The sequence below is a fragment of the Streptomyces sp. NPDC040622 genome (assembly GCF_055593965.1).
The window spans coordinates 527,638-641,415 of record NZ_JBVIXD010000004.1; the positions used below are offsets into that span (position 1 = coordinate 527,638).

Here is a 113,778-nt window from a genome sequence, read left to right on the forward strand (position 1 = left end):
TTGGGGAGGAAAACAACCCCCCCCCCCCCTCCCCCCCCCCCCCCCCCCCCCCCCCCCCTTTTCCCCCCCCCCCCCCCGGGCCCCCCCCGGGACGGGCACACAACGCAAAAGGACCCCAGATCACTGGGGTCCCTGCTGGTGTCCGAGGGGGGACTTGAACCCCCACGCCCGATAAAGGGCACTAGCACCTCAAGCTAGCGCGTCTGCCATTCCGCCACCCGGACTAGGTGTCTGCCGTCGCGGGTGTTCCCCGCGGCGACATGGACAACAATACCAAGGTTTCGGAGTGTCTTTCACCTGCGTATCCGCTCGCCGACCGTGGGATGCGCGACCGCCCGCCCCACCCCGCCTAGAGTCTCACCATGAGTGACGGGTTGATGACCGGAGCCACTGGCGCGCTCGGCGACATGAAGGCGCGCCGGGGTCCCAGGTTGCTGTCTCCCCTGCGGGAGCACCTGCGGGACACCATGTGGTTCGCGCCGACCGTGGGGCTCCTGGGGTCCCTGCTCCTGTGGTGGGTCGCCGCGGAGCTGGACACGCAGATCGTCTCGGCCCTGCGGGACGCGGGCGAGTACGACCAGATCAAGGATCTGATGGGGATCGCCGACGATGCCAAGGCGGTGATCAGCACCATCGGCAGCGCCATGATGACCTTCATCGGTGTCGTCTTCAGCATCTCGCTGGTCGCGGTGCAGATGGCCAGCGGGCAGTTCAGTCCCCGGGTGGTGCGGCTGTACGTGCGGTCCCGCATCACCAAGATCACGCTCACCGGGTTCATGGCGACGTTCCTCTTCTCCCTGATGACGCTCACGTCGTTCGACAGCGAGCGGGATCCCCGCCTCCTGACGAGCGTGCCGTTGGTCGAGTCGGTACTCGCGATGATCATGGTGCTGCTGAGCCTGCTCCTCTTCGTGGCCTACGTGAACGGGACGGTCCGGATGATGCGGATCGGCTTCGTGATCGACCGGATCGCCCGCGAGTCGTTCCGGGTCGCCGTGAAGCAGCCCGTGGAACTCCCGGTCGACACGGAACGGCTCGGTCCGGAGACCGCCCGGGTCACTCATCAGGGCCGCGCGGGCGTGCTGCGGGACGTGCACATCGCGCGCGCCGTGCGGGCGGCCCGGCGGCAGGGGGTCGTGCTGCGGCTGATCCCGCGGATCGGGGACTTCGTGGTGCCGGGGACCCCCGTCTTCACGGTGCACGGCGGGGCGGCACCCTCCCGGCGCGCACTCGGCTGCACCGTCTTCGTGGGGGTCGAGCGGACCTTCCACCAAGACCTCGGCTTCGGGTTGCGGCAGCTGTCCGACATCGCGCTGCGGGCCCTGTCCCCCGCGGTGAACGATCCGACGACCGCGGTGCAGGCCCTCGACCGCATCGTGCAGTTCCTGGCGTCGATCGCCCCCTACCCGCTGGGCGCGCTCGGGCACCGCGACCGGCGCGGGCAGATGCGGCTGGTCCAGTCCGTGCCGGACTGGACCGCCCTCGTCGATCTCGGGTTCGCCGAGATCAGAGGGTGCGCGGTCGGGAACCCTCAGGTGTCCCGGCGCATGCTGGCCGGGCTCGACGATCTTCTGCTGCTCGTGCCGGAAGAGCGGCGCGAACCGCTGCTCCGGCACCGGGAGCTCCTCGCCCAGGCCGTGGAGCGCTCGGTGCCGGAGGCGGCAGACCGCGCGTTCGCGCTGCTGCCGGACCGGCAGGGCATCGGGTGAGTCACGCGTGCGAGCCGGCGGGACACGGAGACCGATGGGCACGGGCCCCCGGTGCATGGGCCCACGGTGCACGGGCCCCCGGTGCATGGGCCCCGGTGCGCGGGTCTGCGGAGCAGAGGACTGCGGGACCGTCACACCCTGTGGTGCGGGTTCGGGAAGTTGCCCGGCGGCAGTTCACCCGTGGGTCCCCGCGTGACTGCGCGCACCAGCAGCTCGCCACCCACGAACGCGCCGCGCCAGGACGCGCCGAGGCCGCCGAAGAGCTCGTCGCGGTCACCGCGTGAGCGTGGCGTGCCCCGCCCGGTCTTGAAGGCACGGATCTGCGGCGCGAGGCGTGCGTACGTGGCCGGGTCGTCGGTGGAGAGCGTGGCGACGAGCGCGCCGTTGGACGCGTTCATGGCCGCGAGCAGTTCGGCCTCGGTGTCGACCAGGACGATCGTGTCGACGGGGCCGAACGGCTCCGCGTGGTGCAGCGGCGAGGACGGTGGCGGGTTGAGGAGCGTGACCGGGTGGACGTACGCGTCCGTGTCCTGTCCCGGCAGGAAGCGGGACGCGTCCTGGGCACCGCGGTACAGCGGGACGGCGCCCCGGTCGACGGCCTCGGCGACCTGGTCGGTGAGCTCCTTGGCCTTGGCCGCGTTGATCAGCGGACCGAAGTCGAGGTCGGGGAACGGGTCTTCGGGGTGAGCGACCGCGAGCGGGTGCCCGACGCGCACGGTACGGACCGCCGGCAGGTAGGCGGCGAGGAACTCGTCGAAGAGGGTGCGCTGGACGACGAAGCGCGGGTACGCGGTGCAGCGCTGCTTGCCGTAGTCGAAGAGCTTGGGGACGAGCGCGGCGAGCGCGTCCCAGTCGCTGTAGTTCCAGATGCCCCAGGTGTTCAGTCCTTCCTGTTCGAGGATGTGCCGCTTGCCGAGGTCGGCGACGGCCGTGGCCACTGCGGCGCCCGTGTCGCGGCCGCCGACGAAGGAGACGCAGCCGATCTCGGGCGCGCGCACGAGCGCTTCGGACAGCTCGCCGCCACTGCCGGTGACGAGGGTGACGGGAAGTCCTTCGCGAGCGGCGAGGGCACAGGCCAGGGTGCGGCAGGCGACGCCGCCGTCGGTCGGGGTCTTGGCGATGACCGCGTTCCCTGCCAGTGCCTGGACCAGCATGGTGTGAACGAGCACGCTCATCGGGTAGTTCCAGCTCGCGATGTTGGATATCGGACCGTCCAGCGGGGCCCTGCCCTCGACCATCGGCTCGATGCCGTCGACGTACCAGCGCACGCCGTCGGTGGCCCGGTCGACGTCGGCCTGCGCGAGGCGCCAGGGCTTGCCGATCTCGTGGACGGGGAGGAGGGCGAGCAACTCCCGGTGCCGAGCAAGGGAGTCCAGGGCCGCGGCGACGCGGACTCGGCGTTCGGGCAGCGGGACGTGCCGCCAGGCGCGGTGCTGGTCGAGCGCGGCGCGCACGGCCTGCCGGGCGGTGGTGGCGTCGAGTCGGGGCGGGCCCGCGAGGGGAGTGCCGTCGACGGGGCTGGTGGCGGGCAGGGGCCGGCCGTCGGCGTGCCAGGTGCCGTTCCACACGTTCAGGGTGCGGTCGTCGCGGAAGGCTTCGGGTGCGAGGGTGAGGCAGCGCTGCCAGGCATCGGCCCAGGCGGTGCCGGCTTTGCGGACGCGGGCGTCCCGGTGGGCGTTTCGAGAGGTGCCTCGGGGGTCGCTTCAGGACGTGCTTCGAGGTGTCATCTGGTTGTCTCCGCTCACGGTGCACGGTCGGGGCGGGAGGGACATCACAGGGGAACAGCGCGTACGGCGCGTACAGCAGGTACGGCGGAAGATGCGTCGCAGCAGATGAGGCGTCAGCGCGAGTGGGGCGAGTGGGGCGTCACAGCAGGTCGAGCACCAACCGAGCCGTTTCGGTCGGGGTGTCGCCCACGCGTACGCCGTCGGCTTCCAGCGCCGTCTTCTTCCCCTGGGCGGTGCCCGACGAGCCGGAGACGATCGCACCGGCGTGACCCATCGTCTTGCCTTCGGGAGCGGTGAATCCGGCGATGTAGGCCACGACGGGCTTGGTGACGGATGCCTTGATGTATGCGGCGGCGCGTTCTTCGGCGTCGCCGCCGATCTCTCCGACGAGGACGACGAGTTCGGTGTCGGGGTCGTCCTCGAAGGCCCCGAGGCAGTCGATGCGTGTCGTGCCGACGACGGGGTCACCCTGATTCCCACGTAGGTGGAGAAGCCGATGTCACGCAGCTCGTACATGAGCTGGTAGGTGAGCGTGCCGGACTTCGAGACCAGGCCGATACGGCCCGGCTTGGTGATGTCTGCGGGGATGATGCCCGCGTTGGACTGTCCGAGGGTGATCAGGCCGGGGCAGTTGGGGCCGATGACACGGGTATCGCGCTCTTTCGCGTACGAGAGGAAGGCGACGGTGTCGTGGACGGGGACGCCTTCGGTGATGACGACGGCGAGGCCGATGCCGGCGTCGGCTGCGTCGATGACGGCGGCCTTGGTGAAGGCGGGCGGCACGAAGACGACGGTGGTGTCGGCGCCCGTGGCGGCCATGCCGTCGTGGACCGAGCCGAGGACGGGGACGGCGCGGTCGTCGAAGCCGACGGTGCGGCCCGCCTTGCGGGGGTTGACGCCGCCGACGATGTCGGTGCCCGCGGCGAGCATGCGGCGGGTGTGCAGCATCCCGACGGCCCCGGTCATGCCTTGGACGAGGACCTAGCTCTCCTTGGTGAGTTGGATCGCCATGTCCTGGCTCCTTAACGCGCGTCGGCGAGGTCGGCGGCGCGGCGGGCGGCGCCGTCCATGGTGGCCTCCTGCCGTAGGAGGGGGTGAGCGCGGCCGTCGAGGATGGCACGGCCGCGGTCGGCGTTGTCGCCGTCGAGGATGGCACGGCCGCGGTCGGCGTTGTCGCCGTCGAGGATGGCACGGCCGCGGTCGGCGTTGTTGCCGTCGAGGCGGACCACCATCGGCTTGGTCAACCGCACGGAGTCCAGGGCCCGGACGAAGCCGTCGGCCACCGCGTCGCAGGCGGTGATGCCGACGAAGACGTTCGCGAAGACGGACCTCACCTCGGGATCGGCGAGGACGACGGTGAGGGCGTCCGCCATGACCTGCGCGGAGGCGCCGCCTCCGATGTCGAGGAAGTTGGCGGGGCGGGCACCGCAGCCGGCGACCACGTCGAGCGTCGACATGACGAGTCCGGAGCCGTTGCCGATGACACCGACCTCGCCTTCGAGCTTCACGTAGTTGAGGCCCTTGGCCGCGGCCGCCGCTTCCAGTCCCTGGTCGTGCGTCTCCTGACCGACGCCCCGGCGCTCCTGGCGGAAGCGGGCGCTGTCGTCCAGGGTGACCTTTCCGTCCAGAGCGAGGATCTCGCCCCGGACGGTGCGGACGAGCGGATCGACCTCCACGAGGAGGGCGTCCTCATGGATCAGAACGCGCCAGAGTTTGACCAGTGTGTCGGCTGTCTCGGGTGGGAGACCGGCGGCGGCCGCGATCTCGGCGGCCTTCTTCTGTGTCACCCCTTCCGCCGGAACGATCGGCAGGCGCGCCACCGCCTCCGGGCGGCTCACCACCACTTCCTCTATCTCCGTGCCGCCCTCGGCGGAGGCGATCGCGAGGAAGCGTCCGGCTGGCTCCTGACCGCTGCGTCTGTCCGAGGTCGGCCCCCGGATCACGAAAAGTGCCGCACGCCCCCTGGACACCACTCACCGGATGCGGGATAACAAGCTTCATACAGTATTCGTCGACTGTATGCAATCTGCTGCGAGGGCGCCCCGCGAACCGTGCGAGCGCGCTCCGACTCCCCTACGAAGGGACAGGACTTCATGCCCGACGACACCAGCCAGAACGACATCTCCGGTGGACACCTGGTCGCCAAGGCACTCAAAGCGGAAGGTGTGGAGATCATCTACACCCTCTGCGGCGGCCACATCATCGACATCTACGACGGCTGCGTCGACGAGGGCATCGACGTCGTCGACGTACGCCACGAACAGGTCGCCGCCCACGCGGCCGACGGCTACGCGCGCATCACGGGCAAGCCGGGCTGCGCGGTGGTGACGGCCGGCCCCGGCACGACGGACGCCGTCACCGGCGTCGCGAACGCCTTCCGCGCGGAGTCACCCATGCTGCTCATCGGCGGCCAAGGGGCCCACACACAGCACAAGATGGGGTCGCTCCAGGACCTGCCGCACGTCGACATGATGACGCCGATCACCAAGTTCGCCGCGACGGTGCCGGACACCGCGCGCGCCGCCGACATGGTGTCCATGGCGTTCCGCGAGTGCTACCACGGCGCCCCGGGACCGTCCTTCCTCGAGATACCCCGTGACGTGCTCGACGCCAAGGTACCGGCCGACAAGGCGCGCGTCCCCAAGGCGGGCCGGTACCGCGCCTCGACCCGCTCGGCCGGCGACCCGGAGGCCGTCGAGAAACTCGCCGACCTCCTCGTGCACGCCGAGCGGCCCGCGATCCTGCTCGGCAGCCAGGTGTGGACGACGCGGGGCACCGAGGCGGCGGTGGAACTCGTCCGCACCCTCAACGTGCCCGCCTACATGAACGGCGCGGGCCGCGGCACGCTGGCGCCCGGGGATCCGCACCACTTCCAGCTCTCGCGCCGCTACGCCTTCTCCAACGCCGACCTCATCGTCATCGTGGGGACGCCCTTCGACTTCCGCATGGGGTACGGGAAGCGCCTGTCGCCGGACGCCACCGTCGTCCAGATCGACCTCGACTACCGCACCGTCGGCAAGAACCGGGATGTCGACCTCGGCATCGTCGGCGACGCCGGACTCATCCTCAAGTCGGTCACCGAGGCCGCCTCCGGACGGATCAACGGCGGCGCCTCCCGGCGCAAGGAGTGGATCGACGAGCTGCGCGCCGCCGAGCAGTCCGCCGTCGAGAAGCGTCTGCCGCACCTGAAGTCCGACGCCTCGCCCATCCACCCCTACCGACTGGTGAGCGAGATCAACGACTTCCTTACCGAAGACTCCGTCTACATCGGCGACGGGGGCGACATCGTCACCTTCTCCGGCCAGGTCGTCCAGCCCAAGTCCCCCGGCCACTGGATGGACCCCGGACCGCTCGGCACGCTCGGCGTCGGCATCCCCTTCGTGCTCGCCGCCAAGCAGGCCAGGCCCGACAAGGAAGTAGTGGCCCTCTTCGGAGACGGCGCGTTCAGCCTCACCGGCTGGGACTTCGAGACGCTCGTGCGCTACGACCTCCCCTTCGTCGGGATCGTCGGCAACAACTCCTCCATGAACCAGATCCGATACGGCCAGCGGGCCAAGTACGGCCAGGAGCGCGAGCGCATCGGCAACACCCTGGGGGACGTCCCCTACGACAAGTTCGCCCAGCTGCTCGGCGGCCACGGCGAAGAAGTCCGCGACCCCTCCGACATCGGCCCCGCGCTGCGCCGCGCCCGCGAGTCCGGCAAGCCCTCGCTGATCAACGTCTGGGTCGACCCGGACGCGTACGCCCCCGGAACCATGAACCAGACCATGTACAAGTGAGGAGCCGTGACGGCCATGACCAAGGCTCTTGAAGGCATTCGCGTCCTCGACATGACGCACGTCCAGTCCGGCCCCTCGGCCACCCAGCTGCTCGCCTGGCTCGGCGCGGACGTCGTGAAGCTGGAGGCGCCCTCGGGGGACATCACGCGCAAGCAGCTGCGCGATCTCCCCGACGTCGACTCGCTGTACTTCACCATGCTCAACTGCAACAAGCGGAGCATCACTCTCAACACCAAGTCCGAGCGCGGCAAGGAGCTCCTGACGGAGCTGATCCGGCGATCCGACGTCATGGTGGAGAACTTCGGCCCGGGCGCCGTGGACCGCATGGGCTTCACCTGGGACCGCATCCAGGAGATCAACCCACGCATCGTCTACGCCTCGATCAAGGGCTTCGGAGAGGGCCCCTACACCAACTTCAAGGCCTACGAAGTCGTCGCCCAGGCGATGGGCGGCTCCATGTCGACCACCGGGTTCGAGGACGGACCACCGCTGGCCACCGGCGCCCAGATCGGTGACTCCGGAACCGGCATCCACGCCGTCGCGGGGATCCTCGCCGCCCTCTTCCAGCGGGAGACCACAGGGCGCGGGCAACGGGTGAACGTGGCAATGCAGCACGCCGTGCTGAACCTGTGCCGGGTGAAACTGCGCGACCAGCAGCGCCTCGCACACGGCCCGCTCGCGGAGTACCCCAACGAGGACTTCGGGGACGAGGTCCCGCGCTCCGGGAACGCGTCCGGCGGCGGACAGCCCGGGTGGGCCGTCAAATGCGCCCCCGGCGGCCCGAACGACTACGTGTACGTCATCGTGCAGCCCGTCGGCTGGCAGCCGATCACCGACCTCATCGGCCGTCCGGAGCTGGCGCAGGACCCCGACTGGGCCACTCCACAGGCGCGCCTGCCCAAGCTCGGCAAGATGTTCCAGCTGATCGAGGAGTGGTCCTCGACCCTGCCCAAGTGGGAGGTCCTGGAGCGGCTCAACGCCCACAACATCCCCTGCGGCCCGATCCTCTCCACCAGGGAGATCATCGAGGACGCGTCCCTGGCGGCCAACGACATAGTCGTGCGGGTCCCGCACCCCGAGCGCGGCACCTTCACGACGGTCGGCTCCCCGCTGAAGCTCTCCGACTCCCCCGTGGACGTGGTCAGTTCACCACTGCTGGGCGAGCACAACGAAGAGGTGTTCATCGGCGAGCTCGGCCTCGGTGACGAGGAGCTGCGCCTGCTCAAGTCGAACGGGGTGATCTGAGTGATGGCCGAGGACCGACAGCTGAGGGTGCGTGCGCTCCTCGACGCCGTGCGTGCCGAAGGGCGTACCGCGCTGACCGCCCCCGAGGGCAAGGTGATCGCGGACGCCTACGGCATAGCAGTGCCGGGCGAGGAGCTGGCCACCGACGTCGACGGAGCCGTGGCGCATGCCGCCCGCTTCGACGGGCCCGTCGTCATGAAGATCGTCTCCCCGGACATCCTGCACAAGACCGACGCGGGCGGCGTGGTCGTCGGCGTGGAGGGCTCTGCCGAGGTGCGGGCGGCCTTCCACCGGATCGTCGAGAACGCCCGCGCGTACGCACCAGGGGCTCGCATCGAGGGCGTCCAGGTGCAGGAGCTGCTGCCGAGCGGTCCGTCGTCCCAGGAGGTCATCGTGGGGGCGGTGACCGATCCGACGTTCGGGAAGGTCGTCGCCTTCGGGCTCGGCGGCGTACTCGTGGAGGTCCTCAAGGACGTCACGTTCCGCCTGGCACCCGTCGACGCCGACGAGGCCCTCTCGATGCTCGACTCGATCAGGGCGGCGGAGATCCTGCGCGGGGTGCGCGGTGCGGAACCGGTGGACCGGTGGGCCCTCGCGGAACAGCTCCGCCGGGTGTCCCACCTGGTGACCGACTTCCCGGAGATCGCCGAGGTCGACCTCAATCCGGTCATCGCCACACCGCACGGCGCCGTCGCGGCGGACATCCGGATCATCCTCTCCGAAGGAGCGCCCACAACCCGGCGCACCTACACGCGCGCGCAGATGCTCGCATCGATGCGCCGGCTGATGCAGCCCCGCTCCGTCGCCGTCATCGGCGCCTCCAACGAGCGGGGCAAGATAGGCAATTCGGTGATGCGTAACCTCATCGACGGCGGCTTCTCCGGAGAGATCCATCCGGTGAATCCCAAGGCCGATGACGTCGTGGGCCGCAAGGCGTACAAGAGTGTCACGGACGTTCCCGGCGAGGTGGATGTGGCGGTCTTCGCGATCCCCGCCAAGTTCGTCGCGTCCGCCTTGGAGGACGTGGGCCGCAAGGGCATCCCCAACGCGGTCCTCATTCCCTCCGGGTTCGCGGAGACCGGCGAACACGCCCTCCAGGAAGAGCTCGTCGAGATCGGCGAACGTCTCGGAGTGCGGCTCCTCGGACCCAACATCTACGGCTACTACTCGACGTGGCAGGACCTGTGCGCCACGTTCTGCACCCCCTACGACGTCAAGGGCGGGGTCGCCCTGACGAGCCAGTCCGGCGGCATCGGCATGGCGATCCTCGGCTTCGCGCGCACTACGAAGACAGGTGTTTCGGCGATCGTCGGGCTCGGCAACAAGGCGGACCTGGACGAGGACGACCTCCTGACGTGGTTCGGCGAGGACCCCAACACCCAGTGCATCGCCATGCACCTGGAGGACCTCAAGGACGGCCGCGCCTTCGTGGAAGCGGCGCGCGCGACCGTTCCGAAGAAGCCGGTCGTGGTCCTGAAGGCCGGACGCACCGCGGCCGGCGCGAAGGCCGCCGGATCCCACACGGGCGCGCTCGCGGGCGACGACGCCGTGTACGACGACATCCTCCGGCAGGCTGGGGTGATCCGGGCACCCGGACTCAACGAAATGCTCGAGTACGCACGCGCGTTGCCGGTCCTGCCGACTCCGCGGGGCGACAACATCGTCATCATCACGGGCGCCGGCGGCTCGGGCGTACTGCTCTCCGACGCCGTGACCGACAACGGTCTGCGGCTGATGGACATTCCCGAGGACCTGGACGCGGCCTTCCAGGCGTTCATCCCGCCCTTCGGCGCCGCGGGCAACCCCGTGGACATCACGGGCGGCGAGCCGCCCTCGACGTACGAGGCGACGATCAGGCTCGCTCTGGAGGACCCGCGCGTCCATGCCCTCGTGCTCGGCTACTGGCACACCATCGTCACCCCTCCCATGGTCTTCGCCGAGCTGACGGCCCGCGTGGTCGCGGAGTTCCGCGAGCGCGGCGTCGAGAAGCCCGTGGTGGCGTCCCTGGCGGGCGACGTCGAGGTGGAGGAGGCCTGCCAGTACCTCTTTGAGCGGGGCGTCGTGGCGTACCCCTACACGACGGAGAAGCCGGTCGCCGCGCTCGGCGCGAAGTACCGCTGGGCACGGGCCGCCGGGCTGTTGGGGGGCGGTCGATGAGGTGACAGGTTCGGGGCCGGCCGGCGGTGCGCGCCCGTCGGCCCCCGGACCCGTGCGCACGCGGAAGGGACGAGACAGGGGGCGCTGACCAGGATCTTTCCGACGCAAGGGGTGCCGAGCGACATGACGACGACCGACATACCGAGGACCGTCCCGTTCCGGGAGGTGAGGGACGTCAACGGCCGGGTGTACCGGGTCGGCGAGAGCGACATCGACATCATGGGCCGCAAGCGCAGGTGGATGGTCATCCTGCCGTGGGTGGGCATGATGGGCATCAGTTCGGCCGAGTACGCGTTCGCCTCCGCCGAGGACACCCTGCACACCGCGCACCACTGGAGCAGCCTGCACATCTTCTGGATGCTGGGTGTCTGGGTCTTCTTCCAGGCCGCGGTGGCCTTCCCCGCGGGCAAGCTCCGGGAAAGCGGAAAACTCCCGGCACGCTGGGCGATGATGATCAGTGCCGTCGGCACCCTCTTGGGCTATCTGTCACTGGCTTTCGCGCCGCATGTGGTCGTCGCCTATCTCGGCTTCAGCATGTTCAGCGGTATGGGCGCCGGCATGGTCTACGCGACCTGCGTGAACATGGTCGGCAAGTGGTATCCGGAACGGAAGGGCGGCAAGACCGGGTTCGTCAACGGCGGATTCGCCTACGGTTCTGTGCCGTTCGTCTTCCTCTTCACCGGATACATGGACCTCGCGAATTTCCGCTGGGTCCTGGTGTCCGCCGGAATCCTGCTCGCGACCATGGTCGCCGTGGCGGGGCACTTCTTCCAGGACCCGCCCAAGAACTGGTGGCCCGCGGACGTGGATCCGCTGCGGCCACCGGACGACCCGCGGGCCCGGCGCGCCCTGCGGATGAACCCGCCCGCCGTGCGGCAGTACACCCCCAAGGAAGCGTGGCGGACCGGCCGCGTGGCGCTGATGTGGTTCTGCCTGCTGTGCACCCCGGGCGTGAACATCTTCGGCATCGCCTTTCAGGTGGACATCGTCGTCCTCGGCCTTTCGCAGTACGGGATCCTCTGGTCCGCCGGGATCGAGAACCTTCCGCTCTTCCTGATCTTCTCCAGCATCTCCGGGTTCGGTGGCGGCGCCATCTTCCCGATGTTCGCGGCCATGACCGCGGACTACTTCGGAGAGAACAACAACGCCTCCAATTACGGCCTGGTCTACAGCTCCAAGCTGGTGTCCGGGCTCCTCGGTTCCGGCGTGGGCGCCGTGGTGGTCGGCAACTGGGGCCACACGGACGCATTCACCCTGGCCGGTTCGATTTCCCTGTTCGCCGGATTCACCGCGCTGTTCCTGTCGCAACCCGGCAGACCGAACGCCAAGAGCATCAATCCCAATCCGCAACCCCTCGGTGAGGAGATGGCCTGACATGACGGCGGAACCCATCGCCGGACAGCACGCGTCGACCGACCGCGACGCGCCGTACAGAGAACTCACGGACGCGCGCGGTCGCGTCTACCGCATCGGCGAGAGCGACCGGGAGATCCTCGGCCGGCCTCGCTGGACGATGGTGGCGCTGCCCTGGGCGGCCATGCTCGCCATCAGCGTCTTCGAGTACGCGTTCGGAGCGGCCGAGGACACCTTGTCCGCGGCGCACCACTGGACGTCGTCGAACACCTTCTGGGTGCTCAGTGTCTGGATCTTCTTCCAGGCAGGGGTCTCCTTCCCCGCGGGCAAGCTGCGCGAGAAAGGCATCCTGACCAGCAGGGCGGCCATGTTGACGGGCTCGGTCCTCTCCCTGTTCGGCTTCGTCAGCCTCAGCCACGCGCCGAACGTGGCGGTGGCGATGCTCGGCTTCGGCCTGCTCGGCGGTGTCGGCTCGGGACTGATCTACTCGACGTGCGTGAACATGGTCGGCAAGTGGTACCCGGAGCGGCGCGGCGGCAAGACAGGCTTCGTCAACGGGGCGTTCGCCTACGGAGCCGTGCCGTTCATCTTCCTGTTCTCGTACGGCTTCGACACGTCCAACTACCGGACCGTCCTGGACCTCGTGGGCTTCTACGTCCTGGCCGTGACCCTGGTGGCGGGCCTGTTCTTCAAGGACCCGCCGAAGAACTGGTGGCCGGCCGAGGTCGATCCGATGCGGCTCGACGGGGACCCCCGCACCGCACGGGCATTGGCCAAGAATCCGCCCGCGACGGGCCAGTTCACTCCTGGCGAGGCGCTCCGCACCGGGGTGATCCCCCTGATGTGGGTCGGCATGCTGTGCTGCGCCGGCGTGTCGATCTTCGGGATCTCCTTCCAGGTGCCGTTCGCGAAGGACATGGGCTTCGGCCCGCTCATCGCGGCATCGTCGATGGGCGTGATGTCGGTGATCAACGGCACGGGGCGCGGTGTGGTCGGCTGGCTCTCCGACCGGCTGGGCAGGCAGCGCACCCTGACGTACGTCTGTCTGGTGCTCTCGGTGGCACAGTTCGGGGTGCTGTGGGCGGGCGAGATCCGCAACCAGCCGCTGTTCCTCGTCTTCGCCTTCCTGTCCGGCTTCGCGGGCGGCGCGTTCTACCCGCTGTTCGCGGCGCTGGTGCCGGACTACTTCGGTGAGAACAACAACGCCTCCAACTACGGCATGGTCTACAGCGCGAAGCTGGTGTCCGGCCTGTTCGGCGGTGGCATGGGTGCGGTCGTCGTGGACTCCTGGGGGTACATCGGCGCCTACGTGACGGCCGGTGTGGTGTCGCTGATCGCGGCGGGCCTCTCCTTGCTGCTGCGGCAGCCGGAAGCGCCACGCGCGCGTGGCGCCCTGGTGTAGCGACCACTCCGGTCGACGACGGAGGGGCCCTCCCGCCACAGCCGCGGGAGAGCCCCTCCCTGCCGTTCTCCTTGAGATCAGTCGCCGCAGCGGCCGCTGCGCAGCGAGTGGAGGTGCTCGCTGGACTTGCGGGCGAAGGCGAGGGACTCGACCGGGTTGTCGTGCTCGGTCTGCCAGTGGTGGTAGCGCTTGCCCTGGTGGGTGCGCGCGGTCACCTTCGACAGGAACTTCTTGTAGTCGATGTCGCCGTCGCCGACGTCCGTCATGCGGTACCCGTCGTGGGCGGTCTCGTCACGGATGCCGTCCTTGACGTGGAACAGCGGGTATCGGTGCGGATGCCTGAGGACGTAGTCGAGCGGTTCGAAGGGCGCAGGCTTGCCGTCGGGCCGCTTGCTGAATCGGAATTGGGCGCTGAACGCCCAGTAGATGTCCATCTCCAGGAACACGAAGTCGGGATCGGTCTCGGCGAGCAGCACGTCGTAGAGCCGCACCTTCGGCTTGTCGGTGGCGAAGGAGAACTCTTCGGCGTGGTTGTGCTGGTAGAACTTCATGCCGCGCTTGCGGGCCGCTTCGCCATAGGTGTTGAAGTCCTCCGCGGCGCGCTTCCACGCGTCGACGGTGGTGCCGTAGCGGAAGGGGCCCGAGGCGGTGCCGATGTGCTTCAGGCCGAGCGCCTCGGCGTCGTCGAGGACCTTGGTGAGGTTCTGCGCGAACGTGTACGCGTTGGGATTGTTGTCGTCGTAGTAGCCGACGTGGGAGCCGATGGGGTGGAGGCCGTGGTCGTGGGCCAGCGCCTTCAGCTGGGCGAGGGTGATGGCGCCCGCCGAGCCCTGGGTGTATCCGGCGAATTCGATCTCGTCGTATCCGTACTTCTCCAACTCGGCGAAGACGGGGGCGAATCCGAGGCTGGAGACCTTGTCGCGGAGGCTGTAGAGCTGGATGCCGAGCCGCCCGGGCGGCAGGACGGGTCGCCCCCGGCCCTTGCCGGAGGCTGCGGGGGCCGAGCCCGAGGCGGCGGCGGTCGGGGCGGCGGCGCCCACGAGGGCTGCCGCGGTGGCCCCGGCGGCCACGCCGAGCATGCCGCGTCGGCTGAGTCTGCCGGCGAGTTCGGGGTCGGTGGCGGATGACTTGCGGCTCATGCGGTTCTCCTCGGCTGCATCAGGGGCGCGTCAGGGTTGAGTTCGAAAAACGGATCAGGGATCGCTGGGGGCCGGGCCCTGATGGCAGGGCCCGAGCCTTCTGGTTCAGTGGAGATCAAGCAGATTCAGCGACGCGGGCAGGCCGGCATCAGCGCAGGCCCGCGAGATCTAGCAGGAGCGACTTCACATCGGTGGCCGCGACACGGCCGCTGACGGCGCGGGGGGTGGAGCACAGAATGAGCGGACTTTCGTCCTCGCTCGTGGGAAGGCGGCCATGGCTGCCGCGAATAGGTGACGGGTCAAGGGGCACGACCGCCATGCGATACCGCATACCGAGCTTTTTGCGGGCCAGCGCGCCCGCGGCTTTCACGCGGACGTAGGGGTCCTGGGGGTCCATGAAGAGCTCTACGGGGTCGTAGCCGGGTTTGCGGTGGATCTCGACGAGCTGTGCGAAGTCGGGTGCGCGGGCGTCATCGAGCCAGTAGTAGTACGTGAACCAGGCGTCGGGTTCCGCGACGGCGACGAGTTCGCCGGAGCGCGGGTGGTCCAAGTGGTGTGCCTTCTTGCCTTCGTCGTCCAGGAGTTGCTCGATGCCGGGGACGTCCTCGAGCGCGGCGCGGGTGGCGTCGAGGTCCTCCGGGCGGCGGACGTAGATGTGGGCGATCTGGTGGTCCGCGACGGCGAAGGCGCGGGAGGCCATCGGGTCGAGGTACTCCATGCCGTCCTGGGTGTGCACCTCCAGCAGACCCGCGCGGCGCAGCACTCGGTTGATGTCGACGGACCGGTTCACGCGGGTGATGCCGTATTCGGAGAGCGCAACGACGGTCCGGCCCTCTGCCTTCGCGTCGTCGAGGAGCGGGGCGAGGGTCGCGTCCAGGTCCGCTGCGGCCCGGAAGGAGCGCGGGTCGTCGGGGCCGAAGCGCTGCAGGTCGTAGTCGAGATGAGGGAGGTAGCACAGGGCAAGGTCGGGGTGGCGGGTGTCGATGATGTGCCGGGTGGCGTCCACGATCCAGCGGCTGGACACGATGTCGGCGCCGGGGCCCCAGAAGTGGAAGAGGGGGAAGGTGCCGAGTTTGTCGGTGAGTTCGTCGTGGAGGGCCGGGGGACGGGTGTAGCAGTCGGGTTCTTTGCGGCCGTCGGCGTAGTAGACGGGGCGGGGGGTGACGGTGAAGTCGGTGTCGGCGCCCATGGCGTACCACCAGCAGATGTTGGCGACGGTGTAGCCGGGGTGCGCGCGGCGGGCGGCGTCCCACAGCTTGTCGCCGGAGACGAGCCCGTTGTGCTGGCGCCACAGCAGGACGTCGCCGAGCTCGCGGAAGTACCAGCCGTTGCCGACGATGCCGTGCTCGGCGGGGGTGCTGCCGGTGAGGAAGGTGGACTGGGCGGCGCAGGTGACGGCGGGCAGGACCGTGCCGAGCGGCGCACGGGACCCGGATTGGCCGAGGGCCTTGAGGTGCGGCATGTGATCGAGGAGGCGCGGGGTGAGACCGACGACGTCCAGGACCAGCAAGGGGGTGGGAGTCATGGGAGTTCCTTGAGGCCGAGGTCGGTCAGGAGGTCGCGCGCGAGGGCGAGTTCGGCGGCGATGCCCTCGGCGAGCTGGAGGCGCCCTCGCGGGCGCAGCGCGGGCGGCAGGGCCTGCCAGGTGTAGGTCTCGACCTCGAGGTGGCGGGTGAGAGGGACGGGGCCGCCCACGAGGCGGGTCAGGACGTCCTGGAGCACGGGGAGCGTGGAGGTGAGCGGCGCGGCGGGAGCCGCGTGCAGGGGGACGTGGAAGTGGGCGCGCCAGGGCGCCGTGTCGGGGAGGGCCTTGGCGGTGAGTGCTTCGCCGAGGTCGTCGGTGCCGCGCAGGCCGGCGCCGGTCAGCGTGCGGGTCTGGTGGAGGAAGCGGGGTTCGTCGAAGGCGGCGAGTGCCTCGCGTACATCGGGGAGGTGGGGGTTTTCGGCATGGAGCGCGGCGGAGAGCTGCGACTTGACGACGGGGATGCCCGCGGCGTGCAGGGCGTCGAGGGCGGTGCCCGGATCTTCGAAGGAGGTGGCGAGGTGACAGGTGTCGACACAGACACCGATGCGGTCGTGGCCGACCGCCGTGAGGGGAGCGATGGCGTCGGCGGTCGTCTCGACGGTGCAGCCCGGTTCCGGTTCGAGGCCGATGCGGATCGAGCGGCCGGTCAGCTCGGCGAGGGCGTCCAGACGTTGGGCGAGCGCGGTGAGGGCGGTGCGGGCGGTCTCGGCGCGGAGACTGTCGAAGGGGTCCCGCCAGGCGAGCGGGAGGGTGGAGATGGTGCCTTCGGTGACGTCGTCGGGGAGCAGGGTGGCGAGCAGCCGGGCGAGTTCGGTGGTGTGGGTCAGCCGCTCCGGGTCGGTCCAGTCCGGCTTGTACACGCGGTACTTGACCTCTTCGGCGCCGAAGCCCTCATAGGGGAAGCCGTTGAGGGTGACGACCTCGAGTCCTCGCCGGTCGAGTTCGGTGCGCAGGCCGCGCAGCGCCGCCGGGTCGGTGACCAGGGCGTGGGCGGCGTCCTTGGCGAGCCACAGGCCGATGCCGAGGCGGTCCCTGCCGAGCCGTTTGCGGACGGGTTCACAGTGGTCGCGGAGCTGGGCGAGCACACCGTCGAGGGTCTCGGCCGGGTGGACGTTGGTGCAGTAGGCGAGGTGGACGGTGGAGCCGTCGGGGTGCCGGAAGCGCATGGGTCACGCCCCGCCGCGCAGGATGGAGTTGCCCTCGTGGGTGGCGACGTCCGATGGCGGCAGGTCGAGCTGGAGACGACCGCTGAGCCCGTAGAAGGCGACGGGGTTGCGCCACAGCACGAGGTCGACGTCGTCCTCGTCGTACCCGGCGGCCAGCATGGCGTCGGCGACCTTGCGGGTCTTGAGGGGGTCGCTCTTCCCCCAGTCGGCGGCCGAGTTGACCAGCACCTTCTCCGGCCCGACGGCGCGCAGGATCGCGACCATCCGGTCCTCGTCCATCTTGGTCTCGGGATAGACGGAGAACCCGAGCCAGCAGCCGCTGTCCTTGGCTTCCTTGACGGTGGTCTCGTTGAGGTGGTCGATCAGGACCCGCTCCAGGGGCAGTGCGGACTCGCGGACGACGTCGATCGTGCGGCGCAGGCCGGCGAGCTTGTCGCGGTGCGGGGTGTGCACCAGGGCGGGCAGCTCGTGGTCGGCGGCGAGCTGCAGCTGGGTGGTGAGCGCGAAGTCCTCGGCCGGCGTCATGGAGTCGTAGCCGATCTCCCCGACGGCGACGACGTTGTCCTTGACGAGGTAGCGGGGCAGTTCGTCGAGGACGGGCGTGCAGCGGGGGTCGTTCGCCTCTTTGGGGTTGAGGGCGATCGTGCAGTGGTGGGAGATGCCGTACTGGGCGGCGCGGAAGGGCTCCCATCCGAGGAGGGAGTCGAAGTAGTCGAAGAAGGAGGCGGGCGAGGTGCGGGGCTGGCCGAGCCAGAAGGCGGGCTCCACGACCGCGCGAACCCCTGCGGTGTACATCGCCTGGTAGTCGTCGGTGGTGCGGGAGGTCATGTGGATGTGGGGATCGAAGATGCGCATCGGAACTCCTACTCCTCGCCGGTCGGAGGGCCCGTGGGGACCTGGGGAGCCGCCGGGCCCGAGGGGGACGTGGGGTCGGTGAGAGACAGGACGCGATGCAGGTCGCCGGGGACGGCACGGCCCGCCGCGGTCCGCTCGTCGGCGTAGTCGTCAAGCATCCGGGCGAGTTCCGCGTCTCCGCCGGCGCGCCTGGGCAGGTCGGCGACCGCGTCCACGGGGACACCGGTGAACAGGCACTTGAGGACGGCGTGCCGCCAGTCGTGCGGGGCCAGGTGCGCGGCTGCGTAGGGGCCGACCGCCGCGGCGACGAGGCGGGTGTCGTTGGTGCGCAGGGCATCCTCGACCAGCGGCAGGGCTTCGGGACCGGGCACCAGGTGGGACAGGGCGTGCAGGACGGCGCGGCGCTCGATGGCGGTGCCCTGGGCGTAGACGCGGGCGAGGGTGGCCGGGGTCGCGTTGGCCGCGTGGAGGAGCAGCACGCGGGCGGCGTCGGCGTGGTCGGGGCCGCAGCGGCGACCGGCCTCGGCGAACCTCAGCTCCCAGGTGGGGGTGGGGCCCTTGCCCGGCCCTTCGGAGTGTCCTCCGTGGGCCGTGGCCTCGGCGGTGGCCTGGTCGAGCCAGGCGCGGGCGGCCCCGCCGAGGTCGGCTTCGAGGCGGGTGCGGAGGGCGGCGATCCCGGGAGTGTCCGTCACGGGTTGCCTCCTTCGGCGGCGAGAGCGGGGGCGGCGGAGGCAGGAGCCGGCGCGGTGGCCGCTGTGGCCGCACGGCGCAGGAAATCGATGGAGTGGGCGGCGAGTTCAGGTCCCGCGTGGGAGTGGCGGGGCAGTTCGACGACGGTCAGGCCCCGGTAGCCGGAGGCGGCCAGGGCTTCGAGGACGGGCGGAAAGTCGATCTCCCCGTCTCCGAAGGGCAGGTGCTCGTGGACTCCGCGGCGCATGTCCTCGATCTGGACGTGGTGCAGCCAGGGTGCGGCGGCCCGCACGCAGTCCGCGGGAGGGAGGGGTTCGAGGCACTGGCAGTGGCCGATGTCGAGGGTGAGGCCGAGAAGCTCGGGGGCGGGGTCGTCGAGCTCGTGACGCAGCCGGTGGAAGTCGGCGAGCGAAGAGAGGAGGTGCCCGGGTTCGGGCTCGACCGCGAGCGGGATGCCCGCGCCCGACGCCGCGTCGAGAACGGGGCCGAGGGCGTCAGCGAGACGCTGCCACGCGATGGCGTCCGAGGTACCCGCGGGGGTGATGCCACTGAAGCAGTGCACGGCGTGGGCGCCCAGGTCGGCGGCGACCTGGACGGCGCGGATCAGCAGGCGGACGCGGTCGGCCCGTCGTTCCGGATCGGGGTCGAGGAGGGAGGGGCCGTGCTTGCGGCGCGGGTCGAGGACATAGCGGGCGCCCGTTTCGACGGTGGCGGTCAGACCGAGGCGGTCGAGGCGGCGGGCGACCTGCCGGGTGCGGGCGGCGAGATCGGGAGCGAGGGGGTCGAGGTGCATGTGGTCGAGCGTCAGTCCGACGCCCGCGTAGCCGAGGTCGGCGAGGAGGGCGAGGGCCTCGTCGAGACGCAGATCGGTCAGGCCGTTGGTCCCGTACCCGAAGCGGACCCCCTCCGCCCCCTCTGCCCCCTCTGCCCCCTCCGCCCCGTCCGCCCCGTCCGGGAAGTGCGAGCGCGGAGGCAGTGGCGGCTGCGGGGACTGGGGATCGGTGCCGCTCATGTGACGCTCACCTTCCGTGCGAACTTGCGGGCGGCGGGGGCGAGGGCGGCGGTCAGCAGAGCGGTGCCGGCCGCGCCGGCGCGGGCGGCGAGCGCGGCCTGCAGCGGGATCATGGCGCGGATGCCACCGCCGACGGCGCGTTGGGTGAGCGGGGGTGACGGATTGAGGGCGGCGTGGAAGAGCGGCTTCGCCGCGGTTCCGATGTAGGCGAGGGCGAGCGCGCCGCGGAGGGCCTGTCGGGCGGTCCCGACCGCGGTGCCGAGCTCCCGGCCCCCTGCGGTGGCAACGTCCCGACCGCCGCCCGGGGCACCGAGGTCATGCCTGCCCGGGGTACCAAGGCTCCGACCCTGGGGGGTACCGAGGCTCCGCCCCTGCAAGGTTTCGACGTCTTGGCCCTCGCGTGGACTCCCCCGGCCGGTCGGGCCGTTCGAGCCACGTCCTCCGGCACGGTCCCCGCGGCTGACCGGGGTGGAACCGCGTCCACTGAGGCCCCGGCCGCCGTGACCGTCCGCCCTGGCGCGGCGTCCGCCGCCCACCAGTCGTGCCAGCGTGGCCGCGGCAGCCAGTGCGGCCAAGGGGGCGGCGGAGGAACCGCCCTGGGCCTCGCGGCGGGAGACCACGGTGACCGCAAGGGTGTGGGCGGCGAGGGCTCCGGCGGAAGGCACGGCGGCTCTGGCACGCGGGCCGTGGCCCGGCCCCGCGGTGGCGGCCGCGCCGAGGAGCAGGTCGAAGCCTCGCGCGGCGGCCATGGCGACGGGACCCGCGGGCGTGTGCTTCAGGCCGAGGTCGTAGGCCCACACCGTCCCGGCGAGGGCACCCGCCGTCGCCAGGGCCGGGCGGCCCGCGCGGGAGGCGAGGGCCAGGCCCGTGACCGTGAGGGCGGTTGCCGCGGCGAGGGCAGCGGGTGGGCTGATGCGGCCGGACGGCAGCGGGCGTTCGGGGCGTTCGACGGCGTCCTCGGTGCGGTCCGCCCAGTCGTTGAGGGCCATGCCGGCCTCGTACAGACAGAGGGAGGAACCGATGGCGAGGAGAGTGCGGTGGTTGGGGCGCGTACTGGTCGTCGCCGCTCCGGCGAGGGCGTCGCCAGGGACGGTGAACAGGGCGGGGAGCCTGAGGAGTTCGACCCAGGCACGTGCGGCGCTCATGACGCCTCACCCGCCGGTACGCCACTCGCCGGTACGACGTCGGCACCCCCAAGGGCCCCACGGGGGTTCCCGGGCTCCGGGCACCGGCTCCGGCCGACCGCCGCGCGGCGTCCCCCGCGAGCCACGAGCCACCCGCCGCTCATCGCCCGCCCTCCGGCTGCCCGGACTGCTCCGGCTGCCCCGAGACCTCGGGCCGCGCCACCTGTCCCGCCTGCCCTGTCTGCCCTGCTTGCCCCACGTGCCCTGCTGGGCCCGGCGCTCCCAACCGATCCGCCAACCCCACCAACTCCGCGAACTGCTCGCCCAGCGCCGCTGGTGCGTCCGCGTCCGGGTCCTTGAAGTAGAAGGCGAGGGCGGGCAGGGGGCCGGAGAGGCCGCGTTCGTGGGCGCGGGACATCAGGCGGGCGAGGTCCAGGATCAAGGGGGCCGCGAGCGCCGAGTCGCAGCCCTGCCAGGTGGTCTGCAGGACCATGCGGGTGCCGAGGAAGCCGTCGAAGGCGATGTGGTCCCAGGCGGTCTTCCAGTCGCCGAGGGAGGGCACGTCGTCGATGTGGACCTCGCCCTCGGGGGCGCCGCCCAGGGTCTCGGCCAGGACGCGTTCCTTGCCGGCGTTCTTGGCGGCCGCAGCGCCGGGGTCGGCCAGGGCCGCGCCGTCCCCGCCGCCCAGGAGGTTGGTGCCGGACCAGGCCCGTACGGCGAGGGCCCGCTGCGCGAACATCGGGCCGAGCACAGAGCGCAGCAGGGTCTGGCCGGTCTTGCCGTCCCGGCCCGCGTACGGGAGTCCCGAGGAGCGTGCCGCCTCGGTCAGGCGGGGGTGGTGCAGGCCCGTGGAGGGGGTGAAGTTCACGTAGGGGCAGCCGGCGCGCAGGGCGGCCGCCGCGTAGAGGGAGCTGGCGGGCAGCCGTGTGTCGTCGTCCGAGGGGCGTGGTTCGGTCGAGGCGACGTTGACCACCACCGCGCGGGCGAGCCCGCGGCGGCGTACGAAGTCGCGCAGGTCGGCGGCGAAGGCCTCGATGAGCTCTTCGTCGGTGCGGGAGTCCCCAGGCTGGGGTCCTCCCGGGCGTATCTCGGCGTCCGCCGCCGCGAGTTCGGCGCGGACCGCCGAGGGGAGGCCGTGCGGGAGGACGCCGCCCGCGGCGAGTTCCTCGGCCCGTTTGGGCAGCGGGCAGCTCGTGGTGTCGTGGCCGCCGAAGACCAGCGACGACAGCGTGGGCAGGCCGCGATCCATGAAGGGCTGCGTCTCGGTGACCATGCCGGTGGGCGCGTGCAGTCCGGCGGCCACCGCCGCGCAGCCCGCGACGGCCGTGGTCGCGACAGAGCCGCGCGCCCCGATCAGCCAGACGCCGACGGGCGACGTCCCGAGGGGGGAAGTAGAGGGCGCAGATGTAGAGGTCGCGGATGTGGACACGGCTGCCTCCTGCCATGGCTGACGAGCTCGGGACTCGACTCGGGAGCTCGGGGAACGTGAGTGCGGTGCAAGACGGCGGGCGGAGGTCCGGCGTCCTCCGCCCGCCGTCGTCTAGCGACCCGCGCCCGAGCCGGTCGGTGCGGGTGACCCGGTGTGGCGGGCCGGGAGGTCCTTCAGCCGGATGTTCCTGAAGGAGACCTCGTCGGCGTCGCCGTGGTTCTGGATGCCGATGTGCCCTTGGCGCAGGCTCCGTGCCGGGTCGGTGTTGGTGAAGTCGTTGATCTGGACTCCGTTGAGGTAGACGCGAAGGCGTTCGCCCTCGACGCGGATCTCGTAGGTGTTCCACTCCCCCGGCGGGTTGAGTGCCTTGTCGCGCTTGGCCAGATCGGCGGACCGGAAGCCGTAGACGGAGCCCGTGGTCTTCTCGGGGACGTCCGTGGCGTCGATCTGGATCTCGTAGCCGTTGTTCACGGCCGACCAGGGGTCGTCGGAGGGCGGGAAGCCCACGAAGATCCCGGAGTTGTCGTCGCCCCGCATCCGCCAGTCGAGCTTGAGCGAGTACGAGCCGAGTTCACGCCGGTCGTACCAGAGCATCCCCATGCCACCGACGGTCGTGAGCGTCCCGTCGTCCTCGTTGACCTCGAGGGAGCCGGGGCCCGCCTGCTTCCAGTCCTCCAGGGAGGCCGCCGTCCCGTCGAAGATCGGCGTGTAGCCCTTCTCGGGACGGCAGTCGGCCTGCGCCGCGCCGACCGCCCAGCGGATTCCTCCCAGCAGGTGCTGCCGGAAGCCGGGGTCCGCGAAGGACTCCTTGGTGTGGCCGCTGCCGGTGTAGAAGGAGCGGCCGCCCTGGTACTCCTGGCACCAGGCGATGGGATGGTCGCCCGACATCGACCCGCCCGTGTAGGACGACTCGTCGAGCGAGGCCAGGACGCGTGCGCGGTCGCGGGGGTTGGAGCGGTAGTTGTACCACTCGTCGGTCCGGTCCCAGACGCCCGGCAGATGGGCGGTGGACGGGTGGGCGTGGTCCTCGACCTTGACCTTCGCGGGCTGGATCGCGGGGTGCGACTGGAAGTAGGCACCCGCGAGCCCGCCGTAGAAGGGCCAGTCGTACTCGGTGTCGGCGGCGGCGTGCACGCCCACGTACCCGCCGCCCTTCTTGATGTAGCCCTCGAACGCCGCCTGCTGTTTGGCGTCGAGGACGTCGCCGGTGGTGGAGAGCCAGATGACGGCGCGGTACTTCGCGAGGTTCTTGGCGGTGAAGGACGTGGCGTCCTCGGTGGCGTCGACGGTGAAGCCGTTCGCCGCGCCGAGTTCCTTGACGGCCGCGATGCCGTCGGGGATCGAGTCGTGGCGGAAGCCGGCGGTCTTGGAGAAGACCAGCACCTTCTCGCCCGCCGCCCGCCCCGAGGTCTCGGGCCTGGAGGCCGCGGGGCCCGATACGCAGCCGATGAGCAGAGCCGCGGCGGCGGTCGCGGCGGCGATCCGTGCGGATGCGCGCATGGTGCCCCTTCCTCAGCTCGTGGTGAAGGTGAAGTCGTCGACGTCGTACAGGGCTCCGGTGCCCTTGCCCTTGAAGACCAGGTAGAGCGTGGTCGTCGCCTTGGGTGCCTTGCTGATGGCGGTGCTCACGTCGGTGTAGGTCTCCCAGCCGCCGGTCGGCGCGACCGTCGCCTTGCCCAGGAGCTTGCCGCCGGCCGATCCGCTGCGCACCTCCAGCGTGCCGCCGGATCCGGCGGACGCGACCCTCGCCGTCAGCTTGGTGGCGTTGCCGAGGATGTACGGCTTGAAGGCGATCCAGTCGCCGTTGTGGATGTCACCGACCGTCTTGCCGCCGTGGGCGGGCGTGTGGTTGGTGATGGAGACGCCCTTGGATTCGTTGTAGTGCTCGCCCTGGCGGTGCTTGGGCTGCACGACGTTCTGGTCGTGCGTGGTCAGCGCGGGCTGGCCGTTGGCGCCCTTGTCGGTGTACTCGGCGTCGAAGACCCCGAAGATGTTGGCGTTCGGGTCGTGTTCCCCGTCGGCCGAGGTCTGGATGGTGCCTTCGCAGCCGTTGGCCGAGGTGACCGGGTGGCCGTGGCTGTCGTGGCCGAGGATGTGGGTGACCTTGACCTTGGCGCAGTCGATCGTGCCGTCCTCCGGGTCGGTCACCTTCACCTTGAAGGGCACCTTGTCGCCGAAGGTGAACAGCTGGCCGTCACCGGGCAGTTCCAGGGTGACCTTGGGCGCGGTGTTGCCGACGGTGAGGTGTGCGCTGGCCGATCCGGTGCGTCCGGTGGAGTCCTTGACGGTCACGGTCGCGGTGTAGACGCCGTTCTTCTTGTACGTGTACGTGGGGTTCTGCTGCGTCGACTTGCCGCCGTCGCCGAAGTCCCACGCGTAGGTCAGCGTTCCGCCGTCGGCGTCGGTGGCCTTCGCCGTGAACTTCGTCTTCAGGGGTGCCTGGCCACTGGTCTTGGACGCGGTGGCCTCGGCGACCGGCGAGTGGCCCGACGTGGCGTTCTCGATGCGGAACAGGCCCGAGTTCTCGTCGCCGCCGAACCAGGCGGTGCCGTAGTCGAGGACGTAGAGGGCGCCGTCGGGGCCGAACTCCATGTCCATCACCTGGGTGCCGGTCCACGGGAACGGGTTGATCTTCGAGACCGTGCCGTCCTCGCCCTGCTCGATGCGCTTGATCCAGCGCCGGCCGAACTCGCCGGCGAAGAAGTCGCCGTCGTAGGCCTCGGGGAACTTCACCGGGGAGGTGCTGGCCGCGTCGTAGCGGTAGACGGGGCCGCCCATCGGGGACTCGGAACCGCTGCCGAAGTCGGGGACGGAACCCCCGTCGTAGGGGATCCAGGCCTCCTGCGCGGGCGGCAGGTCGGTCAGTCCGGTGTTGTGCGGCGATTCGTTCTTGGGGGCCGCGCAGTCGAAGGTGGCGCCGGAGGTGCCGGTCGCGAAGTCGTAGTCGACATAGGGGTCGTTCTTGCCGGTGCAGAACGGCCAGCCGAAGTTGCCCGCCTTGGTCACACGGGCGAACTCGACCTGCCCGGCGGGGCCGCGCTTGGGGTCGGCCGCACCCGCGTCGGGCCCGTAGTCACCGACGTAGACGACGCCCGTCGGCTTGTCGACGCTCATCCGGAAGGGGTTGCGGAAGCCCATCGCGTAGATCTCGGGCCGGGTCTTCTCGGTGCCCTTGGCGAAGAGGTTGCCGTCGGGGACCGTGTAACTCCCGTCGTCGGCGACCTTGACGCGCAGGATCTTGCCGCGCAGGTCGTTGGTGTTGCCCGCGCTGCGCCGCGCGTCGAAGGCGGGGTTGCGGTCGGCGCGCTCGTCGATGGGCGTGAAGCCGTCCGAGGCGAAGGGGTTGGAGTCGTCGCCCGTCGACAGGTAGAGGTTGCCGTCCTTGTCGAAGTCGATGTCGCCGCCGACGTGGCAGCAGGTGCCGCGACTCGCGGGGACGTCGAAGACCTTCTTCTCGCTGGCGGCGTCCAGGGTTCCGTCGGCCTTCAGGACGAAGCGGGAGAGGCGGTTCACGCCGTCGAACTTCTTGAAGTCCTCGGCGGTCCCGTTCTCCGGGGCGTCACCGGCCGGGGTGTCCAGCGGAGGTGCGTAATAGAGGAAGATCGCGCGGTTCTCGCTGAACTTGGGGTCGATGCCGACGCCCTGGAGACCTTCCTCGTCGTGCGAGTAGACGGGTATCTTCCCGGCGACCTTGGTGTTGCCCGCCGCGTCCGTGAGGCGGAGCGTGCCGTCGCGTGAGGTGTGCAGGACAGAGCGGTCGGGGAGCACGGCGAGCGTCATCGGCTCACCGGTCTCCGCCTCGCCCTTGGCGAGAGTGACCTGCTGGAAGTCCTCGGCGGCGGCTGCCGAGGGCGGGTCGGCGGGGACGGCACCCGCCTGCGGACCCGCGAGGGTCAGGGTGGCGCCGGTGAGCACGGTGCCGGTGAGCAGGGCGAGTGTGGTGCGGAGTCTCGGGCGTTTCCTGTGCACGGGGGTTCCTCCGGAGGGGGGACGGTCGTACGCGGGTGTGTGCGCCGTGCGCCGGGGTGCGCCGTCACCCCGGGAACTTCATGTCCTGTACACCTCAAGGACGGTAGCCACGTTTGTCCCGGGCGGAAAGCCCTTACGCAGAGTGGAAGTTGAACTTTTTCCTGTCAATGGACAAACGTGGCGCGCGACCGGATTAGTCGGATCCGCCGAAGGCCGCGTCGAAGGACGCGGTCGGCGCCTCGAAGTCGAACGCCTTCAAGCGCGTCAGCGCCTCGGGAGCACCCTGGAGGCGGTCCATGCCCGCGTCCTCCCACTCCACGGAGATCGGTCCCTCGTACGCGATGGACCGCAGCATCCGGAAGACGTCCTCCCAGGGCACGTCCCCGTGGCCCGCCGACACGAAGTCCCAGCCGCGGCGCGGGTCGCCCCACGGCAGGTGCGAGCCGAGGCGGCCGTTGCGGCCGTCCAGGCGCCGCCGGGCCTCCTTGCAGTCGACGTGGTAGATGCGGTCGCGGAAGTCGTAGAGGAATCCGACCGGGTCGAGGTCCTGCCACACGAAGTGGGAAGGGTCGAAGTTGAGCCCGAACGCGGGCCGGTGGCCGACGGCTTCCAGCGCCTTGTGCGTGGTCCAGTAGTCGTACGCGATCTCGGAGGGGTGCACCTCGTGGGCGAAGCGCACGCCTTCCGCGTCGAAGACGTCCAGGATCGGGTTCCAGCGCTCGGCGAAGTCCTCGTAGCCGCGCTCGATCATCGATTCGGGGGCCGGCGGGAACATCGCGACCAGGTGCCAGATCGACGAGCCCGTGAAGCCGACGACCGTGTCGACTCCGAAGGCCGCGGCCGCCCGCGCGGTGTCCTTGATCTCTGCGGCGGCCCGCTGCCGCACGCCTTCCGCATCTCCGTCGCCCCAGATACGGGCGGGCAGGATCGCCTGGTGCCGCTCGTCGATGATCGCGTCGCAGACGGCCTGGCCGACGAGGTGGTTGGAGATCGCCCAGCACTTGAGCCCGTACTTCTCGAGCAGCGCGTGCCGCCCCTGGAGGTAGCCCGGGTCGGCGAGGGCCTTGTCGACCTCGAAGTGGTCGCCCCAGCAGGCGAGTTCGAGGCCGTCGTAGCCGAAGTCGGCGGCGAGGGAGCAGACCTCTTCGAGCGGCAGGTCGGCCCACTGGCCGGTGAAGAGCGTGAACGTGCGGGGCATGACGGGCCTCCTCAGGCGGGGATCGACGTGTAGACGGAGTTCTTGGCCGCGCTCTCCTCCACGGCGGCGAGCACCCGCTGCACGGAGAGCCCGTCGGCGAAGGACGGCTCGGGCCGCGCCCCGGTGGCGATGGCGTCCAGCAGGTCACGGGCCTGGTGCACGAAGCTGTGCTCGTAGCCGAGGCCGTGCCCCGGCGGCCACCAGGCCTCCAGGTAGGGATGGTCGGGCTCGGTCACGAGGATGCGGCGGAAGCCGGACGACGCGGCGGGCTCGGTGTGGTCGTGGAAGGAGAGCTCGTTGAGCCGCTCCAGGTCGAAGGCCAACGAGCCCTCGGATCCGTTGAGTTCGACGCGCAGCGCGTTCTTGCGCCCGGCGGCGAACCGCGTCGCCTCGAAGGAGGCGAGGGCCCCGCACGGGAACCGTCCCGTGAACACGGCCGCGTCGTCGACGGTGACCGTGCCGAGCCGGCTGCCGCCGGCCGCGGTGAGCCCGCTGGACGCGCCTTCGAGCAGCGGCCGTTCGCGTACGAAGGTCTCGGTGAGCGCCGACACCCCGGCCACCGGCTCCCCCACCAGGTACTGCGCGAGGTCCACGATGTGCGCGCCCAGGTCGCCGAGTGCCCCGGAGCCCGCGCGCTCCTTGAGGAGCCGCCAGGTCAGCGGGAACTCCGCGTCCACCAGCCAGTCCTGAAGGTACGTCAGACGCACGTGCCGCAGGATCCCGAGCCGCCCTTCGGCGACCATCCGCCGGGCGAGGGCGAGGGCGGGCACCCTGCGGTAGTTGAAGCCGACCATGGCCACCTGGCCCCGTGCGCGGGCCCGTTCGGCGGCCTCGGCCATCGCCTCGGCCTCCTCGACGGTGTTCGCGAGCGGCTTCTCGCACAGTACGTGCTTGCCCGCCTCCAGGGCGGCGACGGCGATCTCCGCGTGGCTGTCGCCGGGGGTGCAGATGTCGACGATGTCGACGTCGTCCCGGGCGATCAGGGCGCGCCAGTCGGTCTCGGCGGCGGCCCAGCCCAGCCGGTCGGCGGCGGCGCGCACCGCGCCGCCGTCGCGGCCGCAGACGGCCGAGAGGACCGGCACTACCGGCAGGTCGAAGACGCGCCCCACGGTGCGCCAGCCCTGGGAGTGGGCGGCGCCCATGAAGGCGTAGCCCACCATGCCCACTCCCAGGGACCGCTTCCCTGCCGCCTCGGTATCGGCCCGTGCCTCGGTTTCCGTCTCACGCATGCGGTACTCCTCCTCGTCGACGCTCGGTGGGGGGTGCTGATGCGCGCATCACTTGAAGCCGGTGGACATGTACTGGCCGACGTTCTCCTTGTCGACCACCGCCGAGTAGCAGGTGATGAAGGACGGGATCTCGAACTCCGCCATGCCGCTGACGCCCTTGCCCTGCCCGAGGGCGCGCGCGAGGTCGATCGCGGAGGCGGCCATGGTGGGCGGGTAGAGCACGGTGGCCTTCAGGACGCTGTTGTCGGCCTCGATGGCCTGGAAGGCGGCGAGCGCGCCCGCGCCGCCGACCATCAGGAAGTCGTCGCGGCCCGCCTGCTTGATGGCGCGCAGGGCGCCCACGCCCTGGTCGTCGTCGTGGTTCCACAGGGCGTCGAAGTTCTTCTGGGCCTGCAGGAGCGAGGACATCTTCGACTGTCCGGACTCGACGGTGAAGTCGGCGGCCTGGCGGGCGACCTTCTTGATGTTGGAGTAGTTCTTGAGGGCGTCGTCGAAGCCCTTCGTGCGCTGCTTGGTGAGCTCCAGGTTGTCGAGCCCGGCGAGCTCCACGACGCGCGCGTTCTTCTTGTCCTTGAGCTTCTCGCCGATGTAGTGACCGGCGCTCAGGCCCATGCCGTAGTTGTCGCCACCCACCCAGCAGCGATAGGCCTGCGGGGTCGCGAAGACGCGGTCGAGGTTGACGACGGGGATGCCCGCCCGCATGGCCTTCAGGCCGACCTGGGTGAGCGCCTTGCCGTCGGCCGGCAGCACGACCAGGACGTCGACCTTCTTGTTGATGAGCGTCTCGACCTGGCCGATCTGGGCGGCGGTGTCGTTGGAGCCCTCGGTGGCCTCCAGGGTGACGTCCGCGTACTTCTCCGCCCGCTTCTTGGCGTTGTCGTTGATCGCGTTGAGCCAGCCGTGGTCGGCCTGCGGCCCGGCGAAGCCGATGGTGACCTTCTTGCCCGGCTTGTCGTCGGCGACCTGCTGCGACTTGTCGTCGGAGTCCTCGTCCTTGGACTCGTTGCTGGTGCAGCCCGTGATGAGGGCGCCGGTGGACAGGGCGGCCGCTCCGAAGAGGAGTCCTCTGCGGCTCGTGTTGGTTGGCATGCGTGAACCCCTCAGCTCAGGATGTGTGGGCCGTACGACGTTGGACGAGGACCGCGGCGACGATGATCGCTCCCTTGGCGATCTGCTGGGTCGCGGTCTCCAGGTTGTTGAGCGCGAAGATGTTGGTGATCGTGGTGAAGATCAGTACGCCGAGCACGGAGCCCGTGATGGTGCCGCGGCCGCCGCTGAGCAGGGTGCCGCCGATGATGACGGCGGCGATGGCGTCGAGTTCGTAGAGGTTGCCGTTGGTGTTCTGTCCCGAACCGGCCAGGATGATCAGCAGGAAGGCCGCGATGCCGCAGCACAGGCCGGAGAGCAGGTAGAGGTAGAGCCGCTGCCTGCGGACGTCGATGCCGGCGAGCCTGGCCGCCTCCGCGTTGCCGCCGACGGCGAGCGAGCGCCGCCCGAAGGTGGTGCGGTTCAGGAGCAGCCAGCCGGCGACGGTGACGGCGGCGAAGACCAGGACCAGCGGCGGGATGCCGAGGATGTACGCGTCGCGCTCGCCGAGCTTCAGTACGCCGTCCACGGTGACCATCTGGGTCTTGCCGTCGGTGATCTGCAGGGCGAGGCCGCGGCCGGACGCCAGCAGGGCGAGGGTGGCGATGAACGGCACCACCCCGCCGTAAGCGATGAGCAGGCCGTTCACCAGTCCGCACGCCGTGCCGACGAGTACGGCCGTGAAGAGGATGCCCGCGAAGCCGTACTCCTGGGTGGCGACCGTCGTCGCCCACACCGAGGCGAGGGCGACGATCGCGCCGACCGACAGGTCGATGCCGCCGGAGATGATCACGAAGGTCATGCCGACCGTGACCACGCCGATGACGGAGGCCTGGGTCAGGACCAGCTGGATGTTGTCGGTGTCGAGGAACGAGTCGGGCTGGGTGATGCCGCCGATCAGGATCAGTACGGCGAGCACGCCGAGCAGCGACAGCGTGCGGACGTCGGCGCGGGCCACGGCGGTGCGCCAGGGGCGGCCGCCGTCGGCGGGGGTGCTCTTGCGGGGGGCGGCCTCGGCCGCCGGGGCTGGCTGGGTCATGCCGCCGGGCTCCCTTCTAGGACGAGGTCGAGTACGCGGTGTTCATCGAGGTCACGGGCGGGTGCGGTGTGTACGACGCGGCCCTCGCGGAGCACCAGGACGCGGTCGGCGAGGCCGAGCACCTCGGGTACTTCGCTGGAGACGAGGAGGACGGCAAGGCCCTCGTCGGCGAGGCGTCGGATCACCGCGTACAGCTCCGCGCGGGCGCCGACGTCGACGCCCCGGGTCGGTTCGTCGAGGAGCAGGACGCGGCAGCCGCGCAACAGCCAGCGGGCCAGGACGGCCTTTTGCTGGTTGCCGCCGGACAGGGTGCGGACGGGTACGGACGGGGCGTCGGGCCGCAGCGACAGCTCACGCGTCGCATCGCGGGCCGCCTCGCGTTCCGCGGACCGGTCGAGCCAACCGCCGTACGAGAAGCGGGACATGGAGGAGATCGACACGTTGTTGGTGACGGACTCCAGCATCAGCAGGGCCTGCGCCTTGCGCTCCTCGGGGGCGAGGCCGAGTCCCGCGCGGACGGCGGCCCGCACGCTCCCCGGCCGCAACACCCGTCCCTCGACGCTCACTTGTCCGGAGCTGGGCTTGCGGGCACCGTAGATCGTCTCCAGGATCTCGGAGCGTCCCGAGCCGACGAGCCCGGCGAGGCCGACGATCTCGCCGGGGCGCAGATCGAGGTCGAGCGGTGCGAACTCGCCGCGCCGGGAGAGGCCCCGCACGGTCAACACCGGTTCCCTCCGGGCGCCTTCGACGCCCCCCGCTTCTGCGGGCGAGAGTGGTGCGGGCCGTTCGGGGAAGACGTATTCGACGTTGCGGCCCGTCATCATCGCCACGACGTCCTTGGTCGGGGTGGACTCCGCGGGGAGCCCGCCGGCGACGGCGCGCCCGTCCTTGAGGACGGTGACCCGGTCGCCGATGCGGCGGATCTCCTCGAGGCGGTGCGAGATGTAGACGACGGCGACGCCGTCCGCGGTGAGGTCGCCGACGATACGGAAGAGGTTGTCCACCTCGTCGGGGTCCAGGGCGGCCGACGGCTCGTCCATGACGATGAGGCGGACCTCGTGGGAGAGCGCGCGGGCCATGGAGACGATCTGCTGGTGTGCGGCGGAGAGATCCCCGACGAGTCGCCCCGGATCGATCTCGCCGTGCCCAAGTCGCTTTAGGAGAGCGGCTGTTGAGGCCCTCGCCGTCCGGCCGCGCACGACGAAGCCCGCGGCGGTCGGCTCGTGCCCGAGGTAGACGTTCTCGGCCACGGACAGACCCTCCACCAGGTCGAGCTCCTGGTAGATGGTGGCGATCCCGAGGCGCATGGCCGCGATGGGCGAGCGGAGCGTGGTGCGTTCGCCGCGCCAGGTGATCTCGCCGTCGTCGGGCTGGTGGACGCCCGCGAGGACCTTGATGAGGGTGGACTTCCCGGCGCCGTTCTGGCCGAGGAGACAGTGCACTTCCCCGGCCTGGACCTGGAGGTCGACGCCGTCGAGGGCCCGGACGCCGGGGAACGACTTGGTGATGCCGGACATGGTGAGCAGGGGTGGTTCGGGTGCCATGACGGTTCCCCTCGGCGGCGGCCGCAGCAGGGCAGGACGGATGCGGGGCGGGAAGGTTTCGGGGCAGGACGGAGCTCGGCTCGGCGGAGCGAGACGGAGCAAGACTGAGCGAAACGGTGCGGAGTCGTACGGGGCGGTGCGGAGCGGTACGGGCGGTGCGGAGCAGGACAGGGCGGAGCCGGGCAGGGCGCTGTGCTGGACGGGGTGGCGCTGCGTTCCGTACACGCCGGCCGGGCCGGTGGACGGCCGGCGGGAGGCCGGCCGGGCCGGTCAGGCCGGTGAGAAGAGGTGGTCGCTGATGAGCCGGGCGCCGCCGATGACTCCGGCGGTGGGACCGAGCTCACCCAGGACGATCGGGAGGTTGCCGGTCGCCAGGGGCAGCGACTGGCGGTAGACCTGGGTGCGGATCGCGGCGAGCAGCGTGTGGCCGAGGCCGGTCACGCCGCCGCCGATCACCACGAGGCCGGGGTTGAAGAAACTGACGAGGCCCGCGATGACCTGGCCGGTGCGATTGCCGCCCTCACGGATGAGGTCGAGGGCGGTGGCATCACCCGCGGCCGCGGCCGCCGCGACGTCGACGGCGCTGAGCCGCCCCGCCTCGTCGAGCCGCATGGCGAGCTCCGCCGAACGCCCTTCCCCGGCCGCCTCCTCGGCGTCGCGGGCGAGCGCCGCGCCGCTGAAGTAGGCCTCCAGGCAGCCCTTGTTGCCGCAGGCGCAGGGGCGTCCGTCCGGTTCGGACTGGATGTGGCCGATGTCGCCGGCGCTGCCCGTCGTACCGCGGTAGACCTCACCGCCGACGACGATGCCGCAGCCGATGCCCGTGCCGATCTTGACGCAGAGGAAGTCGCCCACGGAACGGGCGACGCCCGCGTGCTGCTCCCCCATCGCCATGAGGTTCACGTCGTTGTCGACCATGACGGGGCAGCCCAGGTCCTGACTGAGGGCCTCCCGCACGGGGAAGCCGTCCCAGCCCGGCATGATCGGCGGGGCGACCGGCACGCCCTCGGGGAAGCGGACGGGTCCCGGGACGCCGATGCCGGCGCCGTCGAACCCTTCCGCGAGCCCGGAGGCCTTCAACTTGGCCGCCATGGCGAGGACTTGCTCGAAGACCGCGACCGGGCCCTCGCGCACGTCCATGGGCTGGTTGATGTGGCCGAGTACCTCCAGCTCGGCGTTGGTTACCGCGACGTCGACCGAGGTCGCGCCGATGTCCACGCCGAGGAAGCGGAGGGCCGGGGCCAGGCGGATGTTGTGGGAGCGGCGCCCGCCGCGCGAGGCGGCGAGCCCGTCCGCGACCACGAGCCCGGTCTCCAGGAGCCGGTCGACCTCCACGGCCAGTTTGGACCGCGAGAGATCGACCTGATCGCCCAGCTGGGCGCGGGAGTTGGGTCCTCCGTCACGCAACAGCCGCAGCAGCCGGGCCTGGTGCGCATTGGCGGGTCGAGCCGTCATACGTCTCACGCGCCCCTCCCCGCCTCATCGGGCTTCCCGTTCCGTTGCCGTCGGGCCGACTCGTCGTCACTGCCGACGCCGTCGCCTTCGGGCTTCCTTCAAGCTTTCGAGGGGAACGTAGCAGTGCCTGTCGGGACTGGGAAGAAGTTGAGCGCGAATTACCCATGACTTTCTCCAGTCACAGGACAAAGGGGCGCCGGGTCAGCGTTTCCAGGCCGGTTCCCGAAGCATGCACCAGGTGCGCGGGCCGTGGTCCGGGAGCGGGATGTCCGCCGTGACGGTGAAGCCGAGCCGTTCATAGAAGGAGACGTTCCGCTTGGTCGACGTCTCCAGGAAGCACGGGTGTCCGGCGCGGTCCGCTGCCGCGAGTCCGGGCGCGATGACGGCGGCGCCGAGCCCCTGGCCCTGCTCGTCGGGGTCCACCCCGACCGTGGCGAGGAACCACGCCGGACGCCGGGGACGGTACGGCCGCAACGCGCGGTCCGCCGATTCGAACCAGGGCGCGCGGTCCCCCGCGAGCTCTCTGACCAGCGGTCCGATGGCGGCGAAGCCGGGCTCGGGATCCCGGTCCGGCGTGGTCCACACGGCGACGGCGCGCCCAGCTCCCGCCACCCAGACCCGTCCGTACACCATCCCGATGCGGGTCAGGAAGAGCTCCTGGAAGCGGCGGACCCGCTCCGCGTGGCCGTCGGCCGCGACGACGTGGCGCGTGAAGGCGTAGTCCGCGAAGGCCCGGGCGAGGGTGTTCACCGCCACCGGCACGTCTTCCCTGATCACGGGGCGTATGCGGTGCTGTGTCGTCATGTCTGGCCTTCCGGTCCCGACGGCATGACCCTGCCTCCGAAGTGATCGACGGCTTTCGCGCCGCACCGCACGACCGCCTGCTCGCGGCGGCCCCCTTCGCCGCCGTGCAGCGGCAGCTCTACGGCGACCGGGGGCGCCCGGCGGGACAGGCGACACGGACGGAGGCCGTGCTCACGGCCGCCGCACAGAGCCGGCAAGGCCTGCGCGCGGACCCGGGCGAGGCGGCGCGCCCGGCCGCGCTCAGTCCCGCTCGCGCTCGTGGTACGTCTGCCGGGTGTGCTCCGTGTGGGCCCGCATGATGTCCGTGGCGCGCGCCTCGTCGCGCTCGGTGATGGCCTCGATCAGTTCGCGGTGCTCCAGCCAGGACTGCCTGCCGCGCTGCCGTGCCACCGGCGTGTAGTACCAGCGGACCCGGCGGTCCACCTGCGCGGCGAGCTCGGCGAGGACGACATTGCCGGCGAGCTCCATCACCTTGGCGTGGAAAGCCGCGTTGAGGGTGACCACCTGGTCCACGTCGCCGTCGGCCACGGCCTGTTCGCCGCGCGTGCAGAGCTCGTCCAGGGCGGTGATGCCCGCGACGCCGGTGCTGGCCGCGGCGAGCCGGGCGGCCTCGGCCTCCAGCAGGGTGCGGACGGTGAGGAGTTGGTCGGCCTCCTCCTCGGTCGGCTCGTGCACGAACGCACCCTGGGCGGGCCGCAGGTCCACCCAGCCCTCGGTGTTGAGCCGCTGCAGCGCCTCGCGCACCGGCTGCCGCGAGACGCCCAGGTGACCGGCCAGCTCGCTCTCGACGAGGTGCTGGCCGGGCTGCAGCGAGCGCGTGGTGATCAGTTCGAGCAACGCCTCGTAGACCCGCTCCCTGAGCGGCCCGGGGCGTTCGAGCCTGGGCACGGCCCCCTGCGGCAGTCCGGTGGACAACATCGCGGCCCCCTCGTCGAAGATTGCCTTTTGTCTACAGTCTACGAGCTACAGGGGCCAGTGCCAGGGAGAGTTGAGCCGATCACACCCCGACCCGTCCGGGCACCCCGCCACTTCGTGAGCGGATCACGGGCAGCGCACGACCTGTCCCGCGTACGACAGGTTCCCGCCGAAGCCGAACAGCAGGACCGGGTCGCCCGAGCGGAGCTCGCCGCGCTCGACCAGCTTGGACAGCGCCATCGGGATGCTGCCCGCCGAGGTGTTCCCGGAGTCGACGACATCGCGCGCGACGACCGCGTTCACCGCGCCGATGCGCTCGGCGAGCGGCTCGATGATCCGCAGGTTGGCCTGGTGCAGGACGACACCGGCGAGGTCGGCCGGGGTGAGCCCGGCGCGCTCGCAGGCCGTGCGGGCGAGCGGCGGCAGCTGCGTCGTCGCCCAGCGGTAGACGCTCTGGCCCTCCTGGGCGAAGCGCGGCGGCGTGCCCTCGATGCGTACGGCGTTGCCCATCTCGGGCACCGAGCCCCACAGCACGGGCCCGATGCCGGGCTCCTCGCCGGGCCCGCACGCCTCGACGACGACCGCGCCCGCGCCGTCGCCGGTCAGCACGCAGGTGGTGCGGTCCGTCCAGTCGGTGACCTCGGACATCTTGTCCGCGCCGATGACCAGGGCGCGGGTCGCGGCACCGGCCCGCACGGTGTGGTCGGCGGTGGCGAGGGCGTGCGTGAAGCCCGCGCACACGACGTTGATGTCGAGGACGGCGGGGCCGGGGATGGCCAGGCGGGCGGCGACGCGGGCGGCCATGTTCGGCGAGCGGTCGATGGCCGTGGAGGTGGCGACCAGGACCAGGTCGATCGCGTCGGGGGTCAGCCCTGCGGCGGCCAGGGCCTTGCCGCCGGCGTGTGCGGCCAGCTCGTCGACCGGCTCCTCGGGCCCCGCGATGTGGCGAGTCCGGATGCCGACCCGCGAACAGATCCACTCGTCGCTGGTGTCGACCCTGCCCGCCAGCTCCTCGTTGGTGAGGATCTTGGCGGGCTGGTAGTGGCCGACGGCGGCGATGCGCGAGCCGTGCATGAACGGGTCCCCCTTGTTGCCGAAGATGCGGGACCGTCCAGTCTGGTCAGCGACTCACCAGTAACGGTGCACGTAATGCGACAGGAAAGGAGCGCGGTGTTTGGATGCTTCTCATGATCCGGTCACCCTCTGAAGAGTTGCGTGACCTTGTGTACGAGTTCGTACAGCCCGTAACCGAGCGGCAGCCCCACCCAGAGCCAGGCGAACACGATCAGCGCGCGACGGTCACGGGGCGGTGTGCTCGGCGGGGTGGTCATCGGCGGCCTCCTTCGGGGAGGGGACGTGGTGGCGGGGGTGCACGGGCCGGACGAGCTCGTTCGCGACGAAGCCGACGGCAAGGAGACCGATCATGATCGCGAAGGAGAGGCCGTAGAGGCCGGAGCCCGTCCTGCCCGCCTCCTCCTGGTGGTCGGCGACGCGGTTCACGATGAGCGGCCCGAGGACTCCCGCCGTGGACCAGGCGGTGAGCAGCCTGCCGTGGATGGCGCCGACCTGGTACGCCCCGAAGAGGTCCTTCAGATACGCGGGGATCGTCGCGAAGCCCCCTCCGTAGAAGGAGAGGATCACCAGCGCGCAGCAGATGAACAGTGGCTTCGAGGTGTCTCCGAAGCGGGCGATCAGGAGGTACATGAGCGCGCCCGCGCCGAGGTAGACGCGGTAGACGTTCTTGCGGCCGATCAGGTCGGAGGCCGAGGACCAGCCGATGCGGCCCGCCATGTTGGCGGCCGAGAGCAGCGCGACGAAGCCCGCCGCGGCCGAGACCGACACGGGGGTGGAGGTGTCCGCGAAGAAGTCCGTGATCATCGGGGCGGCCTTCTCCAGAATGCCGATCCCGGCGGTCACGTTCATGCACAGGACGACCCACAGGCACCAGAACTGCGGGGTGCGGACGGCCTGCCGCGCGGAGACCTGCGGTCCCTCCAGCGCACCGGGCAGGCCGGGACCGGGGGCGCCCTCGGTGCGCGGCACGCGGATCAGGAGCACGCCGAGCGCCATGAAGACGGCGTACGTGAGGCCGTGCACGAGGAACGCGAGCGCGATGCCGTCGGAGTCCGCGCCGAAGGAGTCCAGCATCTGCGCGCTCCACGGGGAGGCGATGAGCGCGCCGCCGCCGAAGCCCATGATCGCGATGCCGGTGGCCATGCCGGGGCGGTCGGGGAACCACTTGATGAGCGTGGAGACGGGTGAGATGTAGCCGATGCCGAGGCCGATCCCGCCGACGAAGCCGTAGCCGAACACGATGAGCCAGTACTGGCGCGTCGCGGCGCCGAGGGCGGCGATCAGGAAGCCGGAGGAGAAGCAGGTGAGGGCGACGGCCATCGCCCAGCGCGGGCCGTTGCGTTCGACGAGCGTGCCGCCGAACGCGGCGGACAGGCCGAGCATGACGATGCCGAGCTGGAAGGGCAGCGCGCTCTGGGTGCCGCTGAGGTGCAGCGAGGATTCGAGGGGCGGTTTGAAGACGCTCCAGGCGTAGGCCTGGCCGATGGAGAGGTGGACCGACAGGGCGGCGGGCGGTACGAGCCAGCGGCTCCAGCCGAGGGGTGCGACGGGGGGCCTCATGATCCCGAACGGTAGGAACCGTGCGAGGCGTTGTGAAGGGGGCGGACGGTGAAGGGGGCGGACGGAATACGTCGACGGTATGCGATGTACCGCGCTGAGCCATGTACCGCGCGAACCCTTGCCGCCCCAAGTTCCATACTGTAGACAATATTCTGTCGACGTCTTCGTCCCACGTTCCTCGGATCCCTCGACCGAACGGAGCGCGCCACCGTGAAAGTCGCAGTCCTCGGTGCCGGTGCGATCGGCGCCTACGTCGGAGCCGCGCTGCACCGCGCCGGTGCCGACGTCCATCTCGTCGCCCGCGGCCCGCACTTGGCGGCCATGCCGCGGCACGAAGTCAGGGTGCTGAGTCCGCGCGGCGACTTCACCGCCCGGGCCCGCGCCACCGACGACCCGGCCGGGATCGGTCCGGTCGACTACGTCTTCCTGGGCCTGAAGGCCAACGCGTACGCGGCGTGCGGGCCGCTGATCGAGCCGCTCCGGCACGACACGACCTCGGTCGTCGCCGCGCAGAACGGCATCCCCTGGTGGTACTTCCACCGGCACGGCGGCCCGCACGACGGCCACCGCGTCGAGAGCGTGGACCCGGGCGGCGCCGTGAGCGCGGTGCTCGCCCCCGAACGTGCCGTCGGATGCGGTCGTCTACGCCGCCGCCGAGCTCGAAGAGCCGGGTGCCGTAAGGCACTTGGAAGGGACCGGGTTCTCCATCGGTAAGCCCGACCGGTCCCGTTCGGCGCGCTGTGCCGCCTTCAGCGAGGCCATGGTGGCGGGCGGTCTGAAGTGTCCGGTCGAGGCGGAGCTGCGCGGCGACATCTGGATCAAGCTGCTCGGCAGCATCTCCTTCAACCCGATCAGCGCGCTGGCCCGCGCCACCATGGGCGAGATGTGCCGGCACGGCGGCACCCGGCGCGTCATCGAGATCATGATGCACGAGACGCTCGCCGTCGCCACCGCCCTCGGCTGCCGGCCGGACATCTCCGTGGAGCGGCGGCTCGCCGGGGCCGAACGGGTCGGCGACCACCGCACCTCCACCCTCCAGGACCTGGAGCGCGGCAAGCCGCTGGGGCTCGACGTGCTGCTCGCGGCCGTCGTCGAACTCGCGGACATCACCGGGGTCGCGGTGCCGACGCTGCGCACCGTCCACGCCATCTCCGACCTGCTCGCGCTGAGGACCGCCGCATGGGCGCGCCCATGAGCAAGCGCAAGAGCGCCACGGGAAAGAGCACGGGAGGGACCACCGCATGAGCAAGCGCGACCGCACCCCCAAGACGTACACCCGTCTCACGCATCCCCTCGTCCGCGACTCCCGCGACGCGCCGTTCCGCCGGGCCACCTGGGACGAGGCGCTCTCCCGCGCGGCGGCCGGGTTCGAGCGGGCCCGCGGCGCCTTCGGGATGTTGCGTGCCGTGCCGGGTCGGCACCGTCCGCCAGGAGGAGGCCCTGCACCGCATCGCCGGGCGGACGGGCGCCGACGCCGCCGACGACGTCGCCCTGCTGCGCGAGGTGGGGCGGACCCTGCGGGATGCCTCGATCTGCGGGCTCGGCCAGACCGCGTGGAACGCCGTGGAGTCCGCCATCGACCGTCTGGGGGCGTACAAGTGACCGCCGTACCGCTGGGCATTCCGCGCCGACTCGTCGCGTTCACCCTCGACGGGCAGGACGCCAGGGTCCCGGAGGGGGCGACGCTCCTCGACGCGTGCCGCGCCGCGGGCAAGGACATCCCGACCCTGTGCGAGGGCGACACCCTCGCCCCCAAGAACGCCTGCCGCGTCTGCGTCGTGGAGGTGGCGGGCGCCCGGACCCTCGCGCCTGCCTGCTCGCGCAGGGCCGAACCCGGCATGTGCGTCCCCACCGACACCGAATGCACCCGGCACAGCCGCAAGGTCGTCCTCGAACTCCTCGCCTCGTCCGTCGACCTGTCGACGACACCGAAGGTCGCGGGCTGGCTCAAGGAGTACAAGGCCGAGCCCGGCCGCTTCGGCCCCGAAGCCGCCCGCCTGAATGAGGAGCCCAAGGTCGACAACGACCTCTACGTGCGGGACTACGACAAGTGCATCCTCTGCTACAAGTGCGTCGACGCCTGCGGGGAGCAGTGGCAGAACACCTTCGCGATCTCGGTGGCGGGCCGAGGCTTCGACGCCCGCATCGCCGTCGAGCACGACGCGCCGCTGACCGACTCGGCGTGCGTGTACTGCGGAAACTGCATCGAGGTCTGCCCCACGGGGGCGCTGGGCTTCACGTCGGAGTTCGACATGCGGGCCGCCGGCACCTGGGACGAGTCCGCGCAGAGCGAGACGACCACCGTGTGCGCGTACTGCGGAGTCGGCTGCAATCTGACCCTGCGCGTGCAGGACAATGACATCGTCAAGGTCACCTCGCCGCACGACAACCCGGTGACCCACGGCAACCTCTGCATCAAGGGCCGCTTCGGCTACCAGCACGTACAGAACCGGGACTGATCAAGACATGGGACGAGTCACTGAGCGACGCAAGGTGATCCGGGTCCGGGACGGGCACGTCTCGGAGCGGCCCGACACCCTGGTCGCCGAGGAACCCCTGGAGATCCGCCTCAACGGCAAGCCGCTGGCCATCACCATGCGCACGCCGGGTGACGACTTCGCGCTCGCGGCGGGGTTCCTGGTGAGCGAGGGGGTGCTCGGCGCCGCGGACGACCTCCGGTCGATCGTCTACTGCGCGGGGGCGACCGCCGACGGGGTGAACACGTACAACGTGGTCGACGTGCGGACCGCCCCGGACGTCGTCCTCCCCGACATCACGCTCGAACGCAACGTCTACACCACCTCGTCGTGCGGGCTGTGCGGCAAGGCGAGCCTGGACGCGGTCCGCACCACGGCCCGCTGGCCGGTCGACGACACGGCGGGCGGCGCCGCTCCCCCGGTCCGCCTCGGGACCGACCTGCTCGCGAGCCTCCCCGACCGGCTCCGCGCGGCGCAGCGCGTCTTCGACAGGACCGGGGGCCTGCACGGGGCCGCCCTCTTCACCGAAGAGGGCGAACTGCTCGACATAAGGGAGGACGTGGGGCGGCACAACGCCGTCGACAAGCTGGTCGGCCGCGCCCTGCGGAACGGCGACCTGCCGCTCTCCCGCACGGTCCTGCTCGTCTCGGGCCGCGCCTCCTTCGAGCTGGCGCAGAAGGCCGTGATGGCGGGCATTCCGGTCCTTGCGGCGGTCTCCGCGCCGTCCTCGCTCGCGGTCGACCTGGCCACCGAGACGGGGCTCACGCTGGTCGGTTTCCTGCGCGGCTCCTCCATGAACGTGTACGCGGGCGAGCACCGCGTCGCCCTGCCGGCCGCGGCCTCCCAGGGCTGATCCGGGCCACCCGCCGCACGGCGGCGGCGCCCCGGCCGGCGGGGAGCGCCCCCTGCGCCGGCCGGGCCCACTACCCGGCTTCCCCGGTGCGGGCAGCAGCTCCTAGCTCTCCGGCGCCTCGGCTTCCGAGTCGACCGGGTCGCCCGAGACGCCCGAGACGCCCGAGACACGGCCCAGCATCTCCAGGAACCGCTCGCGCTCGGTGGCCGTGAGGGGCGCGAGGAGTTCGGCGTTGGCACGGGCGGCCGCCTCCGCGCACCGCTTGACGGTGCGTCGGCCGCGCGCCGTGATCGTGATCGCATTCTTGCGGCGGTCCGCGGGGTCCGGTGCGCGCTCGACCAGGCCGTCGGCCTGGAGGTCGTTGAGGACGCCGACCATGTCCTTCGGGTCGAGCGAGACGCTGCGGCCGAGCTCCGCCTGCGCCACGGGGCCGAGGTCGGCGACGGCGGACAGCACCACGTGGTGCCACATCTTGAGCCCCTCGCGGGCCAGCGCGGCGGCGACGAGGCCCCGGCCACGGGCGGCGGCACGGCCGAGCAGCCAGCTGGGCAGGGTGCGGATGGTGCTGGGGGCGGGGGGTGTGGTGGCCATGGGGGAAGTCTAGCCAAGAATCGTTGGACTTCCCCACGACTATGAGTCTATCGTTGGTGCTCCCAATGATCATTCCAGCGATTTCTCACCCCTGGAGGTGGTGCGGATGCGTCGCGTCCGGTACGCGCACGGCGGCGGCCCCGAGGTCCTGTTCCTGGAGGACGCACCCCTCCCCGAGCCCGGCCCCGGCGAGCTCCTCGTGCGCGTCGCCGCGGTCGGCGTGACCCTGCCCGTCGTCCGCAAGGTCCGCGAGAGCCACACCCCGATCCCCCTCGGCGGCGAGATCGCCGGAGAGGTCGTGGCGCTCGGCGAAGGCGTCACCGCGTACGCGCCCGGCGACCGCGTCACCGGCCTGGCCTTCGGGCACGGGTACGCCGACCACGCACTGCTCGGTGCCGCGATGGCCTCTCCCGTCCCCGACGGGGCGAGCGCCGTCGACGCGGTCGCCCTGGTCCGCTCCGGCCTCGTCGCGTGCGGGGCGCTCGCCGCGGCCCGCCCCGCACCCGGCGAGTCCGCGCTCGTCACGGCGGCCGCGAGCGGGGTCGGCCACCTCGCCGTGCAACTGGCCCGGCACCAGGGCGCCTCGCGCGTCGTGGCCGCCGTGTCCGACCCCGGCAAGGCGGACTTCCTGCGCGGGCTCGGCGCCGACGAGGTCGTCACGTACGACCGCGCGGACTGGGGCGAGCCCGTGGACTACGCCCTGGACGCGGTCGGCGGCGACCTGCTGGCGCCCGCCGTCAGGTCCCTCGCCCCGCACGGCAGGCTGGTGGCCTACAGCTCGGGCGGCGGCAGCGTGGCGGCGTACGACCTGCTCGTCGGCGCCAAGTCCGTCATCGGGTTCCAGATGGGCCTGATCGCGCGCGGGCAGCCCGAGTTGTACGAGACGTGGCGGCGCGAGCTGTGGCGGCTGCACGCGACGGGCGTGCTGCGACCCGCCGTGCACGCGGAGTTCGCGCTGGAGGACGCGGCGAGGGCACACGAGGTGATCGAGGCGCGGAGCAATCGGGGCAAGGTCGTCCTGATCCCCTGACGCGCGCTCCTTGTGGGGTGCCGGAGCCCCCACGTAGCGTCTGTGGCACGCACGTTGGACGTGGGATGTCAGGATGTCCGGTCGCCGGGATGTCTGTCGCCGCACGCCGGCATCGCCATGAGTCGCCGTCGCCACGAAAGGCGGACCGCACCATGCCATCGAGTCTCCGTGCACGTCTCAGATCCCTCCGCACCACCACCGCCGCCCTGACCGCCGTCGCCGTCGGCGCCCTGCTGCCCGCGCCCGCGGCGCAGGCGGTCCGGGCGGCGCCCGCGCCGACACCGCCGTTCGAGCAACAGGTGCTGTTCAAGGCCGCGCAGGACCCCGGCTACGCGTGTTTCCGCATCCCGGCCGTGGTGCGGACGACACAGGGCACACTGCTGGCCTTCGCGGAGGGCCGGGTCGACGACTGCAGCGACGCGGGCGACATCGACCTGGTGCTCAAGCGGTCGCACGACGGCGGCCGGACCTGGGGTCCGCTCCAGGTGATCAACGAGGGCGGGGGCGACACCCACGGCAATCCGGCGCCGGTCGTCGACCGCGAGAGCGGTCGCGTCCTGCTCGCGGAGACCTACAACACCGGCCGCACGGACGGCAGGAACTGCGAGGTGCCGTGCGACCGCACCCCGCACCTGCAGTACAGCGACGACGACGGCCGCAGCTGGTCCGAGCCGCGCGACCTGAGCGAGGAGATCCTGCCGAAGGAGTGGAACTCCTGGTACGCGACCGGTCCCGTGCACGGCATCCAGCTGACCCGCGGCCGGCACGCGGGACGGCTCGCCTTCGCCGTCAACGCCGAGACGTGGAACGGCAGTCGGGTCACCGCCAACCATGCGGCACTGATCGTCAGCGACGACGGCGGCGACCGCTGGAAGGTCGGCGCGACGGACTCGTACCCGATCGCCGACGACGGCACGTTCCGCCAGAAACCGTCCGAGATGACGCTCACGGAGCGGCCCGACGGCGCGGTCTACGTGAGCGGCCGCGAGCAGGACGGCACGGATCTCGGCCACCGCACGCACACCGTCAGCCGTGACGGCGGCGACTCCTTCGCCGCCCCCTTCCGCGCGATCCCCGACCTCTACACGCCCCAAGTGCAGGGATCCACACTCCAGTTCGGCGGCCGGATGCTGCTCGCCTGCCCCGGCGACCCCGACCGCCGCCGCACGATGCAGATCCGCTCCTCCTACGACGGCGGCCGCACCTGGGACAGCGTCGACCGCGGCACGACGGTCACCGCGGACTGGTCCGGCTACTCCGACCTGGTGCGGGCCGACCGCGCGCACGTGGGCCTCCTGTACGAGGGCGGCGCGGTCGACGCGCGCGACGAGATCCGCTTCGCCCGCTTCACCGAGGAGTGGCTCGCGCCGCGCAGGGGACCGGACCCGACGACCCGCGACCACGCGCCCGGCGCCCGGCCCGCCGCGGTGCTCGGCGGGGCGCGCGGGACGGCGGGCCGCTTCGGCGGGGCCCTCGCCTTCGACGGCGCCGACGACGCCGTACGTTTGCCCTACCGTCCCCGGTTGCCGCTCGGCGCCGGTGACTTCACGGCCTCGCTGTGGTTCCGCTACTCGGCGACGGCCGGCGAGCAGCCCCTGCTGTGGATGGGCGGCATCGGCACCAACCAGCCGCAGGTGTGGCTGCGCGGCGAACCCGCGAGCAACCGCGTCACCGGCCTGATCACGACGCGGGAGGGCGCGGCGCCCCCGAAGTCCGCGTCCGTGCGCACGACCAGCGCCCACAACGACGGCGAGTGGCACCACATCGCCCTGCGCCGCGGCGCGGGCACCCTGACGCTCTTCCTCGACGGCGTCCGGACCGACGCCGCCGACGTGCCGGGCTCGGTCAGCCGCACCTCCCCGTTCGGCGTCCACATCGGGCAACGGCTGGACAGTCGCGCTCACTTCACCGGCGCCATCGACGAAGTACGCGTGTACAAGCGGGCGTTGAGCGACCCCGAGATGGGAGACCTGAGCACCGCCGATGCTCCTGTGACACGGGACACCGTCCTGCGCCTGCCCATGGACCACGTGCGCGGCAGCAACTAACGTCCCGGGCGTGTACGCCCGCGAACGTCCCGCCGCGGGGCGGCGCAGGATCCCGCTGGTCCTGCTGCTCGCCCTGGCCTGTGCGGCCGTGCTGCTCATCGCCCTCCCGGACGACGACCGGGAGGGCGATGCGGCCTGCCGGCCCCGCACCGTCGCGTCCTGGGCGGCCGACGACAGGACCACCGGGGAGTTCGCGCGCTACGGCGACGACACGGCGCGCACCGACGACTGGACCGGCGGGGACGGCACCCACTCGGTGCGCCTGCCGGACGGGCGGCTGCTCTGGCTGTTCTCCGACACCTTCCTCGGCCAGGTCCACGCGGCACCGAACCCCGCGGGCCAGCCCCACACCTGGCGCGACACGAACACGCCGATGGTCCGCAACTCGGCGGTGGTGATGTCCCGTTCGGGCGCCCTGGAGCGCACCCTCGCCGCGCCCCTCTTCCCCGACCCGGCGCCCCAGCAGTGGCGCTGGCCGGTGGCGGCCCGGGTGGAGCCCCGCTCCCCCGGCGCGGACGAGAAGGTCGTCCGCGTACTGCTGTGGACCCGCATGGCGAGCCAGGGCCCCTGGATCTACGGCGTCCCCGTCGCCACCGAGGTCGCCACGCTCTCGCTGCCGGACCTGCGTGTCGAGGGCATCGTGAAGACCTCCGACCAGCAGTCGGTGGGCGATCCCGAAAAGCGGGTCCTGTACGGGACGACGACGGTCCAGGACGACGACTGGACGTACGCGTTCGGCGGCACGGACGCCCAGGCGGCCTCGCGTCCCTCCTCGGACGCCTATGTCGCCCGCGTCCCGCACGGCAGGCTCGCCGATGCCGGGGCGTGGGAGTACTGGGACGGCGAGGAGTGGGGGCCGGACGTCACGCCCCGGCCGGTGCTCGGGGACGGCGGGCGCAAGGGGGTGGGCAGCGCGTTCACGGTGGTCCGGGACGAGGGGACGTACGTGCTGTTCACGATGGCCGCGGGCGCCGAGGGCCTGACCACCGTCAACTCGTACTGGGCCTGCTCCCCCACCGGGCCCTGGCACGGCCCCGCCAAGGCGTTCGACGCACCCCTGCCCAAGGACGGCGCGCCGCGCCAGGACACCGCCGCCTACAACCCGCAGGCCCATCCGGCGCTCGGCGACGACGGCCGCCTGGTGCTCAGCTACGACGTCAACTGGCTGGACGCGACGCCCGCGAACGCGCAGGCGAACGTCAGCCGGAACGTGTCGCTGTACCGGCCGCGATTCGTGTCCCTGCGCCTGGCGGCGGCTCGCTGACGGACTCCCCCGGGGCCAGCGATTCCGGGTCTTGCGATTCCGCGTGCAGCGATTCCGGGTCTTGCGGTTCCGGGTCCCGCGAGCGGCGCTTGGCGATGACCGCGCAGACCATCAGCTGCATCTGGTGGAAGAGCATCAGCGGCAGCACGGCCAGCGAGGCGTCCGCCCCGAACAGGACGCTCGCCATGGGCAGTCCGGCGGCCAGCGACTTCTTCGACCCGGCGAACTGGATCGCGACACGGTCGGCCCGGCCGAAGCCGAGCCGCTTCGCGCCGTACCAGGTCGCCGCCAGCATGGCCGCGAGCAGCACCGCCTCGACGCCGAGCAGCGCGAGCAGCCGCACCGGGTGCACCTGGCCCCAGATGCCCTGCACCATGCCCTCGCTGAACACGGTGTAGACGACGAGCAGGATCGACCCTCGGTCGACGTATCCGAGGATCTTCTTGTGGCGGGTGATGAAGCCGCCCACCCAGCGGCGCAGGAACTGTCCGGCCAGGAACGGCACCAGCAGCTGGAGCACGATCTTGAGGAGCGAGTCCGCCGAGAAGCCGCCCCCGCTGTCGCCGAGCAGCGCCGCCGCGAGCAGCGGCGTGAGCACGATCCCGGCCAACGAGGAGAAGGAGCCCGCGCAGATCGCCGCCGGGACGTTGCCGCGGGCCATCGACGTGAAGGCGATGGACGACTGGATCGTCGAGGGCACCAGGGTGAGGAAGAGGAAGCCGCTGTAGAGCGCGGGCGTCAGGACGTACGGCACGAGGCCCTTGGCCGCGAGCCCGAGCAGCGGGAAGACGACGAACGTGCAGGCGAGGACCGTGACATGGAGGCGCCAGTGCTTGAGTCCGTCGAGCGCCTCGCGGGTGGAGAGCCGGGCCCCGTAGAGGAAGAAGAGCAGCGAGACGGCCGCGGTGGAGGCACCGGACGCGACATCGGCGGTGGCGCCCCGGGCCGGCAGGAGCGCCGCGAGCCCCACGGTCGCGAGCAACGCCACGATGTACGGGTCGACCGGCATCCACGACGGCCACTTCAGGCGTTTCACGGTGCTCCATGCTCTCGGTGCGGGGATGTGCCCTCCCCATGATCCTCCTGACCCGGGTGATCGGGAATCCCGTACACCGCTCTGACTGTCATCACGTTCCGCGATGGGTACGACTACGCTGGTCGGCGTGTACGACCCTTCGCAGCTCCGCACGTTCCTCGCGGTCGCCCAGACGCTGAGCTTCACACGGGCCGCCCGCCGGCTGAACCTGCGCCAGTCGACCGTCAGCCAGCACGTGCGCCGCCTGGAGGAGGCCACCGGGCGCCAGCTCTTCACGCGCGACACCCACAGCGTGGAGCTGACCGAGGACGGCGAGGCCATGCTGGGCTTCGCCCGCCGGATCCTGGCGGCGCACGAACAGGCGGCGGCGTTCTTCACCGGGCGGCGCCTCGGCGGCCGGCTGCGGTTCGGGGCGTCGGAGGACTTCGTCCTGACACGGCTCACCGACATCCTGGAGTCGTTCCGGCACGACCACCCCGACGTCGACCTGGAACTGACCGTCGAGCTGTCCGGCACCCTGCACAAGCAGCTGGACGCGGGCCGGCTCGACCTGGTCCTCGCCAAGCGGCGCCCGGAGGATCCGCGCGGCGAACTGGTGTGGCAGGACGACCTCGTATGGATCGGCGCCGAGCGGCTCCGCCTCGACCCCGAGCGTCCGGTGCCGCTGATCGTCTACCCTCCGCCGGCCGTCACCCGCGCCCTCGCCTTCGAGGCGCTGGAGCGGCGGGGCCGCGCCTGGCGCGTGGCCTGCACGAGCGGCAGTCTGAACGGTCTGGTGGCTGCGGCCAGGGCGGGCCTCGGCGTGATGGCGCACTCGCGGGGCCTGATCCCGCCGGGCCTGGTCCCCGTCCCCGAGCGGGCGGGCCTGCCGGAGCTCGGCCCGGTCGACTTCGTGCTGCTGCACGGCGAACGGCGCTCCTCGGCGCAGGCGGCGGCGGACGCGCTGGCGGCGGCGATCCTGACGGGCGGCGACCGGCTGCACCGCGGGTCCGGCACGGCGGACGGCGGCAGGTCCGGCGCGGCGGGCGCGGACAGGTGAGCGAGGTCTAGCGCAGCGGGCGCGGATAGGTGAGCTCCTTGAAGCGGCGCAGGTAGGGCGCCGACTCGACGTGCCGCACACCGTCGAGCGAGCCGAGACCGCTGCTCAGATAGGCGTAGAGAGCGGCGGTGTCGCGGGTCAGCACGCTCGCCATGAGGTTCGCGGACCCGGTGATCGCGGAGACGTGCGCGGTCTCGGGGTGCGCGGCCATCGCGCGGCCCACCTCGTCCAGCGCTCCCGGTGCGACGGTGATCCAGAGCATCGCGGCCGCGGTGAAGCCGAAGCGCGCGGTGTCGTACTCGGCGTCGAAGTAGAGGGCGCCCGAGGCGCGCAGCGCGGCGATGCGGCGCTTGACGGAGGACTCGGAGCGGCCCGTGAGGCGCTGCAGTTCGGGGTGGGTGGCGCGGCCGTCGTTCTTGAGGGCGGCGACCAGCGGCTCGTCTTCGGGGGCGATGCGGGCGGGCCCCGACGTGTCCTGCGGCAGGGCGGGCCGGAGCGCGGCGACCTGCTCGTCACGGAGCGGGCGGTGCTTGCCGATCCAGCCGGTGCGGCCGCCGTAGAAGCGGTGCACCAGCTGGTGCGCGGTGATCTCGACGAGTTTCGTGCTCCGCAGGAGCTTGCCGAAGAGCAGGTCGTCGTGGTCCCCGGGGGTGCGGGGCAGGGTCATGCAGACCACTTCGGTGCCCGCCGACATGAGGTGCACCCACGCCGTGTCGGGGCGGCGGGCCAGGGCGGTCGCGATGGGCTCGGCGCCGTCGGGCGCACAGCGCAGCCGCAGCATCCACTCGTCGCGGCCGAGCCGCCGGGTGTCGCGGACGCCGACGACGCGCAGCCTCGCCTCTGCGCGCAGCCTGCGGTAGCGGCGGGCGACGGTCTGGTCGGAGACGCCGAGGACGCCCGCGACCCGGCTGAACGGCACCCGGCCGTCGACCTCCAGGGCGTGCACCAGCTTCAGGTCGAGCTCGTCGAAGACATCGGATTCCACCACGCAGGTCCCTCTTCATGTCGGATTGCTTCGCCTGGGTGCTCTCGGGCACCGGTATCGTCCGCCGCCGCTTCATCGTACGAGGACACCCACATCCGTGGGACCAGGAGCGGTACAAGGCTCGGAGGAACAAGGGATGCGTACATGGGGGCCGCTCACGGCGGTGTCTCTGGGGACGTTCATGCTGTTGCTGGACGTGACCGTCGTGATCGTGGCGCTGCCCGACATGGCGCGGGCGCTGGACGCCTCGCTGAGCGATCTGCAGTGGGTCATCGACGGCTACGCGCTCGCGCTGGCCGCGCTGCTGCTCGGCGTCGGCGCCGCGGCCGACGTGCTCGGCCGGCGACGGCTCAACGTCATCGGCACCGCGCTGTTCGCGCTCGCCTCGCTGGCGTGCGGGCTCGCTTCGGACGCGAACGTGCTGGTGGCGGCCCGCGCCGTGCAGGGCTTGGGGGGCGCCGCGATGCTCGCGACGACACTTCCGCTGCTCGGCGCCGCCTACCAGGGGCGCGACCGGTCGACCGCGCTCGGCGTGTGGGGCGCGGTGAGCGGCGCGTCGGCCGCGCTCGGCCCGGTCGTGGGCGGACTCCTGACGGCGGGGCCCGGCTGGCGGTGGATCTTCTTCGTGAACCTGCCGGTGAGCGTGGCGTCGATCTGGCTGACGCTGCGCGCGGTGCCGGAGTCGAAGGCGCCGGCCGGCCGCCGCGTCGACTGGGCGGGCACGGCCGCGTTCGCGGGCTTCGCCGGCACGGGGACGTACGGGGTGCTGCGCGGCGGCGCGGACGGGTGGACCTCGACGGCGGCCGGGACGTCGTTCGCCGTATCGGCGCTCGCCCTGCTCTGCTTCGTCCTGGTCGAACGGCGCGTCGCCCAGCCGCTCCTGGATCTGCGGCTGCTGCGCAAGCCCGCGTTCACCGGCATCCTGCTCGGCGCGGTCGCCTACAACGGGGCGGCCTTCGGCGTCATCCCCTATCTCTCGATCTGGCTGCAGACCGTGCTCGGCATGAGCCCGATGCGCGGCAGCCTGGTGCTGCTCCCGCTCGGCGGGATGTCGTTCGTGGTGGCGCTGCTCGCCGGACGGCTGCTGCACGGGGTGGCACCGCGCCTGGTCATCGGGGGCGGACTGGTCCTGATCGGCGCGGGCGGCTTCGGCATGGCGGTCCTCGACGCCGGATCGTCGTGGGGGTCGCTCGTGCCCGGCCTCATGGTCACGGGCATCGGCTCCGGTCTGGTCGCGCCGGGCCTCGCGGGAGCGGCGCTCGCCGCCGTGCCGCCCGCGAACGCCGGGATGGCGGGCGGGGCGGTCAATGCCTTCCGCCAGCTCGGGTACGCGATCGGGGTCGCCCTGTTCGGCACGGTGCTCACCGCGGGGATGCGGGACTCGCTCGGCCGCGAGGCGGCGCACACGGTCGCGGGTGGTGGCGCATCCGCCCTGCACGGCACGGTCCCCGAGCACACGGTCCGCGCGGCCTTCGCCTCCGGCCTGAACGGGGCGTCGCTGGCGGCGGGCGTTGCGGGTCTGGCCGCCGGCGTCCTGGTGCTGGTGATGGTGCGGACGCCGGGGCGGCGGGGGCAGGTCGTGGGGGCGAGCGGTACGGCCGGTGCCGCGCCGGCTCCCGCGCAGACGGCCACGGTGGGGGCGGCGGGCGCCGCCGCCGGAACTTCGGCGCGGGAGACGGAGGGTCGGGGGAACGTCCGCTGAACCGGGTGGGGGCGGCGGTGGCGGTACGCGCGTCGGCCGCGGAGCCCGGACCGGGTTCCGCCGCCGACGCGCGGCGGGCCGGGGGCGGCCGGCGGTCGCCTCCCGACGGCGCCGTCCCGCGCCTCTTGGGCGTCCCCCCCACCTTCAGTGCCGCGCCCCGCTTGTCCACGTGCTGGGCACCCGGGTGGCGGATCTTCGTCGCCCGGCGGCGACGCGGCAGGTCACAGCGGTGCGCCGGGAGCCGTCAGGTGGCGCAATGCTGCCGCAACACCACCACGGCCACCGCGCCGGTACGTTCCCTGCCATGCCAGCCGAACACAGCCCCGCCTCGCTCCCCGTCGCCGCCGCACGGCGCCGACGGCTGCGTGCGGACCAGGCACGGCAACTCGCCGATCTGCTGCGTCACCAGATCCTGACCGGCGGCTTCCCGACCGGTGTCCTCCCTTTGGAGGACGTCATCGCCGCCGACTACCGGGCCAGCCGCAACACCGTACGACAGGCCCTGGACCTGCTGCGCGGCGAGCAGCTCGTGGACCGGAAGGCCGGTGTGGGCACCGTCGTGGTCGGCGAGAAGTACCCGCACGGCCTCGACCGGCTGCAGGGTCTGGCCGAGATCCTGCACGAACACGGCAGGGTCACCAACGAGGTCCGTACGGTCGGGCCGGTCTGCGCCCCCGCCCCGGTGGCGCACCGGCTGGGTCTGCCCGACCACACCGACGTGCTCTGTATCGAGCGGCTGCGCCGCCTGGGCGGACTGCCGCTCTCCCTGGATCTGTCGTACCTGCCGATGGACGTGGGCGGTGAACTGCTCGGCTGCGACCTGGAGAACACGGACGTGTTCCGGCTCCTGGAGACGCTGACCGGCAGTCCCCTGGGGCACGCGGAGATGACGCTCGAAGCCGTGAACGCCGACGCGCACTCCGCGGCGGTCCTCGAGGCACCGCGCGGAAGTGCCGTTCTGATGCTGGAACGGCTCACGCACCTGCCCGACGGGCGGCCCGTGGACCTGGAGTTCATCCGCTTCCGCGGCGACCGCATCACCATGAGCGGCGTCCTGCGCCGGTCCCTCTGACCTGCCCGGGCACCCGGTTCCCCGCCCACATCGCCCCACCGCACCACTCCCTCACCGCCCTTCCCACCGCCCTTTCACCGCCTTTCCTGGAGACAGCCATGCCTGTTGTCCCGCAGCGCTCCGACGTGCCCGTGACCATCGACGAGTCCCGGTGTATCGACGGCTGCACGCTCTGCGTCGACATGTGTCCGCTCGACTCGCTCGCGATCCGCGAGGACAACGGCAAGGCGTACATGCACGTCGACGAGTGCTGGTACTGCGGCCCGTGCGCGGCCCGGTGTCCCACCGGCGCGGTCACCGTCAACATGCCCTATCTGCTCCGGTGACTCCGGTGACTCCGGTGAAAGGCACCACGTCCATGACAGACAAGCCCCTCCTCCGGCCCCCCTTCCGGCCCTTCTCCCGGCAACAGGTCCTCGTCCGGCTCCTGCCCCTCGCCCTGCTGGTGCCCGCGGCCACGGCGTGCGGCGGCGCCGCCGGGGCCCAGGACTCCCGCACCGTCACCGTGACCGTCGGGTACCAGTCGAAGACCATCAACACCGTCACCGCGGGGACGCTGCTGCGCTCGCTCGGCTACTTCGAGGAAGCGCTCGCGGCCCGTGGGAAGAAGGACGGCAAGACCTACGAGGTGAAGTGGCAGGACTACGCCACGGGCGCCCCGATCACCGCCCAGATGACCGCGGGGAAGATCGACATCGGGTCGATGGGTGACTTCCCGCTGCTCATCAACGCGGCCCGCGGCAAGCAGCTGGGGCAGCCGACGCGGCTCGTCTCCGTCACCGGCTACAACCTCCGCGGCGGCCTCAACACCGTGGTCACCGCGCCCGGTTCGGACCTGCGCTCGCTCGCCGACCTGCGCGGCAAGAAGGTGTCGACCAGCGTCGGTTCGGCCGCCGACGGCACTCTGGTGCGCGCTCTGGAGAAGGCCGGGATCGATCCGGACGAGGACATCAGCAAACTCAACCAGCAGCCCAGCGTCGGCGCGTCCGCCCTGTCCGGCGGCAGCGTCGACGCCCTGTCCCAATTTGTCGCCTGGCCGGGACAGTTGGCGTACGAGGGCAAGGCTGAGGCCCTCTACGACGGCGCCGACCTGAACCTGCCGACCTTCCACGGAGTCACCGTCCGCGAGGAGTTCGCCGACGAGCGCGCCGGGGTCCTCGGCGACTTCCTGCGGGCGCAGCGACGGGCCACCGACCACCTCCGCGAGAAGCCGGTCGCCGCTGCGGAATCCGTCGCCGAGGAGACCGGGCTGCCTGCCGAGGTCGTGTACCTCTACAACGGCGCCCACGGCATCGCCACCTTCGACCCGGCCCTGCGCCCCGAGCTGATCGCCGCGCTGAAGAAGGACGTGCCGATCCTCAAGGCGGGCAAGCTGGTGGGCGACGTCGACGTGGACTCCTTCGTCGACCCGGAGCCGCTGGCGCGCGCCGCGCCCGCCCGCCCCTACCCGAAAGCCTCCGTGGAGCCGGGTGCCGCCACGTCCGAGCTGTGGCTCAAGGGACACGACACCACCCGTACCTTCAAGAGTCCCGAAGACCTCCTGAAGGCGGTCAAGGGTGCCGACGTGCGGGCCGCCTACGTGCCGGACGCCCTGACCGGCACCCTATGGTTCGCCGACCGGTCGGTGTGGGTGGCGGACGGCTCCGAGCTGCGCGCGTTCGTCACCCGCGATCACGCGAAGACGTACGTCGGACAGCACTCCGGTGCCCGGGTCGTCGGTTACGCGGACGCCGTGGGGCTCGCCTCATGAGCGGGATGGCCCGCCGCCTGGTCCGGGTGGCCTCGCTCGCGGCCGCCCTCGGCCTCTGGCAGCTGCTGACGTCGGTGGACCTCGAACTGTGGCTGCGCTTCGGGCAGTTCCCCACGGTCGGTGAGGTGGCGTCGGCCTTCGGCGACCGGCTCGGCACCGCCCCGTACTGGCAGGACCTCGCCCACAGCCTGCGCCGCATCGTGATCGGTTTCCTGCTCGCCGCGGTCCTCGGCGTGGCCGCGGGCACGGCGGTCGCCCGGTCGCGGTGGGCGGCCGACCTGCTCGGACCGCTGGTGGAGGTGGCACGGCCGGTCCCGGCGATCGCGCTGGTCCCGGTCGCGATCCTGCTCCTGCCCACCAACGAACAGGGCATCGTCTTCATCACCTTCACCGCGGCGTTCTTCCCCGTCCTGGTCTCGACGCGGCACGCGGTGCGGGCGCTCGCGCCGGTGTGGGAGGAGGCCGTGCTCACCATGGGCGGCAGCCGGCTGCGGGTGCTGTTCTCGGTGGTGCTGCCCGGCGCGCTGCCGGGCATCTTCGGTGGCCTCTCGGTGGGCATCGGCGTCGGGTGGATCTGCGTGATCTCCGCGGAGATGATCTCCGGCGAGTACGGGGTCGGCTACCGCACCTGGCAGGACTACACGGTCGTCGACTATCCGGGCGTCTTCGTCGGCATGGCCACCATCGGTGCTCTCGGCTGGCTCACCTCCACCGCGGTGGAGTCCGTCGGCCGTCGCGCCACCGCGTGGCTGCCGCGCCCGCACGAGCGGGCCCCGTCCCGTGCGGCACGGCGCGCCGCCCGCACCACACCCCCGGCCGCCCCCGCCCCGACCTCCACGCCTGCTCCCGGGCCGGCCCTCGACAAGGAGCGCGTCCCATGAGCCACGCACACCCCGTGACGTCCCTCGGCGGGAACGGCGCCGAACTCGCCCTGGACGAGGTACGGCTCGGCCACCGCGCCGGTCACGCCCTGCCCGGCACCGTGCGGCTGCGGATCGCGCCCGGCGAACTCGTCGCCGTGCTCGGCCCCTCGGGCTGCGGCAAGTCCACCCTGCTGCGCACCCTCGCGGGACTGCTGCCCCCGCTGGGCGGCCGGGTCACCCAGGACGGGGAGCCGATCGGCGCACCCGGCGCCGACCGGGCCCTGGTCTTCCAGGAGGATGCCCTGCTGCCGTGGCGCAGCGTCCGCGCCAACGTCGAACTCCCCCTGGCCATCCGCCGGGTGGCCAGGGCAGAGCGGCGGCGCGTCGCGGACGAGTGGCTGGAGCGCGTCGGCCTCGCCGCGCACACCCGGGCGCTCCCGCACCGGCTGTCCGGCGGTCAGCGCCAGCGCGTCCAGCTGGCCCGCGCGCTGGCGGGGCGACCCCGCGCGGTGCTCATGGACGAGCCGTTCGGCGCGCTCGACCCGCACACCCGCGCCGGGATGCAGGAGCTGCTCGTGGACATCCTGCACGGCACCGGCGCGACCGTCGTCTTCGTCACCCACGACGTGGACGAGGCGCTCCACCTCGGCGACCGGATCGCCCTGCTTCCCTCCGGAGAGGTCCTCGACGTCCCGCACCCCCGTCGGCGGGACGCGCGCGACGCGCCCGCCACCACCGCCCTGCGCCGTCGCGTCCTCACCTCCCTCTGACCCCGGCGCCCCCGCGCCCGTAGCCGAAAGGCCGCCCGTGACCACCCCCTTGGCCGTCCCCGCCCTCGCCGACGCGACCGAACTCTCCTGCGACGTCCTCGTCATCGGCGGCGGCACCGCGGGCACCATGGCCGCGCTGACCGCCGCCGAGCACGGCGCGGACGTGCTGCTCCTGGAGAAGGCGCACGTGCGGCACTCCGGAGCCCTCGCCATGGGCATGGACGGCGTCAACAACGCGGTCATCCCCGGCCGGGCCGAACCGGACGACTACGTCGCGGAGATCACCCGCGCCAACGACGGCATCGTCGACCAGTCCACCGTCCGGCAGACCGCGACCCGCGGCTTCGCGATGGTCCAGCGCCTCGAGTCGTACGGTGTGAAGTTCGAGAAGGACGAGCACGGCGAGTACGCGGTCCGCCAGGTGCACCGCTCCGGCTCGTACGTGCTGCCGATGCCGGAGGGCAAGGACGTCAAGAAGGTCCTCTACCGGCAGCTGCGGCGCCGCGAGATGCGGGAGAGGATCCGCATCGAGAACCGGATCATGCCGGTCCGTGTGCTCACCCACCCCGAGGACGGGCGGGCCGTCGGGGCGGCCGGATTCCACACCCGCACCGGGGCGTTCGTCACCGTGCGGGCGGGCGCGGTGATCCTGGCCACCGGCGCCTGCGGCCGCCTCGGCCTGCCCGCCTCGGGCTATCTGTACGGGACGTACGAGAACCCGACGAACGCGGGCGACGGCTACGCGATGGCGTACCACGCGGGGGCCGCGCTCACCGGCATCGAGTGCTTCCAGATCAATCCGCTCATCAAGGACTACAACGGCCCGGCGTGCGCGTACGTCGCCAATCCGTTCGGCGGCTACCAGGTGAACCGGCACGGCGAGCGGTTCGTGGAGTCGGACTACTGGTCGGGGCAGATGATGGCGGAGTTCTCGGCCGAACTCGCCTCCGACCGGGCCCCGGTGTACCTGAAGCTGAGCCATCTCCCGGAGGAGACCATCAGCGCCGTCGAGTCGATCCTGCACACGACGGAACGGCCCACGCGCGCCGCCTTCCACGAGGGCCGGGGCCACGACTACCGCACGCACGACATCGAGATGCACATCTCGGAGATCGGACTGTGCGGCGGGCACTCGGCGTCCGGGGTGCGCGTGGACGCGCAGGCCCGCACGACCGTCCCGCGCCTGTACGCGGCCGGCGACCTGGCCTGCGTACCGCACAACTACATGATCGGCGCGTTCGTCTTCGGCGACCTCGCGGGCGCGGACGCGTCCCGGTTCACCGCCTACGAGGGCGAGTTGCCCGGTGCGCAGCTGGCCGCCGCGCACGAGCTGGTCTACCGGCCGCTGCGCCGTCCCGACGGGCCGCCGCAGCCCCAGGTCGAGTACAAGCTGAGGCGGTTCGTGAACGACTACGTGGCGCCGCCGAAGGCCGGGGCGAAGCTGTCCCTCGCGGTGGAGGCGTTCGAGCGGATGCGGGGGGAGATCGCCGGGATGGGGGCGCGCACCGCCCACGAGTTGATGCGGTGCGCGGAGGTGTCGTTCATCCGGGACTGCGCGGAGATGGCGGCCCGCGCCTCGCTGGCCAGGACGGAGTCCCGCTGGGGCCTGTACCACGAGCGGCTCGACCACCCGGAGCGGGACGACGCGGGGTGGCTGCACCACCTCGACCTGTACAAGTCCCCTGCCGGGACGATGGAGTTCAGGGCCCGGCCGGTCGAGCCGTACGTGGTTCCGGTGCCGGAGTTCGAACCGGTGGCCGGGGCGGAGCGGTTCCTGGGCGAGGCGCCTCTGGTGCCCGTCGCGACGGCGGGAGGGCGCGGCACTCCGCCGGCCGCCCGCCCTGCCGCGGCCACCGGGCCCGCCGCCCCGTCCCCCGCCGCAGGCTCCGCCGCGTCGAGCCCCGCTCTCCTGCGCCTCCTCTCCCTCGCCGAGGAGTCCCCCGAACTGGACACACTGGCCCCCTACTTCGCCGACGCCGACCCGGCGGTGCGGGCCTCGGCCGTCGCCGTCCTCGCCGAGACCGTGCCGGCCGGGGCCGGGCCCGCGCTCGCCCTACGGCTGCGGGACCCCGCGCCGCAGGTCCGCGAGGCCGCCGCGGGCGCCCTGCGCGAACTGGTCGAGGTGCTGCCCGCGGAACCCGCCCTGGGGTCCGGCCTGCGGGCGGCGCTCGACTCGGCTGACCCGGCGGTGCGCGGCGCCGCGCTGGACGTCCTGCGGGCCCTGCGGCTCGGCGACGCCCCGGTGTACGCCGCCGCGCTCGCCGACACGGACATCGCCGTCCGCATCCAGGCAGTGCGGGCCCTGGTCTCCGTGGACGCGAGCGCCGACCTGGCGGGGGCGGCGGCCGACCCCGCCCGTGAGGTCAGGGTCGCGGTGGCCCACGCTCTCGCGGCGGTGCGCGATCCGGCGGCGCCCCCGCTGGACCCGCTCATCGACGACCCCGATCCGCTGGTCAGGGCGGCCGCGCTGGCCGCGCTCGCGGCCACCGGCTGCCCGCTCCCCCAGGCCGAACGGGCCGTGGCCGCGCTCGGCGACCCGGCCTGGCAGGTCAGGGCCGGGGCCGCGACGGCGCTCCGCGCGGCGCCGGCCGATCCGGCCGTGGCCGCCCTCGCCACCGCGTCGGGCGACCCCGACCCGGACGTCCGCAAGGCCGCCGTGCTCTCCCTCCTGGCCCACCGCGCCGCCCCCGGCGCCCGCACGGCCCTCGCCGCCGCGACCACCGACACCGACGCGGACGTCCGCGCCTACGCAGGCCGCGCCGCCTCCTGACGGGACGCGGCCCGGCCGGCCCGGAAGCCCTCGATGCCCTGCGGGCGTCGGGGGCTTCTCCATGACGAGAGAAACCCACCCGAACCGCTCCGCTAGCATGATTCAACTCACGACGATCGCCCTCATCAGCCCAGCTACATCGGGAAATCGTGCCTAACAGCACAAAGATTGAACTATTACCCAACGCCTAACAAATCGGTCAAACAGTTGATACCTATGCCATCACGTGTGTTTTCCCGAATAAGCGGCAGACTTGCGCTCACGTGGCGCCAACCACGCGTGATGCTGTGGGCCGCGGCGAGCGTGGTGGCCCTCGGGTTCCTCGTCGCACTGGAGATCGCCGCGCGCCACTACGGCATGCCGGGGCCGATCACCAACCAGGCGAAGGAAGTGATCTTCGCTCCCAAGTCGGGCCCGCTGCTGTACGCCAGCATGGCGCTGATGATGGTGGTCCTCACCTGGCGCGAACGCTTCGTCGCGTTCGGTGTCGCGGTCGGCATCGACATCGTCTTCGCCCTGGTGCGGCTGGTGGTCGACGCCAAGATGATGTTCGGCAACGGCGCGTTGTGGGTGATCCTGGGCTGCGCCGTCATCGCCGTCACGCGCCGTACCGGCCAGGAACGCGTCCTGCTCCTGAAGGGCGTCGGGCTCGGCCTGCTCCTGGTGGCGGGACGCAAGACCGGCGACGCCTGGCTGCTGATCACGTCGAAGACCCGTCCGACGGTCCTCGACCAGTACGTGGCGACCGCCGATCACGCGCTGGGCAATCCGTCGTGGGTGGTGGGGCGCCTCGTCGAGGCCACCGGACCGGTCGGCACCCACGTGCTCGACTGGGTCTACATCCAGCTCGCGGTGGCCGCGGTCTGCGTCGCGCTGTACCAGCTGCGCAACGTGGCGACCGAGCGCCGCTTCCCGGGCCACCACCTGGTGCGCACGTTCCTGGTGATCGGTCTCCTCGGACCGGCGATCTACATGATCTACCCGGTGGTCGGGCCGATCTTCGCGTACGGTCCCGGCGCCTCCGGCACCGGCGGCCTGCAGTGGGCGACGGCCGACCTGTGGCCGCACACGGCGCCGGCGATCACCGCCCCGCACTCGATGCCGTACGACGGGATCACCCCGCGCAACTGCATGCCCAGCCTGCACACGGCGTGGGCGACCACGATCTTCATCCACTCCCGCACGGCGCCGCGAGGCCTGCGGTACGCCGGCACGTTCTGGATGATCGCCACCCTCGGCGCCACGCTGGGCTTCGGCTACCACTACGGCGCGGACATCATCGCCGGTGTGGTGTTCGCGGTCACGATCGAGGCGGCGCTGCGCTCGCTCGACCGCGGCTGGGACCGCTCGGGCATCCAGCTGGTCGCCTACGGCAGCGCGGTGTTCGCCGCGCTCCTGGTGTCCTACCGCTATCTGCCGATGGAGATGGCCCGGTATCCGTGGATCTTCGGACCGCTGCTCGTGCTGGCGATGGTCTCGGTGATCCAGGGCTACATCCGCACCACCAGGCAGTGGGAGCCGAAGCCCGCACCGGCGCTGAAACCGGAACCCCAGCCCGAGATGGTCTGAGCCCCCCTTGGCCGTTCCGCAGGGCGGTCGCCCGCACCCCGTGTGCGGACGGCCGCCCTCGGCGTGTACGGGCGCCCCGCTCCCGCCCCTCAGACGCGGCAGCGCAGCATCTCCATCGGCGGGTTGGCGCGGAAGTCCGCCCAGTACTCCTCGCCGAATTCGCGCAGGCCGGCCTCCGAGACGTCCAGCGGGAGCCAGGCCACCTCGCTGAACCCGGCCGCTCCCAGGCACTTCTCGTAGACCTCGCGGCGCGGGCGGGTCGTGACGAATCCGACCGGCTCGTCGAACAGTGCCGTGATCCGCACGCGCGGCCCGACCTCGGTCTCCTCGCCGGTCAGCTCGCTGGTGAAGCCGTACGGACGCATGGAAGGACCGTCGAAGCGGTAGTCGGGCGACTGGTTGAGCGCGAAGAACTCGCCGCCGGGCGCCAGGCCGCGGTGCACGGCGCGGCACATCCGCTCCATGGTGGCGACGTCCTGCGCGTAGTTGAGCAGCTGGACGCCGACGGCGATGTCGAAGGACCGTTCCAGGGGCCGCAGTTCGGACACGTCGCCCACCTCGTAGCGCACCCCCAGCGGCTCGGCCTCCTCCAGGCCGCGCGCCACGGCGACCATCTCGCCGGAGATCTCGACCCCCAGCACGTCCGTGGCGCCGCGCCGCTTGAACTCCCTGCTGTAGAAGCCGGTGCCCGACGCGAGGTCGAGGACCGACGTGCCCCGCACGTCCCCGACCAAGGACAGGAAGCCGGGCACCACCGCGTACCGCTCCAACGGCATTGCCTTGAAGCCCTCGTACGCCTCACCGATCTCGTCGTACTGCTGCCTGCTCGCCATGTGCGGTCCTCCCGTGCGCCGTGCGATGTCATCGGCACCCGGCGCCCCGCTCCCGCGACGCGCCGCGACCCGTGCCCGGCAGTCTCTCCACCTCCCGGCAGGGGGCCGTACTGGCAGAACCCACAAAGATCCGGACGCCGTCCCGGCTCCGCGCACAACCTCACCGACGGGCGGACGGCCCCGATCCCCCCAGGGTAGGAGCGGCTTTCCCAGGAAGTTCCTTCCCTTATCCCCGGCCTGTGGCGGTCGCAGGATGGTTCCCGGCAACGCGACAACGGATCACCGGTACACGCAGGAGCACACCATGACCCTCACTCTCGACACCTACCGGCTGCTGGGCCGCTCCGGGCTGCGGGTCTCCCCGCTGGCGCTCGGCGCGGCGACCTTCGGCACCGAATGGGGCTGGGGCACCGGGCAGGACGAGGCGCGCAAGCTGTTCGACCTCTACGTGGAGCGCGGCGGCAACTTCATCGACACCGCCGACACCTACACCGACGGCAGCTCCGAGCGCCTCCTCGGCGAGTTCACCCGCGAGCGCCGCGAAAGCCTGGTGCTGGCCACGAAGTACTCGACGCTGCGCAGGCCCGGCGACCCCAACTCCGGGGGCGCTCACCGCAAGAACATGTTCGCGTCGGTGGAGAGCAGCCTGCGCCGGCTGAACACGGACTACCTGGACCTGCTCTACCTGCACGTGTGGGACTTCACGACACCGTTCGACGAGATCCTGCGCGGCCTGGACGACCTGGTCCGCCAGGGCAAGGTCCTGTACGTGGCGATGTCCAACGTCCCCGCCTGGCAGGTGTCGCGCATGCAGGCCGTCGCCGACCTGCGCGGCTGGTCGCCGCTGGTCGCGCTGCAGGTCGAGTACAGCCTGATCCAGCGGACCGCGGAACGTGACCTGATCCCCATGGCACGCGAGCTGGGTCTCGGCGTGGTCCCGTACTCACCGCTCGGCGGCGGCGTGGTCACCGGCAAGTACAGCCGCGCCGACCTGGCCGGGGCGGGGTCCGGTCCGGACGTCGGATCCGACGACGGCCCGCCCCGCAAGGGCCACAACATCACCCTGGGCAACCTCACCGAGCGCAACCTCGCCATCGCCGACGTCGTCAAGGAGGTCGCGGCGGAGCTGGGCCGTACGCCCGGCCAGGTCGGGCTCGCGTGGACCCTGCACAACCCGGGCGTGACGGCACCGATCGTCGGCGCCCGCACCCCCGCGCAGCTGGCGGACAATCTGGGCGCCCTGGAGGTCGACCTCACCGCCGCGCAGCTGGCCCGCCTGGACGAGGCGGGCGCGATCGGGCTCGGCATCCCGCACTCCCTGCTCGCCAGCGATTTCGGCCGTGCGGCGACCCGTGGCGACCTGACGGTCGAAGCCCGCCGCTGACCCCCGCGGACTCGCCGGCCCCGGGGGATCGATGGACACTGGCGTAAAGGCTCGGGGCTGCCACGGAGGTCTGCCATGCCCCGCCCCGTCTGGTCAGGCGCGATCAGCTTCGGCCTGGTCACCATCCCCGTCAAGGTGCTGCCCGCCACGGAGAACCACAGCATCCGCTTCCACCAGTACCACCTGGAGGACATGGGGCGGGTCCGCACGAAGAAGGTGTGCGAGATCGAGGACCGCGAGGTGTCCGGGGCGGAGATCGGCAAGGGCTTCGAGGTCAGCAAGGACACGATCGTCGAGGTCACCGACCAGGAGCTCGCGGAGCTGCCGCTGCCGACGGCGAAGGCGATCGAGATATCGGCCTTCGTGCCCTACGGGTCCATCGACCCGATCCGGATCGGCGAGGGCTACTACCTGCAGGGCGACGGGCAGGTGGCGGCGAAGCCGTACGTCCTGCTCCGCAAGGCCCTGGAGCGCTCGTCCAAGGCCGCGGTGGCGAAGTTCGCGTGGCACGGCCGGGAGCGGCTCGGCCTGCTCCGCGTGCAGGACGACGTGATCCTCCTGCACGCCATGAAGTGGGACGACGAGGTGCGCAGCCCGGAGAGCCTGGCGCCCCGGCAGGTCGACCTGGCGGACACCGAGATCGACGAGGCCGTGCACCTCATCGACTCCATGACGGCCGACGGCATCGCGGGCCAGGAGTGGGCCACCGACCGCTACACCGCCGCACTGGAGGAGCTCATCACGGCGAAGGCGGAGGGGAAGGAGCCGCCCGCGGCGCCGGAGCGGGAGGAGCCGGGCGGGAAGCTCGTGGACCTGATGTCGGCGCTGGAACAGAGCGTCCGCAAGGCCGAGAAGGCCCGCGGGGAATCCGGGAAGGGACCGGGGAACGACGCGACGGTCCACGAGCTGCCGAAGAAACGTACGGCCAGGAAGAGCGCCGCGAAGAAGACGGCGGCCAAGAAGTCCACGACGAAGAAGAGCGCCCCCGCTCGCAAGACGACGGCGAAGAAGCGGGGGGCGTAGGCGTCGGCGCCCTTCACGCGGTCGGCCGGTAGTCCCGCGCCCCCGTGCCGTTGGCGCGCTCGATGACGCCCGCCTCTTCGAGGCGGCGCAGCTGGTAGAGCACGGAGGACGGGCTGGCGAGCCCGACCGCGGCGGCGATCTCGCGGACGCTCGGCGCTTCGCCGTGGTCGGCTATGTGGCTGCGAATACAGGCCAGGACGGAACGCTGCCGGTCCGTGATGTCCCAGGAGCGGCGGCTCACGAGGACTCCTCTGCGCGTCGGCGCAGGTCGGCCCGCTCGGTGCGCGGCACGTCCTGGGCGAGACGCCGGGACAGGCCGATGAGCCGTCGCCGAAGGGCGGTGTTACCGCCCGCGGGGGCCTGGGCAAGGGCCTGGTAGGTGCGGTTCCAGTCGCGCTGGGTCTGTACGGGATCGTGGGAGTAGTCGGCGTGCACCATGCCGCCAGTAGAGCATATGTTCGATTTCCTGAGCGAACGGCCGTTCCCGGCCCTCGCGGGCGCCGCCCCCGCCGGCCCTGCGTGATCGGCGGTCCCCTGCGAGGATCGGGGGATGGCGGACGCACCCCTGCAGATCAACGCCCTCATCGTCGACGCCCGCGAACCCGAGCGGCTCGCGGCCTTCTGGTCCGAGCTGCTGGGCAGACCGGTCGTGGGCCGTACGGGACCGTACGTGTGGCTGACCCGCGAGAACGGCCTCGGCATCGGCTTCCAGGAGACCACCGCGGCCAAGCAGGGCAAGAGCCGCCTGCACTTCGACGTCACCTCGCCCGACCCGGCCGCCGAGCAGCCCCGCATCGAGGCGCTCGGTGGCCGCAGGCTGGAGGAGTACGCCGACGGCGGGTTCCTCGTCATGGCCGACCCGGAGGGCAATGAGTTCTGCGTCATCCCCGACGGGCCCTTCCACCTCGACGACGAGGGACGTACGGACTACCTCGGCTGACCGGCAGCCGGAGGTCAGGCCGTCACGGCCGGTGCGAGCACCTCCTCGCACCACTGCCGGAACGTCGTCGGCGTCGTCGAGTCGGGGGTACGCGGCTCGGCGTTGTCCAGGCCTCGGTTCTTGGCCTCGAACATGTCCACCATGCCCTGCGCCATCCCTTCGCTCATGCCGAAGCCGGTCATGCGCGCCTTGAGTGCCTGGCCGGGGATCTGCCGGTAGTGGACCTCCCTGCCGAGCACCTCGGAGATGATCTCCGCCATCTCGGTGGGCGACAGGTCCTCGGGGCCCAGACAGGCGACCTGGCCCGAGCCCTGCCAGGTGTCGTCGAGCAGCAGGCGTGCGGCGGTCGCGGCGATGTCGCGGGTGGCGACGGTGGGCGCCTTCAGGTCCGGGTCGATCATCATGAAGAACGCGTCCTGCTCGTTGATCGCGCCGACCTGATGCAGCAGGTTGTGCATGAACGACGGGCAGGCGACGGCCCGGAAGGCGACGCCGGAGGCCGCGATCAGGTCGCACATGGCGAGGGAGGCGGCCGCGAGACCGGCCCGGTCCGCCCCCTGCGCCCCCCGGCCGAGCGCGGTGATGGCCACCACCCGCCGCACACCGTGACGGGTGAACGCCTCGCAGGCGGGGCGGGTGAAGTCGACGTAGACGTCCTCGGCGCGCGGCGCGTCCCCGTCGTCCGGAGCGAGCCAGAAGACCGTGTCGGCCCCGGCGCACGCCCGGTCGATGACGGCGGCGTCGCCGTGCGACCCCTCGACGACCTCGACGCGCTCACGCACCTCGGGTGCGAGCCGTGCGGGATCGCGGACGACGAGGCGCAGCGGCGCCCCTCGGTCGAGCAGGTCGTCGACGAGCAGCCGCCCGATGGTGCTGGTGGGCGCGGTGACGACAATCATGGTGGTGCCTTTCCGGTGCATGGGTGTGGGTGCGTGGGTGTGGGTGTGGGTGCGTGGGTGCACGGTGACGGTGTTCGGGTGGCGGCGCGGGCGAGGCCTCGCGTCGGTCAGGCCGGGCGCGGGATGTACGCGAGGCCGTGCGCGCCGGACGTGCCGAACGCGGCGTGCTTCAGGCGGTTCAGGCTCCGCAGCGTCTCCAGGTCGACGATCTCGACGGTGGACGAGCCGTGGCAGGCGACGTAGCCGATCCGGCCGTCGGGGGACGAGGTGATGGTCAGCGGGACGGCGCCCACCTCGATGTCGCCGAGCCGCTTGCGGGTGTCGGCGTCGAACACCGTGAGGCGGCCGGGCGCCATGCGGTTGCCCCCGCTCACCTCGTCGCGCTCCACACGGACCTCGCCCACGAGCAGCTTCCCCGTGGCGGTGAGGTGGAGCGGCATCGCGGCGTTGTCCAGGGGCAGCGTGTCGACGACGGATGCCGTCCGGGTCTCGATGACCTTGATTCCGGGCGGTGTTGCCTGCGCCCCCGAGAAGGAGCCGCGGTACGGCGCGGCGACGAAGGCGTGGCTGCCGTCGGCCGTGACGGCGATGCCCTCGCTGCCCGGCACCTCGACCTTCGCCGCGAGGGTCCCCCGGTCGAGGTCGAGGACCGAGACGTACGGCGCCTCCTTGTTGGCGACGTACGCCGTCCGTCCCGCGCCGTCGACGGCCACCCAGTGCGAGCCGGGCGCGTCGGTGTCGATCCTGCCCAGCGTCCTGCGGGTCCGCGTGTCGATCACGACGACGCCGCCCGGCCGCTCGTCCGAGCCCTCCACGGTGACGTAGAGGCGGCCGTGGACCGCGTCCAACGCCGGTCCGTGCGGGGCGTGTTCCGGGGCGAGGTCGACGACCTCGACGATGCTGCGGGTGTCGGGGTCGATGACGGTGAGCTCGGTCCGCCGGCCGCTGTTGGCGTGGTAGAAGCCCGAGCGGTACGTCGTCGTGCACCACAGCAGCCGCTGGACCGGGTCGAAGCTCAACTCGTGCGGTTCCGCGATGGTTTCGACCGATCCCAGGTGCCGGTCGGAGGCGGCGTCGAAGAACGAGACGGACGCGCCGCTCTGGCTGACCACGGCAAGGACGTCGCCTTCACGACCCGCCCGTTCCTGTCCCGTCCGTTCCCGTCCCGCCCGCGAGGTCTCCTGCTTGTCGGACATGTCTGACTCCTGCCGCGCCGTGAGGGGTTGGCCCGCGTTCTCGTGGGCCCGGCACCACTCTCCGGGCGCGGCGGTCCGCTCAGCAATGCAAGAACCGGCACCCAATTATTGACGCAAACGCAAAAGTGCAGCTCAGGAACGGACCAGGGGACGGACCAGCGCGGCTCACCGACTCTCAGAAGCCGCGCCAGACGTTGTCGAACGCCGCGTCCTCGATCGCCCTGCGCTGCCGTACACCCCGCAACTCCTGCACCGCGTCGCCGACGGCGGCGAGCACCGCCGTGACCGGCTCACCGGCGGGCTCCGGCGCGGCGGGCTCGCCCCCGGCCGGCTCGTCGCGGAGACCGGCGGCGGCCGCCAGCGCGGCGAGCACGGGTTCGCCGGCCGCCCGGCGCTCCTCGGCCAGGCGCCGGACGCCGGAGTCACTGGCGGGCTTGGCCCGCCCGCTCCACAGCCGCATCCCGCGCCCCCGCGGCCGGCTCGTCAGCCCCGCCTTCTCCAGGTCGTCGACGTACGCCTGGAAGAGCCCGCGGCCCCGCCGCCACAGCCAGTCCTCGACGGACTCGTACGGCTCCTCGCGGACGAGGGCCGCGGTGGCCTCGTCCAGGAGGCGGTCCCCGGTGGGCCCTTGGGCTCGCGGCAGCATCCGGTCGCCGTCCACGGTCAGCGCCCCGGCATCGACGAGGTCGAGGGCCTCGGCCCCCGCGAGCGCGAGCGACAGGTCGCCCTGCTCGACGGACCGGCCAAGGGGCCCGTCCAGGGCGACGATCGTGAGGTCCCGTGCGGTGGTCATGTGCGGCTCCACGTCAGTCGGCCGGGTAGCACCCGGCGCGGCGGGCCGGGTGTGCTGCACGTTCGATTCTCGCTCCACTCGGCGCCCCGTGCGCCCTGCCGCCCGGAGGAAATGACGGAGCCGCCGTGCCGGAGCGCGTAGCTTCCCGATCTTGGGGCACACACGGGACAGAGCCGTATGCAGGGACGAACACGTCTGTACGCCGCGTACAGATTCCGTGGAGATTACGCCACCGAAACTTACTCCGGCGTAAGTAAGTTGTCCGGCCCTTCCCCTTGTGGCCACATTTCCACCGGCTGACCTGTGCCGATGGTCCGTACCGGCCCGGTTTGGACCCCCTCCCGGAGGGGCGCGGGGTGGGGTACCGTCACGGCGCTGTGCGGAGCGCCACAAGGAGCATCATTGCGCGAGTTCACGAATCCTCCGATGGCATCGGTGCCGCTGGTGGGCGGCCTTGCCGACGCCGTGTTCGACCATGCCGCCGAGGACCCGCTGCGCATCGCCTTCGGCCGCAAGACCGACGGGCGGTGGTCGGACGTCACCGCGGGCCAGTTCCGCGACGAGGTGCTCACTCTCGCCAAGGGGCTGATCGCCCAGGGCGTGCGGTTCGGTGACCGCGTCGCCATCATGTGCCGCACCCGTTACGAGTGGACGCTGTTCGACTTCGCGCTGTGGACCATCGGCGCCCAGGTCGTGCCGATCTATCCGACGTCCTCGGCCGAGCAGGTCGTCTGGATGCTGCACGACGCGCAGGTGTCGGCCGCGATGGTCGAGCACGAGGACCACGCGATGACGATCGGTTCCGTCATCGACCGTCTGCCGCAGTTGCGGCGGCTGTGGCAGCTGGACGCCGACGCGGTGGGCGAACTGGCCGAGGCGGGGCGGGACATCGACGACGACGTCGTGCACCGGCACCGGCGCGCCGTCACGCCCGACTCGATCGCCACGATCATCTACACGTCCGGCACCACGGGCCGCCCCAAGGGCTGTCTGATCTCGCACGCCAACTTCATGTTCGAGGCGGACGTGATGGTCGGACGCTGGGAGCCGGTCTTCCACTCCAAGCGCGGCGACGAGGCCACGACGCTCCTCTTCCTGCCGCTGGCGCACGTCTTCGGCCGCATGGTGCAGATCGCCGCGGTGCGCGGCCGGGTCAAGATGGGCCACCAGCCGAACCTCAACGCGGCGGCGCTGCTGCCCGATCTTGCGGCGTTCCGGCCCTCCTTCATCCTGGCCGTGCCGTACATCTTCGAGAAGGTCTTCAACGCGGCGCGGCGCACGGCGGAGAAGGACGGCAAGGCGGGACCGTTCGACAAGGCCGTCGAGTGCGCCGTGCGGTATGCGGACGCGCTGGAGGCGAGGGCCTTCGGGACGGGCCCCGGCCCCTCGGCGGCACTGCGCATGCAGCACCAGCTCTTCGACAAGCTCGTCTACTCCAAGGTGCGCGAGGCGATGGGCGGCCGGGTGCGGCACGCGATGTCCGGCGGGTCGGGGATGGACCGTCGCCTCGGGCTGTTCTTCGCGGGCGCCGGGGTGACGGTGTACGAGGGGTACGGCCTGACCGAGTCGACGGCCGCCGCGACCGCCAACCCGCCCGAGCGCACCCGCTACGGCACGGTGGGCCGGCCCATCCCCGGCACGACGGTGTACATCGCGGACGACGGCGAGGTCTGGCTGCGCGGCGACAACGTCTTCCAGGGCTACCTCAACGATCCCAAGGCCACCGACGCGACCGTGCACGACGGCTGGCTGGCCACCGGTGACCTGGGCGCCCTCGACGAGGACGGCTATCTGACGATCACCGGGCGCAAGAAGGAGATCCTGGTGACGTCCGGCGGCAAGAGCGTCTCGCCGGCCCAGCTGGAGGAGCGGGTGCGCGATCATCCGCTGGTCGCCCAGTGCATCGTCGTCGGCAACGACCGCCCCTACATCGCGGCGCTCGTCACGCTGGACTCGGAGGCCGTCGAGCACTGGCTGACCATGCGGCGCAAGGCGATGCTGCCGCCGGGCGAGCTGGTGCGCGACCCGGATCTGGAGACCGAGGTACGGCGGGCCGTCGTCGCCGCCAACACACTGGTCTCACAGGCGGAGTCGATCCGTACGTTCCGGATACTGGCCCATCAGTTCAGCGAGGAGCACGGCCTGCTCACGCCGTCGCTGAAGCTGAAGCGGAAGGCGATCGAGACGGTGTACTCGACGGAGGTCGAGGCGCTGTACCGCAGCTAGGCACGGCCCCTGAAGCACGCGGAAGGGCCTTCGGGAAGTCAAGGAAAGGTTTCTGACGGGTCATCAATTAGCGATGCGGCGGTTATTGACGGTTCGTCAGGTCACGCACAGAATCAGCCCCACTTCGACTTCAGGGGGCTCGACCGTGTCGCGATCGATCCGCACCATCTCCGCCGCCGTTGCGGCCCTGCTGCTCGCCACCGCCTGCAACTCCGCCTCCAACAGCGACGGTCCGGGCGGCGGGGGCAAGGGCGGCAGCTCCGCGCGCGGAGTGAGCGACGACTCCATCAAGGTCGGCGGGATCGTCTCCATGACGACCGCCAGCGGCTACAGCAAGAAGGACACCGACCTCGGCGCCAGGGCCCGCTACGAGCGGGCCAACGCAGAGGGGGGCGTGCACGGGCGGAAGATCGACTACCTCGGCGCGGAGGACGACGGGCAGGACCCCGGCAAGAACCTCGCCGCGGCCCGCAAACTCGTCCAGCAGGAGAAGGTCTTCGCCGTCTCCCCCATGAGCTCGGTCACCTTCTCCGGAGCGGACTTCCTGCAGGAGCAGAAGGTGCCGACCTTCGGCTGGGGCACCATCCCGCCCTTCTGCGGCCCGAGTTACCTGTACGGGTTCGGCGGCTGCATGGTGCCGATGCCCGGAGGCACCATCACCCAGAGCTGGCCCGAGGGCCTGAAGAAGGTCACGGGCGGCGCCGAGGGCAAGTCGGTGGCCATCCTCGCCAACGACAACGACGCGGGCACCTTCGCCATCCGCACCTACAAGCAGAGCTTCGCGGCGGCCGGTTACCGGGTGACGTACGCCAAGTCGACGGTCCCCGCCACCTCGGTGCCGAGCGACTGGTCGGCGTACACGAAGGAGATCCTGCGCTCCGACGGCGGGAAGGCGCCGGACGCCGTCGTCTCCGTCATGCAGACCCCGTACAACATCGGCCTGTTCACGGCCGTCAAACGGGCCGGCTTCCAGGGCGTCATCACCGACCCCACCGACTACGACCCCGGACTGCTCGCCAAGAGCGCGACGAAGAAGGCGCTGGACGGCGTGCACATCCTGCTGGCCTTCCAGCCGTTCGAGCAGGACAGCGCCGACATGAAGCGGTTCAAGGCCGACATCAGGAAGGCGGCGGGCAAGGACGTACCGCTCAACATGCACATGATGACCGGCTACATGTCCGCCGACCTCTTCCTCGCCGTCGCCGAGAAGGCCGGCAAGGACCTCACCGTCGACTCCTTCCAGCGGGCGGCGAACGGCTACTCCGACACCGGCACCATGGTCGGCGACCGCAGCCTGCCCAAGGGGCAGAAGGAGTCGTTCGGCTGCGGCGCCCTCGTCCAGCTCAAGGACGGGAAGTACACGGTGTCGTCGCCGTTCAAGTGCTACGAACCGATCCCCTTCAAGTAGGGGCGGGCCGCCATGTCCGACCTGCTGGGATTCGTGCTGAGCGGTCTCGTCTCGGGTGCCCTGTACGCCCTCCTCGCCACGGGCCTCGTCCTGTCCTACTCGGCGTCGGGCCTCTTCAACTTCGCGCACGGCGCCACCGCCTACCTGTGCGCCCTCGCCTTCTACGAACTGCACTCCGGCTTCGGCTGGCCCGCCGTGCCGACCGCACTGCTCCTGGTCGTCGTGGTGGCGCCCGCGCTCGGCTGGGGCCTGGACCGGCTGATGTTCCGCAAGCTGGCCAGGGTCGGCGAGAGCGCGCAGATCGTCGCGACGATCGGACTGCTCGTCGCGCTGCCCGCGCTCGGCCTGTGGGTGGTGGAGCTCCTGGCGGACGCGGGGGCCTCCGTCAAACCCGCCGAGAACCAGTTCGGACTGCCGGGCGTCGGGCCGAGCCCCGCCAAGAACTGGCAGCTCATGGACGGTGTCGGCATCGACTCCGACCAGCTGATCACCTGGGTGGCCACGGCGGTCGTCGCCGTCGGCCTGTGGATCCTGATGCGCCACACGCCCCTCGGGCTCCGGCTGCGGGCGGCCGTCGACAACCGCTCGCTCGTCGAGCTGCGCGGCATGAGTGCCGACCGGCTCTCGTCGGTGGCGTGGATGCTGTCGTCCGGCCTCGCGGGCCTGGCCGGTGTGCTCGCGACACCCCTCCTGGGGCTCTCCTCGCACGACTTCACCCTGTTCCTCTTCGTCTCCGCGACGGCCGCCGTGCTCGGGCGCTTCCTGTCGGTCCCGCTGGCGTTCGCGGGCGGCCTCGGGCTCGGGGTGCTGCAGAACCTCGTCGCGGGGTACGCCGACTTCGCCGAGAAGATCACCGGATTCCGTACCGCCGTGCCGTTCCTGATCCTCTTCGCCGGGCTGCTGCTGCTCACGCGCCGGCAGCGGACGGCGGGCACGGCGGCGGCCGACGAGCCGCCCGTCGACTATCTCGCCGGACGGTCGTGGGTCCGCAAGTGGGGGCCGTGGGCGGCGGCCGCGCTGCTCCTGGCCGTGGCCTTCTACACGGTCACCACCCCCTTCTGGAGCGGCATCCTCGCGCAAGGGCTCGCGATCTCCCTGGTCTTCATCTCGTTCACCGTGGTGACCGGGCTCGGCGCGATGGTGTCGCTGGCGCAGGCCACCTTCGTCACGGGCGCGGCCCTGGTCGCCGGTCTCCTGATGAGCCACGGCTGGCCGTTCTTCGCCGCCGCGCTGGTGGGGACCTGCGCGGCGGCGGTGCTCGGCGCGCTCGTCGCCCTGCCCGCGCTGCGGCTCGGCGGACGCTCGCTGGCCCTCGCGACCCTGGCACTCGCCTTCCTCGCCGATCACGTCCTCTTCCAGATGGGGTGGTTGAGGAACGGCGACACGGGGTGGGAGATCCCCCGCCCGGTCTTCGGCCCGGTCGACCTCTCGGACGACCGCGCCATGGGCGTCGCGATGATCGTCCTCGTCACGGTGGCCGTCGCCGCGCTCGCCGCGCTGCGGAACTCGGCCTCGGGTCGCGCGATGCTCGCCGTGCGATCCGCGCCCGCCGCCGCGATGGCCTCGGGAGTGTCGGTGGTGCGCACGAAGCTGCTCCTGTTCACGCTGTCGGCGGGGCTCGCGGGGTTCGGCGGCGTGATGTACGCGTCGTTCAACACCCGTGTCACCGCGACCGACTTCACCGCGATGACCGGCCTGATCTGGCTGGCGGTGGCGGTCGCGGCCGGGGTGCGCAGGGCGCAGTTCGCGGTGGTGGCGGGCCTGGTCTTCGCGATCGTTCCGCACCTGATCGCCGACTACGTCACGGAGTCCGTGCACCTGCCGGTGATCCTCTTCGGCCTCGCGGGGCTGGCACTCGCCAATGACCCGGACGGGTACTGCGCGGCGGTGTCGGTACGGATGCATCGGAGACGGCAGGGGGCACGGACCAGTCCCAGCACCGTTGCGCCAGAGGGGACTTCACCATCCGTGCCGGTCGAGGAACGGCAACCGCGCCACCCCGAGCACCCCGGCACGGCGCCTTCGACGGCGAGTCGGGAGACGGAGCCCGCAGGCCTCCTCCTCCGCGACCTCCACGCCGGTTACGACGGCGCCCCCGTCCTGCACGGGGTGGACCTGACCGTGCGGCCCGGCGAGATCGTCGCCCTGCTCGGGCCCAACGGCGCGGGCAAGTCCACCACGTGCCTCACCGCGGCGGGCCTGCTCCGGCCCACCGCGGGCCAGGTGTACGTGGCCGGGCACGACGTCACCCGGCGCGGCGCGGTGCAGCGCTCCCGCGCGGGTGTGCTACTCGCCCCCGAGGGCAGGGGCATCTTCCCGTCGCTCACCATCGACGAGAACCTGGCCCTGTACTTGACGGACCGGGACGACCGCGACGCCGTGTACGAGCGGTTCGCGGGGCTCGCCGTCCGGCGCAAGGTTCCCGCGGGGTCGCTGTCCGGCGGCGAGCAGCAGTTGCTGGCGCTCGCCCCGCTGCTGCAGCGCCCGCCCGCGGTGCTGATCGCGGACGAGCCGTCGCTCGGTCTCGCGCCGCGCGTGGTCGACGAGGTGTTCCGACTGCTGCTCGAAGTGCGGGACGCGGGCGCCGGGTTGCTGCTCGTGGAGGAGAAGGCCGCCGAGATCCTCGGTGTCGCGGACACGGTGGCGTACCTGGCGCAGGGCCGCGTCTCCTGGTGCGGCCCGCGCGCGCAGGTGCGGGCGGACCGGCTCACGGAGGCGTACCTGGGCATGGCCGCGGACGACGGGCGGCGGCAGACGAAGGGGGTGGCGAGGCCGTGAGGGAGCGGGAACACGTTCTGGAGGCCGACGGCATAGGCGTCCGCTTCGGCGGGATCCGGGCCCTGGACGGGGTGGGCCTCGCGGTCGGCCGGGGCGAGGTCGTCGGGCTCATCGGCCCCAACGGGGCGGGGAAGACCACGTTGTTCGACGTGCTCTCCGGCATCCGCGGGCCCGACCGGGGGCGGGTGCTGCTCGACGGGGGTGACGTCACGCGCCGCTCCCCCGTGTGGCGGGCCCGGCACGGGATGCGCCGCACCTTCCAGCGCCGGCAGCTCTTCGGGCAGCTCACCGTCGCCGACAACCTCGTCGTCGCGCAGGAGTGGCGGGGCGGCGGGGGCGGCTTCGCCGCCGATCTGCTGGCCGCGCCGACCCGGCGCGCGCACGAGGACGCGCGGCGCGAACGGGCCGCGGACGTGCTGCGCGCGTGCGGCCTCGACGCCCTCGCCGGGCAGTACGCGGGTGCGCTGCCGGTCGGGCAGGCCCGCATGGTGGAGCTTGCGCGCGCGGTCGCGGACCCGCCCAGGGTGCTGCTCCTGGACGAGCCCGCTTCCGGGATGACGGCCGACGAGCGACGGCAGCTGTCGGCCGTCGTCCGTCATCTCGCGGACGAGGAGGGCTGCGCGGTACTGCTCGTCGAGCACAACGTCGCCTTCGTGATGGAGCTCTGCGCCCGTGTCGTCGTCCTCGACCTCGGCCGGGTCCTGGCGCACGGCACGGCGGCGGAGGTGCGGGCGGACCCGAAGGTGCGGGACGCCTATCTCGGGACCGCCGGCACCGTCACCTAGATCCTTGCCGCGGCGTCCGGGCCCCTGCCTCCGCGTCAGCCGCCGTACTGCGCGACGATCTTGGTGAACTCGTACGGCGACTGCGCGATGCCGCTGCAGGAATCCCCCGCGCTGCCGCCGGAACCGCAGTCGCGGTCACGGTTGACGGCCCAGTAGGCGTACCGGGCGATGTGGTGCTGCTGGGCGTACGCGAGGATCTTCTTGAAGTCGGCCGTGGTCACCGTCTCGCCTGCCACGTCGGTCTTGCCGTTCATGGAGGAGATCCCGGTGTGCTGGTACGCGTCGGCGTCGCTGTAGCCGTAGGCGCTCTTGACCGCGGCCTTGAGGCCTTCCATGGCGCTGACGGAGGCGTCGCCCATGGTGCCGCTGTGCCCGCCGAAGTCGAACGGCATGATCACCCAGGCGTCGTTGGTGAGGCCGGCGGCGGCGCCGCGCTTGATGAGGTCCTTGCCGGTGGCGTCGGGGCCGCTGGGGGTGGTGCCCATGGTGACGTAGGTGACGATGCCCGGGTTCTTCGTCTTGACGATCTTCAGGGCGTCGACGACGCGCTGCCGCACGGTGGGGTTGTTGAATTCGGTGTCCTCGATGTCGATGTCGAAGGCCTTCAGCTTGTAGGCGTCGATGACCTTTTGGTAGGCGCCCGCGAGCGCGGAGGCGCTGGCGCACTTCTCGCCGAGCTTGGCCCCGCTCCAACCGCCGACGGAGACGACGATGTCTCCGCCGGCGCCGCGTATGGACGTGATGGCCGCCTCGTCGGAGCCGCCCTTCAGCGGGCGGCTGCCGTCCCAGGCCGGGTTGCAGCCGCCGTCGGAGAGGATGAAGGCGAGCGTGAACCACTTGACGCCGGTCGCGGCCATCACGTCGGTGGGCTTCTGCGGGTTGCCCCAGCCGAGGTACTCGTAGGGGGCGGCGTGGATGGTGCCGGAGGCCAGGGCGGCGGGGGCCTGGGCGGGGGTCGGCGCGGCCTGCGCGGACGGCTCGGCCGCCAGGGTCAGCGCGGCGGCGCCGGTCAGCGCGCCGGCGGTGGCCAGTGCGGCGGTGACTCTGCGGGGTGATCGCGATGCCATCGGATTCCTCTCTGCAATGTCAGGAAGCCTTCCTGACAGTCGTGGGGCGTACGGGCCCGAAGGCCCTTACGGGTGGGTGGTGCGTACGGGGTGCGGCAGAAGGGGAGGTACGGGGAGGTACGGGGGCACTGAGGCGTCGGCTAGTGGGGTGCCGTGCCGGTGGCGTGCGTGCGGTACGCGCAGCGCGGCGGGTCGTCCGCGGGGGCGCGCGCGCCGTCCACCCGGGCGCGGACCGTCGCGCGGTCGGGCGAGCGGTGGCAGGCGGGGTCCGTGCGTGCGGCGCCGCCGGTCAGGGCGTACGCCTGACAGCGGCAGCCACCGAGGTCGGCGGTGTGCGGCCCGCTGCCGTACCAGCGGCCCTCGTCGGCGTGGACAGCGAGTGCGGCGTGGACGGCGTGGACGGCGAGTGCGGCGAGCGCGGCGGGCCGGCGGCGGCGCTCCGGGTGGGCGCGGCCCCCGGTGCGGCCGGGGCGCGCGCAGTTCCCCCGGGGCAGTCCGCCGCCCGCCGCGGTGCCGGACTCCTGCAGCAGCATGGCGGCGGGCCTACCGGCCGGCGAGGCGGCAGGCGGTGACGTCGAGGGCGGTCTCGACGACCTCGTACGCGGGTGTCTGCCGGCCGGTGGTGCCGGCGTCGTCCCCCCGCACGGGCTCGTGGGCCGGCTTCTCCTGGTCGGTGCGGTGCATGACGCCGCCTTTCCTGAAAGAGGTGGGGTTTCAGGACCACATCACAGGGACACAGGACTACCCGTGTGCTTGCAGCGTTCACATAGGTGTCCCGCGTTCAGCGATGTGCCATAGCGTCGCGGCATGACGGGACACCGTCAATGGTACGGACCGATCGGATGTCGGCACCGGCGCTGCATCCGGCCATTGGGCGGGCGGTCCACGGCCGATCCGCCGCGCGGCCACGGCCAGGAATGCGGCACGGCCGCTGATCGTTGACCATGGACAGATACACCCGACGACTTAAGGATCGAAAGCTCGTGAGCAAGGTTCCCCCGATCATCCTGAACAACGGCATCGAGATGCCCCAGCTCGGCTTCGGCCTGTGGCAGGTTCCGGACGACGAGGCCGAGAAGGCCGTCGCGCAGGCCCTGGAGGCCGGGTACCGCAGCATCGACACCGCAGCCGTGTACGGCAACGAGGAGGGCGCCGGCAAGGCGATCGCGGCGTCCGGCGTGGCCCGCGAGGACCTGTTCGTCACGACGAAGCTCTGGAACAGCGACCAGGGCTTCGACGCGACGCTGCGCGCCTTCGACACCTCGCTGGACAAGCTCGGCCTCGACTACGTGGACCTGTACCTGATCCACTGGCCGCTCCCCTCCAAGGACTCCTACGTCGACACGTACAAGGCCTTCGAGAAGATCAACGCCGACGGCCGCGCCAAGGCCATCGGCGTCTCGAACTTCCTGCCGGAGCACCTGGAGCGCCTGATCTCCGAGACGTCGGTCATCCCCGCCGTCAACCAGATCGAGCTGCACCCCTACCTCCAGCAGCGCGCCTCGCGCGAGTTCCACGCCGAGCAGGGCATCGCCACCGAGGCGTGGTCGCCGATCGGCCAGGGCAAGGGCCTCCTGGAGGTCCCGGCGATCATCGCCATCGCGCAGAAGCACGGGCAGACCCCCGCCCAGGTCGTTCTCCGCTGGCACATCCAGCTGGGCAACGTCGTGATCCCCAAGTCCGTGACGCCGTCGCGGATCAAGGAGAACATCGACGTCTTCGGCTTCGAGCTCGACCCCGAGGACATGGCGGCGATCTCGGCGCTGAACGAGGACCGGCGTCTGGGTCCCGACCCGGCGACGTTCGACGTCTCCTGACGTCCGGGCCGCCCCACGAGGCGGCTCCGCGGGCCCGTTCGCCCGCCCTTCGGGGCTGCGCGGACGGGCCCGTTCTCATGGGCCGGGCCCCCATGCGTCCGGGGTGCCGCACAAGCCTCAACAGGCCTGCGGGGACATGCCTGTTGACGGAACATCACACCTGTGACCGCCGCTACGCCTCCTTGACCGCCACGTGCACGGTCTGCGCCGACAGCAGGAACAGGTCGGGGCGCCGGTGCAGGCTCTGCGGGTCGTCCGCGTCCAGGAGGCGGTCGAAGGTGGCGAGGTCGTCGGTGGCCATGCGGCCCTCGTGTATCTCGCGACGGCGGGTGACCTCCTCCACCAGGTGGGCGCGGGCGTCCTCCGTCAGCGGCGCGGGCAGGTCGAGGAGGAAACTGCGGGTGGCCTCGTACCGCAGGCCCGCACCGGTGAGGAGGGCGGGCCAGTCCTCCGTGGCGTCCTTCGCGCCGGCGAGACCCGCGCGCATCCCGGCGAACCACTCCTCGTCGGCCGCCGCCACGCGGGCGAGGAGTCCCGGGCGGCCGATGCCGATGTCGCGGGGCAGGTAACGGGCGCCGAGACCACCCTCCAGGAGGGCGATGGCGCCGCCGGGCGCGAGGCGCTCGGCGAGGGCCGCCAGCGCGGCGCCTTGGTCGCCGACGTGGTGCAGGGACTTGCACAGCCAGAGCAGGTCGGCCCGCGGCACGTCGCCCAGGTCTTCGGGGAGCTCGGCGCGCACGGTGTCGAACCGGCCGGTCAGGCCCTCGCGTGCCGCGCGGTCACGGGCCCGCTCCAGGAGGGGCTCCTCCGGGTCCGCCGCCACGATCCGCGCCCCGGGGAAGGCCTCGGCGAGCAGGAACGAGAGGGCGCCCGGGCCGCTGCCGACGTCGACGACGACGCCGGGTTCGGGGACCCAGCGGCGCAGCCAGCCGGCCACTTCGCCGTACAGGGGCGCGGCGACCCGCGCGTAGCGCTCCAGCATGGCGCCCATGGCGGCCCAGTCCATGTCACCGTCAGGACCGTGCCCGTGGCCGTGTCCGTGACCATGTCCGTGGCTCTGCCCGTGCTGGTACCGACCCTGCCCCTGTTGCTGCCCCATCGTCTTCCGCCGCCTTCCGGTGCGTCCGCCGTCCTGGTGTGTGGACAGGGGCCAGCCTGCTCCCCGCTCGCGGTTTTCGACCATCGGCCTTGCCATTCCCGCAAAAAATTCCTTCGGGACGGGCCCGCGGGCGGACAGCGCGGGCTCAGTGCCGCTTGCGGTACGCGCGCAGGCCGAACAGCGGATCGGGGCGCGGGACCTCCTGGTCGGGGAGCTCCGCGAGCCCGGCCGCGAGCCGCTCGGCCAGCGCGCTGCCGGGCGGGACCTGGGTGAACCATCCGCGCCGCAGGTCCTCGACCGTGGAGCGGGGCGAGCGGCCCTGGCCGTGGCCGCGGAAGCGGGCCCGTCCCGCCGCCGCGAGCCCGTGCTCGGCGGCGTACGCGTCGACGGCCTCGACGCGGTCGACCGCGGGCGGCACCGGGCGCGGCGCCAGCACGGCGTCGATGTCGCTGCGCACGTCGTGCGAGGCCGCCTTGTCCACGGTGGTGACGAAGACGCCGCCGGGCCGCAGGACACGCGCACACTCGGCGACGACCGCGGCCGTCTCCTCGGACCCCGACAGCAGATGCAGCAGCCACACGGCGCTCACCGCGTCGAAGGACCCGTCGGGAAAGGGAAGTTGACGGCTGTCGCCGAGTACGACGGCGCCCGGTATCCGGTCCGCCGCCATCCGGGCCATGCGGTGCGCGGCATCCACCCCGGTGACCCGCAGCCCCGGCCGCTCGGCGAGGCACCGGGTGACCAGGCCCGTTCCGCAGGCGACGTCGAGCAGCGTGCCGGCGTCCGCGGGCAGCAGGCCGAGCACCGCGGCAGCGGCGGCCCCGGCGCGGGGCTCACCGCCGCGTGAGGCGTCGTACCGGTCGGCTTCCTTGCTGTAGTCGAGCACCCGCAGTCACTCCGCGCCGTGTGCGGTGGCCAACTTCTCCACCCGGCGGGCAAGTTCGAAGTCGAGGTCGGTGAGGGCGCCGCCCGCGCTGTGCGTGTGCACGGCCAGCGCGACGGTGTTGTAGCCGAGCGTCAGGTCGGAGTGGTGGCCGAGTTCTTCCTGCGTCCGCGCGATGTGGACGACCAGGCCGGTGGCCGCGAAGTGCGAGTCCAGCCGGTAGGAGCGGGTGATCCGGTCGCCCTCCACGGACCAGCCGGGCAGCTCGGCGAGGCGCTCCTCGACGTCCTTCTGCGAAAGCGGTTCGGGGGTCATGGCCACACTCCTTTGACTGTGTCGGTCTCGCGGCTCACCTTGCCACACACCGTTTCGATTACCGTCTCCGTATGACAACCGTCGCGCCCGGCAAGGGGAGCACCAGAGGCAAGGCCAAGGGGGGCGCCGCCGAGCACGCCTCGGGAGTGGGGCCGCTGCTGCGCGGCTGGCGCGAGCGGCGCCGGGTCAGCCAGCTGGAGCTGGCCCTGCGCGCCGACTCCTCCGCGCGGCACATCAGCTTCGTCGAGACGGGCCGCTCGCGGCCGAGCGAGGAGTTCCTGCTGCGCCTCGCCGACCATCTCGACGTGCCGGTGCGGGAGCGCAACTCCCTGCTCCTTGCGGCCGGTTACGCGCCCCGCTTCCGCGAGACCGCGCTGGACGACCCCTCGATGGGCGTGCTGCGCGAGGGCCTGGAACAGCTCCTGGCGGGCTACGAGCCCTATCCGGCGCTGGTCGTCGACGCGACGTACGGCGTGGTCGCGGCGAACCGGGGGATCGCGATGATGCTCGACGGCATCCCCGAGCACCTCCTGGCCCCCTCCCCGAACGCGATGCGGCTGACGCTGCACCCGGAGGGCCTCGCCCCGCGGATCCGCAACCTGCGGGAGTGGCGGGGGCACCTGCTGCACCAGATGGAGCGGCAGATCGCGCTGCGGCGCTCCGACGCGCTGCGGGCGGTGTACGAGGAGGTGGCCGCGTATCCGGTGACGGATCCCGGCGTGGACGCCTGCGAGGCCGGCACGGACGTGCCCTACTTCGCGCTGCCCCTGCGGATCGAGCACGAGGGACACGTACTGTCCTTCATCTCCTCGATCTCGACGTTCAACACGCCCATGGACGTGACGGTCGCCGAGCTGGCCATCGAGACTCTGCTCCCGGCCGACCCGGCGACCGCCAAGTACCTGCGGACACACCTGCCCTAGGGGCCGTCCCGGCGCCCGTCCCGCAAGATCTGGAGGCCTGGGTCACCGCCTCGTGGGCCCTTCGAGGGCCTGCAGCATCCCCCCGGGCAGCCGGTCGTCGCCCCAGCTGCGCTCGATGTAGCCGACGATCCGCGCGATGTCCTCGGCGGGCACCCGTTCCGGCGCACCGTGTTCGAGCGGGTCGGCGTGGAAGATGTAGAGCCGCGAGGCGAACTGGTCGAACGGCAGCGAGGCCTCGCCGAACCGCTCGCCGTTGCCCGCCGTGGAGACGACGACGCCGTCGCCCCAGTCCTGGCCGCTGTCGTTGTTCGGGTTGAAGAAGTACACGCGCATGACGTCCTGCGGGTCCCGCGCGACCCGCAGGATCGTGATCGCGTGCCAGCCGATGTAGCGGGCCGCGCTGTCGGTGACGGCGACACCGGCCGGCTGCGGGTGGATCAGCGGCTGCTCGCCGTTGTAGGACGGGTGGTAGCTGGCGTGGAACTGTCGCAGGAACGCGTCCAGGTCGACCAGGTTTCCGGTCGCGACGTCCACGTTGATGTGGAACTCGCGGGCCGTCCACCAGCCGTGGAACTCGGGGTTGACCCACCGGTGCGGATCCCCGGGCCGGTCGGCGCAGCGCCTGCCCATCTCGGCGTAGATCCGGTCCAGGTGGGGCACCACGAGCAGCGACACGGGGTCCAGGTCGAGAGGCAGCGTACTCGCGACTCCGGTCGCACTGTCCTTCGACGAGATCGGCTGCCCCTCGAAGTGCATGAGGATCTCGTCGTCGCGGGCGGCCCAGACGACCACTTGCAGCAGGTAGTCCGGGTCGTTGTAGGCCCACATCGACAGCGCGCGGGCCGACTGGCAGGTGGGGTTGTCGCCCTGGCCGACGCCGAGCGGCAGGCCCAGCATCGAGAGCACGCCCGCGACAAGGCGCGCCCGCGGCCCCGGCGTCTCGCCGAAGATCGTCGTCAGGCGTTCGCGCGCGACCGGGGAGAGCTCGAGCGCCAGCTGGCGCCAGAGCGCGGGCACCACCGGCGGCTCGTAGAGGATGCCGCGGTCGAGCAGGAGCGCAAGGCCGTAGATGCACTGCGCGGTCTGCGGGTGCACGGCCACCTCGATCAGCCGGTGCACCAGTTGGCTGTAGCGCAGCAGGCAGTTCCGGCCGGTGTCGGACAGACCCAGCGCCTCACCGACGAGGTAGAGGTGGTCGCTCCCGCTCAGGAGGAAACGAAGCAGTTCCGCGTGGTACGGCGACACGAGGCCGGTGTCGTGCATCGCCCGTGCGAACCCCGTCGCCTCGTACTGCAGGCCGCCGGTGTCCATCGCCTCGAGCCGGGAGCGGAAGACCTCGATGCCCGGGTCGTCCCGGCACGCCTCGGTGGTCCCGAACAGGCTCGTGATGAGCCGGTCGATGCCCTGCCCCGACGACACACCGAGGGCGACGTCGGGATCGTTGCGGTAGACCGAGATCCGGGTGATCAGGGACTGCACCGCCTCGACCTGGATGGGACGCTGGCGCAGGATCCGCCAGATCTCGTCGACCAGGTTGTCCAGGACGCTGTCGTAACCGATCTCGTCCGCGAGGTGGCGGAACAGGTCCCGGACGAGCTGCGCGGTCCGCCCCCGCTCGGTTCGCTCCGCCTCGCCGGGCGTGCTGAACAGCAGCTCCAGGTTGGTTGCCAGTACCTGGGACAGGAAGTGGCGGGCGTCCTCGGCGGGCAGCGTCGGATGGACGAAGTCACCGCGGGCGACCGCGAGCATCCGCAGCTCGCTGACCGCCTCCAGGACGACGGTGTCCGTGTCCGCGCTCTGCAGGCTCCCGCTGACCAGCGCCGGGAGGAGGATCTCCGGTGATGCCCAGTCCGTCCCCCGGAAGAGCCCGGCCTCCTCCAGGGCCTGCGCCCTGCCCTGGACCGCAGCGACGCCGCCCGGCTGCGTGAGCACTCGCCGCAGTGCTTCCAGGACCCGCCGCAGCTTCGTGTGCTTCCCGAAGTCGCGGGTTTCGGCCATGGCCTGGATGGCGTCGTCGAGTGAGGTCACGCGCTTGTCCAGCGTCGTGACGTCACCGCTGACGTCGACGGTCGGTTTCAAAGGTGTTCCCTCGGGTTGGTCTCCTGCGTCCACGGAGCCGTCAGACGTAGAAGTCGAGCTCTTCCTGCTTCTTCAACAGATCGCGCATCCGGTAGGGGTCATCACCAAAGAAGTACACCAGCCCCCAGTGGGTGCCGAACGCGGTCCTTTTGGTGACGGTCTCCTCGACCGGTGCCGAGAGGTCGTGCGACTCGTAGTAGTCGTCGTCCTCGGTCTCCTGCGGGATCTCCAGCTCGCTGACGACGCGGCGGCGCGGGTAGACACCGAAGCAGCCCGCGACCCCGGACGCGTCGACGACCTCACGCGGGAAGAAGGCGTCGATCTCCTCCTCGGTCGTCTTCGGGTCGAAGGCCAGCACCAGCCCCTGGTAGGCGTTGAAGCCGTAGGCCCGCTCCAGCAGCTCGAACACCTTGAAGCCCGGCGGCCGGTAGGCGACTTCGCCGAAGTACATCTCGCCGTCACTGGTGACGAAATACTCCGGGTGCACGAAGCCGAACTCGATGTCGAACGCCTTGATGAGCTTCTCGATCTGCGCCGTGATCTGTGGGCGGTACCGCTCAAGTTCCGGCGTCGCCGGCACGAACACCGAATATCCGAGCGTGACGTATTCGGAGATGTTGAGGAACTTGATCTTCCCGTCGTGCACCCACGCCTCTACCGCGAACTCCCAGCCGTCCAGGTGGGATTCCATGAGGACCGGGAACTCCTCGTCGGGAATCGTGTCGACCTCGTCGGGAGTGCGGATGACCCGGTGCCCGAGGCATCCGGCCTTGTCGAACGCCTTGAGATGGATCGGGTCGTTCGGGTCACCGTCCAGCTTGAGCAGGGTCTGGTTGACGCGCTTGAGGAAGCGGGTCACGTCCTCCCGGTCGTGGGCCTCCTCGAAGATTCCGACCCGGATGCCGCCGAGTTGGGCACGGCGCTTCATCAGCGCCTTGTCCCTCAGCAGCATGGCCTGACCGTACAGTCGCGGGTTGTCCAGCAGAACGGAGTTGATCGCGCCCGCCCATTCGACCGTCTCCTCGTACAGCGGGATCGCGACGTCGACACCCGCGTCCTTGAGTGTCTCGGCGATCTCCATGGAGCGGTCGTTGAGTCGCTCGAAATTCCACGGCACGTACGGAATGTCGTGGTCGAGGCAGTACTTCTCGGCCCATTCCGGGGCCACGACGACGTACCGCCGGTCGAACCGGTCCAGGGCTTCCACCGCGTTGAGACTCCAGCCAAGAAGCGCCACGTAGCCCTTGTCCGGATTCTTGGTTACCGGTTCGCCCTGTGTCATGAATCGTCTCTCCCATCGACGTGTGCGGTCGTCAAAGGCATGGCCGGCACGACCGGGCCCGGCGATCCGCCTCGCAGGGGCCTCCTGCCCGCGCACATGCACCTCATTCCTGCGCACGGAAACCGAGGCGGCAGGTGCACGCGGGCCGGCGGTCAGGCCCGCAGGGCCCGCAGCGCCGCGTACTGGAGTGCCGCGAAGGCGCCCACGACCGCGGCCTGCAGCGGGATCCACACCGCGCCCGCGGTGCTCGGCGAGAGCAGGGCGAGGACGGCGACGACGCTGAGCACCGCCCAGGCGGCGTTCACCTCGACGACCGCCCGCACGGCGGCCGTCGGCGGGCTCTTGCGCGCGGCCAGGAACCCGACGCCCGCGCCGTACAGGATGAGGCCGGCGCCGAGGGCGATGAGCAGCCCCGCCTCGACGCCGAGGAGGCGCCCGAGGGGCCCGGAGACGGCGGCGTAGGCGATGCCGTTGACGCCGGTGACGACCGCGTCCAGGCCGAGGAAGCGGCGCAGCATCGTGGCCGGGTCGGTGGTGCGGGCCAGGGCGGTGAGCGGGTACGTGGATGTGGACGTGGACATGGCGGCGTACCTCCGGGAGGGGAGCAGCTTCGGTTTCCGGATCCGGTCCGGAGTGCGCCGGACCGGATCCGTTGGCCTCACTCTCCCGGGGCGGCGCCGCCCGGTCGATTACCTCCTGGGTCATGCGGGACGGGCTCCGGGGGCCCGCTGCCGCCTCTGCCGCCCTCGTACCAGCTGAAGCCGACAGCCCCGAAGACGATCGCGAGCGGTCCGCGGACGGTGCTGAGGAACCTTGGACATCGCGGTCCGGCAGTGCGTGACGCCGCTCCGGGTGCCCGGGGAACAGAGCGGTGGCCGACCGGCCGGCCGTGTGCTGAGCGGTCATCCGGCCCCGGCCCCGGCGGCGGGCGGCGGGCGGCGGGCGGCGGGCGGCGAAGGGCGCGGTGGCCCCGCAACCCGTACGGCGGCTGCTGACAGGTGCCCCACCGTGCCCGCGCCTAGGTTCGGGGTGAGGCAGACCTAGGGAGCGCCACGGTGACAGAGACGACCGAGCCCGCCGCCGCCCTGTTGCGGGCGGGGAAGTTCTTCCGGCGCGGTACCGCCGCACCCGACCTGCACAGCATCGGGCTGACCGGCGGACGGGACGCGGACGCCTTCTACCGGGACCGGTGGAGCCACGACAAGGTCGTGAACTCCACGCACGGCGTGAACTGCACCGGCTCGTGCCGCTGGAAGGTGTACGTCAAGGACGGCATCATCACGTGGGAGACGCAGGCCACGGACTATCCGAGCGTCGGCCCCGACCGGCCCGAGTACGAGCCGCGCGGCTGCCCGCGGGGTGCCGCGTTCTCCTGGTACACCTACTCCCCCACCCGCGTCCGCTACCCGTACCTGCGCGGCGTCCTCCTGGAGATGTACCGGGAGGCGAAGGGCCGCCTGAAGGACCCGGTGCTCGCCTGGGCGGACATCCAGAGCGATCCGGAGCGGCGCAGGACCTACCAACAGGCGCGCGGCAAGGGCGGGTTGGTGCGGGCGAGCTGGGACGAGGCCGTCGAGATCATCGCGGCCGCGCACGTGCACACCATCAAGACGCACGGCCCCGACCGCGTCGCGGGCTTCTCCCCCATCCCGGCGATGTCGATGGTGTCGCACGCGGCCGGGGCCCGTTTCATGAGCCTCATCGGCGCGCCGATGCTCTCCTTCTACGACTGGTACGCGGACCTGCCCGTCGCCTCGCCGCAGGTCTTCGGCGACCAGACCGACGTGCCGGAGTCGGGTGACTGGTGGGACGCCGCGTATCTGATGATGTGGGGCTCCAACGTGCCGGTGACGCGGACGCCCGACGCGCACTGGATGGCCGAGGCCCGCTACCGCGGCCAGAAGGTCGTGGTCGTGGCGCCCGACTACGCCGACAACGCCAAGTTCGCCGACGAGTGGCTGCATCCGCACCCGGGCACGGACGGGGCGCTGGCCATCGCGATGGGCCACGTGATCCTGAAGGAGTTCTTCGTCGACCGGCGGACGGAGTTCTTCACCGACTACGTGCGCAAGTTCACCGACCTGCCGTTCCTGGTGACGCTGACCGAGCGCGAGGGCGCGTACGTCCCCGCCAAGTTCCTGCGCGCCACCGACCTCGGCGAGGACGGCGAGGGCGGCGAGTGGAAGACGGCCGTGCTCGACGCGAACACCGGGCGGCCCGCCGTCCCCAACGGCTCCCTGGGCTTTCGCTGGACCGAGTCGGGCAAGGGCAGGTGGAACCTGGAGCTCGGCGGCATCGAGCCGCTCCTGACCCTGCAGGGGTCCGACGTCGCGGCGGGCGTCGAGGTGCTCCTGCCCCGCTTCGACACCGAGGGCGGCACGCACGGCCAGGGCCGCGGCGAGGTCGTGCGGCGCGGGGTGCCGGCCACCCGGCTCGGCGGCCAGGACGGTCCGCTGGTCACCACGGTCTTCGATCTGCTGCTCGCGCAGTACGGCGTCGGGCGCGAGGGCCTGCCGGGCTCCTGGCCCGCATCGTACGAGGACGCCGAGGCGCCCGGCACGCCCGCCTGGCAGGAGGCCCACACCTCGGTGCCCGCCGCCAAGTGCGTGAAGATCGCCCGGGAGTTCGCCGCGACGGCCGAGAAGTCGCGGGGCCGCTGCATGATCCTGATGGGGGCGGGGACGAACCACTGGTTCCACTCCGAGACGATCTACCGCTCCTTCCTCGCGCTGCTCCAGCTCACCGGCTGCCAGGGCCGCAACGGCGGCGGCTGGGCGCACTACGTCGGGCAGGAGAAGTGCCGCCCGGCGACCGGCTGGGCGACGCTCGCGAGTGCCAACGACTGGAGCAGGCCGCCGCGGCAGATGATCGGCGCCGCGTACTGGTTCCTCAACACCGACCAGTGGCGCTACGACAGGTTCGCGGCCGACGTCCTCTCCTCGCCGCTCGGCGAGGGCCGCTTCGCGGGGATGACGGGCGCCGACTGTCTCGCCCTGTCGGCGCGCGCCGGGTGGATGCCGTCGTACCCGACGTTCGACCGCAACTCCCTCGACCTGGGCGAGACCACGGGCGACCCGGTGGCGAACGTCGTCGACGAACTCAAGGCGGGCACGCTGAAGTTCGCCTGCGAGGACCCGGACGCCCCCGAGAATTGGCCGCGCGTCCTGACGCTGTGGCGGGCCAACCTGCTCGGCTCGTCCGCGAAGGGCGCCGAGTACTTCACCAAGCACCTGCTCGGCACGCACTCCTCGCTGCGGGCCGAGGAGGCGGCGCCCGAGGAGCGTCCCTCGACGGTGACGTGGCGGGAGGAGGCGCCGGAGGGCAAGCTCGACCTGCTCGTCTCCCTCGACTTCCGCCAGACCTCCTCCACGCTGCTCTCCGACGTCGTCCTGCCCGCGGCCACCTGGTACGAGAAGCACGACCTGTCCACCACGGACATGCACCCCTACGTGCACTCCTTCACCCCGGCCGTCGACCCGCCGTGGCAGGCCCGCACCGACTTCGACACGTTCCGCGCGATCGCGGACCGCCTCAGCGAGCTGTCGGTGGACCACCTGGGCGTGCGCAAGGACGTCGTCGCCACGGCGCTGCAGCACGACACCCCGGGCGAGACGGCGCAGCCCGGCGGGGTCGTCCTGGACTGGCGCAAGGGCGAGTGCGAGGCGGTGCCGGGCAAGACGATGCCGGGGCTGACGGTCGTGGAGCGCGACTACACGGCGATCGGCGCGAAGTTCGCCTCGCTGGGTCCGCTGGTGGAGAAGCTGGGGCTGCCGGTGAAGGGCATCTCCTTCCACCCCGACCAGGAGGTCGAGGAGCTGCGCGAGCGCAACGGCGTCGTGCGCGGCGGACCCGCGGACGGCCGTCCCGCCCTGGACACCGCGATCAAGGCCGCCAACACGATCCTCGCCCTGTCCGGCACCACGAACGGCCGCCTGGCCACCCAGGGCTTCCACACCCTTGAGGCCCGCACGGGGCAGGAGATGGCGCACCTGGCGGCCGAGCACGAGGGCAAGCGCATCACGTACGCGGACACGCAGGCCGCGCCCGTCCCGGTGATCACCTCGCCGGAGTGGAGCGGCAGCGAGTCCGGCGGGCGGCGGTACACCGCGTTCACGCTCAACACCGAGCACCTCAAGCCCTGGCACACGCTCACCGGCCGCCAGCACTTCTTCATCGACCACGACTGGATGCACGAGCTGGGCGAGGCGATGCCCGTGTACCGGCCGCCGCTGGACATGAACCGCCTCTTCGGGGAACCGCGGCTCGGTCCGGACGGCGAGAAGGAGGTGACGGTCCGCTATCTCACGCCGCACAACAAGTGGTCGATCCACTCCGAGTACCAGGACAACCTCTTCATGCTGTCCCTCTCGCGCGGCGGCCAGTGCATCTGGATGGCGCCGCAGGACGCGGAGGCGATCGGTGTGCGGGACAACGACTGGATCGAGGCGGTGAACCGCAACGGCGTGGTGGTGGCCCGCGCGATCGTCTCGCACCGCATGCCGGCCGGCACGGTCTTCATGCACCACGCGCAGGAACGCACGGTGAACGTCCCCAAGGCGGAGACCAACGGCCGCCGCGGCGGCATCCACAACTCGCTGACCCGGCTGATCCTCAAGCCGTCCCATCTCATCGGCGGTTACGCGCAGTTGTCGTGGGCGTTCAACTACCTCGGTCCGACGGGCAACCAGCGCGACGAGGTGACGGTCATCCGCCGCAGGTCGCAGAAGGTGGAGTACTGACATGCGCGTCATGGCTCAGATCGCGATGGTGATGAACCTCGACAAGTGCATCGGGTGCCACACCTGCTCGGTCACCTGCAAGCAGGCGTGGACCAACCGCGACGGCATGGAGTACGTCTGGTTCAACAACGTCGAGACCCGCCCCGGGCAGGGCTATCCGCGCCGCTACGAGGACCAGGAGAAGTGGCGCGGCGGCTGGGAGCTGAACAAGCGGGGCGCCCTGAAGCTGAAGAACGGCGGCCGCGTCAAGTCGCTCCTGGGGATCTTCTCCAACCCCAAGCTGCCGGAGATCAAGGACTACTACGAGCCCTGGACGTACGAGTACAAGAACCTCACCGACGCCCCGCTCGGCGACGACTATCCGGTGGCCGAGCCGCGCTCCCTGATCAGCGGCAAGCCGATGAAGATCGAGTGGTCCTCGAACTGGGACGACAACCTCGGCGGCGCCACCGAGTACGGCGACCTCGACCCGATGGTCGCCAAGACCCGTCAACAGGCGGCCGACAAGGTGAAGTTCGCCTTCGAGCAGACCTTCATGTTCTATCTGCCCCGCATCTGCGAGCACTGCCTGAACCCGGCGTGCGTGGCGTCCTGTCCGTCCGGCGCGATGTACAAGCGCGAGGAGGACGGCATCGTCCTCGTCGACCAGGACCACTGCAGGGGCTGGCGCAAGTGCGTGACCGGCTGCCCGTACAAGAAGGTCTACTTCAACCACCGCACCGGCAAGGCCGAGAAGTGCACGATGTGCTACCCGCGCGTCGAGGTGGGCCTGCCGACCGTCTGCTCGGAGACGTGCGTGGGCCGGCTGCGCTATCTCGGCGTGATCCTTTACGACGCCGACAAGGTGACCGCGGCGGCCTCCGAGCCCGACGAACACAAGCTGTACGAGGCCCAGTTGGGCGTCTTCCTCGACCCGGAGGATCCCGAGGTGCGGCGCGCGGCCGAGCGCGACGGCATCTCGCACGAGTGGGTCGAGGCGGCCCGCCGCTCCCCCGTGCACGCCCTGATCAGCACGTACAAGGTGGCACTCCCCCTGCACCCGGAGTACCGCACGATGCCGATGGTCTGGTACATCCCGCCGCTCTCCCCCGTGGTGGACGCGCTGACGGAGACCGGGCACGACGGCGAGGACCTCGGCAACCTCTTCGGCGCGATCGACTCGCTGCGCATCCCCCTGGAGTACCTCGCGGAGATCTTCACGGCGGGCGACGTCGGCCCCGTACGGTCCTCCCTGGAGAAGCTCGCCGCGATGCGGGCGCACATGCGGGCCATCAACCTCGGTGAGCGGCCCGACGACGCGGTCGCGGAGTCGGTGGGGATGTCGGGCGCGCGGATCGAGGAGATGTACCGGCTGCTCGCCATCGCCAAGTACGAGGACCGGTACGTCATCCCGACCGCGGCCGTCGCGGACGCGCAGCGCCTGGAGGAGTCGGCGCTCCCCGACTCCTGCAGCCTCGACTACGAGGACGGTCCGGGCATGGGCGGCGACGGGCCGTTCGGCCAGGACTCGGGCCGCAAGCAGCTGCCGCTGGTGACCATCGAGAACTTCCACGCCCTGCGGGCCCGGCAGACCGCCGACGAGCAGCCCAGCGCGGCCGAGGAGGCCCACGCGGCCAAGGAGGGCGACCAGTGACACGGCACGCGGTGCTGTACCAGGCGGCGGCGCTCTGCCTGGCCTATCCGGACGACGAGTTCCGCGCACGGCTGCCGCTCCTGAAGGCCGCCGCCCCCGCGGGCCTCGACGGCTTCCTCGCCCACGCGGAGACGGCCGACCCGCGCGAACTCGCCGCGCACTACGTCCAGGTCTTCGACTTCAAGAACCGGCACAGCCTCTATCTGAGCTGGTGGCGGGACGGCGACACCCGGCGGCGCGGCATGGCCCTGGTGCGGTTCAAGGAGGTCTACCGGGAGCACGGCCTGGAGTTCTCCGGCGAGGAGCTGCCCGACTTCCTGCCCGCGGTCCTCGAGTTCTCCGCGCACGCGGGCCCGGTGCTCCTCCAGGAGCACCGCAGCGGTCTTGAGCTGCTGCGCATCTCGCTGGCCGACTTCGGCACGCCGTACGCGGCGGTCCTGGAGGCGGTGTGCGCGACGCTGCCGGGCCCCTCGCCCAAGGACCGCGCCGAGGCACAGGCGCTGGCCCGGTCCGGGCCGCCGCGCGAGGACGTCGGACTTCAGCCCTTCGCACTCATCGGGGAGCGGGAATCGTGAAAACGCTGCTGTGGGGCGTACTCCCCTACGTCGCCTTCGTCCTGCTCGTCGCGGGCACCCTCTGGCGCTACCGCTACGACAAGTTCGGCTGGACGACGCGTTCCTCCCAGGTCTACGAGTCCAAGCTCCTCAACATCGCCTCACCGATGTTCCACTACGGCATCCTCTTCGTGCTCGTGGGCCACCTGGTCGGGCTGTTCCTGCCCGAGTCGTGGACGGACAAGGTGGGCCTGAGCGAGCACACGTACCACCTGTTCTCGCTGTACGGGGGCACGGCGGCCGGGGTGCTGCTCGTCCTCGGCATCCTCCTGCTGCTCTACCGGCGGCGGACCAACACGCCGGTGTTCCGCGCCACGACCGCCAACGACAAACTGATGTACCTGGTGCTGTTCGGGGCGATCGTGCTCGGCATGGTGGCCAAGCTGACGCACGCGTCCGGCGACGGCTACAACTACCGCGAGTCCATCGCCCCGTGGGCCCGCAGCCTCTTCACGCTCCAGCCGGACATCGACCGGATGGCGGGCGTGCCGGTGCTGTACGAGATCCACGCGGTGGTGGGGATGGCGCTCATCGCGCTGGTGCCGTTCACCCGGCTCGTCCACATGTTCAGCGCCCCGGTCCAGTACCTGTTCCGGCCGTACGTCGTCTACCGCGGGCGGGACCCCGAGCGGGTGGGGTCGCGGCCGGACCGGCGGGGCTGGGAGCGGACGGGGTCGTGAGACCCCGCCCGCACCGCGGGCCGGTGGAGCCGCCCGCGCCGCGCCGCGGGCGGCCTACGCGGTGCCGCCCTTCCGGCCCTGATCCGTTCCCCCGTCCGTCCCCCGGTCCGCGCCCCTGTCGTCCTCGTCCACGATCTCCGCGTCCACCACGCCCTCCTCCGTGGTGGCTCCCGGCGCCGACTGTTCCTGCGCGGCGCCGCCGGAGTTCGCGTACATGGCCTGGCCCATCTTCTGGCTCACCGTGGCCAGTTTCTCCGCGCCGGCGCGCAGGGCCGCCGTGTCCTCCGCCCGGTTCCTGAGGGTCTCCTTCAGCTCGGCGGCCGCCGCCTCGACTTCGGTCCGGGTGTCCGCGGGGACCCGCTCCCCGTTCTCGCGCAGGAACTTCTCGGTCTGGTGGACGAGCTGCTCGGCCTGGTTGCGGGTCTCGGCGGCCTCCCGGCGCCTGCGGTCCTCCTCCGCGTGCTCCTCGGCATCGCGCACCATGCGGTTGATGTCGTCCTTGGGCAGCGCGGAGCCGCCGGTCACCGTCATGCGCTGCTCGCGCCCGGTGGCCTCGTCCTTCGCCGAGACGTGCATGATGCCGTTGGCGTCGATGTCGAAGGTGACCTCGATCTTGGGGACGCCGCGCGGGGCGGGCGGCAGGCCCGTCAGGTCGAAGACGCCGAGCTTCTTGTTGTACGCGGCGATCTCCCGCTCGCCCTGGAAGACCTGGATGCCGACCGAGGGCTGGTTGTCCTCGGCGGTGGAGAAGGTCTCCGAACGCCGGGTGGGGATGGTGGTGTTGCGCTCGATGAGCTTGGTCATGATGCCGCCCTTGGTCTCGATGCCGAGGGACAGCGGCGTCACGTCCAGGAGGAGGACGTCCTTGACGTCGCCGCGGATCACGCCGGCCTGCAGGGCCGCGCCGAGCGCCACGACCTCGTCGGGGTTGACGCCCTTGTGCGGGTCCTTGCCGGTGAGCTCCCTGACCAGGTCCGACACCGCGGGCATCCGCGTGGAGCCGCCCACCAGGATCACGTGGTCCACGGCGGCGAGCTTGACGCCCGCGTCCTTGACGGCCTGGTGGAAGGGCGCCTTGCAGCGGTCGAGCAAGTCGGCGGTCAGCTCCTGGAACTGAGCGCGGGTCAGCTTCTCGGCGAGGTGCAGCGGGCCCTCCGCCGACGCGGTGATGTAGGGCAGGTTGATGTCCGTCTCACTCGACGAGGACAGCTCGATCTTCGCCTTCTCGGCGCCCTCGCGCAGGCGCTGGAGCGCCATCTTGTCCTTGCCGAGGTCCACACCGTGGCCGTTCTTGAACTGCCGCACCAGGTGCTCGACGATGCGCTGGTCCCAGTCGTCGCCGCCGAGCTGGGTGTCGCCGTTGGTGGCCTTCACCTCGATGACGCCCTCGCCCATCTCCAGGAGCGAGACGTCGAAGGTGCCGCCGCCGAGGTCGAAGACGAGGACGGTCTGGTCGTCACCTTTGTCGAGGCCGTAGGCGAGGGCGGCCGCCGTGGGTTCGTTGACGATGCGCAGGACCTTGAGCCCGGCGATCTCGCCTGCCTCCTTGGTGGCCTGGCGCTGGGTGTCGTCGAAGTACGCGGGCACGGTGACCACCGCGTCGGTGACGTCCTCGCCCAGATAGGACTCGGCATCGCGCTTGAGCTTCTGCAGGACGCGCGCGGACAGCTCCTGCGCGGTGTAGCGGGTGCCGTCCACGGCCCCGCTCTCCGGGAAGCGCCACCCGCCGTCGCCCATGTGCCGTTTGACGGAGCGTGCCGTGCGCTCCACGTTGGTGACCGCCTGCCGCTTGGCGACCTCGCCCACCAGGACGTCGCCGTTCTTGGCGAAGGCGACGACGGAGGGGGTGGTGCGCGCACCCTCCGCGTTGGCGACGACGGTGGGCTCACCGCCCTCCAGCACGGCCACCACTGAGTTCGTCGTCCCGAGATCGATCCCGACCGCACGTGCCATGGTCCAGTCCCTTCCGCCGCGAGCCCACGTCCCCCGAATCCAGGTCTACTCCGTTCCCCATCACAAAACTTGAGCGGGCCGTTGTCAATGCCACGCGTGACAATGCCGCCACCCCGACAGGGGCGGCGGCATCGTCAACAGGGGCCGGGTCAGGCCAGCTTGGCCGAAAGCGTGATGGTCGTGCCCGACAGGGCCTGACTCACCGGGCAGTTGGCCTTGGCGTCCTCGGCGGCCGACACGAAGGCGGCCTCGTCGAGACCCGGCACGGAGCCCTCGACGGTGAGGTGGATGCCGGTGATGCCGGTGCCGGGCTGGAAGGTCACGTCGGCGGAGGTCGTCAGCCGGGTGGGCGGGGTGCCCGCGCCCGTCAGGCCGTGCGACAGCGCCATGGAGAAGCAGCTGGAGTGCGCGGCGGCGATCAGCTCCTCCGGGCTGGTCTTGCCGTTCGCCTCCTCCGAGCGGGACGGCCAGGACACCGCCTGCTCCCCGATGCCGGAGGAGTCGAAGGTGACGGTTCCCGAGCCCTCCGTCAGAGAGCCTTCCCAGACCGTGTGCGCGGAGCGCGTGGTTGCCACGATGCAGTTCCCTTCAGTGCGGTTCCGTGATCGGAAGATGCGTGGGCACCATCCGATCACACTCCGGATGAAAACGGGCCGCGCGGGGCCAGGCGAGGCCCCGGAGGTGTTCGAGCGGGGAACGCAGGTGCGCGTCGCCCGAAACGAACACGTTGTGCGCGGCGCCGTGCCACAGGGGCCGCTGAGGTGCGGGAACAGGCACGTGGCAGGGGCCCTATGGCCGGAATGGCAACTGGGCAAGGTGCCCCCGCGGTGACACTTTGAGGCCCCCTCGCGCACAGAACGAGGAGATCCTCTCAGGGGGTATGGCCATGCGCATCAACTACTCGGACCACGGTCCGTCACCGCTCGAGCCGGAGAAGCCCGGCGCGGCGGGCGACCGGGACTCGACCTTCGGCTGGTGGGGTGCCTTCAGCATCCAGAAGTTCGTCAACCAGGCGACGCTCTACCACACGCACGAGGACGCCACCGGCTGGCTCGCGTACCTCCAGCAGTTCTACGACCGCAACTTCTGGTTCGCCGACGGCGGCGCCCAGGTGTGGGCGTACGAGGAGACGTACGACAACTGGCAGGACCGCTACGGCATGGACGCGGTCGTGGCCGTGTACCACTCGGGCCACGGGGGCATGGACGGCAACGGCGTGTTCTTCGCGCCGCTCGGGGCCGCCTGGGACGGCCGCAGCGACGCCGTCTCCAACCGGATGGCGCTCGGCAACGAGAAGGCGAACTACGTCTTCTGGTCGACCTGCGACTCGCTCAAGGTCACCGGCGGCCACTCACCGATCCGCACCTGGGCCGGGCCCAACATCGGCTTCCGGATGATCTTCGGCTTCGAGACGGTCAGCATCGACAGCGGCGACTACGGCAAGAAGTTCTGGGAGAAGTGGCGGGCCGGGCAGACGTACTGCGACGCGTGGCTGAACGCCAGCTGGGACATCTACCACGGTCAGGCGCCCTCGGTGTGCGCCGTCGGCTCCACCCAGGCCGAGGCCACCAACCGCCTCAACACCGAGCGGAACTTCTACCGCGAGCACGTGCCGGACAACTGGTACGCGTGGCGCTGGTACTACGCCCGCTCCGGCATCCGCGAGCCGCTCACCCAGCTCCCGGGGCCGCAGCAGATCGTCCAGCTGGCGCCGCGCGACCCGAGCGCGGAGCTGAGCAGGCTCGGGCAGCTGGCCGACTTCCCGTCGGCGGCGCTGCAGGAGGTGCAGGTCGACCGGCTCGGCGTGCTCAACGCGACGTCCGGCGACCGCATCATCTCCACCGCCCCGCAGGGCGTGCGCTGGGTCAGGCTCGCCGAGCCCAACCACCGCAACACCCAGCAGCTCTCCACCGACCGGGCCATCGAGACGGCACGCACGGTCGCCCAGCAGTACGCCGAGGGCGCCGAGCTCGTCATCGACAGCGTGCACGACCTGATGCAGAACTCCGGGACCAAGGACGGCTCCGAGGTCGGCCGCCCGGTGTCGCTGCAGACGCACGTGACGTTCCGCCAGGTCTTCGACGGCATTCCCGTCATCACGCCGGGCCGCGGCCTGATCCGCATCGGCCTGGACAACGACGGCACGCCCGTCCAGGCGCAGATCGCCACCCGCGCGGCCACCGGCACCACCCGTGAGCCGAGCACCGAGGTCTCACCGCCTCCGCCCAAGGGCGGCAAGGCGACGGCCGCGCCGCTGGAGCGCGACCCGCGCAAGGCGCTCGACGCGGCGCAGAAGAGGCTGCTCGCCCACCTCGACGCGGTCACCGCCGGCGAGAGCGCACAGGGCGCCGCGGCGTCGCGCACGGCCGAGGTCACGGATGTCCCCGGCACCTTCGAGGTCGGCTACGAGATGGAGGGCAACGAGGCCTACCCGGCCGCCCGCAAGCTGATCGAGATCGGCGCGAAGGACAGCATGTTCAAGACACGCCGCTGGGTCGTCGCGCCGCTGGCGCGGTAGACCCGCCCGCCGGTTCCGCAGGGGACCGGTCAGTCGTGCACGGTGGCGGCCCGCTGCTTGCGGGCCGCCATCCACGCGTACACGAGGACGCCCACGAAGAGGAACAGCACGCCCTGGTAGACGGCCGCGTACCCGGACCCGGCGACCAGCCACATGGAGAACGCGAACGCGGCGCCCGCGAGGACCGCGTCCCGCACCAGCCGGCCCCGGTGCACGCGCTCGCGCTGCCCGGAGACCAGGAAGTAGATCTGCGCGGCGGTGGCGAGCAGATAGGGCACGGTCGCCGTGAACGTGGTGATCAGGACGAGGGACTCGAAGACGCCGCCGGAGCCCGCCGTGTAGTTGTAGACGGTCAGCAGCGAGGCGAGGACGACGGTCACCAGCACGCCGACGGTCGGCACGCCGCGCTTCTTCTTCCCGAACGCGCTCGGGAAGAGCCCGTCCTGGGCGGCCGCGTACGGCGTCTGCGCGCTGAGCAGCGTCCAGCCGTTGAGGGCGCCGACCATCGAGATCAGCGCGGCGAAGGCGACCGCGGTGCCGCCCCAGGAGCCGCCGAACATCACGTCGACGGCATCCGAGAAGGGCGCGGTGGACGCGACCAGCTTGTCGTGCGCGACCGTGCCGAAGACGGCGACCGTGCCCAGCAGGTAGACGAGGGCGGCGCCGAGGGTGCCGAGGATGGTGGCGCGCCCGACGTTGCGCCGGGGATCGCGCACCTCGCCCGCGCTGACGGCGGCGGACTCGACGCCCAGGTAGGAGAAGAGCAGGATCGCGGCGGCGGCCGAGACGGCCCCCAGCGGACTGTCGTCGCTCGCCCGGAACGGCCCGAGGTTGGCGCTGTCGAAGAAGAAGAGACCGCCGACCGCGACGAGCAGCAGCGGCAGGAACTTCAGCACGGTGGCCACCAGTTGCACGGCTCCGACGTACCGCGTGCCCGCGAAGTTCGCGAGCGCGGGCAGGAGTTGCAGGACCAGTGCGGCCAGGCACGCCGTCCACTTGTGGTCGTTGACCGGCATCAGGACGTCGAGGTACCCGACGGCGGCGACGGCCAGCGCCGCGTTGGACACCCAGGTGGTGATCCAGTACGACCAGGCGGCGAGGAAGCCCGCGAAGTCGCCGAAGGCCGCCCGGGCGTAGACGTAGGGGCCACCGGTGCGCGGGTCGCGCTCGGCGAGCCGGCCGAAGACGAGCGCGAGGGCGATGGCGCCGGCGGACAGGACGCCGAAGGCGACGAGGCTGATGGTGCCGAACGGGGCGACGGAGGCGGGGAGGAGGAAGATGCCGCCGCCGATGATGTTCCCCATCACGAGGCAGGTGGCGACCGGGAGGCCGAACCGCCGGGCGTGCCTGCTCTGCGACGACGGCTGGGTTTCCTGGCCGGGGCCCGGAGCCGACGGTTCCACGGTTCCGGTGTCGTGCATGGGGTGGTGCGCCTCTCGTCGTGCCCGGCGCCCGGGATCGCCGGGCGGAGAACATGGTCGGGTACGGGGGACGCTGCTCCAAATCAGTGCGTTTTGTCCTGCGCGGCGCGGTCGGGGGCCGCAAAAGCTGTGCCGTGCGAGGCGTCGAACAGGGAATCGTCCACCGGCACGGCCACGGGAATCTCCGGGCCCGCCGCCACCGAGAGCCAGCCCCGCAGGACGCGGTGGACCTGCTCGGCGCCGACCAGCTCCGTGCCGTCCGCGACCGGGTCGGGGAGCACGAGCGGCGACAGGAGGAAGGGGTGCGACTGGGCCCCGCCGAGCCCGCCGTGCGAGCCGATCTGCTCCTCGAAGGCGAGGACTTCGCCCTCGTCGGGGTCGTACCAGGAGTTGACCATGATGTCGGCGGTGTGCGGAAAGCCGTCGGTGCGCCGCACGGCGTCGGCGGCCCCCGGACCGAAGTCGGCCAACGGCCCCAGGTCGGCCGGGTCCTCGTCCAGATACACCTCGGCGCCGCGCGCCCCGAGCACGAGCGCACCCCGCTCGGCACTGCGGACGAGCAGGAAGCCGACGCCCGGGTGGTTGGCGAGCGTGGGGAGCAGCGCAGGGTGGCGGCGGTCGATCTCCTCGCGGGTCAGGCGGTGCGGCACGTCGGGGAACGAGACGAGGCCGAGGTTGCCGGAGGCGAGCACGATCGGCTCGGCCCCGCGCGGCGGACGGAGCTGGTCGGCGCCCTCCTCGACGGGCCTGCGCAACGCGGCCCGCACGGCGGAACGCGCCTCCGCGCCGCTGTGCGTGCGCTGTGCCTTGCGCGGCACGGGCAGCCCGCAGCCGGCCCGCACCAGGTCGCCGAGGGTGAGGCCGTAGCGGGCGTGGAAGGTCTCGCCGGGGCTCTGGCCGTGGTCGGAGAGCACCACGATCCGGTAGGCGCGGGGCGCGTGCTCGGCGACCTGGTCGAGCAGGGCGAGCGAGCGGTCCAGGCGGCGCAGGACCTTCTCGACGTCCCTGCCGCACGGCCCGGAGTGGTGCGCCACTTCGTCGTACGCGACGAGGTCGGCGTAGACCGCGCTGCGCCCGGCGAGCATGTCCCCGATGACGGCCGCGACCACGACGTCCCGCTCGACGACGGTGGCGAAGGCGCGGATGAAGGGGTAGAGGCCGCCGCGGCCCACGCGCGGGCGGCGCCGCTCCAGACGGGCGCGGGTGGACTCGACGATCTCCCGGAAGACCTCGGCGACGAAGGAGAGGGCGGTGCGCACGGCGTTGGCGGGGTCGCAGAAGTACGCGAAGTACCCGGCCCTCGACCGGTTCTCCTTGCCGCGCCTGGCCGCCACGGACAGGACGAGGGCCAACTGCTCGGCGCCGCCGCTGAAGAGGTTGCCTCGGCTTGCTCCGTCGACGGTCAGGAGGCCGTCGTCGCCGGTGTGCCGGACGGCCCGGCGCTGCAGCTCCACGGCGGAGGCGGGCCGGTTGCTGACCATGACCTCGCCGGTGTCCTTCTCGTACCACCGGAAGGCGGGCACGTCGTGGTTGGAGCCGTGCAGGATGCCGAGCTGGCTGGCGCCGGTCTGGCTGGACCAGTCGGTGCGCCACGCGGTGAGCCGGTGCGTGGCGAGCGCGGCCCGCTCCCCGGGCCCCGCCGTCTCCCCCTGCCCCAGCCAGCGGGCGAGCGTGGGCATGAGTCCCTTGCCGACGGCGGACGTGAGGACGTCGTGGCCGACGCCGTCGAGCTGGATGAAGACGGTGCCGGGCGTGGTGGGCCCGGGGCTCCCGTCGGGGCGCCGGCGCCGGCGCCGGTCGGCGAGCCGGTAGAGCCTGCGCCGGTAGGCGTCGTCGTCCCGTACGGCCAGGGCGCCGCCGGTGGCCGAGGCGACCGCGGACATCACCGCGGCGACGACGACGGCGGTCTCCGCGCCGGCCTCGCCGCGGCCCTCGGGGATGAGGCTCAGGGCGAGCAGGAGCAGGGAGCCGTTGAGGAAGAAGGCGAGCAGCCCCAGCACGAGGGCGGGCACGAGCAGCAGGGCGCGCACGAGCAGCGGCCACACCAGCGCCGAGAGCAGACCGAACGCGCCGGCGCCGAGGCCGGCGGTGACCGCGATCTGCGTGGCGCTGTCACCGTCGGCGGACTGGAGCTTGAAGTCGGGGAGGATGCCGGCCAGCACGAGCATCGTCAGTGTGCTGACGGCCCACACGGCGACCACGCGCCACAGAGCGCTGCCGACTCTCCGCCATCGCCCTTGCCCCACGCCTCGCCCTTTCACGTTTCACCCCGAACCGGACACCAGCGTGTCACAACCCGGCGGGACCGGTCCCGCTCCGTCGATCATGCCCGCCCAGGGGTGCGCGAAGGTGGTGCGGGGCGTCACGGCACGGCTTCGGCGGTCAGCGGCCGTCGTACCCGGCGGTCGGCATGGACAGCCTGCGATGGACCCGCGCCTTCATCTGGGAGTCGTACGCCGGTTCGGCGAGCCCCGCCGTCTCGATGCGCACACCGCGCCGCGCGCACTCCGCGGTGAACTCGTCCGCGGACCGCAGCGCCCGCTCAAGGACCCGGCGGCTCGGCACCACGAAGAGGTCCACGAGCCCCGCCTCGACATCGCCCCAGAGCATCGCGTGGTCGGCACGCAGCCCCCGTACGACGAGCTCCCGGGTGATCACGTACCCCTGCGCGGCCGCCCAGCGGGCGCACATCGCGTGCTGGCTGCGCGAATCGACCAGGAAGGGGTCGGCCTCCAGCTCCTCCAGGGGCGTCAGACTGGCGATCGCCGCGACGCGCACGACCGCGGTGCCCACGGCATCTCTCACGGCGTCCCCCTCTGCGGCTTCCGCGCCGTCCTCGGCGTCAGCCGCTGACCCTACTCCTGGCCGTAGGCTCGGAGACAGTCGCACGAAGGAGGAACCGGGTGCCCGTCGAGGTCACATGGTGGGGTCACGCCACTTGCACGGTCGAGGATTCGGGCGTCCGCGTACTGACCGACCCCCTCTTCGCCCGCCGTCTCGCGCATCTGCGGCGACGCAGGGGCGCACTGCCGCCCCCGGATGCGGCGGTCGCCGACGTCGTGCTCCTCTCCCACCTGCACGCCGACCACCTGCACGTGCCGTCGCTCGCCCGGCTCACGCCGGGGACCCGTGCGCTGGTCCCGCGCGGGGCCGCGCTCTCGGTGCCCGGTCTGCGCCGTCGCCTGCCCCACCTGCACCTCACCGAGGTGGCGCCGGGCGACGAGGTCCCGGTCGGCGACGTCGTCGTGCGCGTGGTCTCCGCACGGCACGACGGGCGGCGGCTGCCCGTCGGCCCGCACCGCTCGCCCGCCCTCGGTTTCGTCGTCCGGGGCGAGGCGCGGACGTACTTCGCCGGGGACACCGGCCTGTTCGACGGGATGGCCGACGAGGTCGGCGACGTCGACGTGGCGCTGCTGCCGGTCGGCGGCTGGGGGCCCTACCTGGGCCACGGTCATCTGGACGCGGGCCGGGCCGCCGAGGCGCTCACCCTGCTCGCGCCGCGCAGCGCGGTGCCGGTGCACTACGGGACGTACTGGCCGATCGGCATGGACGCGGTGCGCCCCCACGAGTTCCACACGCCGGGCGACGAGTTCGTCCGCAAGGCGGCGCTGGCCGCCCCCGAGGTGACGGTGCACCGGCTCGCGCACGGGGAGAGCGTGCGGCCGGAGGTGGCCAGGTGATGCTCGCCGCGGCGGCCCAGGTGCCGCCCGAGAGCACCCAGCAGGCGCTCGGCTATCCGTCGCTGTTCCTCCTCGTGGTCATCGGCGCGCTGGTGCCGGTGGTGCCGACGGGCGCGCTGGTCAGTTCGGCGGCCGTGGTCGCCTTCCACCAGACGGATCCGTTCGCGCTGCTCGTCGTCTTCGGCGTCGCGTCGTTCGCCGCGTTTCTCGGGGACGTCGCCCTGTACTGGCTGGGGCGGCGCGGCATGCGCTCGAAGAACGGGTCGCGCTGGCTGGAGGCGATCCGTGACCGTGCCCCCGCGGAGCGTCTCGCGCAGGCGCAGGAGAAGCTGGCCGATCACGGCGTGATGGTCCTCGTGCTGTCCCGGCTCGTGCCCGCGGGGCGCATCCCGGTGATGCTGGCGTGCCTGATGGCGAAGATGCCGCTGCGCCGGTTCGCCCGCGGGGACATCCCGGCCTGCCTCGCGTGGGCGGTGACGTACCAGCTGATCGGCATCCTCGGCGGCTCCCTCTTCAAGGAGCCGTGGGAGGGCGTCGCGGTGGCGGTCGGACTGACGGTGCTGATCAGTGTGGCGCCCGCGGTGTGGCGCAAGGTGCGGCGGTCCATGGCCTAGGAGTCGGCGTCTGCGCCTGCGTCGGCGCCTTCCGGGAGCCCGTCAGGCCAGGACCCGGGACGCCCCCACCGGCAGGTCCCAGAGGTCCTCGCGGGCAAGCCCCGCCTTCGCCCAGGCCGCGCGCACCCGGGTGAGCGGTTCGAGGACCGGCTCGGCGGAGAGCAGGAACGTGCCCCAGTGCATGGGGGCCATCCGCCGCGCGCCCAGGTCGCCCGCCGCGCGGACCGCCTCCTCCGGGTCGCAGTGGACGTCACGCAGCCACCACCGCGGCTCGTACGCGCCGATCGGCAGGAGCGCGAGGTCGATGCCCGGGTAGCGGGCGCCGATCCGCCCGAACCAGTGGCCGTATCCGGTGTCGCCCGCGAAGTAGACCCGCTGTCCCTGCCCGTCGGTGAGCACCCAGCCGCCCCACAGCGTCCGGCAGGTGTCGGCCAGGCTCCGCCTGGACCAGTGGTGGGCCGGTACGAAGTCCAGGCGCACCCCGCCCAGTTCGGTGCCCTCCCACCAGTCGAGCTCGGTGACCTTCGCGAAGCGGCGGCGGGTGAACCAGCGGCCGAGCCCCGCGGGCACGAAGACGGGCGTGTTCCTCGGCAGGCGCCGCAGGGTCGGCCAGTCGAGGTGGTCGTAGTGGTTGTGGCTGATGACGACCGCGTCGACGCGCGGCAGCGCGCTCCAGGCGACGCCCACGGGGGTGACGCGGGCGGGGGTGCCGAGGATCCTGCGGGACCAGACCGGGTCGGTGAGAACGGTGAGGCCGCCGACGCGCAGGACCCAGCTGGCGTGCCCCGCCCAGGTGACGGCGACGGTACCGGCGTCGACGCGGGGCAGCGGGCCGGGTGCGAAGGGCAGTCGCTGGATGTCGGCGAGCCCGGCGGCACGCGGGCGCAGGGCGCCTTCGCGGGCGAACCGTGCGAGGCCGCGCAGGCCGGGCAGCGGTGCGGTCAGCCGGTCGGCGAAGGACTTCGGCCACCGGCGGGTGCCGTCGGGCGGTCTGGGCGGGGCGAGGGCGTCGGGTCGCGGTCCCGGCCCGCCTCGTGCGCTCGCCCCCCGCCGCCGGGGCCGGTCGTGCTCCTGGTCCTGCTCCCGCTGTGCCTGCCGCGTCATCGAGGAGGCTCCCTTCGCCGGGCTGCCGCACGGAGATCGTCGAAGGCCGATCCGAACATGCTCAACGCCTCTGCCACGTGCGGCAATTCCAGCGGGTCCGATGCGGTGAGCGCCGCCAGGCGCTCCTCCCCGGTGGAGCCGAGCAGTGGTCCCGTGGAGAGCCGTACGCGCAGGGCGTCGATGCCGTCGCCGAAGCGGTGGCCGCCCGGCGCGGGCATGCCGAGCCGGGCGGTGAGGAAGTCCTCCAGGTCCTGCGCGTCGCCGACGCCGCGTTCGGCGAGCGCGGACCGCAGGCGGCCCAGGTCGGCGTAGAGGTGACGGCCCGCCTGCGGGGGCCGGACGAGACCGCCCGCGGCGAGCACGGCGTGCTGGGCGGCGGCGGCCACGCGCGCGTGCAGCCGGACGGAGGCGGTGAGCCGCTCCGTGACCGGGTCGGGTTCGCCGAGTGCGTACGAGGCGGCGGCAGCGGCCGGAGCGGCGAGGGCCGCGCCGGTCGCGGTGAGCACGTCGAGCGTGCGGGCGCGCAGGTCAGCGCCCTCGGCGGTGGCGGGGAAGCGGGCGACGGCGGCGGGCAGCGTCTGCGGCAGGAAGGCCCCGGCGAGGTCGCAGAGGACGGTCACCCGCTCGTGGTCCATCTCGGCGGGCCCGATCAGGACGGTCTCGCGGGGGTGGTGGAGGGTGTCGCGCCAGGTCTCGTCGCTGACGACGTGCAGGCCCTCGTCGGCCGCGGCCTCCACGGCCGCGTGCAGCACCTCGGGGGGCGGCACGGTGGCGGTCGGGTCGTCGGCGACGCAGAGCACGAGGAGCCGGGGTCTGCCGCCCTCGTCACGGATGCGGCGGACGGTCTCCAGAAGGGCGTACGGGTCGGGGACGCCGCCGCACTCGGCGGGCGTCGGCACGTGGTGGACGCCTCGGCCGAGCAGCCGGGCCTGCGGCGCCCACCAGGCGGGGCAGGGGCGGGGCAGCAGGACGTCCCCGCCGAGGGCCGCGGTCAGGGCGAGCAGGAGGGGCGGGGCGCCGGGGGCGGCGACGACCTGGCCGCGCTCCACGGGCAGCCCGCGCCTCGCCCAGTAACCGCCGGCGGCGTCCAGGAGCGCGGGGCCGCCGCCAGCGGGCTCGCCCCGGGAGCGGCCCGCGGCCGCGGCGGCGGCCGCCGCCAGCTCGGGCAGCACGGGAAGGCCGGGCTCCGGCGGGGGCGGCCCGTACCGGACGGGTCCGCGGCCCTCCGTGTCCGTACGCCGCATCCGTACCTCCGTGCGCTCGCGTCACTGTCCTGGTCGTGCCCCGTCGCACCGGTGCCGGGCCAGGAGCGGCAGGTACCTCTCGCCTCTCCAGGACATGCCGGGGCATCGCCGTACCTGCCCATCACAACGCGGCCCCACCCCCGGCGCCCGCTCTGGCCACCGCCCGGGTGAGCGTCACGGGTGCGGCACGAAGGGCCCGGACCGGTCGGCGACGACCGGTCCGGGCCCCTCGTCAGGCCCGCTGCGGGCCCTTGGCAGGTCGGCCGCGGCCCTGCTTCGGCGGGCCGGGGAGGCCGGCTCGCGCTCCTGGCCCCGGCCCTTCGTCTCGACGAGCGCGGCGCCGCCGCCCGCGGAGGAACCACGGGCGGCGGCGCCGAAGGACCGTCAGGCGGCGTCCCGCATGACCTGGTCGCGCAGCCGGTCGCAGCAGCGGCTGATCAGCCGCGAGACGTGCATCTGCGAGATGCCCATCTCGTCCGCGATGCGGCTCTGCGTCATGTCGCCGAAGAACCGCATGTAGAGGATGGTCCGTTCGCGCTCGGGCAGCTGCGCGATGCGCGGCTTGACGGCCTCGCGGTCGACGACGATGTCGAGGGCGGGGTCGGGGCTGCCCAGGGCGTCGCTCAGGGAGTAGCCGTCCTCGCTGCCCGGGAGTTCGGCGTCCAGGGAGAGCGCGGTGAAGCTGTCGAGCGCCTCCAGGCCCGCCTTCGCGTCCTCCTCGCTCATCTGCGCGTGCTCGGCGATCTCGGCGATGGTGGGGGCACGGCCCGAGACCGTCTGGGCGAGGTCCTGGCGGGCGAACCGCACGCGGTTGCGCAGGTCCTGGACACGGCGCGGCACGTGCAGGGTCCACATGTGGTCGCGGAAGTGCCGCTTGATCTCACCGGTGACGGTCGGCACCGCGTAGCTCTCGAAAGCGGTGCCGCGCCGGGGGTCGTAGCGGTCGACGGCCTTGACCAGGCCGAGGGCCGCGACCTGACGCAGGTCGTCGAGGGACTCGCCGCGGTTGCGGAAGCGGCCGGCGAGGCGTTCCGCCATCGGCAGCCAGGACCGGACGAGCTCCTGACGCAGGGCGTCCCGCTCGGGGCCGTGCGGCATCTCGACGAGCCGGGCGAAGGATTCCGCGGTGTCCGGGGCGTCGTCGTGCGGGTGACGCTTCGTCCGGGCGGGGGCGATGGTGCTGGTGTGGGATCGCATGGTGCGTCGCAACTCCCTTGTGGATACGTGCCTGGATGGACGGTCACCGTGGGAGTCGCACGCCAAGAGACGACGGGGCACACCCGGGGTCGAGCGACGCAGCCGCTCCCACGGACGTGCCTCCGGTCCGAAGCACTGACATTCGCCTGCCCCCGGCCTCCCGCGACAAACACCCACGGAATTTCCTTGTGTTGGCCCGGCGGGTCGGGCGGGGCCTCGGCACACGCGCGCAGGCGGTGCGGGGCATGGCTTCGGAGCTCAGGGGTACTTCGCGGAATCACCACGACGGACGCGGGACGACGGCGCAGATCGTCAACGCGAGGTGACGCAGGACGTCAACGCAGGACGACGCAGGCAGGAAGGGCCCAGCCATGGCTGTTTTCGTGAGGGACGTCATGACGCCGGGCGTCGTGGCGGTACGCCCCGACGCTTCACTGGTCGAAGCGGCGCAGTTGATGCGCGACCAGGACATCGGCGGTGTCCTGGTCGCCACGGAGGGACGGGTCCTCGGCGTGCTCACCGACCGGGACATCGCGCTGCGTGCCGTGGCCGACGGCGCCGATCCGCTGACGGTCAGCGCGCAGGCCGTGTGCACGCCCAGCCCTGTGGTGGTGACCCCGGACGACGCGGTGTCGGCGGCGGTCGGTCTGATGCGCGTCCACGCGGTGCGCCGGCTGCCCGTCGTCGAGGACGGCCATCCGGTGGGGATGGTGAGCCTCGGGGACCTCGCGGAGGACCTGGACCCGTCGTCGGTACTGGCCGACATCAGCCGCGCGGACCCGGACGGCACTCCGAGGCTCGGATAAGGGCTCGGCAAGGGCCCGGCCAGGGACGTACGCCGATGGCGTCCGGCGTGCCGTGTCGCTGCCCCGAACCCGCGCGAAGGGCCCGTACAAAGGCCTCTGCGGAGCTCGCGCGGTGAAGGGGCGAAACGGCGGTCCGGGTCAGGAGCGATCTTTCCGTGTCGCGCCGCCCTCGGCGGGTACCCGCCGGGCGGATCACCCGCAACGTCGCACGGAGGAAACATGCAACTGGCCTTCCTCAACCCGCTGTACGAGCGCACCGGCCCCTGGGCCTCGGTGTACGTCGACCTCTCGCACCACTCCGAGTCGACCTCCGCCCAGCGGTCCCTGGAAGCCGACGCCGTCCTCAAGAGCCTTCGCGCGCAGGGCGCGGACGAGCCGACCGGCCGTGCCGTGCACGGGGCCTTGGAAGACCTGGCGCACTCCGCCGAGCCGGTGGGGCGTGCCCTGTTCGCGTCCGGCGGTACGGTCGTGCTCGACCGGCCGCTGACCACGCCGCCGAGCGGCACCCGGGCGCTGTGGGGAACGCTGCCCCACGTCGCCCCGCTCCTGGAGCTCGCCGACGACGACCCGGCCTGCCTGGTCGCGTACGTCGACCGGCGCGGCGCCGATCTCGAACTGCGCGGGTCCCGGGGCACCGAGTCCGTGGGTCGGGTCGCCGCAGCGGAGAACACCGAAGCCGAGGACGTCGCGGAACAGGGCCCTGCGGAACAGGTGCCCCCGGAACAGGTCACCTCGGAGCAGTACGTATGGGAGCAGAACGCCGACCTGATCGCCGAGACCCTGACCGCCCGCCGCGAGGAGACCCGCGCCGACCTGGTGGTTCTCGTGGGCGACGAGCGGGTGCGGCGGGCGGTGCGCGCCCGGCTCCCCCGGCAGCTGCTCCCCCGCACCGTGGAGTCCGGCCACGGCGGCCGCTCCCCGGGCTCGGCGACCCCGCTGCTCGACGACGACATCGAGCGGGCGAGGGAAGCGCACGTACGCCGGCGCACCGACGGCGAACTGGAGCGGTTCACGGCCGCCCGCGCGACGGACACCGACCGGGCGGGGGCCGCCGAGGGCGTACCCGCGCTGGTCGAGGCAGCGCGCGAACACCGCATCGCCGAACTCCTGCTGCGCCCGGACGGCTCCGACGTCCACCGCACCGTGTGGGTGGGCCACGCACCGGACCAGGTCGCCACGCGCCGCACGGACGCCCGCTTCCTCGGCGAGCCCGAGCCGGCGGCGGCCCGCGCCGACGATGCGCTGTTGCGCGCCGCGGCGGCGACCGGCGCCGACGCCGTGGCGGTGCGCTCCGCGCGGACGCCCGAGGGCGGTCTCGGGGCGCTGCTGCGGTGGACGTAGCCCACGGGGAGCGGGGCAGAAGAGTCCGGAGCAGGTGCGGAGCGCGCACGACGAGGGCGCGCACAGGGACGGGAACGGAGGTGTTCGCGGCTGATGGTCCGTGAAGTCGGCCTCTGGGCGGCCTTGTTGCTCGGCCTCGACGTGATCTTCATCGGCGCGCTCTCCCCGCTCGAACTCGCGGTCGGCGCGGCCGTCGCCGTTCTCGCGGCGGTGGCCGGCCGTGCCGTGCGCCGGGTGGCGGGCGTGCGGCTCGGCGGCCTGAACCACTTCCTCGCCGCGCTGGCGGCCTGGCCGGTCGCCTGCGTGACGGAGCTGGCCGGGCTGTGCCGTGCGGTGCTGGACGCCCTGCGGGGGCGGTCGGCGGGCGGGATCTTCCGCACGGTGCGACTGCGGCCCGGTGTCGGCCCCGCATGGGCCGCCACGCTCCTGTCGTCGACACCGGGCGGCTACGTGGTGGCCTCCCGGGGCGCGGAGTTGACGCTCCGCGCCCTGCCCGGCGGCCCTTCGCGGCTGGAGCGGGTCCTGTGCCGGGAGGAGCACGACGGCCCCCGGGCCGCCGACGCGCCGCGCGCACCGGGCGGTGCGCCGTGAACGCCTGGCTCGGTGCCGCTCTGGTGCTGCTCGTCTGCGGTCTCGGCCCCGCCCTGTGGGTGGCCTGCCGCGGCCCCGTGGCCGGACGCCTGACGGGGCTCGCCCTCGCCTCCACGTTCGCGCCCGCCGTGTTCCTCGCGCTGGCCCAGGGCTTCGACCGCCCTTCGTACGCCGATGTCGCCCTGGTCGCCGTCGTGCTCGGCCCCGTCGGGGTACTGGTGTTCGCCCGCTGTCTGCCCCTGGAGGACTGATCGATGCGGCACGCCTGCGCGTTGGCGCTGCTGTCGGCCGGAGTCGCCGTACTCCTGCTGTCGGCCCTCGCGCTCCTGGTCCTGGCCCGTCCGTACGGGCGGCTGCACGCGCTGGCCCCGGCCGCCTCGATCGGCGTACCGCTGGTGGCGCTGGCGGCGGCGGTGGAGAGCGGGCCGGGGCGCGCGGCGCTCAAGCTGCTCTTCGTCGCCGTCCTCTCCGCGGTGGGCGGCCCCGCCACGACGACGGCGCTGGCCCGCGCCCAGGCCCGCGGGGACGGCGTGGCGCGCGAGGAGGCCTCGCCGTGACCCCGTCCGATCTGCCGCTCGTCGCCGCGCTGCTGCTGGTGGCCGTGGCCGCGACCGTCGCCGTGCTCACCCGCGATCCGGTGCGCCAGGCGGTGGTCCTGGCGCTGCTGGGGCTGCTGCTTGCGCTCCTGTTCCTGCTGCTGCACGCGCCCGACGTGGCGCTGTCGCAGCTGGCGGTGGGCGCGGCGGTCACCCCGCTGCTGATCCTGCTGACGGCGCGGTCGGTGCGCAGGTCCGCCGGGCGCGGCGGGAACGGGACCGGCCCGACCGGCGACGGCGGGACGGTTGAGGGCGGTCGCCGGAGCTCCCCCGCGGCGGGCCGGGACGCACCCGGCGAGGACGGCGCATGAGCAGGCGCGTCAGGACGCTGATGTTCCTCCTCTCCGCGTCGGTGTTCGCGGTCTGCTTCGCGCTGGCCTGCTTCCGGCTGCCGCCGTTCGGCACCGACGAACACCCCTACGGCACCCGGGCGGTGGCCGCCTCGCTGGAACAGCGCACCGCGAACGTCGTCGCCTCGGTCACCTTCGACCAGCGCGGCCTGGACACGCTCGGCGAGGAGGCGCTGCTCTTCGCCGCGGTACTGGGAGCGGTGGTGCTGCTGCGGCGGGCCCGCGACGAACAGACCCACGACCCCGCGCCGGTCGACGTACCGCCCGCCATCGGCCTGTTCGGCGCGCTGTCCCTGCCCGTGACCCTGCTGACCGGCGCCTATGTCGTGGCGCACGGGCAGCTGACCCCGGGCGGCGGCTTCCAGGGCGGCATCGTGCTCGCGACGGGCCTGCACCTGGCTTATCTCGCCGCCGACTACCGCGTGTTGAAGCGGGTGAGGCCGCTCACCGCGCTGCACGCCGCCGACGCGATCGCCGCGGGCGCGTTCGCCGCCCTCGGCTGCGCGGGGCTCCTCGCGGGCGGCGCGTATCTGGAGAACGTGCTGCCGCTCGGCACCTTCGGGCAGCTGTCGTCGGGCGGCCTGGTGCCCGTCGTGAACGCCGCCGTCGGGGTGGAGGTGGGGTCCGGCGTCGTCGTGCTCCTCGCACATTTCCTGGAGCAGGCACACGAGCTGGAGTCCCGGCCGGCCTCCGGCGGAAGACCGGGCCGTGCCGGGCGGGCCCGCGAAGCACACGAGAACGAGACGGGAGGAGCGCGTTGAGCACGCTGCCTTTTCTGGTGGCCGGATGGATCTTCCTGGTCGGGCTGTACGGGATGGTGACCAGCCGCGACCTGATCCACACCGTCGGCTGCCTGTCGGTCACCCAGTCCTCCACGTACGTCCTGCTGCTCGGCGTCGGCTACCGGGACGGCGCCTCCGCGCCCGTGTTCGCCGACATCTCCGTGCACACCCCCGTGGTGGACCCGGTGGTGCAGGCCATGGCCCTGACCGATGTCGTCGTCGGGGCGACCGTCACGGCGCTGCTGCTCGCGCTGGTGCTCCAGATCCGCAAGCGGCACGGCACCGCCGACCCCGACCTCCTCGGCGAGCTGCGCGGATGAGCGCGGGTGCCGTCCTGCCCCTGACCGTCGCGATCCCGCTGTTCGGCGCGTCCCTCCTCGTGCTGGCGGGGCGCCGGGCGCCGCGGATCGTCACGGACGCGCTGGCCGCCGCGTCCGCGGTGGCGGTCGTCGTCGTCCTCGCGGTGCTGTGGGGGCGTACGGGAGGCACGCGGGCCGTCGAGTGGGCGGGCGGGTGGCGCCCGCGCGAGGGGCACGGTGTGGGCATCGTGCTGGCCGCGGACCGGATCGGGGTGGGCGTCGCGCTGCTCGCGGCACTGCTCGTGCTCTCCGTGATCGCCTACTCCTGGCGGTACTTCGAGGAGCTGCCGCGCGGGCACCCGGGGGTCTTCCCCGCGCTGGTGCTGCTCTTCGAGGCGGGCGTGTGCGGCTTCTCGCTCACCGGCGACCTGTTCAACTCCTTCGTCTTCTTCGAGCTGATGGGGGTCGCCGCGGTCGCCCTCACCGGCTACCGCATCGAGGATCCGCGGCCGCTGCAGGGCGCGTTGACGTTCGGCCTCGTCAACGCGCTCGCCGGCTGCTGCATGCTGCTCGGCATCGGGCTGCTGTACGCGCGCACCGGCGAGCTGGGGTTCGCGCAGATCGGCGCCCGGCTCGCCGAGCGGGAGCCGGACGCGCTCCTCGGGTGCGCCGTCGCCCTGATCCTGACCGGTCTGCTGGTGAAGGCGGCGGCCGTGCCCTTCCACTTCTGGCACGCGGACGCCCACACGGTCGCGCCGACCCCCGTGAACATGCTGCTCGCGGGGGTGATGGTGCCGCTCGGCGTGTACGGCATCGCACGGGTGTCGTCCGTGGCGTTCGGCGGCCCCGGCGGCCTCCCCGGGTCCGTGCACGAGTCGCTGCTGACCGCGGCCGGGACGGTGACGGCCCTGCTGGGCGCGGTGATGTGCTGGCAGCAGCGCAACCTGAAACGGCTGCTCGCCTTCTCGACGGTGGCGCACGCGGGCCTGCTCCTGATCGGCGTCGCGCCGCTCGCCGCCGACGGCCTCGCGGGCACGGCGGTGTACGTCGCCGGGCACGCCGGGGTGAACGCGGCGCTGTTCGCGCTCGCCGGGATCGTGCTGGACCGCTACGGCTCGGTGGACGAGCGGGAGCTGCACGGGCAGGGGCGCGAACTGGCCGTGTCCGGCGCGCTGTTCCTCGTCGGAGGCCTCGCCCTGGCCGGCCTGCCGCCGTTCGGGACGGCCCTCGGGAAGTCCCTCACCGAACATGCGGCGTCGCTGGAACACGCCTGGCTGCCCGCCGTGTTCGTGGTGGTCTCCGCGCTCTCCGGCGGCGCGGTGCTGCGGGCCGGGCTGCGGATCTTCTTCGGTGCGGGCGTACGGGTGGCGGCCGGGACCGCCGAGGAGATGACCGGGGCCCGCGAGGAGCCCGAGGTCACGCGGGCGGCGGGGCGCAGCGTGCCCCGCCCGATGCTGGCCGCGCCCCGGCTGCTGCTCACGGCCTCGCTCGCGGTCGGCGTCATCCCCTCGGTGGGACACTCGGTGGCGGACGGCGCCCGGCTCTTCGCCGACCGCGCCGGATACGTGGCGGCCGTACAGGGCGCCCCCGCCCCGGCCCCCGCCGCCCTCCCGCACACGGCGTGGACGGCGGAGGGCCTGCTGTACGGGGCGCTGTCCGCCGCCCTCGCCGCGGGCCTCGCGCTGCTCGCGGTACGCAGGACCGGCCTGGCCCCCTACCGCCTCGTCCGCCCGCTCCTTCGCCTGCACTCGGGGCGCGTGGGCGACTACATCAGCTGGCTGGCGGCGGGGCTTGCCACGTTGACGTTGACGCTGGTCCTCGCCCTGCGCTGACCGGGCCCCGCGCTCGGGTCAGGTCGTGCGGGCCGAGGCGGCAAGGCGCAGCGAGGTGGGGCCGCCCCGTGCGCCGTCGCCGGTGTGCACGTGCTCGCGGTCCCACCAGTCGGCGTCGCCGTCCTCGATGTAGCGCAGCAGGATGCCTTCGCGCAGCGCCCAGGGGCAGACGGTCACCGCCTCGATGCCGGTCAGTTTCATCGCCGTGTGGGCGACCACCGCGCCGGCCACGCACTGCTCGGCCCGTGCCGCCGAGATCCCCGGCAGGTGCGCCCGCTCCTCGGCGGGCAGCCGGGCCAGCTCCTTGAGCGCCTTGCCCAGTTCACCGCGCCCCAGCCGCCGCTCCACGAAGGGGCCGTAGCGCCCGGGTGAGGCGCCGCACAGCCGGGCGAGCTGCTGGAAGGTGCGCGAGGTGGCGACGGCCGTGTGCGGCATCTCCCAGCGGATCCGGGCGGCCACGTCCCGCAGCTGGTGGCGCACTTGGCGCCGCACCGCCTTCAAGTGCTCCTTCTGGGGCGGGTCCTGGCCGTCGAAGAGGTCATGGGTCAGCCGTCTCGCCCCCAGCGGCAGCGAGGCCGCGTAGTCGGGCAGGCGGCTGCGGCCGAAGGCCACCTCCAGGGATCCGCCGCCGATGTCGAACAGCACCAGCGGCCCGGCCCGCCAGCCCATCCACCGCCGGGCGGCCAGGAACGTCAGCTCCGCCTCGGCCTCGCCGGACAGGGTGCGCAGCCGGATCCCGGTGTCCGCCTCGACCGCCGCGAGCACGGCGGCCCGGTTCGGGGCGTCGCGCACGATCGACGTGGCGAACGCGAAGGGTTCGGTGACTCCCCACCGCTGGGCCTCTTCCTGTGCGTCGCGCACCGCGGCGGCCAGCATGCGGACCGGTTCCTCGCCGAGCTCCCCCTCCCGGTCCACGTGTTCGCCGAGCCGCAGTCGTCTCTTCATCGTGTGGACCGGCAACGGCACCTGCCCGTCGGCGTCGGCGACGACCAGACGTACCGTGTTCGAACCCACATCCACCACACCAACTCTCATGCCCACCAGGTTCCCCCGTGGCAACGGCACGAAAGACCGGGGCGAGGTGAGGGCGGGGCCGGTGTCACACCCGGCGTCCCAGGAGGTTCAGCAGTTTCGTCTGCGCGTCGGCGTCGGGCGGCGGCTCCACCGCCGGGGCGAAGAGTTCGCTCTTCGCCAACTCGGCCGCGTACGGCGATACTTCACCCGTCACGAAGTCCACCAGGCCTGCGGGGAGACTCTCGTCGGCGCCGATCGCGCGGGAGAGGTCCCAGGCGTGCACGACGAGGTCGGTGGTCATCTGCCCGCAGTAGAAGGCGGCGTCGGTCTCCCCGAAGGAGAGGTGCACCGTGCGGTCCAGGGCGCCCCGCTCGCGGAAGGCGGCGCGCGAGGCGGCCGCCGCGGTGTCCCAGGACGTGACCGGGTCGGGGCCGAGCATGTCGCCGTCGAAGGAGTCGCCGACGGACTCCATGGTGGCGCCGTCGCGGACCAGCGGCGGCACCCACAGCTGTTCGGACGTGAGGTGGTTGACCAGGTCGCGTACGGTCCAGTCGGTACAGGGGGTGGGGTCGTCCCACTGGTCGCCGCGGACGGCGTGCACCCGGTCGGTGAAGAGGTCGAGCGCCTCGCCGTGGCGGGCGAGGAGGGACGCCCCCTCCCCCGCCTCGTCGGCGCCGTCGGTGTGGTCTGTCGTACCCGTCATGAGCCCGTGGTTCCCCTCTCCCGCGCGCCCGCGCGGGTCCGGCCGCTCGACACCGACCTGCGCGGATGACGGCGCAGGTACTCGCCCTCCAGCTGTGCCATGCGCTCGTTGTGGACCCGCAGGGCGTCGTTCGAGCCGTGCAGCAGCGTGGTGTGACGGGTGCGGTGGATCGTCTCCAGCTCCTTGATGAGCTGCTGGTCGTCCAGCGTGCCCGGATCGACTCCGTTCATGGACCGCTCCGATCGCTCTGTCGCGTCGCTCCCTGCGTCACCGGGTACCCGGTCGGCCCGCACTACCCAGAATGCACCGCACCGGGTCCGCGCGCGCATCGCACGG

At 72.0% G+C, this 113,778-nt stretch carries 96 protein-coding genes, 1 tRNA gene and 4 pseudogenes; 47 read left to right on the forward strand and 54 right to left on the reverse strand.

What is annotated here, in order from left to right; genetic code table 11:
- Positions 1-136: 136 nt before the first annotated feature.
- Positions 137-224, reverse strand: a tRNA-Leu gene (locus ACZ592_RS14005).
- A gap of 183 nt (positions 225-407) precedes the next feature.
- On the opposite strand from ACZ592_RS14005, the gene ACZ592_RS14010 reads away from it, so the two are divergent.
- Positions 408-1,709: a DUF2254 domain-containing protein gene (locus ACZ592_RS14010; protein ID WP_471581933.1), complete on the forward strand. Its 1,302-nt coding sequence runs from the start codon at positions 408-410 to the stop codon at positions 1,707-1,709.
- A 131-nt stretch (positions 1,710-1,840) separates the two neighbouring features.
- Here ACZ592_RS14010 and ACZ592_RS14015 read toward each other — a convergent pair whose 3' ends face one another.
- From ACZ592_RS14015 to ACZ592_RS14025, 3 genes and pseudogenes are all read right to left on the reverse strand, one after another.
- A complete protein-coding gene (locus tag ACZ592_RS14015; protein ID WP_471581762.1) occupies positions 1,841-3,277 on the reverse strand; it encodes an aldehyde dehydrogenase family protein in 1,437 nt (478 codons plus the stop codon).
- Positions 3,278-3,575: 298 nt separating this feature from the next.
- A pseudogene (gene sucD / locus ACZ592_RS14020) lies at positions 3,576-4,402 on the reverse strand (succinate--CoA ligase subunit alpha).
- A 56-nt stretch (positions 4,403-4,458) separates the two neighbouring features.
- Positions 4,459-5,334: pseudogene (locus tag ACZ592_RS14025) on the reverse strand (ATP-grasp domain-containing protein); the annotation flags it as partial.
- Positions 5,335-5,529: 195 nt separating this feature from the next.
- Here ACZ592_RS14025 and ACZ592_RS14030 point away from each other — a divergent pair.
- The 5 genes from ACZ592_RS14030 (at position 5,530) to ACZ592_RS14050 (ending at position 13,372) form a co-directional block, all read left to right on the forward strand.
- Entirely contained in the window at positions 5,530-7,215 is a 1,686-nt protein-coding gene (locus ACZ592_RS14030; RefSeq protein WP_471581763.1) for a thiamine pyrophosphate-binding protein, read from the forward strand.
- Positions 7,216-7,230: 15 nt separating this feature from the next.
- A complete protein-coding gene (gene frc, locus ACZ592_RS14035) occupies positions 7,231-8,460 on the forward strand; it encodes a formyl-CoA transferase (RefSeq protein ID WP_471581764.1) in 1,230 nt (409 codons plus the stop codon).
- A gap of 3 nt (positions 8,461-8,463) precedes the next feature.
- Positions 8,464-10,617 (forward strand): acetate--CoA ligase family protein, encoded by a 2,154-nt coding sequence (locus tag ACZ592_RS14040; protein WP_471581765.1) that lies wholly within the window; start codon positions 8,464-8,466, stop codon positions 10,615-10,617.
- A 123-nt stretch (positions 10,618-10,740) separates the two neighbouring features.
- Entirely contained in the window at positions 10,741-11,991 is a 1,251-nt protein-coding gene (locus ACZ592_RS14045) for an OFA family MFS transporter (protein ID WP_471581766.1), read from the forward strand.
- A gap of 1 nt (position 11,992) precedes the next feature.
- On the forward strand, positions 11,993-13,372 hold the full coding sequence (locus ACZ592_RS14050; protein WP_471581767.1) for an OFA family MFS transporter: 1,380 nt from the start codon (positions 11,993-11,995) through the stop codon (positions 13,370-13,372).
- 77 nt (positions 13,373-13,449) lie between these two features.
- Here the strand turns inward: ACZ592_RS14050 and ACZ592_RS14055 are convergent, their stop codons facing one another.
- The 21 genes from ACZ592_RS14055 to ACZ592_RS14155 all read right to left on the reverse strand — a co-directional run bounded on the left by ACZ592_RS14055 (position 13,450) and on the right by ACZ592_RS14155 (position 38,182).
- The gene (locus ACZ592_RS14055; RefSeq protein WP_471581768.1) at positions 13,450-14,511 is read right to left on the reverse strand and encodes a sugar phosphate isomerase/epimerase family protein; all 1,062 of its coding nucleotides are present in this window, start codon (positions 14,509-14,511) and stop codon (positions 13,450-13,452) included.
- Between the two features lie 148 nt (positions 14,512-14,659).
- The gene (locus ACZ592_RS14060; protein WP_471581769.1) at positions 14,660-16,036 is read right to left on the reverse strand and encodes a nucleotide pyrophosphatase/phosphodiesterase family protein; all 1,377 of its coding nucleotides are present in this window, start codon (positions 16,034-16,036) and stop codon (positions 14,660-14,662) included.
- Complete coding sequence (gene eboE, locus ACZ592_RS14065) at positions 16,033-17,202, reverse strand: metabolite traffic protein EboE (protein ID WP_471581770.1); 1,170 nt, start codon at positions 17,200-17,202, stop codon at positions 16,033-16,035. The genes ACZ592_RS14060 and eboE overlap by 4 nt, the downstream gene beginning before the upstream one ends.
- A gap of 3 nt (positions 17,203-17,205) precedes the next feature.
- Positions 17,206-18,057 (reverse strand): TatD family hydrolase, encoded by an 852-nt coding sequence (locus tag ACZ592_RS14070; RefSeq protein ID WP_471581771.1) that lies wholly within the window; start codon positions 18,055-18,057, stop codon positions 17,206-17,208.
- Positions 18,058-18,065: 8 nt separating this feature from the next.
- Positions 18,066-18,749, reverse strand: coding sequence for an EboA domain-containing protein (locus ACZ592_RS14075; protein WP_471581772.1), 684 nt, complete (start codon positions 18,747-18,749; stop codon positions 18,066-18,068).
- Positions 18,746-19,759, reverse strand: a complete 1,014-nt coding sequence (locus ACZ592_RS14080) for a sugar phosphate isomerase/epimerase family protein (protein WP_471581773.1) — start codon at positions 19,757-19,759, stop codon at positions 18,746-18,748. Before ACZ592_RS14080 ends, ACZ592_RS14075 begins: the two co-directional genes overlap by 4 nt.
- The gene (locus ACZ592_RS14085) at positions 19,756-20,904 is read right to left on the reverse strand and encodes an SCO3242 family prenyltransferase (protein WP_471581774.1); all 1,149 of its coding nucleotides are present in this window, start codon (positions 20,902-20,904) and stop codon (positions 19,756-19,758) included. Before ACZ592_RS14085 ends, ACZ592_RS14080 begins: the two co-directional genes overlap by 4 nt.
- A gap of 139 nt (positions 20,905-21,043) precedes the next feature.
- Positions 21,044-22,312: an inositol-3-phosphate synthase gene (locus tag ACZ592_RS14090; RefSeq protein ID WP_471581775.1), complete on the reverse strand. Its 1,269-nt coding sequence runs from the start codon at positions 22,310-22,312 to the stop codon at positions 21,044-21,046.
- Between the two features lie 111 nt (positions 22,313-22,423).
- The gene (locus ACZ592_RS14095; RefSeq protein ID WP_471581776.1) at positions 22,424-23,812 is read right to left on the reverse strand and encodes a ThuA domain-containing protein; all 1,389 of its coding nucleotides are present in this window, start codon (positions 23,810-23,812) and stop codon (positions 22,424-22,426) included.
- Positions 23,813-23,824: 12 nt separating this feature from the next.
- Entirely contained in the window at positions 23,825-26,281 is a 2,457-nt protein-coding gene (locus ACZ592_RS14100; protein WP_471581777.1) for a PQQ-dependent sugar dehydrogenase, read from the reverse strand.
- Between the two features lie 193 nt (positions 26,282-26,474).
- On the reverse strand, positions 26,475-27,479 hold the full coding sequence (locus ACZ592_RS14105) for a sugar phosphate isomerase/epimerase family protein (protein ID WP_471581778.1): 1,005 nt from the start codon (positions 27,477-27,479) through the stop codon (positions 26,475-26,477).
- An 11-nt stretch (positions 27,480-27,490) separates the two neighbouring features.
- Positions 27,491-28,708 carry a Gfo/Idh/MocA family protein gene (locus ACZ592_RS14110; RefSeq protein WP_471581779.1) on the reverse strand — a complete coding sequence of 406 codons (1,218 nt, stop codon included), beginning with the start codon at positions 28,706-28,708 and terminating at the stop codon, positions 27,491-27,493.
- Between the two features lie 48 nt (positions 28,709-28,756).
- The gene (locus ACZ592_RS14115; protein WP_471581780.1) at positions 28,757-29,797 is read right to left on the reverse strand and encodes a substrate-binding domain-containing protein; all 1,041 of its coding nucleotides are present in this window, start codon (positions 29,795-29,797) and stop codon (positions 28,757-28,759) included.
- A gap of 16 nt (positions 29,798-29,813) precedes the next feature.
- Positions 29,814-30,833, reverse strand: a complete 1,020-nt coding sequence (locus tag ACZ592_RS14120) for an ABC transporter permease (RefSeq protein WP_471581781.1) — start codon at positions 30,831-30,833, stop codon at positions 29,814-29,816.
- Positions 30,830-32,377, reverse strand: a complete 1,548-nt coding sequence (locus ACZ592_RS14125) for a sugar ABC transporter ATP-binding protein (RefSeq protein ID WP_471581782.1) — start codon at positions 32,375-32,377, stop codon at positions 30,830-30,832. The genes ACZ592_RS14120 and ACZ592_RS14125 overlap by 4 nt, the downstream gene beginning before the upstream one ends.
- 270 nt (positions 32,378-32,647) lie before the next feature.
- On the reverse strand, positions 32,648-33,829 hold the full coding sequence (locus ACZ592_RS14130; RefSeq protein WP_471581783.1) for an ROK family transcriptional regulator: 1,182 nt from the start codon (positions 33,827-33,829) through the stop codon (positions 32,648-32,650).
- A 201-nt stretch (positions 33,830-34,030) separates the two neighbouring features.
- Positions 34,031-34,633 carry a GNAT family N-acetyltransferase gene (locus ACZ592_RS14135; RefSeq protein WP_471581784.1) on the reverse strand — a complete coding sequence of 201 codons (603 nt, stop codon included), beginning with the start codon at positions 34,631-34,633 and terminating at the stop codon, positions 34,031-34,033.
- A gap of 240 nt (positions 34,634-34,873) precedes the next feature.
- A complete protein-coding gene (locus ACZ592_RS14140; RefSeq protein WP_471581785.1) occupies positions 34,874-35,551 on the reverse strand; it encodes a GntR family transcriptional regulator in 678 nt (225 codons plus the stop codon).
- A 123-nt stretch (positions 35,552-35,674) separates the two neighbouring features.
- Positions 35,675-36,622: a beta-ketoacyl-ACP synthase III gene (locus tag ACZ592_RS14145; protein ID WP_471581786.1), complete on the reverse strand. Its 948-nt coding sequence runs from the start codon at positions 36,620-36,622 to the stop codon at positions 35,675-35,677.
- A 122-nt stretch (positions 36,623-36,744) separates the two neighbouring features.
- Positions 36,745-36,879: an MFS transporter small subunit gene (locus tag ACZ592_RS14150; protein WP_471581787.1), complete on the reverse strand. Its 135-nt coding sequence runs from the start codon at positions 36,877-36,879 to the stop codon at positions 36,745-36,747.
- Positions 36,848-38,182, reverse strand: coding sequence for an OFA family MFS transporter (locus ACZ592_RS14155; protein WP_471581788.1), 1,335 nt, complete (start codon positions 38,180-38,182; stop codon positions 36,848-36,850). Before ACZ592_RS14155 ends, ACZ592_RS14150 begins: the two co-directional genes overlap by 32 nt.
- A 210-nt stretch (positions 38,183-38,392) precedes the next feature.
- Between ACZ592_RS14155 and ACZ592_RS14160 the strand changes: the two are divergent.
- The 4 genes and pseudogenes from ACZ592_RS14160 (at position 38,393) to fdhD (ending at position 41,512) form a co-directional block, all read left to right on the forward strand.
- Positions 38,393-39,377 (forward strand): annotated as a pseudogene (locus ACZ592_RS14160) (2-dehydropantoate 2-reductase).
- Between the two features lie 197 nt (positions 39,378-39,574).
- Positions 39,575-39,784 (forward strand): annotated as a pseudogene (locus tag ACZ592_RS14165) (NADH-ubiquinone oxidoreductase-F iron-sulfur binding region domain-containing protein); the annotation flags it as partial.
- Complete coding sequence (locus ACZ592_RS14170) at positions 39,781-40,641, forward strand: 2Fe-2S iron-sulfur cluster-binding protein (RefSeq protein ID WP_471581789.1); 861 nt, start codon at positions 39,781-39,783, stop codon at positions 40,639-40,641. The pseudogene ACZ592_RS14165 and the gene ACZ592_RS14170, both read left to right, overlap by 4 nt.
- Positions 40,642-40,648: 7 nt before the next feature.
- Positions 40,649-41,512, forward strand: coding sequence for a formate dehydrogenase accessory sulfurtransferase FdhD (gene fdhD, locus ACZ592_RS14175; RefSeq protein WP_471581790.1), 864 nt, complete (start codon positions 40,649-40,651; stop codon positions 41,510-41,512).
- A gap of 102 nt (positions 41,513-41,614) precedes the next feature.
- Here fdhD and ACZ592_RS14180 read toward each other — a convergent pair whose 3' ends face one another.
- Positions 41,615-42,103: a MarR family winged helix-turn-helix transcriptional regulator gene (locus tag ACZ592_RS14180; protein WP_471581791.1), complete on the reverse strand. Its 489-nt coding sequence runs from the start codon at positions 42,101-42,103 to the stop codon at positions 41,615-41,617.
- A gap of 106 nt (positions 42,104-42,209) precedes the next feature.
- Here ACZ592_RS14180 and ACZ592_RS14185 point away from each other — a divergent pair, with 106 nt between their 5' ends.
- From ACZ592_RS14185 to ACZ592_RS14195, 3 genes are all read left to right on the forward strand, one after another.
- Positions 42,210-43,133 carry a quinone oxidoreductase family protein gene (locus ACZ592_RS14185; RefSeq protein WP_471581792.1) on the forward strand — a complete coding sequence of 308 codons (924 nt, stop codon included), beginning with the start codon at positions 42,210-42,212 and terminating at the stop codon, positions 43,131-43,133.
- Between the two features lie 152 nt (positions 43,134-43,285).
- On the forward strand, positions 43,286-45,181 hold the full coding sequence (locus ACZ592_RS14190) for an exo-alpha-sialidase (protein WP_471581793.1): 1,896 nt from the start codon (positions 43,286-43,288) through the stop codon (positions 45,179-45,181).
- Positions 45,182-45,191: 10 nt separating this feature from the next.
- Positions 45,192-46,445, forward strand: a complete 1,254-nt coding sequence (locus ACZ592_RS14195; RefSeq protein WP_471581794.1) for a DUF4185 domain-containing protein — start codon at positions 45,192-45,194, stop codon at positions 46,443-46,445.
- Here the strand turns inward: ACZ592_RS14195 and ACZ592_RS14200 are convergent.
- On the reverse strand, positions 46,381-47,481 hold the full coding sequence (locus tag ACZ592_RS14200; protein ID WP_471581795.1) for a bile acid:sodium symporter family protein: 1,101 nt from the start codon (positions 47,479-47,481) through the stop codon (positions 46,381-46,383). The genes ACZ592_RS14195 and ACZ592_RS14200 overlap by 65 nt on opposite strands.
- A 127-nt stretch (positions 47,482-47,608) precedes the next feature.
- On the opposite strand from ACZ592_RS14200, the gene ACZ592_RS14205 reads away from it, so the two are divergent.
- Positions 47,609-48,520: a LysR substrate-binding domain-containing protein gene (locus ACZ592_RS14205; RefSeq protein ID WP_471581934.1), complete on the forward strand. Its 912-nt coding sequence runs from the start codon at positions 47,609-47,611 to the stop codon at positions 48,518-48,520.
- 7 nt (positions 48,521-48,527) lie between these two features.
- On the opposite strand, the gene ACZ592_RS14210 is transcribed toward ACZ592_RS14205, so the two are convergent.
- Complete coding sequence (locus tag ACZ592_RS14210; protein ID WP_471581796.1) at positions 48,528-49,508, reverse strand: Lrp/AsnC family transcriptional regulator; 981 nt, start codon at positions 49,506-49,508, stop codon at positions 48,528-48,530.
- A gap of 133 nt (positions 49,509-49,641) precedes the next feature.
- Between ACZ592_RS14210 and ACZ592_RS14215 the strand changes: the two genes are divergently transcribed.
- The 8 genes from ACZ592_RS14215 to ACZ592_RS14250 all read left to right on the forward strand — a co-directional run bounded on the left by ACZ592_RS14215 (position 49,642) and on the right by ACZ592_RS14250 (position 60,001).
- Positions 49,642-51,207: an MFS transporter gene (locus tag ACZ592_RS14215; protein ID WP_471581797.1), complete on the forward strand. Its 1,566-nt coding sequence runs from the start codon at positions 49,642-49,644 to the stop codon at positions 51,205-51,207.
- 304 nt (positions 51,208-51,511) lie between these two features.
- Positions 51,512-52,279: a GntR family transcriptional regulator gene (locus tag ACZ592_RS14220; protein WP_471581798.1), complete on the forward strand. Its 768-nt coding sequence runs from the start codon at positions 51,512-51,514 to the stop codon at positions 52,277-52,279.
- A 98-nt stretch (positions 52,280-52,377) separates the two neighbouring features.
- Positions 52,378-52,605 (forward strand): 4Fe-4S dicluster domain-containing protein, encoded by a 228-nt coding sequence (locus ACZ592_RS14225; RefSeq protein WP_326772304.1) that lies wholly within the window; start codon positions 52,378-52,380, stop codon positions 52,603-52,605.
- A 32-nt stretch (positions 52,606-52,637) separates the two neighbouring features.
- Entirely contained in the window at positions 52,638-54,029 is a 1,392-nt protein-coding gene (locus tag ACZ592_RS14230; RefSeq protein WP_471581799.1) for an ABC transporter substrate-binding protein, read from the forward strand.
- Positions 54,030-54,034: 5 nt separating this feature from the next.
- A complete protein-coding gene (locus tag ACZ592_RS14235; RefSeq protein WP_471581935.1) occupies positions 54,035-54,910 on the forward strand; it encodes an ABC transporter permease in 876 nt (291 codons plus the stop codon).
- A complete protein-coding gene (locus tag ACZ592_RS14240) occupies positions 54,907-55,662 on the forward strand; it encodes an ABC transporter ATP-binding protein (RefSeq protein WP_471581800.1) in 756 nt (251 codons plus the stop codon). The genes ACZ592_RS14235 and ACZ592_RS14240 overlap by 4 nt, the downstream gene beginning before the upstream one ends.
- 49 nt (positions 55,663-55,711) lie before the next feature.
- Positions 55,712-58,432, forward strand: coding sequence for a fumarate reductase/succinate dehydrogenase flavoprotein subunit (locus tag ACZ592_RS14245; protein WP_471581936.1), 2,721 nt, complete (start codon positions 55,712-55,714; stop codon positions 58,430-58,432).
- 282 nt (positions 58,433-58,714) lie between these two features.
- Positions 58,715-60,001: a phosphatase PAP2 family protein gene (locus ACZ592_RS14250; protein WP_471581801.1), complete on the forward strand. Its 1,287-nt coding sequence runs from the start codon at positions 58,715-58,717 to the stop codon at positions 59,999-60,001.
- Between the two features lie 89 nt (positions 60,002-60,090).
- On the opposite strand, the gene ACZ592_RS14255 is transcribed toward ACZ592_RS14250, so the two are convergent.
- A complete protein-coding gene (locus tag ACZ592_RS14255) occupies positions 60,091-60,834 on the reverse strand; it encodes a class I SAM-dependent methyltransferase (protein WP_471581802.1) in 744 nt (247 codons plus the stop codon).
- Positions 60,835-61,138: 304 nt separating this feature from the next.
- Here ACZ592_RS14255 and ACZ592_RS14260 point away from each other — a divergent pair, with 304 nt between their 5' ends.
- Complete coding sequence (locus tag ACZ592_RS14260) at positions 61,139-62,218, forward strand: aldo/keto reductase (RefSeq protein ID WP_471581803.1); 1,080 nt, start codon at positions 61,139-61,141, stop codon at positions 62,216-62,218.
- A 75-nt stretch (positions 62,219-62,293) separates the two neighbouring features.
- Positions 62,294-63,241, forward strand: coding sequence for a non-homologous end joining protein Ku (ku, locus tag ACZ592_RS14265; protein WP_471581804.1), 948 nt, complete (start codon positions 62,294-62,296; stop codon positions 63,239-63,241).
- A 13-nt stretch (positions 63,242-63,254) separates the two neighbouring features.
- Here ku and ACZ592_RS14270 read toward each other — a convergent pair whose 3' ends face one another.
- Together ACZ592_RS14270 and ACZ592_RS14275 are read right to left on the reverse strand one after the other, a co-directional pair.
- The gene (locus tag ACZ592_RS14270) at positions 63,255-63,482 is read right to left on the reverse strand and encodes a LexA family protein (protein WP_471581805.1); all 228 of its coding nucleotides are present in this window, start codon (positions 63,480-63,482) and stop codon (positions 63,255-63,257) included.
- On the reverse strand, positions 63,479-63,679 hold the full coding sequence (locus ACZ592_RS14275; protein ID WP_471581806.1) for a hypothetical protein: 201 nt from the start codon (positions 63,677-63,679) through the stop codon (positions 63,479-63,481). Before ACZ592_RS14275 ends, ACZ592_RS14270 begins: the two co-directional genes overlap by 4 nt.
- 112 nt (positions 63,680-63,791) lie before the next feature.
- On the opposite strand from ACZ592_RS14275, the gene ACZ592_RS14280 reads away from it, so the two are divergent.
- Positions 63,792-64,181 carry a VOC family protein gene (locus ACZ592_RS14280; RefSeq protein WP_471581807.1) on the forward strand — a complete coding sequence of 130 codons (390 nt, stop codon included), beginning with the start codon at positions 63,792-63,794 and terminating at the stop codon, positions 64,179-64,181.
- Positions 64,182-64,195: 14 nt separating this feature from the next.
- Here ACZ592_RS14280 and ACZ592_RS14285 read toward each other — a convergent pair whose 3' ends face one another.
- The 3 genes from ACZ592_RS14285 to ACZ592_RS14295 form a co-directional block, all read right to left on the reverse strand.
- Positions 64,196-65,080, reverse strand: coding sequence for an NmrA family NAD(P)-binding protein (locus ACZ592_RS14285; RefSeq protein WP_471581808.1), 885 nt, complete (start codon positions 65,078-65,080; stop codon positions 64,196-64,198).
- 107 nt (positions 65,081-65,187) lie between these two features.
- Entirely contained in the window at positions 65,188-66,276 is a 1,089-nt protein-coding gene (locus tag ACZ592_RS14290) for a YncE family protein (protein ID WP_471581809.1), read from the reverse strand.
- Between the two features lie 175 nt (positions 66,277-66,451).
- The gene (locus ACZ592_RS14295) at positions 66,452-67,069 is read right to left on the reverse strand and encodes a GOLPH3/VPS74 family protein (protein WP_471581810.1); all 618 of its coding nucleotides are present in this window, start codon (positions 67,067-67,069) and stop codon (positions 66,452-66,454) included.
- Positions 67,070-67,495: 426 nt separating this feature from the next.
- Between ACZ592_RS14295 and ACZ592_RS14300 the strand changes: the two genes are divergently transcribed.
- From ACZ592_RS14300 to ACZ592_RS14315, 4 genes are all read left to right on the forward strand, one after another.
- The gene (locus tag ACZ592_RS14300) at positions 67,496-69,295 is read left to right on the forward strand and encodes an AMP-dependent synthetase/ligase (RefSeq protein WP_471581811.1); all 1,800 of its coding nucleotides are present in this window, start codon (positions 67,496-67,498) and stop codon (positions 69,293-69,295) included.
- A gap of 145 nt (positions 69,296-69,440) precedes the next feature.
- A complete protein-coding gene (locus ACZ592_RS14305; RefSeq protein ID WP_471581812.1) occupies positions 69,441-70,703 on the forward strand; it encodes an ABC transporter substrate-binding protein in 1,263 nt (420 codons plus the stop codon).
- 12 nt (positions 70,704-70,715) lie between these two features.
- Entirely contained in the window at positions 70,716-73,481 is a 2,766-nt protein-coding gene (locus ACZ592_RS14310; RefSeq protein ID WP_471581813.1) for an ABC transporter permease subunit, read from the forward strand.
- Positions 73,478-74,266, forward strand: coding sequence for an ABC transporter ATP-binding protein (locus ACZ592_RS14315; RefSeq protein WP_471581814.1), 789 nt, complete (start codon positions 73,478-73,480; stop codon positions 74,264-74,266). Before ACZ592_RS14310 ends, ACZ592_RS14315 begins: the two co-directional genes overlap by 4 nt.
- A 35-nt stretch (positions 74,267-74,301) precedes the next feature.
- Here ACZ592_RS14315 and ACZ592_RS14320 read toward each other — a convergent pair whose 3' ends face one another.
- The 3 genes from ACZ592_RS14320 to ACZ592_RS14330 all read right to left on the reverse strand — a co-directional run bounded on the left by ACZ592_RS14320 (position 74,302) and on the right by ACZ592_RS14330 (position 76,017).
- On the reverse strand, positions 74,302-75,333 hold the full coding sequence (locus ACZ592_RS14320) for a chitinase (RefSeq protein ID WP_471581815.1): 1,032 nt from the start codon (positions 75,331-75,333) through the stop codon (positions 74,302-74,304).
- A 140-nt stretch (positions 75,334-75,473) separates the two neighbouring features.
- Complete coding sequence (locus ACZ592_RS14325) at positions 75,474-75,866, reverse strand: hypothetical protein (protein WP_471581816.1); 393 nt, start codon at positions 75,864-75,866, stop codon at positions 75,474-75,476.
- Positions 75,867-75,876: 10 nt separating this feature from the next.
- Positions 75,877-76,017 (reverse strand): hypothetical protein, encoded by a 141-nt coding sequence (locus tag ACZ592_RS14330; protein WP_471581817.1) that lies wholly within the window; start codon positions 76,015-76,017, stop codon positions 75,877-75,879.
- Between the two features lie 260 nt (positions 76,018-76,277).
- On the opposite strand from ACZ592_RS14330, the gene ACZ592_RS14335 reads away from it, so the two are divergent.
- Entirely contained in the window at positions 76,278-77,150 is an 873-nt protein-coding gene (locus tag ACZ592_RS14335; RefSeq protein WP_471581818.1) for an aldo/keto reductase, read from the forward strand.
- Between the two features lie 172 nt (positions 77,151-77,322).
- Here ACZ592_RS14335 and ACZ592_RS14340 read toward each other — a convergent pair whose 3' ends face one another.
- The 3 genes from ACZ592_RS14340 to ACZ592_RS14350 all read right to left on the reverse strand — a co-directional run bounded on the left by ACZ592_RS14340 (position 77,323) and on the right by ACZ592_RS14350 (position 79,447).
- Positions 77,323-78,249, reverse strand: a complete 927-nt coding sequence (locus ACZ592_RS14340; RefSeq protein WP_471581819.1) for a class I SAM-dependent methyltransferase — start codon at positions 78,247-78,249, stop codon at positions 77,323-77,325.
- Between the two features lie 145 nt (positions 78,250-78,394).
- Positions 78,395-79,135 (reverse strand): class I SAM-dependent methyltransferase, encoded by a 741-nt coding sequence (locus ACZ592_RS14345; RefSeq protein ID WP_471581820.1) that lies wholly within the window; start codon positions 79,133-79,135, stop codon positions 78,395-78,397.
- A 6-nt stretch (positions 79,136-79,141) separates the two neighbouring features.
- Positions 79,142-79,447: a 4a-hydroxytetrahydrobiopterin dehydratase gene (locus tag ACZ592_RS14350; RefSeq protein ID WP_471581821.1), complete on the reverse strand. Its 306-nt coding sequence runs from the start codon at positions 79,445-79,447 to the stop codon at positions 79,142-79,144.
- 71 nt (positions 79,448-79,518) lie between these two features.
- Between ACZ592_RS14350 and ACZ592_RS14355 the strand changes: the two genes are divergently transcribed.
- Positions 79,519-80,370 (forward strand): helix-turn-helix domain-containing protein, encoded by an 852-nt coding sequence (locus tag ACZ592_RS14355; RefSeq protein WP_471581822.1) that lies wholly within the window; start codon positions 79,519-79,521, stop codon positions 80,368-80,370.
- A 42-nt stretch (positions 80,371-80,412) separates the two neighbouring features.
- Here the strand turns inward: ACZ592_RS14355 and ACZ592_RS14360 are convergent, their stop codons facing one another.
- The 3 genes from ACZ592_RS14360 to ACZ592_RS14370 form a co-directional block, all read right to left on the reverse strand.
- Entirely contained in the window at positions 80,413-82,449 is a 2,037-nt protein-coding gene (locus tag ACZ592_RS14360) for a hypothetical protein (RefSeq protein ID WP_471581823.1), read from the reverse strand.
- 40 nt (positions 82,450-82,489) lie between these two features.
- Positions 82,490-83,731: an ATP-grasp domain-containing protein gene (locus tag ACZ592_RS14365; RefSeq protein ID WP_471581824.1), complete on the reverse strand. Its 1,242-nt coding sequence runs from the start codon at positions 83,729-83,731 to the stop codon at positions 82,490-82,492.
- Between the two features lie 152 nt (positions 83,732-83,883).
- Positions 83,884-84,312, reverse strand: a complete 429-nt coding sequence (locus ACZ592_RS14370) for a hypothetical protein (RefSeq protein WP_471581825.1) — start codon at positions 84,310-84,312, stop codon at positions 83,884-83,886.
- A gap of 474 nt (positions 84,313-84,786) precedes the next feature.
- Between ACZ592_RS14370 and ACZ592_RS14375 the strand changes: the two genes are divergently transcribed.
- The 4 genes from ACZ592_RS14375 to narI are packed head-to-tail and all read left to right on the forward strand — an operon-like array spanning position 84,787 to position 91,397.
- Entirely contained in the window at positions 84,787-88,470 is a 3,684-nt protein-coding gene (locus ACZ592_RS14375) for a nitrate reductase subunit alpha (protein WP_471581826.1), read from the forward strand.
- Between the two features lies 1 nt (position 88,471).
- A complete protein-coding gene (gene narH / locus ACZ592_RS14380) occupies positions 88,472-90,103 on the forward strand; it encodes a nitrate reductase subunit beta (protein ID WP_471581827.1) in 1,632 nt (543 codons plus the stop codon).
- Entirely contained in the window at positions 90,100-90,678 is a 579-nt protein-coding gene (gene narJ, locus ACZ592_RS14385) for a nitrate reductase molybdenum cofactor assembly chaperone (RefSeq protein ID WP_471581828.1), read from the forward strand. Before narH ends, narJ begins: the two co-directional genes overlap by 4 nt.
- Positions 90,675-91,397 (forward strand): respiratory nitrate reductase subunit gamma, encoded by a 723-nt coding sequence (narI, locus tag ACZ592_RS14390; protein WP_471581829.1) that lies wholly within the window; start codon positions 90,675-90,677, stop codon positions 91,395-91,397. The genes narJ and narI overlap by 4 nt, the downstream gene beginning before the upstream one ends.
- A 54-nt stretch (positions 91,398-91,451) precedes the next feature.
- Here narI and dnaK read toward each other — a convergent pair whose 3' ends face one another.
- Positions 91,452-93,350 carry a molecular chaperone DnaK gene (gene dnaK, locus ACZ592_RS14395; protein WP_471581830.1) on the reverse strand — a complete coding sequence of 633 codons (1,899 nt, stop codon included), beginning with the start codon at positions 93,348-93,350 and terminating at the stop codon, positions 91,452-91,454.
- A 149-nt stretch (positions 93,351-93,499) separates the two neighbouring features.
- Positions 93,500-93,925, reverse strand: a complete 426-nt coding sequence (locus tag ACZ592_RS14400; protein ID WP_471581831.1) for an OsmC family protein — start codon at positions 93,923-93,925, stop codon at positions 93,500-93,502.
- A gap of 311 nt (positions 93,926-94,236) precedes the next feature.
- Between ACZ592_RS14400 and ACZ592_RS14405 the strand changes: the two genes are divergently transcribed.
- The gene (locus tag ACZ592_RS14405) at positions 94,237-95,868 is read left to right on the forward strand and encodes a DUF6345 domain-containing protein (RefSeq protein WP_471581832.1); all 1,632 of its coding nucleotides are present in this window, start codon (positions 94,237-94,239) and stop codon (positions 95,866-95,868) included.
- Between the two features lie 29 nt (positions 95,869-95,897).
- Here the strand turns inward: ACZ592_RS14405 and ACZ592_RS14410 are convergent, their stop codons facing one another.
- From ACZ592_RS14410 to ACZ592_RS14420, 3 genes are all read right to left on the reverse strand, one after another.
- Entirely contained in the window at positions 95,898-97,289 is a 1,392-nt protein-coding gene (locus ACZ592_RS14410; RefSeq protein WP_471581833.1) for an amino acid permease, read from the reverse strand.
- 83 nt (positions 97,290-97,372) lie between these two features.
- Complete coding sequence (locus ACZ592_RS14415) at positions 97,373-99,457, reverse strand: alkaline phosphatase family protein (protein ID WP_471581937.1); 2,085 nt, start codon at positions 99,455-99,457, stop codon at positions 97,373-97,375.
- A gap of 214 nt (positions 99,458-99,671) precedes the next feature.
- Positions 99,672-100,094: a hypothetical protein gene (locus tag ACZ592_RS14420; RefSeq protein WP_471581834.1), complete on the reverse strand. Its 423-nt coding sequence runs from the start codon at positions 100,092-100,094 to the stop codon at positions 99,672-99,674.
- A 98-nt stretch (positions 100,095-100,192) separates the two neighbouring features.
- Between ACZ592_RS14420 and ACZ592_RS14425 the strand changes: the two genes are divergently transcribed.
- Together ACZ592_RS14425 and ACZ592_RS14430 are read left to right on the forward strand one after the other, a co-directional pair.
- A complete protein-coding gene (locus ACZ592_RS14425; protein ID WP_471581835.1) occupies positions 100,193-100,969 on the forward strand; it encodes an MBL fold metallo-hydrolase in 777 nt (258 codons plus the stop codon).
- Complete coding sequence (locus tag ACZ592_RS14430) at positions 100,969-101,583, forward strand: DedA family protein (protein WP_471581836.1); 615 nt, start codon at positions 100,969-100,971, stop codon at positions 101,581-101,583. Before ACZ592_RS14425 ends, ACZ592_RS14430 begins: the two co-directional genes overlap by 1 nt.
- Positions 101,584-101,625: 42 nt before the next feature.
- On the opposite strand, the gene ACZ592_RS14435 is transcribed toward ACZ592_RS14430, so the two are convergent.
- From ACZ592_RS14435 to ACZ592_RS14445, 3 genes are all read right to left on the reverse strand, one after another.
- Positions 101,626-102,687 (reverse strand): MBL fold metallo-hydrolase, encoded by a 1,062-nt coding sequence (locus ACZ592_RS14435; RefSeq protein WP_471581837.1) that lies wholly within the window; start codon positions 102,685-102,687, stop codon positions 101,626-101,628.
- On the reverse strand, positions 102,684-103,931 hold the full coding sequence (locus ACZ592_RS14440; protein ID WP_471581838.1) for an aminotransferase class I/II-fold pyridoxal phosphate-dependent enzyme: 1,248 nt from the start codon (positions 103,929-103,931) through the stop codon (positions 102,684-102,686). The genes ACZ592_RS14435 and ACZ592_RS14440 overlap by 4 nt, the downstream gene beginning before the upstream one ends.
- 384 nt (positions 103,932-104,315) lie before the next feature.
- Positions 104,316-105,128 (reverse strand): RNA polymerase sigma factor SigF, encoded by an 813-nt coding sequence (locus ACZ592_RS14445; RefSeq protein ID WP_471581839.1) that lies wholly within the window; start codon positions 105,126-105,128, stop codon positions 104,316-104,318.
- Positions 105,129-105,499: 371 nt separating this feature from the next.
- On the opposite strand from ACZ592_RS14445, the gene ACZ592_RS14450 reads away from it, so the two are divergent.
- The 9 genes from ACZ592_RS14450 to ACZ592_RS14490 all read left to right on the forward strand — a co-directional run bounded on the left by ACZ592_RS14450 (position 105,500) and on the right by ACZ592_RS14490 (position 111,725).
- Complete coding sequence (locus ACZ592_RS14450) at positions 105,500-105,934, forward strand: CBS domain-containing protein (protein ID WP_471581840.1); 435 nt, start codon at positions 105,500-105,502, stop codon at positions 105,932-105,934.
- Positions 105,935-106,153: 219 nt separating this feature from the next.
- On the forward strand, positions 106,154-107,275 hold the full coding sequence (locus tag ACZ592_RS14455; protein ID WP_471581841.1) for a baeRF2 domain-containing protein: 1,122 nt from the start codon (positions 106,154-106,156) through the stop codon (positions 107,273-107,275).
- 93 nt (positions 107,276-107,368) lie between these two features.
- Entirely contained in the window at positions 107,369-107,866 is a 498-nt protein-coding gene (locus ACZ592_RS14460) for a hypothetical protein (protein WP_471581842.1), read from the forward strand.
- Complete coding sequence (locus tag ACZ592_RS14465) at positions 107,863-108,117, forward strand: monovalent cation/H+ antiporter complex subunit F (protein ID WP_471581843.1); 255 nt, start codon at positions 107,863-107,865, stop codon at positions 108,115-108,117. The genes ACZ592_RS14460 and ACZ592_RS14465 overlap by 4 nt, the downstream gene beginning before the upstream one ends.
- Positions 108,118-108,120: 3 nt before the next feature.
- Positions 108,121-108,423: a monovalent cation/H(+) antiporter subunit G gene (locus ACZ592_RS14470; RefSeq protein ID WP_471581844.1), complete on the forward strand. Its 303-nt coding sequence runs from the start codon at positions 108,121-108,123 to the stop codon at positions 108,421-108,423.
- A complete protein-coding gene (locus ACZ592_RS14475; protein ID WP_471581845.1) occupies positions 108,420-108,773 on the forward strand; it encodes a Na(+)/H(+) antiporter subunit B in 354 nt (117 codons plus the stop codon). Before ACZ592_RS14470 ends, ACZ592_RS14475 begins: the two co-directional genes overlap by 4 nt.
- Positions 108,770-109,573: an MnhB domain-containing protein gene (locus ACZ592_RS14480; protein WP_471581846.1), complete on the forward strand. Its 804-nt coding sequence runs from the start codon at positions 108,770-108,772 to the stop codon at positions 109,571-109,573. Before ACZ592_RS14475 ends, ACZ592_RS14480 begins: the two co-directional genes overlap by 4 nt.
- Positions 109,570-109,914, forward strand: coding sequence for a sodium:proton antiporter (locus ACZ592_RS14485; RefSeq protein ID WP_471581847.1), 345 nt, complete (start codon positions 109,570-109,572; stop codon positions 109,912-109,914). Before ACZ592_RS14480 ends, ACZ592_RS14485 begins: the two co-directional genes overlap by 4 nt.
- On the forward strand, positions 109,911-111,725 hold the full coding sequence (locus ACZ592_RS14490; RefSeq protein ID WP_471581848.1) for a complex I subunit 5 family protein: 1,815 nt from the start codon (positions 109,911-109,913) through the stop codon (positions 111,723-111,725). The genes ACZ592_RS14485 and ACZ592_RS14490 overlap by 4 nt, the downstream gene beginning before the upstream one ends.
- 18 nt (positions 111,726-111,743) lie before the next feature.
- On the opposite strand, the gene ACZ592_RS14495 is transcribed toward ACZ592_RS14490, so the two are convergent.
- The 3 genes from ACZ592_RS14495 to ACZ592_RS14505 form a co-directional block, all read right to left on the reverse strand.
- Positions 111,744-112,760, reverse strand: a complete 1,017-nt coding sequence (locus ACZ592_RS14495; protein WP_471581849.1) for a Ppx/GppA family phosphatase — start codon at positions 112,758-112,760, stop codon at positions 111,744-111,746.
- Between the two features lie 64 nt (positions 112,761-112,824).
- The gene (locus ACZ592_RS14500) at positions 112,825-113,442 is read right to left on the reverse strand and encodes a TIGR03086 family metal-binding protein (protein ID WP_471581850.1); all 618 of its coding nucleotides are present in this window, start codon (positions 113,440-113,442) and stop codon (positions 112,825-112,827) included.
- Positions 113,439-113,672: a DUF6158 family protein gene (locus ACZ592_RS14505; RefSeq protein ID WP_471581851.1), complete on the reverse strand. Its 234-nt coding sequence runs from the start codon at positions 113,670-113,672 to the stop codon at positions 113,439-113,441. The genes ACZ592_RS14500 and ACZ592_RS14505 overlap by 4 nt, the downstream gene beginning before the upstream one ends.
- Between the last annotated feature and the right edge of the window lie 106 nt (positions 113,673-113,778).

What these genes read in the sequence shown, in the direction of transcription:
- ACZ592_RS14430 (WP_471581836.1), top strand. Translation starts at nt 100,969, where the DNA reads ATGCTCGCCGCGGCGGCCCAGGTGCCGCCCGAGAGCACCCAGCAGGCG.
- frc (WP_471581764.1), top strand. Translation starts at nt 7,231, where the DNA reads ATGACCAAGGCTCTTGAAGGCATTCGCGTCCTCGACATGACGCACGTC.
- ACZ592_RS14310 (WP_471581813.1), top strand. Translation starts at nt 70,716, where the DNA reads ATGTCCGACCTGCTGGGATTCGTGCTGAGCGGTCTCGTCTCGGGTGCC.
- ACZ592_RS14115 (WP_471581780.1), bottom strand. Translation starts at nt 29,797, where the DNA reads ATGCCAACCAACACGAGCCGCAGAGGACTCCTCTTCGGAGCGGCCGCC.
- ACZ592_RS14300 (WP_471581811.1), top strand. Translation starts at nt 67,496, where the DNA reads ATGGCATCGGTGCCGCTGGTGGGCGGCCTTGCCGACGCCGTGTTCGAC.
- ACZ592_RS14060 (WP_471581769.1), bottom strand. Translation starts at nt 16,036, where the DNA reads ATGACTCCCACCCCCTTGCTGGTCCTGGACGTCGTCGGTCTCACCCCG.
- ACZ592_RS14405 (WP_471581832.1), top strand. Translation starts at nt 94,237, where the DNA reads ATGCGCATCAACTACTCGGACCACGGTCCGTCACCGCTCGAGCCGGAG.
- ACZ592_RS14340 (WP_471581819.1), bottom strand. Translation starts at nt 78,249, where the DNA reads ATGGGGCAGCAACAGGGGCAGGGTCGGTACCAGCACGGGCAGAGCCAC.
- ACZ592_RS14365 (WP_471581824.1), bottom strand. Translation starts at nt 83,731, where the DNA reads ATGACACAGGGCGAACCGGTAACCAAGAATCCGGACAAGGGCTACGTG.
- ACZ592_RS14140 (WP_471581785.1), bottom strand. Translation starts at nt 35,551, where the DNA reads ATGTTGTCCACCGGACTGCCGCAGGGGGCCGTGCCCAGGCTCGAACGC.
- ACZ592_RS14095 (WP_471581776.1), bottom strand. Translation starts at nt 23,812, where the DNA reads ATGCGCGCATCCGCACGGATCGCCGCCGCGACCGCCGCCGCGGCTCTG.
- ACZ592_RS14050 (WP_471581767.1), top strand. Translation starts at nt 11,993, where the DNA reads ATGACGGCGGAACCCATCGCCGGACAGCACGCGTCGACCGACCGCGAC.
- ACZ592_RS14040 (WP_471581765.1), top strand. Translation starts at nt 8,464, where the DNA reads ATGGCCGAGGACCGACAGCTGAGGGTGCGTGCGCTCCTCGACGCCGTG.
- ACZ592_RS14495 (WP_471581849.1), bottom strand. Translation starts at nt 112,760, where the DNA reads ATGAGAGTTGGTGTGGTGGATGTGGGTTCGAACACGGTACGTCTGGTC.
- ACZ592_RS14180 (WP_471581791.1), bottom strand. Translation starts at nt 42,103, where the DNA reads ATGGCCACCACACCCCCCGCCCCCAGCACCATCCGCACCCTGCCCAGC.
- ACZ592_RS14235 (WP_471581935.1), top strand. Translation starts at nt 54,035, where the DNA reads ATGGCCCGCCGCCTGGTCCGGGTGGCCTCGCTCGCGGCCGCCCTCGGC.
- ACZ592_RS14440 (WP_471581838.1), bottom strand. Translation starts at nt 103,931, where the DNA reads ATGCGGCGTACGGACACGGAGGGCCGCGGACCCGTCCGGTACGGGCCG.
- ACZ592_RS14460 (WP_471581842.1), top strand. Translation starts at nt 107,369, where the DNA reads ATGGTCCGTGAAGTCGGCCTCTGGGCGGCCTTGTTGCTCGGCCTCGAC.
- ACZ592_RS14450 (WP_471581840.1), top strand. Translation starts at nt 105,500, where the DNA reads ATGGCTGTTTTCGTGAGGGACGTCATGACGCCGGGCGTCGTGGCGGTA.
- ACZ592_RS14230 (WP_471581799.1), top strand. Translation starts at nt 52,638, where the DNA reads ATGACAGACAAGCCCCTCCTCCGGCCCCCCTTCCGGCCCTTCTCCCGG.
- ku (WP_471581804.1), top strand. Translation starts at nt 62,294, where the DNA reads ATGCCCCGCCCCGTCTGGTCAGGCGCGATCAGCTTCGGCCTGGTCACC.
- ACZ592_RS14045 (WP_471581766.1), top strand. Translation starts at nt 10,741, where the DNA reads ATGACGACGACCGACATACCGAGGACCGTCCCGTTCCGGGAGGTGAGG.
- ACZ592_RS14470 (WP_471581844.1), top strand. Translation starts at nt 108,121, where the DNA reads ATGCGGCACGCCTGCGCGTTGGCGCTGCTGTCGGCCGGAGTCGCCGTA.
- narH (WP_471581827.1), top strand. Translation starts at nt 88,472, where the DNA reads ATGCGCGTCATGGCTCAGATCGCGATGGTGATGAACCTCGACAAGTGC.
- ACZ592_RS14415 (WP_471581937.1), bottom strand. Translation starts at nt 99,457, where the DNA reads ATGCTCGTGCTGGCCGGCATCCTCCCCGACTTCAAGCTCCAGTCCGCC.
- ACZ592_RS14130 (WP_471581783.1), bottom strand. Translation starts at nt 33,829, where the DNA reads ATGACGGCTCGACCCGCCAATGCGCACCAGGCCCGGCTGCTGCGGCTG.
- ACZ592_RS14275 (WP_471581806.1), bottom strand. Translation starts at nt 63,679, where the DNA reads ATGGTGCACGCCGACTACTCCCACGATCCCGTACAGACCCAGCGCGAC.
- ACZ592_RS14260 (WP_471581803.1), top strand. Translation starts at nt 61,139, where the DNA reads ATGACCCTCACTCTCGACACCTACCGGCTGCTGGGCCGCTCCGGGCTG.
- dnaK (WP_471581830.1), bottom strand. Translation starts at nt 93,350, where the DNA reads ATGGCACGTGCGGTCGGGATCGATCTCGGGACGACGAACTCAGTGGTG.
- ACZ592_RS14220 (WP_471581798.1), top strand. Translation starts at nt 51,512, where the DNA reads ATGCCAGCCGAACACAGCCCCGCCTCGCTCCCCGTCGCCGCCGCACGG.
- ACZ592_RS14080 (WP_471581773.1), bottom strand. Translation starts at nt 19,759, where the DNA reads ATGAGCGGCACCGATCCCCAGTCCCCGCAGCCGCCACTGCCTCCGCGC.
- ACZ592_RS14225 (WP_326772304.1), top strand. Translation starts at nt 52,378, where the DNA reads ATGCCTGTTGTCCCGCAGCGCTCCGACGTGCCCGTGACCATCGACGAG.
- eboE (WP_471581770.1), bottom strand. Translation starts at nt 17,202, where the DNA reads ATGCGCTTCCGGCACCCCGACGGCTCCACCGTCCACCTCGCCTACTGC.
- ACZ592_RS14500 (WP_471581850.1), bottom strand. Translation starts at nt 113,442, where the DNA reads ATGACGGGTACGACAGACCACACCGACGGCGCCGACGAGGCGGGGGAG.
- ACZ592_RS14110 (WP_471581779.1), bottom strand. Translation starts at nt 28,708, where the DNA reads ATGCGTGAGACGGAAACCGAGGCACGGGCCGATACCGAGGCGGCAGGG.
- ACZ592_RS14490 (WP_471581848.1), top strand. Translation starts at nt 109,911, where the DNA reads ATGAGCGCGGGTGCCGTCCTGCCCCTGACCGTCGCGATCCCGCTGTTC.
- ACZ592_RS14250 (WP_471581801.1), top strand. Translation starts at nt 58,715, where the DNA reads ATGCTGTGGGCCGCGGCGAGCGTGGTGGCCCTCGGGTTCCTCGTCGCA.
- ACZ592_RS14445 (WP_471581839.1), bottom strand. Translation starts at nt 105,128, where the DNA reads ATGCGATCCCACACCAGCACCATCGCCCCCGCCCGGACGAAGCGTCAC.
- ACZ592_RS14410 (WP_471581833.1), bottom strand. Translation starts at nt 97,289, where the DNA reads ATGCACGACACCGGAACCGTGGAACCGTCGGCTCCGGGCCCCGGCCAG.
- ACZ592_RS14370 (WP_471581825.1), bottom strand. Translation starts at nt 84,312, where the DNA reads ATGTCCACGTCCACATCCACGTACCCGCTCACCGCCCTGGCCCGCACC.
- ACZ592_RS14105 (WP_471581778.1), bottom strand. Translation starts at nt 27,479, where the DNA reads ATGCCCCGCACGTTCACGCTCTTCACCGGCCAGTGGGCCGACCTGCCG.
- ACZ592_RS14010 (WP_471581933.1), top strand. Translation starts at nt 408, where the DNA reads ATGAAGGCGCGCCGGGGTCCCAGGTTGCTGTCTCCCCTGCGGGAGCAC.
- ACZ592_RS14480 (WP_471581846.1), top strand. Translation starts at nt 108,770, where the DNA reads ATGAGCAGGCGCGTCAGGACGCTGATGTTCCTCCTCTCCGCGTCGGTG.
- ACZ592_RS14070 (WP_471581771.1), bottom strand. Translation starts at nt 18,057, where the DNA reads ATGCGCATCTTCGATCCCCACATCCACATGACCTCCCGCACCACCGAC.
- ACZ592_RS14055 (WP_471581768.1), bottom strand. Translation starts at nt 14,511, where the DNA reads ATGAGCCGCAAGTCATCCGCCACCGACCCCGAACTCGCCGGCAGACTC.
- ACZ592_RS14455 (WP_471581841.1), top strand. Translation starts at nt 106,154, where the DNA reads ATGCAACTGGCCTTCCTCAACCCGCTGTACGAGCGCACCGGCCCCTGG.
- ACZ592_RS14190 (WP_471581793.1), top strand. Translation starts at nt 43,286, where the DNA reads ATGCCATCGAGTCTCCGTGCACGTCTCAGATCCCTCCGCACCACCACC.
- fdhD (WP_471581790.1), top strand. Translation starts at nt 40,649, where the DNA reads ATGGGACGAGTCACTGAGCGACGCAAGGTGATCCGGGTCCGGGACGGG.
- ACZ592_RS14290 (WP_471581809.1), bottom strand. Translation starts at nt 66,276, where the DNA reads ATGTCCGACAAGCAGGAGACCTCGCGGGCGGGACGGGAACGGACGGGA.
- ACZ592_RS14285 (WP_471581808.1), bottom strand. Translation starts at nt 65,080, where the DNA reads ATGATTGTCGTCACCGCGCCCACCAGCACCATCGGGCGGCTGCTCGTC.
- ACZ592_RS14320 (WP_471581815.1), bottom strand. Translation starts at nt 75,333, where the DNA reads ATGGCATCGCGATCACCCCGCAGAGTCACCGCCGCACTGGCCACCGCC.
- ACZ592_RS14330 (WP_471581817.1), bottom strand. Translation starts at nt 76,017, where the DNA reads ATGCACCGCACCGACCAGGAGAAGCCGGCCCACGAGCCCGTGCGGGGG.
- ACZ592_RS14145 (WP_471581786.1), bottom strand. Translation starts at nt 36,622, where the DNA reads ATGCACGGCTCGCGCATCGCCGCCGTCGGCCACTACCAGCCCGCCAAG.
- ACZ592_RS14155 (WP_471581788.1), bottom strand. Translation starts at nt 38,182, where the DNA reads ATGAGGCCCCCCGTCGCACCCCTCGGCTGGAGCCGCTGGCTCGTACCG.
- ACZ592_RS14505 (WP_471581851.1), bottom strand. Translation starts at nt 113,672, where the DNA reads ATGAACGGAGTCGATCCGGGCACGCTGGACGACCAGCAGCTCATCAAG.
- ACZ592_RS14185 (WP_471581792.1), top strand. Translation starts at nt 42,210, where the DNA reads ATGCGTCGCGTCCGGTACGCGCACGGCGGCGGCCCCGAGGTCCTGTTC.
- ACZ592_RS14215 (WP_471581797.1), top strand. Translation starts at nt 49,642, where the DNA reads ATGCGTACATGGGGGCCGCTCACGGCGGTGTCTCTGGGGACGTTCATG.
- ACZ592_RS14135 (WP_471581784.1), bottom strand. Translation starts at nt 34,633, where the DNA reads ATGACGACACAGCACCGCATACGCCCCGTGATCAGGGAAGACGTGCCG.
- ACZ592_RS14350 (WP_471581821.1), bottom strand. Translation starts at nt 79,447, where the DNA reads ATGACCCCCGAACCGCTTTCGCAGAAGGACGTCGAGGAGCGCCTCGCC.
- ACZ592_RS14295 (WP_471581810.1), bottom strand. Translation starts at nt 67,069, where the DNA reads ATGACCACCGCACGGGACCTCACGATCGTCGCCCTGGACGGGCCCCTT.
- ACZ592_RS14255 (WP_471581802.1), bottom strand. Translation starts at nt 60,834, where the DNA reads ATGGCGAGCAGGCAGCAGTACGACGAGATCGGTGAGGCGTACGAGGGC.
- ACZ592_RS14280 (WP_471581807.1), top strand. Translation starts at nt 63,792, where the DNA reads ATGGCGGACGCACCCCTGCAGATCAACGCCCTCATCGTCGACGCCCGC.
- ACZ592_RS14435 (WP_471581837.1), bottom strand. Translation starts at nt 102,687, where the DNA reads ATGACGCGGCAGGCACAGCGGGAGCAGGACCAGGAGCACGACCGGCCC.
- ACZ592_RS14120 (WP_471581781.1), bottom strand. Translation starts at nt 30,833, where the DNA reads ATGACCCAGCCAGCCCCGGCGGCCGAGGCCGCCCCCCGCAAGAGCACC.
- ACZ592_RS14085 (WP_471581774.1), bottom strand. Translation starts at nt 20,904, where the DNA reads ATGAGCGCCGCACGTGCCTGGGTCGAACTCCTCAGGCTCCCCGCCCTG.
- ACZ592_RS14325 (WP_471581816.1), bottom strand. Translation starts at nt 75,866, where the DNA reads ATGCTGCTGCAGGAGTCCGGCACCGCGGCGGGCGGCGGACTGCCCCGG.
- ACZ592_RS14335 (WP_471581818.1), top strand. Translation starts at nt 76,278, where the DNA reads ATGGACAGATACACCCGACGACTTAAGGATCGAAAGCTCGTGAGCAAG.
- ACZ592_RS14150 (WP_471581787.1), bottom strand. Translation starts at nt 36,879, where the DNA reads ATGACCACCCCGCCGAGCACACCGCCCCGTGACCGTCGCGCGCTGATC.
- ACZ592_RS14030 (WP_471581763.1), top strand. Translation starts at nt 5,530, where the DNA reads ATGCCCGACGACACCAGCCAGAACGACATCTCCGGTGGACACCTGGTC.
- ACZ592_RS14125 (WP_471581782.1), bottom strand. Translation starts at nt 32,377, where the DNA reads ATGGCACCCGAACCACCCCTGCTCACCATGTCCGGCATCACCAAGTCG.
- ACZ592_RS14355 (WP_471581822.1), top strand. Translation starts at nt 79,519, where the DNA reads ATGACAACCGTCGCGCCCGGCAAGGGGAGCACCAGAGGCAAGGCCAAG.
- ACZ592_RS14240 (WP_471581800.1), top strand. Translation starts at nt 54,907, where the DNA reads ATGAGCCACGCACACCCCGTGACGTCCCTCGGCGGGAACGGCGCCGAA.